Annotated in this window: 56 protein-coding genes and 6 tRNA genes; 20 read left to right on the top strand and 42 right to left on the bottom strand. The window is 49.9% G+C overall.

Annotated features, from left to right (window positions below; genetic code table 11):
• Positions 1-550 precede the first annotated feature (550 nt).
• A complete protein-coding gene (locus AC3WRW_RS18160) occupies positions 551-2,068 on the bottom strand; it encodes an extracellular solute-binding protein (protein WP_492547718.1) in 1,518 nt (505 codons plus the stop codon).
• A 150-nt stretch (positions 2,069-2,218) separates the two neighbouring features.
• Between AC3WRW_RS18160 and AC3WRW_RS18165 the strand changes: the two genes are divergently transcribed.
• On the top strand, positions 2,219-4,537 hold the full coding sequence (locus AC3WRW_RS18165) for a helix-turn-helix domain-containing protein (RefSeq protein WP_492547719.1): 2,319 nt from the start codon (positions 2,219-2,221) through the stop codon (positions 4,535-4,537).
• Positions 4,538-4,665: 128 nt separating this feature from the next.
• Here AC3WRW_RS18165 and AC3WRW_RS18170 read toward each other — a convergent pair whose 3' ends face one another.
• The 3 genes from AC3WRW_RS18170 to AC3WRW_RS18180 form a co-directional block, all read right to left on the bottom strand.
• Complete coding sequence (locus AC3WRW_RS18170) at positions 4,666-4,950, bottom strand: hypothetical protein (protein ID WP_127456634.1); 285 nt, start codon at positions 4,948-4,950, stop codon at positions 4,666-4,668.
• Positions 4,951-5,272: 322 nt separating this feature from the next.
• A complete protein-coding gene (locus AC3WRW_RS18175) occupies positions 5,273-6,109 on the bottom strand; it encodes a sugar phosphate isomerase/epimerase family protein (RefSeq protein WP_492547720.1) in 837 nt (278 codons plus the stop codon).
• A gap of 16 nt (positions 6,110-6,125) precedes the next feature.
• The gene (locus AC3WRW_RS18180; RefSeq protein ID WP_492547721.1) at positions 6,126-7,202 is read right to left on the bottom strand and encodes a Gfo/Idh/MocA family protein; all 1,077 of its coding nucleotides are present in this window, start codon (positions 7,200-7,202) and stop codon (positions 6,126-6,128) included.
• A gap of 122 nt (positions 7,203-7,324) precedes the next feature.
• Here AC3WRW_RS18180 and AC3WRW_RS18185 point away from each other — a divergent pair, with 122 nt between their 5' ends.
• The gene (locus AC3WRW_RS18185; protein ID WP_492547722.1) at positions 7,325-8,233 is read left to right on the top strand and encodes a helix-turn-helix domain-containing protein; all 909 of its coding nucleotides are present in this window, start codon (positions 7,325-7,327) and stop codon (positions 8,231-8,233) included.
• Positions 8,234-9,575: 1,342 nt separating this feature from the next.
• On the opposite strand, the gene AC3WRW_RS18190 is transcribed toward AC3WRW_RS18185, so the two are convergent.
• Complete coding sequence (locus AC3WRW_RS18190; protein WP_492547723.1) at positions 9,576-9,746, bottom strand: hypothetical protein; 171 nt, start codon at positions 9,744-9,746, stop codon at positions 9,576-9,578.
• A 199-nt stretch (positions 9,747-9,945) separates the two neighbouring features.
• On the opposite strand from AC3WRW_RS18190, the gene AC3WRW_RS18195 reads away from it, so the two are divergent.
• The 5 genes from AC3WRW_RS18195 to AC3WRW_RS18215 all read left to right on the top strand — a co-directional run bounded on the left by AC3WRW_RS18195 (position 9,946) and on the right by AC3WRW_RS18215 (position 14,291).
• Positions 9,946-10,452, top strand: a complete 507-nt coding sequence (locus AC3WRW_RS18195) for an SRPBCC family protein (protein ID WP_492547724.1) — start codon at positions 9,946-9,948, stop codon at positions 10,450-10,452.
• A 141-nt stretch (positions 10,453-10,593) separates the two neighbouring features.
• Positions 10,594-11,352, top strand: a complete 759-nt coding sequence (locus AC3WRW_RS18200) for a hypothetical protein (protein ID WP_492547725.1) — start codon at positions 10,594-10,596, stop codon at positions 11,350-11,352.
• Positions 11,289-12,044, top strand: coding sequence for a stalk domain-containing protein (locus AC3WRW_RS18205; protein WP_492547726.1), 756 nt, complete (start codon positions 11,289-11,291; stop codon positions 12,042-12,044). Before AC3WRW_RS18200 ends, AC3WRW_RS18205 begins: the two co-directional genes overlap by 64 nt.
• A 111-nt stretch (positions 12,045-12,155) precedes the next feature.
• Entirely contained in the window at positions 12,156-13,712 is a 1,557-nt protein-coding gene (locus AC3WRW_RS18210) for an ABC-F family ATP-binding cassette domain-containing protein (RefSeq protein ID WP_171684548.1), read from the top strand.
• A 246-nt stretch (positions 13,713-13,958) separates the two neighbouring features.
• Positions 13,959-14,291, top strand: a complete 333-nt coding sequence (locus AC3WRW_RS18215; protein WP_492547727.1) for a DUF5658 family protein — start codon at positions 13,959-13,961, stop codon at positions 14,289-14,291.
• 76 nt (positions 14,292-14,367) lie between these two features.
• Here the strand turns inward: AC3WRW_RS18215 and AC3WRW_RS18220 are convergent, their stop codons facing one another.
• From AC3WRW_RS18220 to AC3WRW_RS18230, 3 genes are read right to left on the bottom strand one after another with little or no spacing between them, the layout of a single operon-like run.
• Complete coding sequence (locus AC3WRW_RS18220; RefSeq protein WP_492547728.1) at positions 14,368-15,264, bottom strand: PhzF family phenazine biosynthesis protein; 897 nt, start codon at positions 15,262-15,264, stop codon at positions 14,368-14,370.
• Positions 15,265-15,280: 16 nt separating this feature from the next.
• Positions 15,281-18,493 carry a response regulator gene (locus AC3WRW_RS18225; protein WP_492547729.1) on the bottom strand — a complete coding sequence of 1,071 codons (3,213 nt, stop codon included), beginning with the start codon at positions 18,491-18,493 and terminating at the stop codon, positions 15,281-15,283.
• Between the two features lie 39 nt (positions 18,494-18,532).
• Positions 18,533-19,813 carry an EAL domain-containing protein gene (locus AC3WRW_RS18230; protein ID WP_492547730.1) on the bottom strand — a complete coding sequence of 427 codons (1,281 nt, stop codon included), beginning with the start codon at positions 19,811-19,813 and terminating at the stop codon, positions 18,533-18,535.
• Between the two features lie 285 nt (positions 19,814-20,098).
• On the opposite strand from AC3WRW_RS18230, the gene AC3WRW_RS18235 reads away from it, so the two are divergent.
• The 3 genes from AC3WRW_RS18235 to AC3WRW_RS18245 all read left to right on the top strand — a co-directional run bounded on the left by AC3WRW_RS18235 (position 20,099) and on the right by AC3WRW_RS18245 (position 23,042).
• Positions 20,099-20,788, top strand: coding sequence for a response regulator transcription factor (locus AC3WRW_RS18235; protein WP_492547766.1), 690 nt, complete (start codon positions 20,099-20,101; stop codon positions 20,786-20,788).
• A 277-nt stretch (positions 20,789-21,065) separates the two neighbouring features.
• Positions 21,066-21,896, top strand: a complete 831-nt coding sequence (locus tag AC3WRW_RS18240; protein ID WP_492547731.1) for a Ppx/GppA phosphatase family protein — start codon at positions 21,066-21,068, stop codon at positions 21,894-21,896.
• Between the two features lie 153 nt (positions 21,897-22,049).
• Positions 22,050-23,042, top strand: coding sequence for a zinc-binding dehydrogenase (locus AC3WRW_RS18245; RefSeq protein WP_492547732.1), 993 nt, complete (start codon positions 22,050-22,052; stop codon positions 23,040-23,042).
• Between the two features lie 335 nt (positions 23,043-23,377).
• On the opposite strand, the gene AC3WRW_RS18250 is transcribed toward AC3WRW_RS18245, so the two are convergent.
• The 14 genes from AC3WRW_RS18250 to AC3WRW_RS18315 form a co-directional block, all read right to left on the bottom strand.
• Positions 23,378-25,066 carry a ribonuclease J gene (locus tag AC3WRW_RS18250; RefSeq protein ID WP_492547733.1) on the bottom strand — a complete coding sequence of 563 codons (1,689 nt, stop codon included), beginning with the start codon at positions 25,064-25,066 and terminating at the stop codon, positions 23,378-23,380.
• Between the two features lie 105 nt (positions 25,067-25,171).
• Positions 25,172-25,873, bottom strand: a complete 702-nt coding sequence (locus AC3WRW_RS18255; RefSeq protein ID WP_492547734.1) for a response regulator — start codon at positions 25,871-25,873, stop codon at positions 25,172-25,174.
• Entirely contained in the window at positions 25,839-27,404 is a 1,566-nt protein-coding gene (locus AC3WRW_RS18260) for an ATP-binding protein (RefSeq protein WP_492547735.1), read from the bottom strand. Before AC3WRW_RS18260 ends, AC3WRW_RS18255 begins: the two co-directional genes overlap by 35 nt.
• A gap of 4 nt (positions 27,405-27,408) precedes the next feature.
• The gene (locus AC3WRW_RS18265; RefSeq protein WP_492547767.1) at positions 27,409-29,709 is read right to left on the bottom strand and encodes a histidine kinase; all 2,301 of its coding nucleotides are present in this window, start codon (positions 29,707-29,709) and stop codon (positions 27,409-27,411) included.
• A gap of 74 nt (positions 29,710-29,783) precedes the next feature.
• Positions 29,784-30,347, bottom strand: a complete 564-nt coding sequence (gene kdpC / locus AC3WRW_RS18270) for a potassium-transporting ATPase subunit KdpC (protein WP_492547736.1) — start codon at positions 30,345-30,347, stop codon at positions 29,784-29,786.
• A gap of 32 nt (positions 30,348-30,379) precedes the next feature.
• Positions 30,380-32,422, bottom strand: a complete 2,043-nt coding sequence (gene kdpB, locus AC3WRW_RS18275; protein WP_492547737.1) for a potassium-transporting ATPase subunit KdpB — start codon at positions 32,420-32,422, stop codon at positions 30,380-30,382.
• A 23-nt stretch (positions 32,423-32,445) separates the two neighbouring features.
• Complete coding sequence (kdpA, locus tag AC3WRW_RS18280; RefSeq protein WP_492547768.1) at positions 32,446-34,122, bottom strand: potassium-transporting ATPase subunit KdpA; 1,677 nt, start codon at positions 34,120-34,122, stop codon at positions 32,446-32,448.
• 30 nt (positions 34,123-34,152) lie between these two features.
• Positions 34,153-34,230, bottom strand: coding sequence for a potassium-transporting ATPase subunit F (locus AC3WRW_RS18285; protein ID WP_492547769.1), 78 nt, complete (start codon positions 34,228-34,230; stop codon positions 34,153-34,155).
• A gap of 129 nt (positions 34,231-34,359) precedes the next feature.
• The gene (locus tag AC3WRW_RS18290) at positions 34,360-34,779 is read right to left on the bottom strand and encodes a hypothetical protein (RefSeq protein WP_492547738.1); all 420 of its coding nucleotides are present in this window, start codon (positions 34,777-34,779) and stop codon (positions 34,360-34,362) included.
• Positions 34,780-34,875: 96 nt separating this feature from the next.
• A complete protein-coding gene (locus AC3WRW_RS18295) occupies positions 34,876-35,400 on the bottom strand; it encodes a hypothetical protein (RefSeq protein ID WP_492547739.1) in 525 nt (174 codons plus the stop codon).
• 327 nt (positions 35,401-35,727) lie between these two features.
• Positions 35,728-37,557, bottom strand: a complete 1,830-nt coding sequence (locus AC3WRW_RS18300) for an APC family permease (RefSeq protein ID WP_492547740.1) — start codon at positions 37,555-37,557, stop codon at positions 35,728-35,730.
• 281 nt (positions 37,558-37,838) lie between these two features.
• Positions 37,839-38,411 carry a TetR/AcrR family transcriptional regulator gene (locus tag AC3WRW_RS18305; protein ID WP_492547741.1) on the bottom strand — a complete coding sequence of 191 codons (573 nt, stop codon included), beginning with the start codon at positions 38,409-38,411 and terminating at the stop codon, positions 37,839-37,841.
• A gap of 51 nt (positions 38,412-38,462) precedes the next feature.
• Entirely contained in the window at positions 38,463-39,566 is a 1,104-nt protein-coding gene (locus AC3WRW_RS18310) for an NADH:flavin oxidoreductase (RefSeq protein ID WP_492547742.1), read from the bottom strand.
• 74 nt (positions 39,567-39,640) lie between these two features.
• Positions 39,641-40,912, bottom strand: coding sequence for an MFS transporter (locus tag AC3WRW_RS18315; protein WP_492547743.1), 1,272 nt, complete (start codon positions 40,910-40,912; stop codon positions 39,641-39,643).
• Positions 40,913-41,092: 180 nt separating this feature from the next.
• On the opposite strand from AC3WRW_RS18315, the gene AC3WRW_RS18320 reads away from it, so the two are divergent.
• From AC3WRW_RS18320 to AC3WRW_RS18340, 5 genes are read left to right on the top strand one after another with little or no spacing between them, the layout of a single operon-like run.
• Complete coding sequence (locus tag AC3WRW_RS18320; protein ID WP_492547744.1) at positions 41,093-42,655, top strand: spore germination protein; 1,563 nt, start codon at positions 41,093-41,095, stop codon at positions 42,653-42,655.
• A complete protein-coding gene (locus AC3WRW_RS18325; protein WP_492547745.1) occupies positions 42,652-43,752 on the top strand; it encodes a GerAB/ArcD/ProY family transporter in 1,101 nt (366 codons plus the stop codon). The genes AC3WRW_RS18320 and AC3WRW_RS18325 overlap by 4 nt, the downstream gene beginning before the upstream one ends.
• Complete coding sequence (locus AC3WRW_RS18330; RefSeq protein WP_492547746.1) at positions 43,749-44,864, top strand: Ger(x)C family spore germination protein; 1,116 nt, start codon at positions 43,749-43,751, stop codon at positions 44,862-44,864. Before AC3WRW_RS18325 ends, AC3WRW_RS18330 begins: the two co-directional genes overlap by 4 nt.
• Positions 44,865-44,896: 32 nt before the next feature.
• A complete protein-coding gene (locus AC3WRW_RS18335; protein ID WP_492547747.1) occupies positions 44,897-46,024 on the top strand; it encodes a Ger(x)C family spore germination protein in 1,128 nt (375 codons plus the stop codon).
• A 29-nt stretch (positions 46,025-46,053) separates the two neighbouring features.
• Positions 46,054-47,148 carry a GerAB/ArcD/ProY family transporter gene (locus tag AC3WRW_RS18340; RefSeq protein ID WP_492547748.1) on the top strand — a complete coding sequence of 365 codons (1,095 nt, stop codon included), beginning with the start codon at positions 46,054-46,056 and terminating at the stop codon, positions 47,146-47,148.
• 12 nt (positions 47,149-47,160) lie between these two features.
• On the opposite strand, the gene AC3WRW_RS18345 is transcribed toward AC3WRW_RS18340, so the two are convergent.
• The 3 genes from AC3WRW_RS18345 to AC3WRW_RS18355 are packed head-to-tail and all read right to left on the bottom strand — an operon-like array spanning position 47,161 to position 51,764.
• On the bottom strand, positions 47,161-48,927 hold the full coding sequence (locus AC3WRW_RS18345) for a methyl-accepting chemotaxis protein (protein ID WP_492547749.1): 1,767 nt from the start codon (positions 48,925-48,927) through the stop codon (positions 47,161-47,163).
• Positions 48,928-48,946: 19 nt separating this feature from the next.
• Positions 48,947-50,407 carry a right-handed parallel beta-helix repeat-containing protein gene (locus AC3WRW_RS18350; RefSeq protein ID WP_492547750.1) on the bottom strand — a complete coding sequence of 487 codons (1,461 nt, stop codon included), beginning with the start codon at positions 50,405-50,407 and terminating at the stop codon, positions 48,947-48,949.
• Between the two features lie 28 nt (positions 50,408-50,435).
• A complete protein-coding gene (locus tag AC3WRW_RS18355) occupies positions 50,436-51,764 on the bottom strand; it encodes an ABC transporter substrate-binding protein (protein ID WP_492547770.1) in 1,329 nt (442 codons plus the stop codon).
• 208 nt (positions 51,765-51,972) lie between these two features.
• Here AC3WRW_RS18355 and AC3WRW_RS18360 point away from each other — a divergent pair, with 208 nt between their 5' ends.
• Both AC3WRW_RS18360 and AC3WRW_RS18365 read left to right on the top strand, forming a co-directional pair.
• Positions 51,973-53,787 carry a sensor histidine kinase gene (locus AC3WRW_RS18360; protein ID WP_492547751.1) on the top strand — a complete coding sequence of 605 codons (1,815 nt, stop codon included), beginning with the start codon at positions 51,973-51,975 and terminating at the stop codon, positions 53,785-53,787.
• Entirely contained in the window at positions 53,784-55,361 is a 1,578-nt protein-coding gene (locus AC3WRW_RS18365) for a response regulator transcription factor (RefSeq protein WP_492547752.1), read from the top strand. The genes AC3WRW_RS18360 and AC3WRW_RS18365 overlap by 4 nt, the downstream gene beginning before the upstream one ends.
• A gap of 41 nt (positions 55,362-55,402) precedes the next feature.
• Here AC3WRW_RS18365 and AC3WRW_RS18370 read toward each other — a convergent pair whose 3' ends face one another.
• The 3 genes from AC3WRW_RS18370 to AC3WRW_RS18380 all read right to left on the bottom strand — a co-directional run bounded on the left by AC3WRW_RS18370 (position 55,403) and on the right by AC3WRW_RS18380 (position 62,361).
• A complete protein-coding gene (locus tag AC3WRW_RS18370) occupies positions 55,403-55,681 on the bottom strand; it encodes a DUF2653 family protein (protein ID WP_492547753.1) in 279 nt (92 codons plus the stop codon).
• Positions 55,682-55,686: 5 nt separating this feature from the next.
• Complete coding sequence (locus AC3WRW_RS18375) at positions 55,687-56,121, bottom strand: hypothetical protein (protein ID WP_492547754.1); 435 nt, start codon at positions 56,119-56,121, stop codon at positions 55,687-55,689.
• A gap of 255 nt (positions 56,122-56,376) precedes the next feature.
• The gene (locus tag AC3WRW_RS18380) at positions 56,377-62,361 is read right to left on the bottom strand and encodes a fibronectin type III domain-containing protein (protein ID WP_492547755.1); all 5,985 of its coding nucleotides are present in this window, start codon (positions 62,359-62,361) and stop codon (positions 56,377-56,379) included.
• A gap of 761 nt (positions 62,362-63,122) precedes the next feature.
• On the opposite strand from AC3WRW_RS18380, the gene AC3WRW_RS18385 reads away from it, so the two are divergent.
• A complete protein-coding gene (locus AC3WRW_RS18385; protein WP_492547756.1) occupies positions 63,123-66,419 on the top strand; it encodes an S-layer homology domain-containing protein in 3,297 nt (1,098 codons plus the stop codon).
• A gap of 64 nt (positions 66,420-66,483) precedes the next feature.
• On the opposite strand, the gene AC3WRW_RS18390 is transcribed toward AC3WRW_RS18385, so the two are convergent.
• Positions 66,484-70,683 (bottom strand): invasin domain 3-containing protein, encoded by a 4,200-nt coding sequence (locus tag AC3WRW_RS18390; protein WP_492547757.1) that lies wholly within the window; start codon positions 70,681-70,683, stop codon positions 66,484-66,486.
• Positions 70,684-71,183: 500 nt separating this feature from the next.
• Here AC3WRW_RS18390 and AC3WRW_RS18395 point away from each other — a divergent pair, with 500 nt between their 5' ends.
• Together AC3WRW_RS18395 and AC3WRW_RS18400 are read left to right on the top strand one after the other, a co-directional pair.
• Positions 71,184-75,590, top strand: a complete 4,407-nt coding sequence (locus tag AC3WRW_RS18395) for a helix-turn-helix transcriptional regulator (RefSeq protein ID WP_492547758.1) — start codon at positions 71,184-71,186, stop codon at positions 75,588-75,590.
• A 350-nt stretch (positions 75,591-75,940) separates the two neighbouring features.
• Positions 75,941-78,160, top strand: coding sequence for an S-layer homology domain-containing protein (locus AC3WRW_RS18400; protein WP_492547759.1), 2,220 nt, complete (start codon positions 75,941-75,943; stop codon positions 78,158-78,160).
• 199 nt (positions 78,161-78,359) lie between these two features.
• Here AC3WRW_RS18400 and glmS read toward each other — a convergent pair whose 3' ends face one another.
• The 13 genes from glmS to AC3WRW_RS18465 form a co-directional block, all read right to left on the bottom strand.
• Positions 78,360-80,189 carry a glutamine--fructose-6-phosphate transaminase (isomerizing) gene (gene glmS / locus AC3WRW_RS18405; protein ID WP_492547760.1) on the bottom strand — a complete coding sequence of 610 codons (1,830 nt, stop codon included), beginning with the start codon at positions 80,187-80,189 and terminating at the stop codon, positions 78,360-78,362.
• 521 nt (positions 80,190-80,710) lie between these two features.
• Positions 80,711-82,051, bottom strand: coding sequence for a phosphoglucosamine mutase (glmM, locus tag AC3WRW_RS18410; protein ID WP_492547761.1), 1,341 nt, complete (start codon positions 82,049-82,051; stop codon positions 80,711-80,713).
• Positions 82,052-82,080: 29 nt separating this feature from the next.
• The gene (locus AC3WRW_RS18415) at positions 82,081-83,376 is read right to left on the bottom strand and encodes a CdaR family protein (protein ID WP_492547762.1); all 1,296 of its coding nucleotides are present in this window, start codon (positions 83,374-83,376) and stop codon (positions 82,081-82,083) included.
• Positions 83,369-84,184 carry a diadenylate cyclase CdaA gene (gene cdaA, locus AC3WRW_RS18420; RefSeq protein ID WP_171684584.1) on the bottom strand — a complete coding sequence of 272 codons (816 nt, stop codon included), beginning with the start codon at positions 84,182-84,184 and terminating at the stop codon, positions 83,369-83,371. The genes AC3WRW_RS18415 and cdaA overlap by 8 nt, the downstream gene beginning before the upstream one ends.
• 177 nt (positions 84,185-84,361) lie before the next feature.
• Positions 84,362-84,967 (bottom strand): zf-HC2 domain-containing protein, encoded by a 606-nt coding sequence (locus AC3WRW_RS18425; RefSeq protein WP_492547763.1) that lies wholly within the window; start codon positions 84,965-84,967, stop codon positions 84,362-84,364.
• A 69-nt stretch (positions 84,968-85,036) separates the two neighbouring features.
• A complete protein-coding gene (sigW, locus tag AC3WRW_RS18430; RefSeq protein ID WP_492547764.1) occupies positions 85,037-85,633 on the bottom strand; it encodes an RNA polymerase sigma factor SigW in 597 nt (198 codons plus the stop codon).
• 242 nt (positions 85,634-85,875) lie between these two features.
• Positions 85,876-88,662 (bottom strand): phosphoenolpyruvate carboxylase, encoded by a 2,787-nt coding sequence (ppc, locus tag AC3WRW_RS18435; protein WP_492547765.1) that lies wholly within the window; start codon positions 88,660-88,662, stop codon positions 85,876-85,878.
• A gap of 253 nt (positions 88,663-88,915) precedes the next feature.
• A tRNA-Gly gene (locus AC3WRW_RS18440) sits at positions 88,916-88,986 on the bottom strand.
• Between the two features lie 7 nt (positions 88,987-88,993).
• A tRNA-Pro gene (locus tag AC3WRW_RS18445) sits at positions 88,994-89,067 on the bottom strand.
• Between the two features lie 23 nt (positions 89,068-89,090).
• Positions 89,091-89,167 (bottom strand) — tRNA-Arg (locus AC3WRW_RS18450).
• Between the two features lie 8 nt (positions 89,168-89,175).
• A tRNA-Gly gene (locus tag AC3WRW_RS18455) sits at positions 89,176-89,250 on the bottom strand.
• A gap of 38 nt (positions 89,251-89,288) precedes the next feature.
• Positions 89,289-89,368 (bottom strand) — tRNA-Leu (locus AC3WRW_RS18460).
• 19 nt (positions 89,369-89,387) lie between these two features.
• A tRNA-Lys gene (locus AC3WRW_RS18465) sits at positions 89,388-89,463 on the bottom strand.
• Position 89,464: the final 1 nt, after the last annotated feature.

The following is an 89,464-nucleotide window of genomic DNA, read 5'->3' on the forward strand; positions in this document are numbered from 1 at the left end:
GGGCGGGAGGCGTGGCACTCGCCGCTCGGAGCGTTGGAAAGCAGCGTTTCAGCAGTGCATGGGCCGTGAGACGGCCTTTCAGGCCCTCTTAGCTGAGCGCGGAGGCTTTTGTGGCTGCGAGACGGCCTTTTCGGTCCTCTCGCTTGAGGTTCTAGCGGGATTGTGCCCTCTTTCCGGCACGAGACGGCCTTTTAGGCTCTCTCAACTGAGCGCGGGGGCTTTCGCGACCGCGAGACGGCCTTTTCGGTCCTCTCACTAGAGGTTCCACCGAAATTATGCCCTCTTTCCGGCACGAGACGGCCTTTTGGGCCCTCTCAGCTGAGTGCGAGGGCTTCCGCGACTGTGAGACGGCCTTTTCGGACCTCTCGCTGGAGGTCCGGCCGGAATTGTGCCCTCTTTCCGGCACGAGACGGCCTTTCAGCTCTCTCGGCTGAGCGCAAGGGCTTCTTCGACCGCGAGACGGCCTTTCAGGCCCCCTCAGCCAGGCGGCTGCCAAGCCCGCCGCGAAAGCACAAAAAAACCGCCGAGCACCAGCCCCGGCGGTTCAATCTTACTTCTGCGAATAAGCCTCATTATATTCTTTGATAATCTGACTGCCGCCGTTTCGCTTCCAGCGCTCAACTTCTTGCAGGAATGCGGCTTTGTCGAGCTTGCCCAGCATGTAATTGTACGTAGCGTCGGAGATGATTTTGTACAGCTCCACGCCGCGCTCGTCGTAGGTTTTCGATTCGAGACCCAGCGTCGGGTCCTTGATGATATATTGCTCATTGTCCAAGCTGAGCGTATCCGCCAATTGGGAAAGGGACTCGCTCTCAGCCACCTGCTTCACCTGTGTATTGTTCAAATCGGCGATCATGAGCGCATACAGCGCATTCACTTCGTTCACCCGGAGCTGGGACGTCTCCTCCAGCAGCTGGACTTTGTCGCCAATCGTGGTGTAATGACGCCCTTCCAGCCCATACTTCATCAGGTTGGCGACATCTTTATCCATGGTCCGGTCAAAAAACTGCAGCACCTGCTTAAGTTCCGCCTCCGTGCGGATCGCTTTCTTGGAGAACAGGTACAACGCGCTGTAGTTCGGAATCGACCAAATCCGAAATCCATTCGGGCCTTCGATATGATTCACAAGGGTGAATTTCGCCTGCGGGTTCACGATCCTCGACTCGTCCGAAAGCCGCTGCACATCCTGCATGCTGCCAATGTATACGCCGGCAATGCCGCGAATCAGCTTGTCACGCTGGACATCCTTGCTGGTCACCGCGAAATCCGAGTTGATGAGCTTCTCGTTGTACAGTTTTTTCATGTAGTCCATGGTGTCCACATAGGCCTGGCTTTCGAATTCCGGCGCAAGCTTCCCGTTCACAACACCCCAGTTGTTCGGCGTGCCGAAATAGGAGCTGATCGTCTTGAAGGCGCCGAACACCAAATCATTCCGGTCGGTCAGCCCGATCGTATCATCCTTGCCGTTGCGGTCGGGATCGCTATACGTGAAAGCTTTTAACACTTGATAGAGCTCTTCCAAATTCGCCGGCTTGGCCAGCTTCAGATTGTCCAGCCAATCCTCGCGAATAATCAGGCCCTGCCGGGATGACGGCCGCTCGGTGTATAAGCCATAGATTTTGCCATCGACAGCCGTCTGTCCCAAAATCTCCTTATTCAGCTTCTTTAGATTTGGATACGCTTCCAAATAAGGTCCAATGTCCCAAAAGGCGCCGGAACGGATCGAATTTTTCATCAGCAAGTAATCGGTATATCTCACATAGGTCGCTTTTTTGAGCGAGTTTGTGGTCAAGGCTGTATTCATTTTATCGGTGTATATGCCATCCGGAACCCAGTTTAGATCCAGCTTCGTATTCGTCCGTTTTTCAATCTCCTGAACGAGCTCAGGAATGGGCGGATGCGGAAAATGCAGCGGTGCCATAATCGAAACGACAGGGCGATCACCGCTCGCTTCAGCCTCTTGGTTGGAGCTTTCTTTCGTGCAGCCGCTAAGCAAAACAATCATCAGCAGCCCGATAATGAATGGACGACAGTGCCTCAAAATTTTCCCGTGTACATGTATACTCATGGCTTTCCCCCTTGCTGCATCAGCGTTTTGCCGTCATAATCAAAGAAAATGATTATCCGCCAGCCAGATGATTATTGATCTAAACGCAAGTCTTGTCTACAATACATAGATAGTCAGCAATGACCATCCTGAGATAAGGTGTTGGATGCGATGCCCAATTTAAGTTTCCTTAGCAAAATGACCATGTTCGGGTTCTTGCTCAGCACGCTCCCGGTAATTTTCATCGGCGCTTTTGCCTTCATGACCTCGTCGAGCGAGATCCAGAAAAATGTCAACGAAGGTAAAATGCAGCTGATCACTCAAATCAATTCCAATGTAGAGCAGAAATTAACGACTGTCAACCATACACTTAATCAAGTTATCAATTCCACCGTGCTCAAAAAAGCGATGGATATGCCGCTAACTGTAAACGATTTCATGATGTACGACGATCTGCGCAGCGAGATTCGGTACATGCAATCTTTTGACACGAAGCTGGAAGATGTCATCTTGATCAATGCCCGCCAGAACTGGATGATTAAGAACTCGGGGCTGTATCGTTTTGACAGCTACCCTTTTTACGATACACTGCTGAACCTGATGAACACGCAGGAGAACAGCACGTGGGTAATGAATCCGTCGAAGTGGTTTTTTACCGAGGAAAATGCGCGGAGTGTGACCTGTGATTACAGTATTTCGCTGGTCAAAAAGCTGCCAACCACCGGCCTGGAGAAATACGGCTTGGCGCTTGCGAATATTCCTGCCTGCTCCCTGCAGGATCTGATTCAGAACGATACCAAGCTCGATGACATCCTGATTATGGACGAGCACAACCGGATTCTGATGCATCCGGATGCCAGTCTGATCGGCAAACCTATTGCGGAGGCCGGCCTGACGGATCTGAGCCAGCTTGCTGCGCCTACGGGACAATTCACGGCGGATATCAACGAGAAGCGCTATTCCGTCAGTTATTTGCACTCAAACTTGAATAATTGGACCTATTTGTCCTTGACCTCCATTGACAGCTTGACCAAGGAATCGCGCAAAATCGGAATCTACACCATCTACATCTGCATTGTGATGCTGCTCATCTCCATGCTGCTCGCTTGGCTTGGTTCGCGTAAAATGTACTCGCCGATCCAGCTCCTGCTCAACCAAATCGGGGGTCTCGTTACCGTGAACCAGAAGCGGAAGGCCAACGAATTCCAGATGATCAGCGAGCATGTCCATACGTTGTTCCAATCGAAGTCCCAGCTGGAACGAGAGGTTCACCAGCATATCGGCCAGGTGCGGACGTTTTTCTTAATCAAAGCTTTTCAAGGGCACATTAAAGTGAGCGAACTGCCTGAGAAGTTAGCCCAGTTTGGCTATACCAAGCAGCTTGAAGAGTGGAAAACCATGTCCGTCATTACGCTGCAGATCGACTCTATCGACAATACGCGTTATGAAAAGAGAGATTTGGAGCTGCTGCTTTTCGCGGCGCACAACATGATCGAGGAGCTCATTCCTTCGGAACAGCGGCTCGCCCCTGTCATTATCGATCAGACGGTGGTTACCTTGATTGGAAGCCCGGATAGCGAAGCTGCCGCTTTTCGCAATACCGTCTATGCCTTAACGGAGCAGATGCAGCAGCACATCTTCAGCTATCTGAATCTGCATGTCAGCATCGGGATGAGTCTTCCCATCCATACGTTCGCGCAAATGTCGATCGCGTATAAAGAAGGTCTGGAAGCGTTGAAGCATCGCATCAAACTCGGCGAAGGCATCATCATTCAGTATGAAAATATTAACTCGGGCAAGCACTTCTTGAATCTGAACTATCCGAAACCGCTCGAAAATGAATTGATGGACGCGATTAAGCTCGCTGAAAAGGATAAATCCAAAGAGCTGCTGCGGCAGCTGCTGCAAGCCGTCTTTGCCGCACCGCTCACGCCTCAGGAATATCAGATTCCGCTGGCGCGGCTGCTCAACAACCTGCTGATGGTGATGCAGGAGTCCGGGATTTCCTTGAATCAGATTCACCCTAACAAAGGCTCGCTCTTCGAGGAGCTGCTGGATCTGCATATGACGGCGGAAATCGAAGACTGGTTCTGGACAGAGGTCATTCACCCGCTGATCCGCATCTACCGCGACCGGCAGGATGCCCAGTACCACAATATTTCGGAGAAAATTATCGATCTCGTGCAAAAATATTACGATACCGACCTGACACTGGAGGATTGCGCTTCCAGACTGCATTACAATGCGAATTATTTGAGCAGCATTTTCCGCAAGGAAACGAACTGCTCCTTCAGCGATTACTTATCGGCCTACCGGTTCAACATGGCCAAAAAATGGCTGTCGGAAACCGATTTGCCGATCAAGGATATCTCCTCCAAGCTGCGCTATAACAATTCGCAGAATTTCATCCGGTCCTTCCGCAAACAGGAGGGCATTACCCCGGGGCAATACCGCGATAAGCAAAAAGAGGGCGCAGCTCCAATTCTTTGAGCACACGGACCTCGGAAGGCACATGGAACGAACGCCAAAAGCCTCCGGAGCCACCAAGCAATCGTTGGTGGCTCCGGAGGCTTTTGCCTCTTCGTTAAACGGTGACGGCAGAAGGCCTGTCCGGCATTCTACTCGCTTGGATCTACGGCTGCCTTCAACGCGGCACGGTTGTTCCATAAGAAGGAAACCACGCTGTTGCGCTCTTCAAAAAACGCTTCTTTCTCATCCAAATAGTCTTTGCCGCGCCCATGCACGCTGAAACGGTCATCGTTATAGTTCATCAGCGTCCACTGCCCTCCGCGCTTGTTGTCAGCGAACACAAGGTATAGTTTCTGGCCCGAAGGATCCCACTTCGCATACGACGAAAAGTTGTCCAAAATCAGGCCAATGTCATCCTTCTTCTTAATTTGCATGATCTTATCTCCTTTTCCTTTTCATTCAGGCATATTTAGTAGAACAGGAACATAGTAAACGAGAATGAATGAAAATGTTGTCGGACTGTGTGAACGGGTCATGGGAACCTTTGTCGAATTGCGATTTTCCCAGCCCTTCCTTCCGTGATGCAGCATGCCTGTAAAAGTGGGAAAAAGCCCGAGGATATCAAATCCTCAGGCTCTTTTCCATTTGTCGATAATTGAAATATCCGGAATTGCTCCATGGAATCTTAACAAATATTCAGCGCATCTAAATTAGCAAGAGTTCGCTTATGGTCCGGGTATGTCGGCTGAATATGGCCTAGATCCCCGCCGCCGCGTACACTCTATCAAAGCTCGCTTTGGAGCGCCGGGCCAAGCTCTCGGGGGAATCCGCCGGAGGCTCAGCCGTCAAAATCTCCTGCGATACGGCGCCTTGATAGCCGATCCGCGCCAAGCCTTGCAGGAAGCCGGCCAAGTCGATAACGCCTTCGCCCGGATACACACGTCCGTTATCCAGCACCTCCTCCACCGGCACGTCCGGTGCGTCGTTGATGTGGACGTGGACGATCTGCTCGGGGCGGAGCTTCTCAATATCGGCCACCGTTAACCCGTTCGTGTACCAGTGGTACGCGTCGAACAGCAGGCCGACATTGCTCTCGCCGATCGCATCAATCCAATCCAGCGTCTCTTCGAGCGTCCAGATGAACGGATGCTTCCAGCGCGTGCGCAAATGATGCGGCCCCACGAATTCTAAACCGAGGCGAATGCCGTAGGCGTCAAGGATTCGCGCGCATGTGCGCAGTCTGCGCGTAGCCAGCGCCATGAAATGCGCCGCTTTCAAATCCGTCGACGGCAAAACGTACGTGCAGCAGCTTCTGCAGCCAAGCGCTGCCGCCGCCTCGGCCGCTTGGGTCAGCTTCGGCAGGCCGGCGCGGAACGTCTCTTCGCTCCCCCGCCATTCCACCGGCAGACCAATGGCCCCGATGACGAGGCCGTGCTTGCCCAGCAGCTCGCGCGCTCCGTCTGCGCCATGGCTCTCCACCAGGGCAAGCGCGTCGATATCGACGGCTTCGAAGCCGTATTTTGCCGCTAACTCGATGAACTGCTCATTGCTTTCCAACTTGCCAAGCCCTGCTCCCGTTAACCCTCTAAGCATCGTGATCCCTCCTGAATTAGATGTCCCAGTTTAATTTGACTTCATTCCCTGTCCGCGAAGATTCATAAATCGCATCCAAAATTAAATTATTCGTATAGCCGGACAATGCGGACGTAATAGGCTGTTTGCCGTCCCGAATACAATCCAGGAAATGTCTGCTAAGACGCAGGCGCTCTCCCTCATCGTTCTCAGGCTTTTTCAAATCCGTCTCCATGGCCCGATTGAATTTCTCAGTCAGCAGTTTGCCGGTTGCTCCCTTATAGCTCGCTCCGCCTTCGGAACCCATCAAATGGATGAACGGCGTGTTGTCCGTATCCATGTGAACAGCCCAGCTCACTTCCAGCGTCAGCGTACTGCCGTCTTCCATACGAATGAGAGCCGTAGCCAAATCTTCCACATCGTAAGTGCCGTTCCAGTTCGGCGTCCCCCACGTTCCAATCCCCTTCTTGCGGGGACCGAATTCCGCATAAGCAGCGCCAAAGACGGAGACCGGCTTCGGATTGCCCATCAAATATAGCGCCAGATCCAGCATGTGAACCCCAATATCAATCAACGGGCCTCCGCCCGATTCGTTCATTTTCGTAAACCAGGTGCCCCAGCCCGGAATCCCTTTGCGGCGGAACCAGCCTGTTTTGGCCGTGTAGATTTTGCCGAGCTCGCCGGCTTCAACCTGCTCTTTGATCAGCTGCGACACAGCTTCCCAACGCATTTGGTGACCGATCATAACGACCTTGTCCGATGCTTCGCTGGCTTTCAGAATTTGTTTGGCCGCTGCCGCATTAATGCCCATTGGCTTCTCGATCAGCACGTGCTTGCCGGCTTCAATGGCTTGTACAGCGAGGGAAGCATGATACTGGTTAGGCACGCCGATAATGACAGCGTCAACATGCTCGCTTTGAATAAGCTCTTCAGGGGTAGCGGCCACGTTGGCAATGCCATACTCCTGCGCTTTGGCTTCCGCCAAGGGCAAGTACGCGTCGGTAATCGCCGTAATTTCACAGGATTCCGCCAATTTCGAAAACTCGCGTATATGCACGCTGCCGATATTGCCAGCACCGATAATTCCTAATCTGATTTTGTTATCACTTCCCACAACGTGTTCCTCCTTCATAAGTGCAACTTGTACGCTCCGCTTTTATGATAAAATAAATATAGCAGAAAAACGCACCTATATTTCGGAAAACGTCCCATTTCTTCGAAGGAGACCGCCTTATTATGACGTACTTTCCCGACTATTTGAAAACGTATCCAAATATGCACTCGTCCTTCCCTTTTCACCTCAGCAAAAATACCCTTGAACACGGCTTCAGGGCGCATCGCCACGATTTCCTGGAATTTTCCTATGTCATTGAAGGCACCGGCTCGGAGAGCATCAATGATGTAAATCACGAGATGCGAACCGGCACATTCACGTTCGTGCTGCCCTATCAAGTGCATGAAATTTTTACGGATCCGGGACAAAAGCTGGTTCTGTACAACTGCATGTTCAGCATGGACCTGTTAATGGAATCAGGGAACGATCCCGGACTGTCCGGGCTGCTGGGCGAGATGACCGCCATGCCGGCTTATATCCAGCTGCAGGGGCATGACCAACATACGATGCTTGCTCTCCTTGAGGAGATGTATCAGGAGTACAATGGCACCGAACGCTACAGGCAGACGCTCCTAAAAGGCAAACTAAAGGAAATTCTCATCCGTTTCGACCGCCATCGTTGGAAGCAAAGCGAACAAGGAGCACCCTTCGCAGCAGCGACAGCAGCAGAAGCCCTGCCGTTTCACGGGGCGAAGACGAGTCATGCGGTTTGGCCCATCATTCATTATATTCACCGCAACTATCAGGAAGAGCTTGCTTTATCCGACCTCGCCACGCAGTTCTCCATGAGCGCTTCCCGCATCTCCGAAGTGATTAAGCAGACGACTGGACAAACCTTCGTTCATTTCCTGCATGATTTGCGTCTGCGCCATGCCTGCAGCCTGTTGGTGTCCACCGACATGAGCGTAACCGAAATTGCGCACGAGGTCGGCTACGGCTCGTACAAAACGTTTTCCCGCATTTTTCGGGAAAGCAAAGGCATCGTACCGAAGGATTACCGCAAAGCGGAGCATCATCGCCGGGTGACGTGAACGGGCTGCCCTTAAGGTGTGTTTCACCTTCCTGGGCGGCCTTTTTTATTGGAACGGAGTGGTGTGGGAACTAGGGTCCGCTATTTTCCGCGAAGGGCACCATTCCTCTGGTCTCGGGGAACTGCAGGCCTCTATTACACTGTTTCCAAGCCATTAGATGGCTTGGCGTGCGAAATATGACCCTGTAGTTCCGCTTGAAACCTGCAATCAGCCAAGTTTGCCGAAATAGCTGACTGTAGTATCCTTTCGGACGCAGGTCCTTCCATGTAGGGATACGCGCTGTCCCTGGAGTGTTCATTAGATTGACATGCTAATCTTCTGCGGAAACGAAGGCGCAGTTGTAAGCAGGAAGAAGCGCGTGCGCATCAGCTTACGTTCTATGCTGCACTTTGTGCAATATAAAGTGGGCATAATACGGCAAGTGCTTACTCTCGTTGCACAAAGTGCAATGATTTCGCTAGATTTGCGCTGAAAACTAGCTTTGGAGGCTGAAATGATTGTACACAGTGCAATGTAGGAGCCGGAGAAGCAAAAATAGGCTGAAATGAATGCACAATGTGCAATATAGCTATGTTAGTTGAAGAGAAGAGAGGAGGAGCAATTACAAGTACCAGGTGAGAGGAAGGTGTTGATGCAGCAGAAAGAGTCTCGTGCGCATCAGCTCACGTTCTATGCTGCACTTTGTGCAACATAGGGCAGGCATATTGCGGCAAAAGCTCACTCTCGTTGCACAAAGTGCAATGATTTCGCTAGATTTGCGCTGAAAACTAGCTTCGGAGGCTGAAATGATTGTACACAGTGCAATGTAGGAGCCGGAAAAGCAAAAATAGGCTGAAATGGCTGCACAATGTGCAATATAGCTATGTTAGTCGAAGTGAAAAGGAGGAGTATTTACAAGTACCCAGGTGAGAGGAAGGTGTTGATGTAGCAGGAAGAGTCTCGTGCGCATCAGCTCACGTTCTATGCTGCACTTTGTGCAATATAGGGCAGGCATATTGCGGCAAAAGCTCACTCTCGTTGTACAAAGTGCAATGATTTCGCTAGATTTGCGCTGAAAACTAGCTTTGGAGGCTGAATTGATTGTACACAGTGCAATGTAGGAGCCGGAAAAGCAAAAATAGGCTGAAATGAATGCACAATGTGCAATATAGCTATGTTAGTCGAAGTGAAGAGGAGGAGCATTTACAAGTACCCAGGTGAGATGAAGGTGTTGATGCAGCAGGAAGAGTCTCGTGCGCATCAGCATGCAGGAAAGTAGCATCAGAGTACATGGTCACTGGGTTCGGTGTACATCATGCGGGAAAGTAGCATCAGAGTATATGGTCACTGGGTTCGATGTAAATCACGCCGGAGCTAGTCTCAGCTCAAGTTCGGGGGCCGGGCGAAAGCCGCAGCAGGTCCTCCGCGCGCGTTTCCCCCTGCTCACGGCGCAAGCCCCGCCTCCTTCGAACCAGCCCCAGCCCCCGAAATAACCCGCCCAACTTCCGGCAATACTACTCCAAGTCCCTTCCATCTGCCCCACTTCCTTCTCACCGCATACATACATTCCTTGACAGGAATATTCCTTATGAAGTATATTAAAGGTGTGAACTCGACTATGAGCTCTCCCGCAGTAACCTGTCAATGGTCGCCTAATTCAACGTGGAAGAGAAGCCCGTTTTGCTTTTGAATCGCAGCACCTTATTATTCTTAAATTATGGAGGTATTCACCCATGTCCGAAACTACAAACGCCAATCCGTTAGTCATCACCCGCACGTTCAACGCTCCCCGCGAGCTCGTCTTCAAATGCTGGACGGAGCCTGAGCATCTCTTGAACTGGTGGGGACCTACTGGAATGAAGTTGGAAGTCGCTTCCTTGGATCTTCGTCCCGGCGGCGTGTTTCACTACAGCATGAAATCCCCGGAAGGATTCCAAATGTGGGGGAAATTTGTTTATGGCGAAATTACGCCTCCGGAAAAACTTGTTTTCACGAACTCGTTCTCCGATGAGGAAGCCAACACGGTACGCGCTCCATTCAGCCCTGTTTTCCCGCTTGAAATTATGAATACTCTAACGTTCGAAGAGCAAGACGGCAAAACGGTTCTCACGATGCGCGGAGGCCCGGTGAACCCGACCGAGGAAGAGGCCGCATTCTTCGCTTCCATGGCAGAAAGCATGCAGCAAGGTTTCGGCGGCACGTTCGGCCAACTCGACGAATACTTGGCGAAGCTCGCCTAACGCCATTGCACCGGCTCGATCAGAGCCGGTGTTTTTTTCTGCCCTCATCCAAGGCGTCACAAAAGCGGCCTCTTCATCCGAAATATATAGGAGCCGGACAAGTTTCGGCAGCATCCGACTGAACCCAAAGGAGACTACTGTATGTTTCGCCATAAAATGAAGTCCGGCGCCGCTCTTCTGCTGACGGCCGCTCTTTTCGCGGGAAGCACGCCGGCATCCGCAAGCTATTCCCCTTCCGTTAACGCAGTAACGAAGCAGGTGACCGCTCAAGGGAAAACCTTCAGCGTCAGCACCGTCACGGTCGACCTGACCGACCCGACACTGGAGCTTGCTCCTGCTTTAGCTGACGGAGGGATCGGTCATGACGCTCCCTTACAAGCCATCGCGGAACGCGAAGGGGCGGTTGCCGCGATTAACGGCACTTTTTTTAACGCGTATGAGTCCGACCCGTACTCCCGCTACCCGAATGGGACCCTGCTGCAAGCCGGTGAAGCTATGCATTCCGGGGAAAACCAGACTTTTATTCTGAATCGGGATAAAGTTCCGGGTATCCAATTCGTGGACCTCGACATCGCCGTGCGCGTCAGTGAAGGTTCAGGCACTTATCCCATCACCCCCTGGGGGGTTAACAAGTATTACGGCGAAGGCAGCACCGACCAAATTGTCTGGTACACGCCGGATTTTGGCCGCTGGATCGGTTTCCCGGGCGGCACGAAAGTCGTCATTGAGGGCGGGCTCATCACGCGAATCACGAACGATTCCGTCCAGGTCCTGCCGGCGGTTACGTCCTGTTTGTCGGCAACAGCGCCAACAACCGGCAGCACGTTCTGCCGAATTTGGACGTCGGAGACAGAGTCACCAAGGAGCTGCTGGCCAAAGGGGAAGGCGGCAGCTCCCTGAACGCCTCGTCGTGGCTGTCGGCCATCGGGGCCGGACCGAAGCTGGTCACTGGCGGCTCCGTTGATCTCAACGCCAATCGAGACGGCTTCTCCGACCCGAAGGTAACGCAATCTTCCGCAGCGCGAAGCTTCATCGGCATCGATGGGTCGGACCGCCTCGTGATGGGAACCGTGCCGAGCGCAACGCTTTCCCAGCTCGCCGCCATCGCCGTTCAGCTTGGGCTGAAGGAAGCGATGAACATGGACGGCGGGTCCAGCTCCGGGCTGTATGCCAACGGCAGCATGCTGACCTACCCCGGCCGCGAGCTGAGTAATGCGCTCGTCGTGCGCAAGCTGGACAAGCCGAAAGTGCAAATCGACATCAACGGGCAGCCTGTGTATGACTACAGCGGCTTTATCGTCAACGAGACGACCGTTGTTCCGATTCGCCCCTTCATCACGGCGATGAATGCCGGCTTTCAGTGGGATGCCGCAACGCGGACGGCAACCATCACGAACGCCGGAGTCACGATGAAGCTGAAAGATGGCAGCTCTACAGCAACGGTGAACGGGAAGTCCGTCGCCGTACCTGTACCGCTGCAAATTATGGAAGACAGCCGCATGTATGTTCCACTCCGCCTCGTAGCGGAATCGCTGAACAGCAAAGTGGACTGGAACAGCCGCTTGTACCGGGCGTCCGTCCGCCTGCCATAACTCGCAAAAACATGAAAACAAAGACCTGGGACGCAGTCGCGGGTCTTTGTTTTTCATCCCGTAACGCTTATAATAAAACGAGAAAAAGTTTAAAAGAAAAGGTGTCATTTCATGAGCATATTAAACGTAGAAAGATTAAGCCACGGCTTTGGAGACCGCGCCATCTTCAACGACGTCTCGTTCCGCCTGCTCAAAGGGGAGCACATCGGACTTATCGGCGCAAACGGCGAAGGGAAATCGACCTTCATGAACATCATTACGGGCAAGCTTCAGCCCGACGACGGGAAGGTTGAATGGTCCAAGCGCATGCGCGTTGGCTACCTGGATCAGCATGCTGTGCTAAGCAAGGGCATGTCAATCCGCGACGTTCTCAAAGGAGCTTTCCAATATCTGTTCGACATGGAACAGGAAATGAACGATATGTACGGCCGAATGGGCGACGTGACGCCGGAAGAGCTTGAACAGATGCTGGAAGACGTCGGCACGATTCAGGATACGTTGACGAATCAAGATTTTTACATGATCGATGCCAAAATCGAAGAAACCGCCCGCGGGCTGGGTCTTACCGATATCGGCCTGGATAAGGATGTCAACGATTTAAGCGGCGGACAGCGTACGAAAGTATTGCTGGCGAAATTGCTGCTCGAAAAGCCGGACATTTTGCTCCTCGATGAGCCTACCAACTATTTGGACGAGCAGCACATCGAATGGCTGAAGCGTTACCTGCAGGAATACGAGAATGCCTTCATTCTGATTTCTCATGACATTCCTTTCTTGAACAGCGTCATCAACTTGATCTACCACATGGAAAATCAGGCGTTAAACCGCTATGTCGGGGACTACAACCATTTCCAACAAGTCCACGAAATGAAAAAACAGCAGCTGGAATCCGCGTATAAGCGCCAACAACAGGAGATTTCCGAGCTGAAGGACTTCGTCGCCCGTAACAAAGCAAGCGTTGCGACGCGGAACATGGCGATGTCCAGACAGAAAAAACTCGACAAAATGGACGTCATCGAGCTGGCGAGGGAGAAACCGAAGCCGCAGTTCAATTTCAAAGAAGGCCGCACATCAGGCAAGCTGATTTTCGAAACGACCGATCTCGTCATCGGCTACGACTCACCGTTATCCAGACCTCTGAACCTGCGTATGGAACGCGGACAGAAGATTGCGCTTGTCGGTGCGAACGGTATCGGGAAAACGACGTTGCTGCGGAGTATTTTAGGCGAAATCACGCCTGTCTCGGGATCTGTTCAAAAAGGGGACAACCAGCAAATCGGCTACTTCCAACAGGAAATCAAAGATTCCAACAACAACACTTGTATCGAGGAAGTGTGGAACGAATTCCCTTCGTTCACACAATTCGAAGTGCGCGCAGCGTTAGCCAAATGCGGCCTCACTACGAAGCACATCGAGAGCAAAGTTGTTGTGCTGAGCGGCGGCGAGAAAGCGAAAGTTCGCCTCTGCAAGCTGATCAACCGCGAAACGAACCTGCTCGTGCTCGATGAGCCGACCAACCACTTGGATGTGGATGCCAAGGATGAGCTCAAGCGTGCGCTTCAGGCATATAAAGGCAGCATCCTGCTCATTTCCCACGAACCGGACTTCTATCGCGATGTCGTGACGGAAACGTGGAATTGCGAATCCTGGACAACGAAAGTGTTCTAACCATAGGAAGAGGGCCTCTTCGAGTAGATGAATCTGCTTGAGGATGCCCTCTTTTTTTATCGCTATCTCCGCCCAGCATGGGAACTTGCTTTCCAATGATACAAAGTGTATCATAAACATACGCATGAATATAAGCATAAGCATGAACATGAACATGATCATTTTCATTATCATTATCATTATCATTATCATTATCATTACCGTTATCCTTACCGCTCTTACTCAAGATTGAAAGCGAGGACGCCCATGCCAGTCGTTCGCCAATTCCTCCAAAGCAAAATTCTCGTTTGGCTGTTCATCTTATGCCTGAGCGACGCCCTTTTTACGGACATCGGCCTGCGTCTGTCCTTCATTGAAGAGATGAACCCTCTGATACGAAGTGTATACGAGTGGCATGTGTTTGCGTATTACTGCCTAAAACTCGTCCTCCCTCTGCTGCTCATGGCCTTCTACCCCTATATTCGTAAACGAGCTTGGGTCAAGCCCTGCCTCTCCTTCACGGTCATCATCTATGGAGCCGTCAATGTCGTTCACTTCATCTGGCTGTCGTATGGGTTGAAATACGTTGCGAACAGCTAGCCGTTAAATTCCCAACCCCCGCGTACACGTCGCAATAAAAAAAGAGCCTTGCCTGAACGCAAGCTCAGCACGGCTCTTACTTCAAGCAAACCTCAAAATCCTTCACATGCACAGCAGTACCCGCAATTTTAATCCCCCATGCATCCGGCCCTGTGTCGACAAATACGCTGACTCGGCCGTCTCTTCCGATCTCATGACCTTGCTCAATCATGAAGGTTAACGACGCAGTGCCAGCTTCCTTCCGAATGTACTTCGCATAATAGGCTCCCATGACACCCGACGCCGTTCCGGTTACCGGATCTTCAACCGTGCCCGAGTAAGGCGATGAAAAATGCCGGGCATGCATATCGGCTTCCACATCGTACGTCTCCAAGCAAAAAGGATGAATCGACGCCCTCGGCATCTCTTTAAGCACTTCAGGAAACTGCCGGTTATTCGGCTTCATGGCTTTAAACACAGCCAAATTCTTGATAGGAACCAGCAAGGTCCATATCCCTGTACTTCCATACACGACCGGCAGGCCGGTCTCCAGGTCATCTACCCCGATTCCCATTGAAGCAGCCAAATCTTCCAGGGAACCGCAGAAATCTTGGAACTGCGGCGAGGCTTGCTGCATGATGATGCTCAGCTTGTCATGAACAGCGTGAATGTGAACGGACAATACGCCTGCTTTAGTCTCAATCGTCAGATCCGTTTTGTCTCCAAGCAGCCCCTTCGTCTTCATCGCATAAATCGTAGCTACGGTGGCGTGCCCGCACAGATTCATCTCGTGTCCCGGGGTGAAATACCGGATTCGGACGTCCGCGATATCGGACTTGATGGGAAAGGCCGTTTCGTTGAAGCCGACTTTTTCGGCGATTTGCTGCATCTCGCTTTCTGAGAGCGAGTCTCCATCCAGCACGACCCCAGCGGGATTCCCCATCTCGGGAATGGCGCTGAACGCGTCATAATGATAAACGTTAATCGTTTTCACAAGATCACCCTCCGCCTTACAAATCCTTCACAATTTGATCAATCTCAAACTGCACGCGCACGATCCCTTCCTTGCACGCATCCAGTTTAATCTCCTGTTCCATCGCCTTCTCAAGCCCCTGAACGGCCGCTAACAACGACTCTGCGTAGAAATTGGCCGCCACGCCTTTCAGCGTATGCACCATGCGGCGGGCCACGGCATCTTCCTGATGGATGATAGAGGGCAGCAGCTCCTCCGCGAAAGAAGCGTAATCCAGCTTAAATTTCTCGATCATGTACTGAAAAATGTGGATTTTCTGATCGATATTCCGCAGCACTCGTTCAACATCCATCCCCTTAATGTGCAGCAGCCATTGCAAATCCTGCCACTTCTCCAGCGTGTCCGACAGCTGTTTCTCATTCACCGGCTTGACCAGTATACCATTAAGACCCAGCTTCAGCATTTGCATCGGATCCTTCACGAATCCGTTCGCTGTAAGCGCAATAATTGGAACCCGCTGCATCGGCTTCAACTGCCGCAGCTTCTGAGTTGCCTCGTAGCCATCCATCTCCGGCATATGAATATCCATCAGAATAAGCTTCCACGGCCTCAGCCCGGCACGTTCCAGAACTTCATAGCCATTCTGCGCAATAACGACGTCATAGCCCAATTGTTGCAGAAGCTGCGTGATCACCAACTGATTGATTTCATTGTCCTCGGCAACTAAGATGTCCCCCTTGGACTGCGAATGCGATCGCTCCATTAATGCCGCTTCACCGGCCCCCCTCTCGGACCATGGCTTCAGCCCGTTCAGAGTCTGCAAAACTTTGCGCAGCGACAGCCGGCTTACCGGTTTAACAAGGACGGCATCCGCTTTCAATGCTGCCGGAAGCTCGTACATCTCTTCTCTGCCTTCCAGCGTCGTGAGCGCGATCACGCGGGTCTGGGAACGATCCACCGCATTCAGCACACGCTGCCAAATAGCTTGATGCTGCATAGGGTCCATTTGCATATCCAGAAAAATATGCCCGAAAGCAGACTCTCCCGGCTCCTTGTCCTGTTGTTCCAACACGGTTAACAACTCGGAAACTGTTGAAACTATACTCGTCTGCAGCTGCAATGAGCTTAGAAGATCCGATGCATGCTGCGCCGCAAGCGGATGATCCTCAGCTACCAGCACCCGGTTATTCTCTTGAAGCAACACCTGCTGCTCGCAATACATCTGGAGTTCTTCCTCCGCCAACCGGTTAAGCCCGAACAGCAGGCTAAAGTAAAAACGGCTGCCCTCTCCGAGAACGGTTTCAACCTGAAGCACGCCTCCCATGGACTGCACCAAATGCTGGCAGATAACGAGCCCTAGTCCTGTACCGCCGTACCTTCGGCTTGTCGAGGTATCCGCCTGCGAGAATGGCCGGAATAGCTGCGACAGCTGTTCCTTCGAGATGCCGATCCCGGTGTCCTCCACCGCAAAAGAAATGATGACGCCTTCCTCCGCATATTCCTCAAGCTGCACCTGTATCCGTATGTGCCCGTGCTCCGTAAATTTGATCGCATTATTCGATAAATTAATCAATACTTGCTCTAATCGAAAGGAGTCCCCGCTGACGATATCGGGCAAATCTTCGGACGTATCCAGCAAAATCTCGATGCGCTTATTCGCCAGTGATATGCTGGCCAGATCAGCAACCTTCTGAAGCGACTCCTCTAAGGAGAAATCAACCGTTTCCAAAACTAATTTTCCGGCTTCGATTTTCGAGAAATCCAAAATATCGTTAATCGTCGCCAGCAAGACGCTCGACGAAGCATCCATTTTGGTCAAGTAATCCTTCTGCAGTGCCGTCAATTCGGTACGCTGCAGCAGAAGGGACAGCCCCATAATGCCGTTAAGCGGCGTGCGGATTTCGTGACTCATCCTTGCCAGGAATTGACTCTTCGCGCGATTGGATTCGTCCGCTTCCTCCCGCTTTTTCAGATCCGTGATGTCATGAACCGTGCCGGTCACTCCGATGATTTCCGTCTTTTTCTCATTGAACAGGGGAGACAATGTGACATTATACGCGTGCTCGGCATCGTCCGGCAGCAAGAAATTAACGGCGAATTGCTGCGTCTTCCCGTTAATAATCGATTGCGTGAACGCCCGCTCCCATTTCGCAGGATCGTCCATCTGAATCACATCGGTCAATTGTTTTCCTTTTACCCGCTCAGGCGTAAGCTGATAAGTTTGGTACATTTTATAGTTAGCAGAGGCAATGCTTCCATCCAGTCGAAATCTGAAAATAAAATCCTCCGAGTTTTCCACCAAGGTCCGGAACTGCTCATCCCGCACTCTTGCCTTCATCTGGGCAGCACGGTGCTCGGACACATCTACCGCTGACCCGATAACTTCACTAACCGCGCCAAATTTGTAAATAGGCTGCAAGGTAACGAGGATCGTATAGCCTTGGCAGTCATATTCATACGTGACTCGTTCCCCTCTCCAAGCCTGTTCATAATAGGCCTGCAGAACATTCAGGGAGTTATCGCCGAACAAGCCGATTTCATGCGTTTTTTTCCCAATAAACTGACCCGGTCTCAGCCCCAGCTGATAGAGCAACTGGCCTTCAATCAATATGTATACAAATTGCTCCCTATGCCTATGAAATTTGAACGTAAATCCCGGCTGAAAGCGCAGCATATCAATGAGCTCCTGCTCCACCTCCCGAATTTGCAGCTTAAACTCCCTGGCGCGAATCAGATAGCGAAGAATGCAGGCCACAGTCACCATACACACCATTTGGTAACAGAGATAGGTCCATATCATTGGCAGCGGGATTCGATACACGAGCCAAGTCGCTCCGTAATAGCATGCAAATAAAAAAATTCCGCCAAATAACCATTTAAACCAATAGGAGCGCATTTTAGCAATAATAACTCCGGTTCCCAGGACGGCAGCCAGCCCAATGAACAGCATCGGCAGCGGAGTGTAACTATCCATGATGAGTCGCCAGCCCCATAGAATGGCTAATGTAATCAACATGGCGGGGAGTCCGCCCAAATAAGCGGCAAGCATAAAACCTATGCCACGGAAATTAAGACTGAACTGGTCATCGACGGTGACGCCAAAGTTAATAAGGATCACAACCAGGAGGCCGTGTGCGAGACCTACGAAAACCTTGTAATACCACGCCGGATTCTGATCCAATTTCGTCATAATGAAAAATTGTTCAACGAATAACACAAACACTGTAATAATCGTAAAATTGGTAATCAAATCGCGCAGCAGAACAATCACCAGCCTAATCTTAAATAGCTACCCTGTCCGTTTATTTCTCGTATCCAGCAGCATCTCCGCAACGGTCTCAGCCTGAACCGGTTTGCTGAAATAATAGCCCTGCACGAATCGGCAGCCGCAATCTCTCAGCACTTGAAGCTCCTCCTCGGTCTCCAGTCCTTCAGCCACAACGAGCAGGTTCAAGTTTTTAGCCATTGTAATCACGGTGTTCACGATAGCGGCATTCACTTCCCGATGTTTCAAGCCTTTAATAAAGGACTGATCTATCTTCAACTTGTCTATAGGAAAATCCTTCAAGAAACCCAATGAACTATATCCGGTTCCAAAATCATCCATCGCGACGCGAACGCCCAGCTTTTTCAATTGACTGAGCGCGTCTGCGGCCAGATTGACCTCCATGCTCATACTCTCCGTTATTTCCAGCTCCAAGTACTTCGGCTGCAAGCCTGTTTCTTTTAAAATCTTCTGAATCATCGCACTAAGTCCGCTATCGTTGAACTGTCGTCTGGACAGATTAACGGCCATAAATAAGCAGGGAAGACCGGCTTCCTGCCATTTCATATTTTGCATGCACGCCTCTCTCAGCACCCATTCGCCGATCTCATGAATCAAGCCGCTTTCTTCCGCTACAGGAATAAAATCACCCGGCGGCACCTGTCCCAAAGTCGCATTATGCCAACGAATTAAGCTCTCCAGTCCAACGACGCTATTCGTATGCACGTCCACGACAGGCTGATAAACGAGATGAAATTCCTTATTCGCAATCGCTTTACGCAAATGAAATTCGATGTCCATTCTTCTTTGAAACTGGTCATGCTTCCCCTGAAGGTTAGCGGAGAGCGCAGCTTCCATGATGCCTGCCGTTTTGAGAGGGGATTCATAGACGCCTTGAATGCCGTTTAAAATCGCCAATTTACAGCGTTCCAGGAAATACGAGATCATACTGTCATGCGACGTTTGCCCGGAGAGCATTTCTTTATGATAATAATCCGCAGCGCCGATCCGCATAGCCTGGATGGTCCGCATGGCGCCTTCGGATGTTTGCGTACTAAGCACTACGATAGGAATTGGATGACGATTCATAATGAGCTGGAGCGCTTTAATCCCTGCCGGCATCGCCAAATCGATGACCGCCAAATCCGGTCTCTCTTCGAGCATGCAATTCAAAGCGGCATTTCCGTGCTCCGCCGTTCCTGTGATGACGAACTGCTCATCTTTCTGAAAGATCGTGCCCAGCAGTTCCGTTAGTTCATTAGAATCACTTACAATCAGGACTCCACACCTATTTCTAAGACCCATTTACTTACACCTCCTACAAGCCATTTTCACATTAAGCCGTATTACCCCTATTGTACTTTCCACTTATTAGGTTACTTACCTAAAAGGTATGATTTTTAGCTCGTTTTCGCTAACAATTTGCTAACAAATTCCCGATAAAAAGTATAGGAGAGCGATTTACTCTTATTTTTCGACACCTTATAATAGAAGAAGTAAGCAAGATGTTAGGACGTACGAACCCTCTGTTCATTCATGAATCAGCAATACAAAATAAACTTAGTCTGGGGGAGTTTATAATTGGACAGGGTGCTTTTAATTGAGGACGACGATATTATAGGTGAAATGGTCTGTATGTATCTGACAGAAGAAGGATTCTTAGTCCTTAGAGCCCACAATGGCCAGGACGGCCTTGCCGCACTGCGGGAATTCGAGCCCGAGCTTATTCTTCTGGACCTCATGCTGCCCGACGTTGAAGGCACTGACTTATGCAATTCCTTGCGAAGCTTGACGCCCGTTCCTATCATTATCATTTCTTCCAACTCCAAAGTCAGCGAGAAGATCGAGGCATTCACCGTCGGCGCTGACGACTATTTATGTAAGCCCTTTAGCATGCATGAGATGAAGGCCCGTATCCAAGCGCTTTTACGCAGGTCCAAGCAGGCCCATCCACCCGAAGAGCCGCTTGTCCAGCAGAATGCTACGGTCCTCCCTACGGATTTGAACATTAATCTGGAAAAAAGAACGCTCTACGTGCGAGGCGAACCCGTCGACATGACCTTCTCGGAATTCGAGCTCATCCGGCTGCTGTACGAACACCCTGAACGCGTTTATCGCCGGGAAGATCTGATTAACGCTTTGCGTGGTTTCGACTCCTATGTCAACGATCGCGCCATTGATGTACATATCACGAATTTACGCAGGAAAATTGAAGCCAACCCCAAAGAACCGAAATATATCAAAACCGTCTGGGGCGTAGGCTATAAATTTGTTTTATAGAATAAGATCTGATCCATTCCTGGATCGGGTCTTTTTTGATGCAAAAAAGCTCTTGGACAGCCACTTTTTGTCGGTTAACGATGCAATTTGTAGAAACTAACATCTCGTCCTAGAATTTAACAAAAATTGGTTGACATAGAAATCATTAATCATATATCATTGGACTTCTGGAGCCTTTATTTTACAGGAAAATGTCGGTTATACATCATATGACAGCTAACTAAACATGGATTCACAAGTGCGATACCATTACTAAGGAACAAACGGGTGAACTCTTATGAATAGTGATAAATTAATTTTGGATTTGGGCAGTCACAGCGCCAACGTGTTTAAGAAATCAGACATCGGCATCGAACAGGTAGACGTTCTCACATGGGAGCTGATCGAGAGCGAGGTCTGCCTCCCGTCGATCGAGGATAAGATTAAGACCTTGCTGTCCGCACAAGGGTCCTTAATCAACGGCTCCTCTCAAGGAACCGTAGAAGCTATTGGAACGGAAGCGATGCGACGATCGCCGGTCCTCTCTGAGCATATGAAGGAAATATGCCGGAATCTGCGGATTGCCTATCGGACGATCAGCCAGAAGGAGGAAGCGGAGCTGCTGCGGAGAGCGATTAGCCAATCGGACATTCCCAGCCATCTTGACGTTATCAATGTCGGAAGCGGCAGCATTCAGATCATTACGAAGGAATGCGAAGCTCCTTATCTCATTCCGTTCGGGACATCCGATCTGAATCAGGAATTCCATTTGCTGAAGCCGCCGCATCAGAGGCAGATCACCACCTGCATCAAATGGCTCTCCACCCGCTTGCCCGCATCCTTGGAGCAATTTGCGTTTACCGGCGGTGCGAAGACGTATCTGCGGCATTTCGATATTGAGCTTGAACAGGATCTCTACTGCTCAAGAAGCGACTTCACCCAGCTCACAAGACGGCTTGCTGCATGCAATCTCTCGGATTTAGAGGCCGGCTCCCCCTTCGATCCCAAGTGGATGCGCAATGCCATTGCCTCAAACTGTGTTGTCCTCGCGGGTCTCATTAAATCAGGCACCAGCAAATTCATGCCCTCCGATCTGAATATCGCCCATGGCTTCATGAATCAATTATAATCCGGATGCTCGCAACAAAAGGGTGCCCGCGGCACCCTTTTGACCAAATCTTAATGTAAATTTGATGTTATCAAAACCCGCCTGTTCACCCCGTATTATATAATACAGTGAATATTAGTTGTAATTACATCTATGATAGGTGGGTCCTTACATATGGCACAGACGATGAAAGCCGCATTAATCAAGGCATACAGCGGGGTCTCGGGCATTGAGATCGGCGAGACGCCGATTCCCGGGATAGCCGGCAACGAAGTCCTTATCAAGGTTCATGCGGCCTCCATTAACCCTGCGGACTTATTATTTCTTTCCGGCAATTACGGCATTCAACGGGCGCTGCCCTCGGTCGGCGGAATGGAAGGGTGCGGAACGGTCGTTGCGACCGGCAACAGCCTCGTAGCCCGCATGCTGAAAGGCAAACGCGTAGCCTTCGTTTCCGAGATTTACGGCTCGTGGTCCGAATATACGAAAGCCAGCGCAATGACGTGCATGGTTCTGCCCGACCACGTATCGGACGAGCAGGGCGCCGTCTTCTTCGTCAATCCGGCGAGCGCCATGGCGATGGTGAAGATTGCCAAACAGCACAAGTCCAAAGCGATCGTCCAGACGGCCGGAGCGAGCGCGCTGGGCAGAATATTGGTGAAGCTCGGCAAAGCGGAAGGCATTCCGGTCATCAGCATTGTCCGTAAAGAAGAGCATGCCCAGCTCCTTACAGATCTAGGCGGACAGCATATCGTCAACAGCGCTTCCCCCGGTTTCGGAGACGAACTTAAGGCAATGTCTCACGCCCTTGGCGCTACCGTGTGCTTCGATGCCGTCGGCGGAGACTTGACAGGCACCGTGCTCTCGGCGCTGCCGGACGGCTCCACGCTGTTTCAATACGGCCTTCTGGGAGGCAACACGACCACGATCAACGCCGATGATCTTGTTTTCCGCCAGAAGCGGATCACAGGCTTCTGGGCGTCCGACTGGGTGAAAACACAATCCATCTTTGAGCTGCTGTCGCTGCAAGGCTCTATGAAGAAATCGGTCGGATCGCAGATCCAGACCGAGATCAGCCAAACGTACTCGCTTTCGCAAACTGCAGATGCGATCCGGCAGTACGCCGCCAACATGACCTCAGGCAAAGTACTGCTCCTGCCCGTATAGCAAAAAGGGACTGTCCTCCAAGCGGATATCCAGCTTGAGGATCGTCCCTTTTTTTGCTGGAGACATGTCTCCTGGCCGGACGTGCCCATGTTGATGAGAACTACAGGGCGCTATTTGAGCAAATTGTGCGATTCCAGGTTTTAGAGGGAACTACAGGCGCTTAATTGCTCAATTACCTCCCATTTAAGATGAAATGATGGGAATAGAGGAGCATAGTTCCCTCAAAAAGGATAAAGCGTCGATGGGCAGCCAAATAGAGGATCATAGTTCTCCTTCAGCGAAGGCTTGCCATTTCGGGTTCATGCTAGAACCGTTGAGGCCTGCATTCCTTCCCGCTAGAACTCCGTAATGATCGTGAGAATCACCGGCCTCCGGCCCGTTTTCTCATAAAAGAAACGCCCCAGCACGTCCTTTACGTTAATTTTCAGCACATTCCACTGGTTCAACTGCTCCTGCCCCGTCTGCAGCCGATTCACCGTATCCGCCGCGAGAATGCTCGCTTGGTCGATGAGATCCTCGGACTCCCGCACATAGACGAAGCCTCTGGAGATGATGTCGGGGCCCGATAAAATTTTGCCGTCGGTTTTGCTAAGCAGGAGCACGACGATCAGAATCCCCTCCTCCGAAAGCTGCTTCCGGTCGCGCAGCACAATATTCCCCACATCGCCCAGACCGTCGACCAGCGTATTGCCCGCGGTGACTTTGCGGCTCTGCGTCGCCGCTTCCCCTTTGATATCTACAACATCGCCATTCTTCAATATGAAAATGTTTGCAGGCTCTACGCCGACAGATTCCGCCAAAATCCGGTGCTGATGCAGCATACGGTATTCGCCGTGAATGGGAATAAAATACTTCGGCTTCATGAGCGTCAGCATGAGTTTAAGCTCTTCCTGGCTGCCATGGCCGGAAACATGCATGCCGGTATGCGAGCTTGAGCCGTAGACGACTTCCGCCCCAAGGCTAAACAAATTGTCCACCGTTTTGGATACATTGCGCTCATTGCCCGGAATCGGCGATGAGGATAGGATGACCGTATCTCCCCGGAGGATTTCTACATTCCTGTAGTTCGAACGGGATAGCCGCGACAAGGCGGCCATCGGCTCTCCCTGACTGCCTGTACATAGAATGGCGACGCGATCGGGCGCCAGACTGCCAATCTCGCCCGCTTCCACCAGCATGCCGTCAGGAACGGTCAGATAGCCTAGCTCGGAAGCGACCTTCACAACGTTCACCATACTGCGGCCGAGCAAACCTAGCTTACGGTTCGTCGCTTCCGCGGCGTCAATAATTTGCTGCAGCCTGTGAACATTGGAAGCGAAAGTGGCAATGAACACCTTTTGCTTGGCTTTATGAAAAGCCTCCTCGATGTGCTTCCCTACCTGGCTTTCAGAAGGCGTATAGCCCGGGCGCTCCGCATTCGTGCTCTCGGATAGCAGAAGCAGAACCCCTTTAGAGCCGATCTCCGCCATTTTATGAATATCCGGGTACTGATTATTGACCGGAGTAAGGTCGAATTTGAAATCTCCCGTATGGACAACGGTTCCCTCCGGGGTATGGAAAACAACCCCCAAACAATCGGGGATGCTGTGGTTGGTCTTGAAGAAGGTGGACGTGATGCCGCCCAGCTCAATCGTCGAATCGGAGGTAATCTCGATGAGCTCCGTATTGGCAAGCAGGCGCGCTTCCCTCAGCTTGCCTTCGATGAGCCCAAGCGTTAAACGGGTTGCATAGATGGGCACATTGATTTGTTTGCGAATATAGGGAATGCCCCCGATATGATCTTCATGCCCATGCGTAATCACCAGAGCACGGACCTTGTCGCTATTTTCAAGCAAATACGTAATATCAGGTACGATGAGATCAACGCCAAGCAAGGTTTCATCCGGAAATTTGGAGCCGCAGTCGATGACCACAATATCATTGGCATATTGGACGACATACATATTTTTACCGATTTCGTTGATGCCGCCTAAGGAGAAGACCGATAATTGATTCAGCTTGCTCACCTTAAACTTCCCCCCCATGTCACTTTCATTTGCGTTAATTTTCCACAAGCGGGAGGGAAGTATACGACTAAAGGAAAATCCCTCTAACAACAAGCGAAAGCTTGCCATTAAAGGGATTATTGACTACGGCTGCTCCTGCCAAGCGAATCGGTATCCGATGCCGGGTTCCGTAAGAATATATTGGGGCCTTGTCGGATCTTCCTCAATCTTCTTCCGCAAATGGCCGACGTACACTCTCAAATATTGGCTGTCGGATTCATACTGCGAGCCGCCCCATACCTGCTTAAGCAGCTGCCGGTGTGTCATCACGCGTCCGGCGTTAAGGGCCAGCACTTTTAACAAATCGTATTCGGTAGGCGTCAGCTTAACCTTCTCGCCATGCAGCTCCACGGACCGCTGCGCCAAATCAATGACCAGGTGGCCCAGCCTCAGCACCGGCTCGTCCTGCGACTTGGCGGTATGCCGCAAAGCGACCCGCATCCGGGCCATAAATTCGCCCATCCCAAACGGCTTCGTCACATAATCGTCCGCCCCCCGGTCCAAAGCGGCCACCTTATCGGTCTCCTGATCTTTGGCGGTAAGGATAATAATCGGAACCTGCGACCATTCCCGAATATGCCCTAAGACCTCCATCCCCGTCATATCCGGTAAGCCAAGATCAAGAACAATCAGATCGGGGCGCACCATCGTGGCCTGCAGCAGGCCTTCCTGCCCTGTGGCGGCTTCCGACGCATCGTAGCCATGCGCAGTTAACGTAACCCGCAGCAATTTGCGGATTTGCGCCTCGTCATCAATGATTAATATTTTCGCCCCTGTAAGTGTCATATCCATCTCCATCTTTCTCAACGAATTGCAGCGGCAGGCTGATACGAAAAACCGTTCCGCGCGGCTCGTTTTTGCCCGCCGTAATTTGCCCGCCATGCGCCTCCACAATGCTTTTGCAGATCGCAAGCCCTAAGCCTGTTCCGGGAATATGCTTGGTCAACTGCCCTCTGTAGAACTTCTCGAACACGCGCTGGAATTCTCCCGGAGCCATGCCGATCCCCTGATCCCCAATGGACAAATGAAGCATCTCCCGGTCGTAGTCGGCCTCAATGACGATCTCGCTTCCTTCCGGCGAATACTTGATGCTATTGCTGAGCACATTGATCAGCACTTGCTCAATCAGCACATCATCCACGGGAACCGACGGAAGCTCGGGAGCAAAGCGAATGCTCACCTTTCTGGCGTGCAGCGCATCCCCCAGCTGCGCAAGCGCAACGCCGACAATGTCCTCGATGCCGCACCACATTTTATTGAGCCGCAGCATGCCGCTTTCAATCCGGACCATGCCGAGCAGATTGCCTACCAGCCGGTTCATCCGGGTCGAGCCCTCGCGAATCGTAAGCAGCAGCTCGCGTCTGTCTTCCGGGCTAAACACGGCTTCCCCTTCTAACAGGCCGGTCACGGAGCCGATGATAGCGGCTAATGGCGTCCTTAGCTCGTGCGAAAGAGAGTCCAGAAGCGCCGTCCTGAGCTTCTCCGACTCCGCCGTAAGCTGCGCCACTTTCGCTTCATTCGCCAGTTTGACGCGCGATATCGCCACCGCCGCCAAGTCCGCGAGCGCTTCGATGGTCCGAAGCAGCTCCGGCATTTGGGGCAGGCTGTAGTCGCGGGCATCGACGGCTAATACGCCGTGCATTTGGCGGGCCGTATGCAGCGGGACGTGAAGCTGGGACGACTCCCGCAAGGCGGCTGTCCCGCGGCCTGCCGGCGCCTGATGCTCGTGTACCCAAGCCGCTATGGACAAATGCGATTCATCCTTCGCCCACTCGAAGCCATCCTTGGAATAGGCTTCTACTTGCTGCTCTCCCAGCGCATTCGGCAATATGATGGCAGCTCTCGTATTCAGCGTATCGGAAACATGCTGCACGATATGGTGAAGCAGTACGTCAAGATCTGAGATCGCCGTAATTTTCCGGCTTAGCTCATACAGGGCGGCTGTGCTGGCTTCACGCTGCTGCGCTTGGTGAAACTGGTCCCGGAGCTTGGAGGCCAAGCTCGCGGTCAGGGCAGCAACGGATAAAAAGACAAGAAAGGAGATCAAGTAACGCAAATCGGCAACGCTTAGACTTAACAAGGGAGGCACGAATAAGAAATCGAACGATAATACCCCCGCCGCCGCAGCGAAAAAAGAGGGTCCTCGCCCCCAGCGTACGGCACTGAAAAGAACCGGAACTAAATAAAGAAGTGCAATATTCACTAGCCCGAGAAAAGAGCCGAATGTTTTGAGCAATACGGTTACGAGGGCAATAAAAAGAGCTGTGCTCCCATACGCTTGCCAGCTAATCCAACTATCCATGCGTTTATTCGTCATATCATCATTTTACCTTATTTCCCGATGTTTGCCACAGTTCATAGTCGGCAACGATCAATACATCCATCTGGCGGGCCAAAGGCAGCAGCTTGCGGACCATCGCATCTTTCCATACGATGATTTGCGTCGCTCCCGCTCGGCTTGCCAGAGCGGCAAACACTTGCGGGATCTGCTTGCGGCTGGCGACTTCCGTATAGGAAAACTGGCCCCCCAATGTGGCAGTCAATCTCTCCAAACCCTCCAGCTTGGGCCCACGCTCACCGTCGGCGCCTCTGGCGATAAAGCTTACATGCCACGCGGCTTTCAACCGATGAGCGATGCGAAAGCCCCGGCGAATCAAACGGTCGGCTTGGGCGCTTTCCGTCACGCACACGTAGATCACTTCTTTTCTTCGCCACGGTCCGCGAAGCGAGCTTTTCCGCTCCATCGACTCCAGCCGCTCATCGACGTCATCCGCAATTTCGCGCAGCGCAAGCTCCCGCAGGGCGATCAGATTGCCCGTTTTGAAAAAATGAAGAAGCGCCTGCTCGACCTTGGCCATCGCATAAATTTTGCCCTCTTTCATGCGCAGCTGCAGGGCCCCGGGGGCGACGTCGATGAGCTGCACCTCGTCCGCAGCGCGAAGCAGGCTGTCCGGGACCGTTTCCCGCACGCGAATCCCTGTGATTTGTTCCACGGCGTCATTCAAGCTCTCCAGATGCTGTACGTTCACGGTCGCAATGACCGAAATGCCCGCCTCCAGAATGTCCAGCACATCTTCGTACCGTTTCTTGTGCTTGCTTCCTGGTACATTCGTATGCGCCAATTCGTCCACCAAGACCACTTCCGGCCGCAGACGAATAATCGCTTCCGTATCCATTTCCTCAAGCCGTACATTCTGATACGGAATTTCCGCCCGCGGAACGATCTCCAGCTCGCCAATCTGCTGAATGGTTTCATTGCGCCCATGCGTTTCAAGCAAGCCGATCCTCACGTCGATTCCCTTCTTGAGCAGATCATTGCCTTCCCGCAGCATGGTGTACGTCTTGCCTACGCCGGGGGCGGCTCCGATGTAAACCTTGAAGCGGCCGCGTTTGATTTTCTCGATCTTCGCTTGCACTTCCTGCCTGCTTAGACGCCTGTATTTGTAAGGCTCCTTAACTGCTTGGATGTGAGCGGGAAGAATGCGTTCCCCCTCCTGGGAAGCCCTGTCGGCCACTAAGAAGAGGTCGATATTCTTCGTTCTTTTGAGCAAGCCATTGATGACGGAGCCCTGCACCAACGTTTGCCACTGCGTTTGCCGGGAATGTCCCATGACAATGCGCGTGACTTTATGGCTGGTTGCATAATCAACCAGCACTTGCGGGATGCAGCGGCGGTTCCGCAGCGGAAGCTCCTCAAACTTGGCGCCGATTTTCTCCACAAGCTTCATGATGGATCTGCGGAAGGTCGCCCCCTCCTTCGTCAGCGGCTTATTCACTTTGCGCAGCGTGATCACATGCAGGTCGCCATTCAGTCTTTTGGCGATCTGCTGTCCCCGGCGCACGTAAATGGAGCCGTTCCAATGGTATTGGGTGGTGACTAGTATCCGCTCCATCGCTCCGGAAGGCCCGGAGAAGCCCATTTGCTCGCGGTGCTCCTCCAAGGATTCGTTGACGTCCTCCGCTACCAGACGCAGCGCCAGCTCCCGCAATACCCCCAAGTTGCCGCGCTTGAAGACGGCAGAGGCTTGGTTGCCCTTGAGATGCCCGGCCTCTAGCCGGTTCAGGATCATCTCCGGCGTCGCGTCGATTAGCCGGACCTCATCAGCCAGTTCCAAGGTGTCGGAGGGAACGCAGTGAGCCACCTCGATGCCCGTCAGCTTATGTGCAACTTCCTTCGCCTCTTCCAACTCATACACATTCACTGTGGTAATGACACTGATGTCATGGGAAAGCAGGAACTTGATATCCTCCAGCCTTGTCGGAAAAGGGGCATCGGAACGATTTCGGTGGGCTAACCCGTCCACGAGGACGACCTCCGGATTTCTTTGGAGCAGCGCATCCAAATTCAAATCTTTTTGTTCCACGCCGTCCTTCATCCAATGAATGCTCGGTACCCGCTCCAAATCGCCCAGCTGTTCCACGGTTTCCGGCCTCTGCAGCGTCGAGACCGCGCAGATGACCACATCGATGCCTTGGCTTTTGAGGTTATGCCCCTCCCGAAGCATATGATACGTTTTCCCCGAACCGCTGACCGCACCTATATATATTTTCAAGCTGCCGCGATGCAATTTGGATATGGAGATTAAAATTTCTTCCGGTGTTTTTCGTTTGAACCCGTCCACAGGCATCCTGCTCCTCATTCGGCGAAAATAGCGCAGAAACCACTCGCCATTGTGTGGGAGTGGTTTCCTGCCGGTTACAATTTCACTTGCTTCAGCAGTTCCATATTCAGTTCCGTCACATTGACCCTGGGCTCCCCGAAAATCCCGAGCTGCCGCGCTTTCGTGAACCGGTCAACCAGATCGTTCAACTGCCCCTCGGCGATGCCCGTTTCCTTGCTGATTCTCGGCACTTGGGCCTTAGCTCCCTGCGGCGACAAATCCGGGTCAAAGCCAGAGCCGGACACCGTCACAAGATCGGCGGGAATATCGCTTAGCGCAGCATTCTCTTTCTTCAACGCATCGACTTTTTCCTGCATAGCCGCTGCATAGTCGCTTGAAGCTACGGCTGTATTGGAGCCGGACGAAGCGGTAGGATCATATCCTGCCGCAGAAGCCCGGGGATGAAACAGCTTAGGCGACTCAAAGCTCTGGGCCAGCAATTCCGACCCTATGACAACCCCATTCGATTCTATGAGACTCCCGTTGGCTTGTTTGGGGAACAACACCTGTGCAACGCCTGTCGTCGCGAGCGGATAAATCAGCCCGCAGACGATCATGAACAGTACAGACGCACGAATAGCAATAAAAACCGATTTCATACCGCAATCTCCTCGTTTCTCTTATACGATGTTTAAACGATGTTTAAACCATGAAGCACCATATCGATGATTTTAATGCCGGCAAACGGCACAATGACACCGCCGAGGCCATACACGAACACATTGCGAGACAACAATTTATTCGCCGACATCGCCCGGTACTTCACGCCCTTCATAGCAATAGGAACCAGCAGCGGAATGATGATGGCATTGAAAATAAGCGCCGATAAAATCGCCGATTCCGGCGAAGCCAGATTCATAATATTCAAAGCCTGCAGCTGCGGCATGGCAAGAATAAACATCGCAGGGATGATGGCGAAATACTTGGCGATGTCATTGGCAATGGAGAACGTCGTTAAGGCGCCGCGGGTTATCAGCAGCTGTTTGCCGATGGAGATCACCGAGAGCAGCTTGGTCGGATCGGAGTCCAGATCGATCATGTTCGCCGCTTCTTTGGCAGCCATTGTTCCTGAATTCATCGCAAGTCCTACATCCGCTTGCGCAAGCGCTGGAGCGTCATTCGTTCCGTCGCCTGTCATAGCGACCAATTTCCCCTCTTGCTGCTCTTTTTTAATCGCGGCGATTTTATCCTCCGGCTTCGCCTCGGCAATAAACTCGTCTACGCCGGCCTCCAGCGCAATCGTTGCCGCTGTCAGCGGGTTATCCCCGGTACACATCACGGTTTTGATGCCCATAGCCCGCAGCTCGGCGAATCGTTCCTTCAAGCCCGGCTTTACCGTGTCCTTGAGGTAAATCACGCCGTAAATCCGCCCGCCTACGGCAACCGCGAGCGGCGTACCGCCGGCCTTGGCGATTCGGTTCGAGATCGCTTCAAGATCCCCGGGGATCTTGCCGCCAAGCGCTGCCGCATATTTCTGAATGGCATCTACCGCGCCTTTGCGGATTTGGATGCCATCTGCCAAGTTCAGCCCGGACATCCGGGTATCTGCCGAGAACTCCACGACTTGGGCGGTTTCGTAGGCGCTGGCCGGCCAAGCCGTGCCAAGCTTATTGGCCAGCTCCACGATGGAGCGCCCTTCCGGCGTTTCGTCCTTCACCGACGCTTGCAGGGCGGCAATCGTCAATTCTTTGACAGGCACCCCGTTCACCGGGATGAACTCCGAGGCCATCCGATTCCCGAAAGTAATCGTCCCCGTTTTATCCAATATCATCGTATCGATATCTCCGGCCGCTTCGACCGCCTTGCCGGACATCGCCAGCACGTTGAATTGGGTGACCCGGTCCATACCCGCGATACCGATCGCGGACAAGAGGCCGCCGATCGTCGTCGGAATAAGACAAACCAGCAGGGCAATCAATGTGGAAATTTCCAGCTTCACGCCTAAATATTGAGCCATCGGAACCATCGTCACGATGACGATCAAGAAAATCAGAGTTAACACCGCAAGCAGTGTCGTTAGCGCAATCTCATTCGGCGTTTTCTGCCTTTTAGCCCCTTCGACGAGCGAAATCATGCGATCCAGGAACGATTCGCCCGGATCGGTCGTCACTTTGACCACGATGTAGTCGGAAGCGACCCGCGTCCCGCCCGTCACCGATGAGAAGTCGCCCCCCGCCTCCTTGATGACGGGAGCGGACTCGCCTGTAATCGCCGATTCGTCAATCGAAGCTAAGCCTTCGATAATTTCGCCGTCGGAAGGGATGACCTCCCCGTTTTCAATGCGGATGATATCTCCTTTACGCAGAGCAGTCGAAGACACTTCCTCATACGTACCGTCCTTATGAACCAACCTGGCCTTCGTGTCCGATTTCGTCTTTCGCAGCGTATCCGCCTGCGCTTTGCCCCGGCCTTCGGCCAATGCTTCCGCGAAGTTGGCAAAAAGCAGCGTAAAGAGCAGAATCAGGAACACAGCGATATTATACCCCCGCCCAATTTCCGTCGAGCCGAATAAATCCGGCACAATGGAGAGCAGCAGCGTAATGGCCGTCCCGATTTCGACTACAAACATCACCGGGTTCTTCATCATGACCCAAGGATTTAACTTTTTAAAAGAATCTGCGATTGCTTGGCTCACTATGTCTTTCGTTAGCGTTTTTTTACGTTCCACAGCCATGTTCATCCTCCCTCTCTACTCGCCTATCCGGCATATGCCGCCAAATGTTCAGCAATCGGCCCCAATGTCAGCGCCGGGAAGAACGTCAGAGCACCGATAACTAAAATAATCATAATTAAAATCCCCATAAATAAAGGCGTATTCGTGCGCAGCGTGCCCGTCGTTACAGGAACTACCCGTTTCGTTGCCAGAGAGCCTGCTATGGCTAACATGACGATGATAGAAATATAGCGCCCGAACAGCATCACCATGCCAATGCCCAAGTTATAGAAGTTCGTGTTTGCGCTCAGCCCGCCGAAAGCAGATCCGTTATTGGCCGCACCTGACGTGAACGCATACAGCACCTCGGATAATCCGTGCATCCCCTGATTGGAGATCGAGGTTATGGATTCAGGACGAAGCAGCGCCCATGCCGTCGGCGCCAAAATAATAAGCGGATGGACCAGAATGGCGATAGCCGCCAATTTCACTTCTTTGCCTTCGATTTTCTTTCCCAGAAACTCCGGGGTGCGCCCCACCATCAATCCGCAAATAAAAACCGCCAAGATCAAATACAGCAGCCCGTTTAACAGGCCGACCCCTTTGCCGCCGAACACATTATTGAGCATCATTTGGGCAAACGGAGCGATGCTTCCCAGCGGTGTGAGCGATTCATGCATGGCATTCACACTGCCTGTTGTCGCCGCCGTAGTAACGGCTGTAAACAAGGCTGTCTGAGACAGTCCGAAGCGAACTTCTTTGCCTTCCATGTTGCCATGTACGCCTAAAGCATTTACGGCAGGAACGCCTTTGTACTCGGCATAGAACACCGTAGCGACCATCACCAGGAAAATGATGCCCATGGCAGCGAAAATCGTCCAGCCTTGCTTCTTGTCCTTGACCATGAGGCCGAATGCGTACACCAGCGATGTAGGCAGCAGCATCATGCACATGATATGGAGCAGGTTGGACACCGGCGTAGGATTCTCAAAAGGGTGCGCCGCATTCGTCCCGAACCATCCGCCGCCGTTCGTGCCGATGTGCTTGATCGACTCAAACGTAGCGACCAATCCCCGCGTAATCGTTTGCCCGGCTCCTTCCATGGTTGTGGCCTGAACAGCCCCCAGCAGGGTTTGCGGAACGCCTTGGAAAACAAGGAGGAGTGCAACAATAAAGCTTAGGGGCAAAAACACGCGAGTAATCGCTCTGGTTAGATCGACATAGAAATTGCCCAGATTATCTTGACGGCCAATAAGACCGCGGATAAAAGCGACAGCCACTGAGAAGCCCGTTGCCGCCGATGTAAACATCAGGAACGTAATGGCGATCATTTGCGAGAGATAGGACAATGCGCTCTCACCGCTGTAAGCCTGCCAGTTCGTATTGGTCATGAAGGAAACGGCCGTGTTAAAAGCTAATGCCGGAGGCATGTTGTCGATGCCGTCCGGATTCAGCGGCAAATACTTTTGCACCCGAAATACCGTATACGCGAGGAGCAGCATCACAAAGTTAACTAAAAGCACGGTTCCCAAATACTTTTTCCAACCCATCGCTTCCTTCTCATTAATGCCTATCAACCGATAGGCCGCACGCTCGAAAGGAGCAAAAAGACGATCAAGGCCGGTCTTCTCCTGCCCGAATACTTTCACCAAGTATATGCCCACGGGTTTCACCAGAAGCATGATAATCCCCAGCGTGATGACTACTTGCAACAATCCCATACCCATAGTAGGTTCTCCCCCTGCTTACATTTAAAATTTCTCCGGCTTCACTAAAACAAAACCGAGATACACCATGACAGCCACTGCAATAAGTCCGATAACAATCACATGAATGCCTCCTCTGCGTTAAAAGCATGCGCTCATGCTTTTTCGCAATATTTGAAAAACCCCCAGAATCCAAGAAAGGTTACTGCGATTAGTATGACAATCGTTACATCGTTGTACATGACGCACCTCCTAATCCGTTCCGAGCGATCCCAGCAGAAACCTGACATCGCCATTTTTAGAATAAATGACATAATCCGCGCCCAGCCCTTTGTAAATCAATCTCGGATTGACGCTTTGGGTGACCACATAAATAGACTTGGCAGTCCACCTGCGGCAAATTTGGAGGTACCGGCAGCTGAGCGGCAAACTCTCCTCGAACAAAATGACGTTCCCGATCGGGCAGTCCGGAATATTCGTGGCCCAAGGCTCCAACGTATCCACTTGGATGATGTGTTCCACGCCCAGCGCTTCCAGCCTGCGCCTATTCAACTTATTGTTGGTTAGCGCAATAAATGCTATTCCGGCCAGCTTCACCTGTGCCATAAACGCCTCGCCTGCCTTCGTCGGTGCAGCTATAAGCAGTGGATCCCCGCTTCGCATGACTTTCATCGCTTCCTTTCCTGACTCATTGTAACGCCGGACCGTATAAAAATGAGGTAAAGAATACAGCGCATACGTATAAAAAAAACATAAAAATGCGAAGGTCTAGAATGAGATGTAAGCCTCCGAATGGTCAAATACATAGGTGCGGTCGGATAGGATGTCCGGTTCTCTTTTGCCTGCGGATACATGTCCAAGCTTGACGGACAAATCTAACAGAGCCGATTCCATCATGTGCGTTCGAGCCGGTCCCCATGCTTCCTTTTTCAAATAGACATAGTGCAAGCCGTCCTCCAGGGAAAGACCTTTGAGCTTCTGAAAGACAGCGGCCCATTGAACGAAATCCCCTTTTAGATTGCCGCATGGAATGGCGTAATCTCCTAAACCGCACGTTCCGTGGCTGGTTGAAAGAGTAATCATTCCGCAATGGCAGCCGCGGTTATGCCCGGGCAGCAGCTTGTCGGACAACTCATCATCAAAGCGATAACATTCAATTCGGGTAATCTTGCATTCGGGAACCATCACTAGATTCACACTCCTCTTTTCTTGGGACAGCAAAAAGAAGCCTAAGAACAGAGAATCTCTGCTCCCGGCTTCGGACTTGGCAGCGCCCTTGCGGGTACTCGGCATTAGGAACATGCTCTGAATATTACGCCCTTGCTGTCCTGAGTGTAAAACGCGATTCGGTCTCTTATTTGGCTTATTTTCGTATTTTCCGTTTGGTGGATGCGTTTTCAATTTGGAGAGGCATTAATTTCCGCTAGCCATGCTTCGGTTTTCTCCCGTTTTCGCCGTTTTTTATCTTATTTTTATGGGTTTCCCCACTCTTCTTTATGCCATTTTTACAGCGGCGTCCTTTACACTTGAGGAGGGGAAAGTACAGCAAATCCGCGAGATTCTGCAAATTAGAAATCTGTCGAATTTACTGTACTCCATGCAGGATGCGTGATTCTTCCACTACTTTTTCAAATGATAAGGCACCGTCGTCACAATCAGATCCTTCCGGTACAGCAGAAACGCACGGATCAGCAAGCTGGACTGATTATGCAGAGCATGCTGCCAGCTTTTCTTGGGGATAAACTGCGGAATCACGACTGTTACCCGGAAGTTCGACTCCTTCGCTTTATGCTCCACCGTGTCGATGAACTTCGTCAACGGCTGAATGATGCTCCGATAATGGGAATGCAGCGTCACCAGCCGCACATCCGGCTGCCAATCCGCCCATTTCTCTTGGAACTGCTTCTCGGTGTCGCGGTCGAATGCCACATAAACCGCAATAATTTGGTCCGGCGCCAACGATTTGGCATAGTTCAAAGAATTCTCGACCACATGCGTAATCCCCGCGACAGGCACAATCATCACATTGCCTTCGATCGGTACGGCAGGCTCACATGTTGTGATTCGCAGCTGCTCGCCTACGGCTTCATAGTGCCTTTTGATTCTATGGAACGTGTACACAATCAGGGGAAGGAAGATAAAGACAGGCCAAACCTGCTCCAGCTTCGTTATGAAAAAGATCAGCATGACGGTAAAGCTAATCAACGCGCCAATCAGATTGATCGTTAGTTTAACAAGCCAACCCTTGGGCTTCTCGCGCATCCACTTGGCCAGCATCCCTGTTTGCGCGAGCGTAAAAGGGATAAACACGCCAACGGCATAAAGCGGAATAAGATGCTCCGTCCTGCCTTTGAAGGCGATAATCAGAATGATCGACATAATCGCCAGGAAAATGATCCCGTTGGAATACCCTAAACGGTCCCCCCGAATCGTGAACATGCGGGCGATATATTTGTCCCGGGCCAGATTGACGGCCAGCAGCGGAAACGCCGAATACCCTGTGTTCGCGGCAAGAACAAGAATCATAGCGGTAGTGCCTTGGATGAAATAATACATATAATTTCTCCCGAACGTTTGCGAGGCAATCTGGGAGACGACCGTTTCCTGCGCTTTGGGCGCGATGCCGTAGACATAAGCCAAATACACGATGCCCGAGAACAAGATCGCAAGCAGCAGTCCCATCGCCGCTAAGGTTTTGGAGGCATTGTTCGGTCCGGGATCTTTAAAGTTAGGAATCGCATTCGAGATCGCCTCAACCCCCGTTAAGGCAGAGCTGCCGGATGCGAAAGCTTTTAATAACAAGAACAAGGTAATGCCGGCGACCGGCGTCCCCAAAGAAGGATGCAGATCCGGCGAGACGTCTCCCGTCATCCCTTTATACAAGCCTGCGCCAATTAATATGAACAAGGCCAAAATAAACAAATACACAGGGTAAGCCAAAATTGAGGCGGACTCTGTGATCCCTCTGAGATTTAAGATCGTGATGGCGACAACGAGCAGGGTGGCGATATCCACATTGTACGGATGAAGCTGCGGGAAGGCGGAAGTAATGGCATCCGTCCCCGCCGAAATGCTGACCGCAACGGTTAGAATGTAATCCACCAGCAAGGAGCCCCCTGCCAGCAAGCCTGCGTTTACGCCCAAATTTTCCTTGGAAACGACATAGGCTCCTCCCCCATGGGGATAAGCAAATATGATTTGCCGATAGGACAAAATAAGGGCTAATAAAAGCACAAGCACACCAACACCGATCGGTATCGAATACCATAGGGCCACCGTGCTTATCGTGACGAGAACAATTAGAATCTGCTCAGGTCCATAGGCAACCGAAGACAGCGCGTCAGAGGACAGGATCGCTAACGCTTTCGTTTTATTCAGTTTTTGCTCCCCTAATTCCGCCGATTTAAGCGGCTGACCGATCAGGAACCTTTTCAAGGCAGATAATAACATCATACCACCACCCATTTTTTAAGTTCTCCCTTAAATTACCCTGCAGCATCGAATAAGAACCAAGAATCCAAATGCCAAGTTTCTACAGAAAGCACGCCCCTCCTCCCCCCGATAAAACCAAGGATAAACGACTTCGTCGTCCTTTTAGGACGAGCGCGTTTGTCAAGGTAGATGCGAAGCAAAAGTATAAAACTTATACTTTCTTATCTACGAACAAAAAAGAGGGCTGCTTGGAAGCAAACCCTCTTCTTATATACTCATCCGCCCGTACCATGATTCCACTAATCGAGCACGGACAGCGTTGTGTCCACGATGCCTTGCAGTTTCTCCCTGTCGTCCGTGGTTTTCACCAATACACGCAGCCCGAGCAGCGCATTGTTCAAAAACTGCGAAAGCTTGACGACGTCGTGCTGAGCGGCGATTTCCCCGGTCTCTTGGGCTAACTGAACAAGCTCCAGCAGATGCGCCTCCGTTTTGGTAAAGCTCAAATTTACCTTCGCCGCGGCTTCCTCGTCATGGATAGCCAGCTCCACAGCTGTGTTGACCATTAAACAGCCTTTGGAGGGCTCCTTTTTCCGAATCGCCCGTTCAAACATATATCTAATCGCTTGTCTGGGAGAAGTATGTTCATCCGCATGACGGTGTATCGTCGTATCTATGAATTCGTCATACCGGTCGATGACCTTCATAAATAGCTCATGTTTGCCCCCGAAAGTATCGTAAATGCTTCTTCGGTGGACGCCCATTTCGGTGACTAAATCCTGCATGGATGTTTTTTCATAGCCTTTCTCCCAGAAGACGTCCATCGCTTTGCCCAGCACGGCATTGACTTCAAACTCTCTGTTTCTAGCCATACGCTACCCCCTTCATACAGAGATTAGTATAGCATTTCGGTTCTCTTGCAACTAGAACAGGGTCGTCAACCGGTCCGAAGTGTACCGGACCAGCTCGTTGTCCCGGCCGTCGCGGATTTTGACGGCCCAAGCCGGATCTGCCAAGATGGCGCGTCCGATCGCGGCAAGGTCAAACTCCTCCCGAGCAAGCCGCTCCACCAATTCGTCCACCATTTCGTGTTCGTCTTTGGGATGGGATGGCTCGGATTCCAGCCCTACGGAACCGACGGTGATCGTGGGCTTGCCTGTCAGCTTCTTGGTCCAGCCGGCCAGATTCAGCTCCGATCCCGGGAATTCCGGCTCCCAGAAGCGGCGGGTGGAGCAATCGAAGATATCCACGCCCGCTTCCACCAGCGGTGCCAGAAACTGAGCCAGCTCCTCAGGCGTTTTGGCCAGCTTAGCGTCATAAGAGCCTATTTTCCACTGCGAGAATCGCAGAATAATGGGAAAATCCGGTCCGACCGCTTGGCGGCAAGCTTCGATGATCTCAGCGGCAAAGCGGGTCCGCGCAACCAAGTGGCCTCCGTAGCGGTCTGTTCGCCGATTCGTTTTCTCCCAAAAAAACTGATCGATCAAATAACCATGCGCACCGTGCAGTTCTACGCCGTCGAAGCCGAGCCGCTTTGCGTTCGCAGCGCCTTCCGCAAAAGCTTGAATAATGTCGGCAATTTCCGCTTCCGTCATGGGCTCGCCGGCTTTTTCCCCCATTAGGTCAATGCCTGAAGGGGAGATGGACGGCGCCTCCAAATTCGGCTCAGAGCGAGTCCTCCTGGTGATCCCTACGTGCCAAAGCTGGGGAACGATTTTCCCCCCGGCCTTGTGCACTTCTTTTACAACATGAGCCCAGCCGTTCAAAGCGTCTTCCCCATGAAAATTGGGGATGTTAGGGTCGCCTGTCGCAGCAGGATGGTCGATCACGGTGCCTTCCGTCACGATCAGGCCGACGCCATTCTCCGCCCGTCTGCGGTAATAGGCGGCAACGTCTGCTCCCGGTACGCCATTCGGGGAAAAGCTTCTTGTCATAGGAGCCATTACAATACGATTGGATAAGATCAGCTGATTTAACGTAATGGGTTGAAACAGCGGTTGAACGGATGGCTTGTGGCCGATATTCATGGGAATCCCTCCATATTTCGTGCTTCATCACGATCGTTATTGTTACTTTCTCCTTCGCTTTCCCGAATTATTTGTTAAGCTGCGGATATGGCAACTTCTGCCCTATTCTTGCGAATTCTAAGCGCTATGATCGCTGCCAGCAAGCAAACGAAGCCCGCGGCTACAAAAGGCACCGTATAGCTGCCCAGCAATTCGCGCAGGAAGCCTGCTCCGTAAGCGGCCGTAGAAGCGCCGGCTTGGTGAGCCACCAGAATCCAACCGAAAATCATACCGGCTTTCTCTCGGCCGAACGTATCGGAAGTCAGCTTCGCTGTCGGCGGAACGGTTGCGATCCAGTCCAACCCGTAAAAAACCGCGAAGATCGTAAGCTGCGTATACCCGGCACCCAGTGCGTAAGGCAGGAAGATCAGCGATAAACCGCGCAGTCCGTAGTACCAGAACAGCAGCCATCTGCTATCGAAGCGATCCGACAGCCATCCTGAAAATGTCGTCCCTACAAGATCGAATATGCCCATCAGAGCGAGCAGTCCTGCGGCGGTTATGATGGGGATGTTGCTGTCCCCGCAGGCTGCAATCAAATGCGTACCGATCAAACCGTTCGTTGAGAAGCCGCAAAAGAAGAAGGTGCCTGCCAGCATCCAGAACGTCCCGCTGCGCATCACCGAGAGAAGCGTACGGATCGGGGTAAGCAGCAAATTTCCTTGGAAAGGCGCCGGTTTAACGATCTCCGTTGTGCCCAGAGGTGCCGCCCCCACATCATACGGATGATTTCTCATCCAGATGGCAATGACAGGCAGCAGCACCAGAAGCGCCGCCATAATCACATATACGGCATTGCGCCATCCGCTCTCACTCGTAATCTTGGCTAACAGCGGGAGGAACAGCAGTTGTCCGGTCGCCGCACTGGCTGTCAGCATGCCAATGACCAATCCTTTGTGCTTAACGAACCAGCGATTCGCAACGGTTACGCCGAGCACATTGGCCATCGCCCCCGTGCCAATCCCGCCAAGAACGCCCCACAACAGCATGAGCTGCCATACTGAGGTAATAAACGGAGTTAGCCCTAGGGATAGGAGCATTAAAATGATTGCGGAGACCATCGTTCGGCGAACGCCGAATTTGGCCAGCATTGCAGCCGAGAAAGGTCCAATTAACCCGTACAGCAAGATTCGAATCGAAATAACGCCTGAAATCGAGGCGCGGGTCCAGCCGAATTCTTGTTCAAGGGATTGAATAAGAACGCTTGGAAACGAACTGATCCCTGCGGCCACCAGCAGCGTCAGGAACACAATGCCGATGACGACCCACCCGTAATAAAATCTTGAAACCTGTCTTTCTGTTGTCATCTCCTTCACCCCCTGCTATTGATTGAGAATGATCGTTCTCAAATATAAATTGTATAATACACGATGCAATTCAACCGTGTCAATGAAAAAAAGACATCCCGGCGCGCCTAAAGCGCTGAATACTTTTACCAAAAATGAACAAAATACACAAAAAGATTATACAGAACGGAGTCATCCACGATGCGATACTCGAATTGGTTTTTAGGAAAAAAGTACCGCACAGCTCATCGAGCAAATCCTCAATCGCAAGCTCAACCACAAGCTCAATCTTATAACGATTTCCTTGATCTTTCTTTGTCACAGAACTTATCGGTGCTTCGTACTATTTTTACGTTATCTCCCGATCTCGTTATACGGGAATTCACGATCTCATATACAGAGGAGCAAGCTGCGCTTGTCTACCTGCAAGGACTTGTCGATAAAAATTCAATCAACAACAATGTGATGCGGCCGCTTCAATTCGATGCCGAAATCACTAATCCCGACGGCAGCTTCCGGCTATCGATCGGTCAAATTCACAAATTGAACGCCTGGCCTCTGATCGAGAATGCGATCTTGCAAGGGCGCAGCGTGCTTTTCGTAAACGGGCGTTTGGAGACGTATGCCTTGGATACGCAAGGATGGCCGCAGCGCGCAATCGAGGATCCTTCCATGGAAGCCTCCATCAAAGGCGCGCATCAAGGCTTTGTCGAGACGGGAACGCAAAATATCGCCTTAATCCGGCGCTATATCGCCAACAGGGAATTGAAAATAAAGGAATTCACCATAGGACAACGATCCAATTCCACCGTCTCTGCTCTCTACCTGGCGGATGTCGTTCATCCCGAGGTTCTTCAGGAGTTAGAAGACAGGCTTGCCCGATTAGATGTCGATACCGTAATCAACACCGGTGAGCTGGCGGAATTTATCGAGGATAATCCCTACTCGCCCTTCCCCCAGTTCATATTGACAGAACGGCCCGATGCGGCCGCTTCGCAAATTTTGCAAGGAAGAATTGTCGTCGTCGTGGATCGCTCTCCCAGCGTCATAGTTGGACCTGCTACCTTCACTTCCTTCTTCCAAGCCGTTGACGACTACAGCACACGCTGGTCGATTGCTACGTTTATACGCCTGTTAAGAATGTTCGCCTTTTTCATTGCCGTGTTTTTGCCGGCATTCTATATTGCCGTTATTTCCTACCATTTTGAGATTATACCTGTGAAGCTGCTGCTTACCATTGGGGAGTTCAGAGGAAAAGTACCGTTTCCTCCCTTCGTTGAGGCGGTCATTATGGAGATTACGCTGGAGATGATGCGCGAAGCAGGGATCCGCTTACCCGCTCCCGTCGGGCAAACCGTGGGGATTGTTGGCGGCATTGTCATCGGACAAGCGATTGTACAAGCGGGACTCATCAACAATATCATGGTGATCGTCGTTTCTTTTACCGCGATCGCCTCTTTCATCCTTCCCAATTATGATATGGTTGCAGCTATTCGCCTCATCCGCTTTGCGATGATGATTGCGGCTTCCATGTTCGGGTTTGTCGGCATCATTATCGGCATGATGACCATGATCGGACATCTCATTTCCCTCGAGTCGCTCGGCACGCCTTACAGCACTCCTATCGCACCGATTCGCTTTGTCGATTGGAAAGATGCATTCGTGCGATTGCCGGTTTGGCTCATGCGCAAGCGCCCTGTGTCCACCAGAGCCGTTCAAAAAACGAGACTGGGCAATAATCGTCCAAAAGGTGATGGGGAATGAGTGAATATGCGAAAAATAAGATTACCAGCCTGCAATACATCCTGATTAATACGGGCATGCAAGTGAGCGTCTTTTTTCTTGCTCTGCCACGCATACTCTTCGAGGAAGCAGGCACGGACGGATGGATCTCACTCATCATCGGATGGATAATCACCATGCTTGCAGGCTTGGCGATTATTAAGGTGATGAGCAGGCAGCCAGACGGTACTTTACTGGATCTGATCACGAGGTATGCGGGCAAATGGGCAGGAAGGGCGGCCGCCATCGCGCTTTCTCTCTATCTGTTTTATTTTGCGTACAGCTGCCTTATTCAAACGACACTCATTACCAAAGAATGGCTTTTGCCGCAAACGTCTGCCTATTTAATCGTATTGCTGCTGCTAATCCCCACCTATATCATCGCCGTTTCGGGGATAAGAGTCATAGGCAGGTACGCGGAGATTACCAGCCTTCTTTCATTGTGGATTCCCTTTGTTTATTTGCTTCCGCTGAAAGAAGCTCACTGGCTTCACTTGTTTCCCATAGCAGGGGAAGGTTTGCGGCCAATAGGCGCTGGCATCCCCTTTGCGCTCTATTGCTTTCTCGGCTTTGTAACCTCTTTTGTTTTGTACCCCTACTTGCAGAATCAGCAGCAAGCTTCTAAAGCCATAACCATCTCCAATACACTGACGCTGCTGGTACATCTGTTCGTGACCTTAGTTTGCTACATGTATTTCAGTCCCGACGAAATTGCTTCCTACAATGAACCTGCGATTAATGTACTACGAATCATAGAATTCAAATTTGTTGAACGGATAGAGGTCATCTTTATTGCGCTCTATCTGTTTATATTTTCTCTTAGTTGGATTCCAGCCGTGTACTTGTCCGCATACTGTACCAAATGGTTGACAGGCATGCAGAGTGAGCGCAATCATTTCCGTGTCCAATGGCTTATGCTCGCTGTGATCTCCTACTTCTTCATTCCGACTTTACATCAAAATGAAAAATTAGAGCGCGTCTTCCTCCGGGTCGGCATCGGCGTTGAATATGCCTTTCCATTTATTTTGTTTATGTGTTTCTGGCTGCTTGACCGTTTCTCCGGGAGGAAGAGAGCATGAACAAACGCTGGCTCCATCTCCTGATGATTGCCGCCATGCTAAGCTCTTCCGGATGCAATGATCGATTGGATCTCGAAGATGCCGCGTTCCCGCTTCTCGCCGGTTTTGATCTTGATGAGAAAAACAACCTGCGCACCTATGTGGCGCTCCCTGTCTTCAGCAGTAGTGCCCGACAGAAAACCTATAAGCTTGCCGTCACCGCTCAAACGCTGGGACAGACTAGACAAGAATCGGATGCCCATTGGCCTACCGTTTTTCAAGGCAGGAAGCTGCTTGTCATGCTTGTCAGTAAGCGTCTTGTGGAACATGATGACTGGTTTAGGATCCTGGACGTTTTTTCCCGCGATGCGAAGAACCCTTTAACCGGCAGACTGATCATGTACGACGGGCCGCTGTCCGAACTCGTTTTTTTGGATCAAAAAGACGAACCGTTCCTTCCTTTGCTGCTTAGGGGCATGGTGGACACGAAGAGCGGAAGATCGGAAACCGTCAAAACAACCTTTCAAGACATGCACCGGCTGCGGTTTGAAAAAGGGAAAACCCCTTCTATTGCTGAGGTTCACTTGGATCACGAAATTAGACTAAGCGGCTCTGCCTTATTGGATCATGGGGGCAAATATGTCGATTCCCTGAATGCGCAAGAGACCATTCTGCTGCAAATTTTGCAAAATGAGGCCAAAAGTGCAGTTAGCTTGACGCTTGCCATACCAGGCCATCCCAAACGGGGTCCTCTTAATGCCGACAGATTAAGCTTCAGCACCGATAAAGTCAATACTCGAATTAAAACCTACTTCCGGGATGACCATTTTCAATTCGATTTGGCGGTCCGGCTCTCCGTCAGCTTGACAGAACGTTTATTTCCATATGATGTGAAAGATAAATCGGCTGAATTGGAAAAGGCAATTGCCCTGCAGCTGCAAAAGCAAATTGAGCAACTTATCCGCAAATTTCAGTCCCATCGCATTGATCCGATCGGACTTGGCATTCATGCGCAGGCGTTCGCTTACAAGCCTTTCAGAAAAGTTGAAGATCAGTGGGGACAAGCGCTGTCCCAGGCAGCCATTAACGTAACTGTCAAAGTGAGTATAGACAATATGGGGGCTGTAAAGTGACAATCATGCACGAAGAAAAAGGGGGATGGTCTATGAAGAAGCTGCCGCAGTGGGTCCTGTTCTTCGCCTTATTGGCCATTCTGCCAGGCTGCAGTGACCGGTTGGATATGGAAAATGCCTCGATTCCGTTGACACTCGGTGTGGATCTTGGGGAAGACAACGAGCCGATCATGTACTCGACGTTTCCGGTGTTCAACAAAAATGTAAAGAAGAAAACACAGGAAACGGAGGTGCGCGCACCTTCCTTTCGTCAATCAAGATCCAAACAGGATGCCCATTCGGCAGGTGTTTTCTCCGGCAAGAACTATCAAGTCTTCCTGGTCGGCAAACGGATGCTTATGCAGGAGGACTGGTTTCAGATGATGGATGTCTTATTCCGTGATCCTAAAAACACCGTTTCGGACCGAGTCATTGTATATGACGGCCCGCTGGAGGAGCTCATCTACTTGAATCCCAAGGATCAACCCCTTCTTCCCATCCTGCTGCGCGGCATGGTGGATTCAAAAAGCTCCAAAGCCGAAACGGTAAAAACGAGCGTACAGGAATTGCACCGGCAAATATACGAGAAAGGAATAACCCCGGCCATCTCCGAGGTTAGTATAGACGAAAGCAAAAATATTAAAATGAACGGAACGGCGCTTTTGAATCATAAAGGCAAATATGTTGCTTCCTTAGATGTTCCGGAAACGGTTCTCCTCCGGATCTTGCAAAATAAGGTAGAAAAATCGGCCAGTATAACCGTCACCATTCCCGGGGAGTCCAAGAAAGGCCCTTTCCATACCGACAAAATCAGCTTTTCTACCGATCAAACGAAAACGGAAACGAAAGCGTTAACCTCCTCCAATAAAGGAAAATTTCGTTTCGATATTTACATCAGAATGAAAATCAGCCTGTATGAAATGCTGTTCCCTCACGATGTAGAGAAAAACGCGCCAGAGCTTGAGCAAAAAATCAGCGAACAAATGTTAAAGCAATTCGACGCCCTGATCAAGAAAATACAGCAGAACGCCATTGATCCGATCGGGCTTGGCCTGCATGCCAGAGCCTTCGAATATGAAGAATATAAGAGAGCGAAAAACGATTGGGGCAAAGCCCTTTCCAATGCGGACATTCGAGTTAAGCTCAAAGTAACGATTGATGCAATGGGGCCCGTCAAATAAGACTGCCGGAGCGGGAAGGAGGATAGGCATTGAAGAAATATGCGTATAATGAGATCACTCTTATGCAATTCATCTGTATCCTGTCCGGCGCTCAAGTAAGCGTAGGCTTGCTTGCCCTTCCTCAACTCCTTGCACAGCGTGCCGGAACGGACGGCTGGATGGGCATTCTCATCGTTTGGACGATCAATTTGGCAGCTAATTTAATCGTCGTTCAGTTGATGAAGAAATATCCGGATGGCACCATCTTGGATCTTTTAGCCCACTATCTCGGCCCTTGGGCTGGAAAAGCCGGGGCAGTAATTCTCGCCCTTTACTTCTTCTTATATGGCTACGTCGGAATTACGAGGACAATTCTCTATGTCAAACAGTGGCTCCTTCCGCAAACCTCTGCCTTTAAGATTATGGCCTTGCTGCTCATTCCCACTTACACGATTGCCCGTAATGGCATTCGCATCATAGGGCGGTACGCTGAGCTTGTTTTTTTTATTTCCCTATGGATACCGTTCGCCTATTTGCTAACGCTTAAAGACGCTCAGTGGCTCTATCTGCTGCCTGTACTCAAGGAAGGTTGGCTGCCTGTGTTCCATGCAGCGGAGGCAGCCCTCCTCTCTTTTAGCGGGACGGGAATCCTACTGATCTTATATCCATTTCTGCTGCATAAGCGGCAAGCGACGGCCGGTGTCGTAATCTCTAATACCATGTCGATGCTCGTGTTCCTCCTGATTACGCTGATCTGTTTCGTCTATTTCACTCCAAACGAAATTAAGGAATATAACGAACCCGTCGTTAGCGTGCTTAAGAACATTGAATTTAAATTCATCGAACGGATCGAAGTTGTTTTTATCTCCTTTTATATCTTCATGTTCTCGTTGTCCTGGATTCCGACCTTCCATACTTTCGCATTTTGCACAAGTTGGCTGCTGAACAAGGAGGATCATCGCAATGCTTTGCGTGTGCTCTGTGTTCTTCTGGCTCTTATCACTTTTCAGCTCATGCCTACTTTTAATCAGAATGGGATCATGGAAGGATGGCTGGCTAGATTGGCTATCGGAGTCGAAGTTATAGTCCCTGTAAGCTTGCTGATGTATCTCTGGCTTCGCAAGAAAAAGATAAACCTGTCCTGACTGCGAAGCCGCTTAGGAGAAATTGTTGACGTTAGCCGTCAAATTCTCCGTAATTTTGCCAAGTGTATTCACTTCCTGTTGAATCTTGGCAGTCGTCACAACCTGATCGTTGGCTCTAGTGAGAACGTCTGATGTACCGGCCGCGAATCCTTGCGCGATCTCCAGCATCGTCTCGTTCGCAGCGCTAATCTCCTCGGCATTCGCCGAAATGTGCTCCGCCACTGCGGACAAATCGATGAGCTGCGCCGATATTCTCTCAATTTCAGCCGTAATCCGGCCAAATACAACGGAGACCTGATCGGTTTGAGCCACGCAGTGATCGATGCCCTCTGTATTCTGTGCCGCTATGCTGGACGTCGTGTCGATATCGCCGCTGATCAGCGAGATGATCGTCTCAATTTCCTGGGCCGAACGTTTTGTCTGATCCGCCAGCGTTTTGATCTCAGCGGCTACGACGGCGAAGCCTCTTCCGCTCTCTCCCGCTCTAGCCGCTTCGATCGAGGCATTTAGAGCTAAAAGATTCGTCTGACTGGAAATCGCTGCAATCGTTTTGATAATCAAATCGATCTGCTTGTATCTATTCCGCAACGTTTCCAACGCCGCAAGGAAGTTGACGTTTCCGGTTTCGACCTTCCCGATATGCGCTTTCAAATCCGCAATTTGTTGATTGCCCTTCGTCACATTGCTCACGACGCTGCTTGAAGAATCGGAAACAGAACCTGCACTCCCGGCAATTTTATTAATTCCTGCGGCAATTTCACTGACGGCTTTCACCGTTTCGCTTAAACTTGTGATCGTATCTTTGCTCTTCTGATTCAGGGAATTTGTGCTAGAGGCAATCACATCGGATGCGTTCGCATTGTCGGCTGCCGAAACTGAAATGACCGATGAAGATCCGGAAAGCGCTAACACAATTTCTTTGGTATTCCGGATTAAGTCGCGAATCGAAGCTATGGCTCTATCCACATCAGCAGCAAGTTTTCCGATATCGCTCGAAGATGACGCTGCAATCGGCTGGCCGTTCAAATCTCCTTTCGCCACTCTCACCATATTGCTCCGAATGCGGCTAATTAATTTGACATCTTTACGGCTTACCCATAGCGGGAACATCGCGCAAATCACCGAAACGATCAGCAAGGTTGAAACATTGCGAACAACCATTGCGCGTGTGCCGTCATAGAACTCCTCGGTGTAAGCGCCTATGGCGATGCTCCAGTCCCAAGGCTCAAACCGGGTCACATAAGCCATTTTCTCCCGAGGCTGGCTCTCGCCGCTGTTCATCCATTTGTAGACGTAAAATCTCTCCTCCGCCTTTTCATTCATGCTCGCCTTCACCAAGTCCTGCATGACATACTTTCCGTCCATCACGACATCGCTTAAGTTCACACCTTCTTTTCCCATAGGATGCATAACCGAATTCTGTTGGCTGTCCAGCGCAAAGACATATCCGCTTTCCTTGAAGAGAAATTGCGAGCTCTTATAATCCCGAAGGGGGAGCCCCTCGTCCGACAGCTTAACGATTTTGCCTGCCAGCATGTCCTTTGCCATCTCCTGCGCTTTATCCAGGGACAGCTTCGACTCTTTAACGGCGCTATCCAAATTATCCAGAATAACTGCGGCCGTTTCTGCCAGATGCATCAGTTCTTCTTTGTTGCTTTCCACTTGATGCATCGCGAACAAATAAGTTTGATAACCTGTAATCGAGGCGCTTAACATCATACTGATCACCAACGACACCATCAGTCTGAAGCTTAAGGTGTTGAACCTGTCCAAATTCATACCGTATCCCCCCATTGTATCAACTGTTCCTCTGGCTTTGGTCGCCTTTTGCCTGTTCGACGATCATGGCTTGCTCCCCCGCAATCGTCACAGCTTCAATTGGCATTTGCGATATCCGCACACGTTGATTCGGCAAGAAAACTGCATTGTCTGTCAAATATACTTCCGAGCATGCCTCCAAACTGAACAGCGGTTTTCTTGCAGGCGAGATGCCGACGACCTCATTTCCTTGAAACGCCAACCCTTGCACGCCTTGAGCTTCAACGACCGTTGTTCCGTCTAAATAGAAAAAATTATGCTCAATCGTTATGTTATGAACGACGGGATCCGTTGAAATTCGGATAACAGGGTCGCCGCACTTGATAAAATAGTTATGAGCAATCGTCGTTTCACTGGCCGCTCCCGCTTCAAAGGGACGATCGCCGTCCTCCTCGATCGCAATGCCGCTCATCGACATGCGGTGGAACGCATTGTGCTGAATCACAGCCTTGCCCCCGGCACCAATGCGGATACCTCGCTCAGGAACGCTTGCAAAGCGGTTGCCTATGATCTCCACTTGCGGACTCCACTGCATGCCGCGCACATTCACGCCTCCGCCATGCGAGCCGAGAAAGTTGTTATGATAAACAACTAATCTCCCTTTGCACTGTACCATCTGGATAAAATCCGAAAAGGACGCCGCCATTCGCCCGGTTTCTTGCCTCGGGGCAAAAGTCAGATTTTGCAGCGTAATCTGTTCGGAGTATTGGGCTGCCATGCCTGTCCCAGGCATATAGCCGAAATGGACCTGGTCGAACACGATATTCTCACTCCGAACGATTAACGTCCCTGCCTGATAATCGCAGCTATCCCCCTGCATTTGATAAATATGCCCTATGTGAGCTTCGGGCCGCTCACTGTAATGGAGTCTGACCTTGAACGGCTCAAGCTCTTCGGCGCGGGTGGCTTCCGATACGGGATTGTTGGTGCGCCATGTTCGGCTCGTGTGCGGATCCGTTACTTGCGAGGAACCAGATACGGATCTCCATCCCTCGCCAACCCAGATCAATTGCCCTTGTTCGATGGCGTACCACGAATCCGGATGGATAGTAAAATCAATCGCATCCTCATGGACCCCATTCACGCGCATTTCCGAAACCGTTGGCCGCTCAAAATCGATAACGGCTTGCCTGATCTCGATGTTCCGGCTGTCATCAATCACGAAGGGGGTCATCTGCCCATGGAAAACCAGCAATGCCCCGCTGCCGTCAATCGTCAGATTGGACATTCCCTTCACATGAATGCCGATATGTCCCATGGGATCATGCGTATGATAAAAATCGTACCGACCGCTCTCAAATTGGATGATAACCCTGTGATCGATTCCCCCTGCCATGTTTAGTATGCTTCTCAATGCCTCGCAGACGTCTTCGCCTGTATCTGGTTTCACCCCGTAATCTCTCATCCGCAATATGGTCGTACCGCAAGTCTGCTCTTCCATCGCCAACCCCCTTTCGTATCCGGTCCGTCTATTTGAATCCGGGAATTTTAGCGGTTTTCGCATTCTTCACATTCATGTCGCTATACTGCTGCACGAACTGGTCCGCCGTCATTCGGCCTGCTATCAATTCCGTGTACGCAGCCACCATCTCTTCATAAGGCAGCGGCACGACATAGACGTCATCGCCATGATTTGCTATGTTCCCTGCGTTTACAACAGCTTGAACGTCTTGTAATGCCGGAGATAATTGAGCCGAGACATCCACATCTTTAAATGCACTGATGCCAGGCGACTTCTCCAAATAGGACTTTACCTGTTCCTTCTCGGACAAATACCGCAGCAAGTCTTTGGCAGCTTCGGCATGCCGGCTGTTCTTGGCAATATACATTTGGGCGGCTCCGCTTAAAGCCATTTTTGCCGTGCCTTCTTTGTTCGGAAGAGGGAAGAAACCGATGGATGCTTCCCCTTTCTGATCGAGCAATCCCGAATCGAAGAAGGACCCTTGGATAACCATAGCGGCTTTGCCGTCTGCCAAGGCTTGCTTCTGCTGATCGTACGTGGACATCAGATTGGGATTCAGATACCCCCGTTTCACCCATTCCTCCACCTGTTGATATTGGTAAACAAATGAAGGAATGTCCTTCCATTGAATTTGGTTCTTGTTCAGTTGATCCCACACCGACGGATCGGCGCCTCCAACCAGGCCGAGTACGGCATTTCGATGCTGCAGCATCGTCCATCCGTCTTTGGCAGCAAAATATAGCGGTGTATATCCGCTTGCTTGAATGGCGGCAAGATTCTGATTGAAGCTATCCATCGTCTTAGGGACGGAAATCCCCAAATCGTTGAAAATCCGCTTATTATAGAACACCCCCCATGCCCCTAAACCGATAGGACCCGGAAATGCGTATATCTTGCCATCCGTGTACTTAAACATTTGAAGCGCGGCATCATTCAATCGGGATTCGAAGGCTTCGCCGCTAACTTCCAACAGTTGGTTGGGCACATCGTACTTTTCATATTCCCCCATGAAAATATCAACAGGACTGCCATCCGCAAGTTTAGCTTTCACCAAATTGTCATACTGGTCGTCCTGAATAATTTGAATATCCACTGTATTGCCTGTTTTCTTTTCCCAATTCGCCATTAAATCCAGAATACCGCCATAATTGGAATGGCTCTTCGAAATTATATAACTGACGGTGACGCCCTCGTTCTCCTTCGTTTCCCGGTCAGGTCCGTTCTGAACCTTGCCCCTTTCTTCTCTGGGTATCCCGGTATTCGCACTTCCGTCGCATGCGCTCGCCCCGATGGCAAACAGGCACAATGCTGCCGCTGTTAACATCCGTTTTATCATCAAATTCGTAATCGGCCTCCTCTATGTATTGGGAAGAAAAGGTTAATATGATTAAATATTGAACGTTATTACAAGTATAGGTGGAGCTTATTCCCATATAAATACACAAATTTGACTTGATGCTTTATATAATTTTTACTAACCTTTTCATCGTTTTCAATTACGGATATACTATCACTAATCCTGACTAAGCCGGAGCTGCTCTGCGATGTTAAACAAATTCGGATTTCAAGGCAAAATTTTTCTTGTTTTCATCATCATTTTTGTAGGCATGGTCACGTTTTTCTCAACTTATTTATACGTGTATATGAAACGAACGCTAATCCACACAGATCAGATTAATCTTGCCCCGGTTACGCAACAAATATCAGATCAAATCGACACGCTATACAAAGAACTGGGCAATGCGGCCATCAGCTACACGAACAATCTGGAAAACCTGGAACTGATGATTGATCTGTATTATGAATCCGGCAGCAGTTCTACAGCCCCACTCGTTTATAAAACAAAGCTGGCTATCAATTTGAACACGATTTATAACGCAGTCAGCCATTTATATAAAGTCATCATTTTTATTCCGGAAAAAAATATTTTCTTTACCTACATTCGGGATGAACATCTGGTAGACAGCATCCCTGAGAGATATGTTCACGCATACAATGGTTCAGTGAATCGCCGATTGACGAATATCCCGCCTCATTTGGACGACTGGTCATCCATTCCCCAAAGCGTCATATCCGTCGTGAGCAAATTCAGCACAGCCTATAATAAAGATTTCGGGATGATTGAAATTCAAATCCCCTATCATACGTTGGAAAGCATGGGTTCAATTAAGAATATGAACGCCGGAAAAGAAGTCCTTCTTTTCAACGATAGCGGCTCTCTGCTCTTTCCTTATCTTTCCGAAGACGATTGGGAGAGGGAAACCCGAACACTCCGGTTGATTCAAGCAATCAAAGCGCACGGCATGAACTCTGGCGAAATTACAGTCGATAACCGCTCGTTTCTCTATAACGCTTTCCGATCCGACTATACGGGGTGGACAACCGTGATTACCGACGATGAAAGAATGCTGCAAAAGAATGTACGCGATTACAAAAATATTATCGTGCTGGCAAGTTCACTCATTTTATTCACCGTACTCATCGTTTACTATATTCTTATCCATAGGTTGACGCGGCCGCTGAAACTACTCACACAAAAAGTACGAACGGTAAGCCTGGACAACCTTGCAATGAAAGTAACAAGCACGGAGCCTAACGAATTCAAGCTGCTTCATCAATCTTTCAATGACATGCTGGACAAAATCCGGGAGTCAATCAATAACGAATATGAGTCGCGCATCCGCGAAACCGAAGCGCATTCCTCTGCGCTGCAGGCGCAAATTAACCCGCATTTCATCTACAATACGCTAAGCGTCATCACCGCTCATTGCGAGGACAGCGGTGCGGATGTTGCGGCGGATATGTGCTGCCGGCTGGCCGGGATGATGCGGTATACCGCTTCCTCTACGTGCAAAGATGTGCTTCTGACAGAAGAAATCGGACATTCGATCGATTATCTGGAACTGATGAAGCTGCATTATGATGACAGTTTGGAATATGAAATTCACTTGCCCGAACCGCTGCAAGCCATGCGGGTTCCCAAACTCACGCTCCAGCCCTTAGTGGAGAATTGCATCAATCACGGCTTCGAACACGTGCTGCCGCCTTGGCGAATCCGAATTTATGGTACGATGTTAAGTCCTGACCATTGGGAAATCACGATTGAAGATAACGGTTCCGGCATAGAGCCGGTTCAATTGTCTGAACTTTCCAGGCAGTTAACCGCTTATCGGGATAATTATCAACATGGCAAATTATTAACGAACTTAAAGATCGGCGGACTAGGCATTTTAAATACGTATGCAAGACTCATCATCTATTTCGGAGCACATTTTTATTTCCATATTACGAATTTGGAAGAACGCGGCTGCAAGATTCAACTGGGTGTCAAGGTACCACTGGAGGAGGAGGCATCATGATTAATGTGATAGTGGTGGAAGATAAGCATCCGATATTGCGCAGTATTGTTAGAAAAATAGCCAATTACAGCCCCGATCTTACTATCGCAGGCCAATTTACGGACGGTCGTTCCGCACTGCAAACCATTAAACAGCTCAAGCCGCAGCTGGTGTTTACCGACATTCGAATGCCTGGCATGGATGGGCTGAAGCTTATTGCTGAAGTGAAGGCGCATGCGCCTGAAACGACATTCGTTATCATTAGCGGGCATGAGGAATTCAACTATGCAAGGCAAGCAATACAGCTTGGCGTAGTGGAGTATTTATTGAAGCCTGTTACAGAGACGTCGATCCGTGAAGTATTGGACAAAACCGTGCCGGGTATTCTCATGAATAAACAAGCTGCCGAATATCGAATCATCTCCCAGGCGATCAAACGCTGGAGCTCTCCTTCGCATATGGAATACGAAGATTTAGGCTACGAGAGCTTTTTCGTTATGCTGATCTGCGCAGGCTCGCTCTCCAAGCTATTTATCGATGTCGCCAATCCGCTGCATGATATCTGGCTTCGTACCGATCTTAAAACGCTATTAAGAGCTCAATTCCCGAACCTTCAACCTTACTGGATGATGGACGGCGAGTCCATGAACGAAGCCGTTATCGTCTTCAGCTCTCCCCGCGAACAAGACGTCGATTTACAAACAATCGCGAATTTTCTTATAGAAAAGCTATCCCATTCCAATATTCCTGCTACGGTTGCCATCAGCAACAGAGTGATTACGCTTTCCAAATTGAAGCTGGAGTACCAAATCACAAGAACCGCTTTACGCAAGTATTTGATGTTCGGTCAATCGAGTATCGTTTTCGCGGAAGATGTCAAATGGCATTCCCCTCATGATCCTCTACGAAAGCAAATCTATGATGAGCAGAAGCTCGTTTCCTTATTTAAAGGCAGGAAAAAAAAGCTCTTTTTCATGGAAATCGAATCAATGCTGCAAAGCTGGGAAATGAGCGGTATGACGCAGAATGCCATTGAAGATTGCCTGTATCAAATTTTGTATGCATGCAGCAAATCCATCGTGGGGAAGCCTCCTACAGACAGCGATCTGAAGCTGGAACTTGATGAAGTCATCTCGATTTCCACGGACTATCCATCCCTATTAAGGAATACGTCTTTTCTTTTTGAAAACGTCTTTCTCCAGATCGAACATACAGAGCCTAGTCCCAAAATGGTGAAAGACATCATGGAACAGGTCGATGCTTATTTTCAAATGCATATGTCCGATGAAATCTCCGTCAATGACATTGCGGACCGGGTCAACTTGAACCTCTCCTACTTAAGCAGAGAATTTAAAAAATATAAAGGCATCACCCCGATCGAGTACCTGACTCAGCTCAGAATCGACAAAGCCAAGCAACTGCTTGCCGATGAGTCGAACCTGAAATTCAAAGACATTGCCCCTTTAGTTGGTTTCAGCAACCAGTATTACTTTAGCCGAGTGTTTAAATTCATTACAGGCATAACGCCAACGGAGTATAAAAATTCCCGCTTCAAAATAACGGCATCCGAGTATAACAAAAGCACCATCGAATGATGGTGCCTGAGAGTGGTTTTGACGTGTATGGAGAAAATGGATTAGACCGCTATGTCAGCGACGATCTCTTCCTCCAATAATAACCGGATTTGATCCCAAAATACTTGCAGCTGATACTGATTAATCAAATACTGCGCGATCGCTTCAAGCAAATTGCCTTGTGTGAGGATTTGACTTCGACCTTCGGCGAAAATTTCGGCCGAGAAGCCCAAATCCTCATCCCACATCAGCTCAACATCAACCTCATTTGGCTTGAGACGCTTGCGTTCCGCCATGTGCAGACAAACCGCATTGACGATTTCTTGTTCCGCTAACCGCATGCTGATTACCTCTCTTGATTCTGATTCTGGTTCAGCTTCCTTCTTTCTTTGAAGAAAGCTACAATCCGCATAATAACAACGACTAAGACAACAACCGCCAGAACGTTCACTAATAATCCGAGTATATTACCGAGTGCTCCCAAGCCTCCGAATAAGCCTCCGAACAACATGCCGGCCAAGCCCCCGATTAACAAACCTTTCATTAAGCCTCCGCTGAAAAATCCTGGCTTTGTGGCAGGTGTTGCGGCGCCGGGCGTTTTGGATGTGGAACTGTTAGGTTCATTTTTGGAAACGTTATTGGTTGGCGCTTTTTGCTGCTCTGTCGGTGTGTAGCTCTTGCGTGGCGCTTTATAAGAAGATTTCGCTTCTACCAACGTTGGTACGGTAAAGGAGAACACCAGCATACTTGCCATAATCAGCATTACTAATTTCTTAAACATCGTGTCATGACCCTCCTGAGATATGGTTAATATGAAAGTTTGATCACTTTCGTCTTATTCTATACGTTCCATATCAGATATGGTTTCAAGAGTGCTGCAATCGACGTCATTAATCGACAAAAAACGCCGTCCAGAAGCGGCCGAATGAAAAAGCTCCCCACACAGCATCAGGCTATTTCACCTGTCTACTGTATGGGGAGCATATCCGTCATCTACGATGGCTTTTGGTACGGGATAGCCCGCTTAGATGATGGATTAGTTTATGAATCCTGCCGTTTGCAGCAGCCGCTTCAGCAGCACAGCCGCTTCGGCACGGTTAGCGGTTGCGGAAGGCTCGAACGCATTAGCGCTCTTGCCGTTCAACAGCCCTGCCGTCACCCCTTTGGCTACCGCATCCTTCGCCCAAGGGCTTATCGCGCTCGCATCCTTGAACGCATTCAGCTGGTTAACATCCCCGCTCGTTTTCTTGCCGATAAAGGCCATGGCCCGGTTGATCATCACGGCCATTTCCTCCCGGGTGACGGAGGCGTTCGGGTTAAACTTGCCGCTCTCGTCGCCTTCGATCAAGCCCGCTTTGGCAGCGGCTCCGACGATGCCCATGTACCACTGGCTTGCCGATACATCCTTGAACTTGTTTGTTGTGTCTTCGCCAAGTCCCAAGCCTCTCACCAGCATCGCTGCAAATTCTGCACGGGAAATGGAGCTTTGCGGATCAAACGCAGTTTCCGTGCGGCCTTTGATCAGCAGCTTCGATGCCAGCCATTCGACATCGTCTTTCGCCCAGTGGTCCTTCATGTCCACAAACGATTTGTTGAACTGTACAATCGCGTAGACCGAGTTGCCCGGACGGCTGATCGATACTTTCGTTTTGCCGTCGACTACCTGGAAGATTGCCGGTACGAAGGTCATGTCGCCTGTTACCGGGTCGATCATCACCGCTGTCGCTTGCTTGCTGTCCACCGTGCTGCTCAGCTCCAGCGTACGGGAGACATAGGTGCTGCCAAAATCGTTGACAGAGGCACGCTTTCCGCCAGCTTCAACCGTTACGGTGAAATCGACGGCAGGGGTCAGCAGCTGCGCTCCCGCCTGCTTCGTTGCGCCCGCAACCTGATCTGCCAAGCTGCCGCTGATCTGTTCGATCGCAATGTTCACTTTCAGATCTTTCACGTCCGCCCCAATCGATTTGGCCAGCGAATCGATATTTAGCAGACTCACCGGAAGGGCATAAGTCGCATGACCGAATTTCACGACCAATACCGAATTCGAGGATTGCTTGGAAGCATTCAGCAAGGACGAGGCTGGAAGACTGACTTGTGCCACCGTTTCATTGCTCTTAACTTCAACTACCACTGTTGTATTGTTATTGGACAACGCTTGATCCAGTGTAGCGCTGTCCAGCGCAACCACGGCTGCTGTCTTGCCGTCCGTCGTCTTCTGCGTCGTCGGCGTCACATTAATGGAGACGGAGCCGTCTTTATTGGTTGTTACCGTGGCGCTGCTCGCAGATCCTGCTGGTGAACAGCAGCTTCCGCCGCCTCCGCTCGTATTGCTTTTTGGCGTCGCACTTGCTACAAGCGAGGCTGCGCTTTCGCCTGCCGTATTAGCGGCCGTGACGACGTAGTAGTAGGTCGTGCCGTTCGTTACACTGGTATCCGAGTAAGAGTTCACCGTCAAATTGACCGCGATATTCGTAAACGGACCGCTTTCCGACAAGGAGCGTTTCACGTTGTAGTAGGTCGCCCCCGTCACTGTCGCCCAAGTAATATCGACTTGTGACGAACCGCCTGTTGCATAAACACTTTCTACTACGGATGGAATTATAATCGTTACAGGTGCTGCTGCCGGTGTCTCGCTGACTTGAGCCGACGCCGGGCTTGTACCTGCCGAGTTCACCGCTTCCACTACATAGTAGTAGGTCGTACCGTTCGTCAAGCCGCTATCCGTGTAAGATGCTACCAAGCTTGTGCCTACTTGCGTATAGCCGCTTCCGCTCGTCGTGCTGCGTTTGATGTTATAGCTGGCAGCTCCGTTCACCGCTGTCCATACGAGTGCTACCTGAGCGTCGCCCGCTGTTGCGCTCAGTCCTGTCGGCGAGGCAGGTGCCGGATCAACCGGAGCTCCTTCAACCGCGCTAAGCGAAATATTGTCCAAATACTGGTCAATCGTGTTGGAGCCTGGCGTCGATGTTTCGAACGAACCGATGTCCGTCACTGTCGTTGCCGTGTAGAAAGGTAATGGCGTACTATTTTGCTTCGTTCCATTGATGTACACATCCGCGGTTTGTGCCGGTACGTCCGCTACGATTTTGAAATGGTACCAAGTGTTGATGCCGTACCCTTCCATGAAATGATCTGTCACCGAAGACTGCCCTGCAGGTACTGTTTTGTAAGAGAATACCGTCGCCGATCCGTTTTTGGCGGTTTGAATTTCAACCGCTACCGCTCCGGTCGAGCTTAACAGGCGGACGACTTTGGTCGCGCTTGCCGCTGCTGTAAGCATGTAATCGAACTCGCTGGTTATCACCCCGATTTGAGGGTCAAACGCCTTGTTCACTTTCACGAGCTGCGTGCTTGCACTCTTATCCGTATCGTGCAGATACAGGCTTTTGGTGCTTCCCTGTAGGGCTGTCGTTGGAGCCGCGATGGATGCATCGAGTGCCGTGCCGGCAGAAGGAGTTGGAACGATGACCGAGTAGCCCAAATCCGTCAATGTTACCGCACTTTCAAAAGTATCATTAATCAACGTGATACCGCTGCCCGGTCCGTCGGATCCCCCGTTGTTCACTGCTGCTGGCGTTGCGCTCGCTTGAGCCGATGCCGCGCTCGTGCCTGCCGTATTGGTTGCTTCTACCACGTAGTAGTAGGTCGTGCCATTCGTCACGCCAGTATCTGTGTAAGAAGTCGCTACGCTCGTACCTACTTGCGTATACCCGCTTCCGTTTGTCGTACTGCGCTTAATATTGTAGCTGGCCGCTCCGCTGACTGCCGTCCACGACAGCGCTACCTGCGCGTCGCCTGCCGTTGCCGTCAGACCCGCCGGGGCGCTTGGGGCCGGTATCGTCTGTTGAGTTGAATTGCCTCCTACAGCCACAAGTTGAGTTGTGTAAGCGAGTGTTTTATTTTTCAAAGCTGTATTAACGACATACGATGCGTCATCTACCGCATTATTGAATTGCCAAGTAAAATCCCCTTGATTGAGGCGTCCGGCTTTTTTCGTAACAATTTGTGGAATATTGCTCACGTCATCAATATTTGCTGGATCTACGGCCGTTTCGATCAACGTATCAAAGTTATTATAAGCTGATCCACCTACTAATGCTTTGAATGAACTTGGAACCGTCTCATTTCTTGACGATACTAAATAGGCATCAAAGGAGGTTGGATTAGCCGGAGCCGTTCCTGCATTAGAATTTGCATAAATGAGGCTATTAGGATTCGTAATTACATTATTGTAGGCTTTGATCATACCTCCGCTTTCACTGGAGAATGTGCCGTTAGCAGCGCCATCTTTCATATCCGTGCCTTGTAAAGAAATCATCATGGGATCATGAGCATTTCGCCAATAATTGGATTCAACAAAGATGGAACTTCCCGTTGTAGCGCCAACGCCATATTTTGAAACTCCATCATAGTAGTTATTATATACGTGAATCGTTCCCACTCTTACACGCGGATGACGAGAGTCCGAATGGTCAAACCAGTTATGGTGGAAGGTTACAAAATATTCCGATGGTTCACTCAAACCGGACAGAGAGGATTTTCCAGAATCCCAATAGTGATTGTACGAGATCGTAATATACGTCGAGCTGCCTTTGATGTCAGTTGAACCGTCACCTTTTACTTGGTCAGCATCACTTCCTGCATCTCCATAGAAAAGATCATTATTATGCACCCAAATGTTCACATTCTTGGTATCCATGGAGAAAGCATCGTCAGGGAATCTCATCATGCCGATGTTTCTCAATTCTACATTACCGGCATTCCTTACCAGGAAGCCCCAACCATACGCATAGGCATCTTCTCCGATGCCTTCAAGCGTCATATTCATTTCGGTATAAGCCGATTTGCCTTTTACTTCAAGATATCCGGAGGAGTTCAGTTGCCCGCTCATATCTGCTTTTGTAACTTGTCCGATCAATCTGATCGCAAGCGGCGTTTGATCATAACCTTTTTGCCTTAATGTTAAAATTTCACCGATACCCGTGCCCGTTGTTTTAGCGCCTTTAGAGCTGGTTATGACATCAAGCGTTACGGTTCGTGCAGTCGCAGATGTTACATAAATAACTTGAGCGCCGCTCCTAAGCGAACCATCGTCATTATAAGCACCTGAGCTTGTTTTCAATGGCGACTGGGAGGAAAACGCAAAGCCAGATCTATCATGCTTCGATACCGATAAGATATCGGAAACAGCATGTTTGCTTGAACCATCTGAAAATAGGGCTTCAACCTTCATTACATACGCTCCAGCTGGAAGCCCTACAGCGTCTGCTCTCCAATACGTAGGGTATTGGCGAATTAACTGGGTATCCATTTGTACATATTGAGAATCGGATGCACTTGCTGGTTTTACGTATACATGATAGCCTTGGGCATTGCTAACAGGGGCCCATTCCATATAGGCTGTTTCAAACCAGCCCCCACTCTTGGAAATGACAGGGCTCCCCGCAACAAACGGAGCAGGAACAGCAGAGACTACAGCGGAGTTTCCGCTCTCGCCCTGGGGGTTAACAGCCGTAACTACGTAATGATACGTCGTGCCATTCGTCAAGCCGGTATCCGTGTAATTAGTCACTGTCAAACCTGAAGCCACAGTCGTAAAGTTCTGACCGTCCGTGCTCCGCTTCACAAGATAGCTGTTTGCTCCGTTTACAGCGTTCCACGATACGTTTACCTTAGCGTCGGCCCCAGCAGCCATCACACCCGTAGGCGCCTGCGGCGGCGGTGTTGTCGCCGGTGTTGCCTGCACTTCTGCTGCGTCTTGACTCGAACCTGCACCATTCACAGCGGAAACCGTGAAGTAATACGTTGTATTGTTCGTTAAACCTGTTAACGTGTACGAGTTGGTTGAAAGGCCCGTCACAGAGGTGTAAGGACCCCCGATGGCCGTTGCATATTTAACCGTGTAGCTTTGTGCTTCGGCTTCAGCATTCCAATGTAGTGTAACCTGGGTGTCTCCCGCGTTGGCGGTCAAGCCGGTTGGAGCGTTAGGCCTCGGTAATTCTGGGGTATCCCAAACCTCATTGGATGAGGAAACGCTTTCAATTCCTGCGGCGTTTTTCGCCGTCACAATATAGAAATATGGAGTTCCATTTACGGCTGTCGTATCGGCATACGTTGTACTGCTGCTCGGAATCGTAGCCAAGTCCGTATATACGCTGCTTTGCGTACCACGTTTAATCGTATAGCTGGCCGCACCGCTCGCGGCAGTCCAGGACAAATTGACATTCCCATTGCTGCCCGGATTCACCACCGTCAAACCGGTTGGCGCATTGGGCGGCGTCGCTGGGTCCCCACCGAAAATGACCGTTCCGTCAGCTTTTTTGATCACCAAACTGTCAAACTTTGCATTGGCTTCCGTAACCGCAAGACCAATATTCAACTTGGCGTCGTTGTTAGCGCTGTCAATTAGGTTCGTGGAGTCGGTAATTGCAGCATAAGCCGTTCCAAAGGTGCTGCCGTCTTTCGAATAATAAGTACTATATTTATTTCCGACTTTCTCCAAACGCAAGTAAAAAGGAGCCGTAGCCGCAATTGCCGGAGACGCGTTTACAGTTCCTGTAGATGAATAACGCTTGTATGCCAGAACGTTGGTGTTGTTAAACACCGCAAAAAAGCCATTGCTCGTCTTTGTCGTACCGTTCTTCAGCATCAGCATGGCCTGAGGGGTAGTGGTGGTCCCTGACGTTCCAAAAGGAGCAAAGGACGCCACTCTGACCGTAGCGACGAAATCCCCGCTGATCGTTGTATTCACAAAATAAGCCGAATCACCCGTGGATTGAAGCTTGCCTTCCGAACCGGCGATTGTAAAAGTTTGAGTCGTGCTGTCATAGTCTGCGCCGGTCGCTTTCACCATTGCGTTTCCGCTCGCAATGCCGTCATTCATCGCCACATCGGTCCAGCCGGAAGGCAAATTCGCTGCCGCTGCCAATGCGGTGGGAACATAAACCTGCGGCAGAAAACTCAGCACTAAAGTAAACGTAAGAATCATGGCAAAGATTTTGTTTAACTTGTGATGCTTCATTGTTCACTTTCCTTTCATTTATAAAATCCATCTTCTGAATCTCTGTTGACTGGGCGCTTATGTTCACATATCGAGATTCGTGTAAGTACATCCGACCTCCTTATGTTTTAAATGCGAAACCTGTGTCGGCCTTTATTATATCCGTGCCGCCTAGTGACATATATAATCATCTGCTTAGTTTCGCTGTAGATAGCAGTGTTTGAAGCGCTTTCAAAACACGATCTGAGCTAATGATTATGCTGTAATTAACATAAAATGAGGCTGTCCCGAGGCTACCCCGGTCATTTCTATGACTTGTGGGACAGCCTTTTGTGCAATTATGCTTCTGCGGTCGATCGAATAGAGGGAAAAATTACCTCTAAATTGACTGCAGATGCTCATCAGATCCATTTAGCCGGAAAAACTCCCTCTACTTGCACCGATTTCGTGTGAATATACTGAATCCGGTCAAAATAACGGGAGGTTTTCCTTCTAAACTCCTTGCGAGGGCATCATTCGAACAGTTAGAGGGAGATTTTCCCGTTAGCTTACCTCGTCTTGAGGAGTATCATCATGCAACTTATCAGCAACTCTCCGGATCCCGATGGGGCAAGAATATACTTGCTTTGATGTCGGATTTTATCGTTATATGTTGTAATTTGTGAGAAGTTTGAGAGAGGCACTTGGTATAATTTAGGTGATATGTTCGAGAGCAGGGACATGTTTGGAAAGGTTTTTGCTTGAAGTGAGTTTTAAAAAGAGGAAGAGAGGTTGTTGATGGAATGATTAATAAACAAAGGAAGAAAAGCGTATCTGCAGCTTTCATGAGCTTCATGTTGGTTGCCCTTTCTGTGCTTCAGTTAACTGCTGGCGGGAGTTTCGCGTTTGCGGCAGATGGAACATGGACGGACATTACCGGTTCGGAAAGTTTTTCTTCTCCTTCAAGTATAGCCGTAGACAGCAGCGGAGCTGTATATGTGGCGGATTACGGTCACGCCAAATTAAAAAAATTGTCGAGCGGCAATTGGAGCGATGTTACCGGATCGGGAGGCTTTAGCGGAGTCGTTGGCGTTGCCGTAGACAGAAACGGAGATGTCTATGTAGCCGATAACTCAGGGAAAAAAGTGAAAAAACTGTCGAATGGCAGTTGGATCGACATTACGGGATCCGCTGGTTTTTCAAATCCTGTTGGCATAGCCGTAAGTCATAGCGGTGATGTTTATGTGGTGGATAGCATCGCAAACAAAATTAAAAAATGGTCGAATGGCAGTTGGACGGACATTACAGGATCGGTAGGCCTTTCCACTCCTTTTGGCGTAGCTGTAGACAATAACAACAATGTATATGTCACGAATTACAGCAGTAACCTAATCAAAAAGCTGTCGAACGGCAGTTGGACAGACATCACCGGATCGGGGGGCTTTGCCTCTCCATTTGGCATAGCAACAGACAGCGCCGGTGATGTATATGTGGCAGATTCCGGACATAACAAATTGAAGAAACTGATGAATGGCACTTGGACGGACATCACCGGAACAGGGGGGTTCTCCTCTCCTTGGGGCGTAACTGTAGATAGCAGTGGCGATGTGTATGTGACGGAATCCAACGGCAGGCAAATTAAAAAAATTACCCCTTCCGTCACTAGTGTGAACATCAGTCCAAGCAGCGCAAGCGTCCTGCAAGGGGACAGCCAGCAGCTAACAGCAACCGTTGCTACGGCTGGGGGTGCAGCAGCGACGGTCGTGTGGTCGAGCAGCGATACAACCAACAAAGTTACAGTGGACAACACAGGCAAGGTTACTGTTAACGCGAATGCTGAGGCAGGGGATTATACCATTACGGCAACATCAACGGTCGATAGCAGTAAAAAAAAATCAGCTACGATTACCGTCACAGAACCGTTTACTTATACGATTGCTGCAATACCGAATCAAACGCTGAATGCACTTATACAAGGCTATTCATCAGGCTCACAGGATAAGAAAACCGTCTATATAACCAATACCGGCACCGGTCAATTGACGAATCTGTCTGTAGCAGCCAGCGGCACGAACGCCAACGATTTTGTGATCACACAACCCAGTGAAACGTTAAGCAGCGGTGCGCCTGCAACCAGCTTTACGGTAATGGCGAAAGCCGGCTTAGCGGCAGGCACGTACACGGCAACACTCACGGTATCCGCAGACAGATTGACTCCAGTGACGTTTACCGTGACCCAAGCCGTGAACTTGCCCGATGCTCCTGCCAATCCGCAGAACCTTACGGCCGTAGGGGAAGATCGTCAGGCAGCGTTAAGTTGGGAGACGGTAACAGGAGCGACATATTACAATCTTTATATGGCGAATGCTCCTGGTCAATTTAGTGACGAATCCGTTGCTACCGTGACTTCTACAACCTATCTCGTGCAGGATCTGACGAATGGCACTGCCTATTATTTCATGGTAAAAGCGGGCAACTTGGGAGGCTTGAGCGCGGACTCAAATCAAGCTAGTGTGACGCCTGCAACGGTTCCGGCAGCACCAACAAATATTTCGGCGGTCGCTGGAAACGGACAAGCGACTGTCACCTTTACGCCTCCAGCCGACAATGGGGGCAGCGCGATCACAGGATATGAAGTCACCTCTTCGCCGGGAAATGTCGTCATAACCGGATCGGCAAGCCCAGTTACGCTCACAGGCTTGACGAATGGCACGAGTTATGTGTTTACGGTGAAAGCGATCAATGAAGCAGGGAAAAGTGAGCCTTCCACTGAATCAAATGCGGTTTACCCTCAAGCGCCATCCAGTGGAGCATCCAGTGAAGCATCAGAGAATTCAAACATTGGCGTAGATGTATTATTCAATGGAAACGTGGAGCGCATTGGAACCGCAACGTTCTCCAAACGAAACGACCAAACTGTCACAACGGTAGTGGTTGATCAGAAGAAGCTGACGGATAAGCTCGCGACAGAAGGTCAACATACGGTGGTCACAATTTCAGTGAACACGAAGTCCGATGTGGTCGTTGGTGAGCTGAACGGTCAGATGGTGAAAAGCTTGGAAAACAAGCAAGCCGTTCTAGTGATCAAAACCGATCGTGCAAGCTATACGATTCCGGCGCAACAAATTAGTATCGATGCCATAACCGAGCAAATTGGCAAGTCGGCAGCCTTGCAAGACATCAAGGTGCAGATAGAAATTGCCGCAGCGACAGCGGATACGTTGAAAATGGTAGAGAATGCGTCAGCCAAGGGGACGCTCACGCTAGTCGTTTCGCCAATGAACTTTACGGTAAGAGGCATCTACGGAGATAAAGCTATTGAAGTATCGAAGTTCAATGCTTACGTGGAGCGAACTCTTGCAATTCCAGACGGCGTTGACCCGAAGAAGATTACTACAGGAGTGGTCGTTGAAGCAGACGGAACCGTCCGCCATGTGCCAACGAAGCTTGTTGTCATCGACGGGAAGTATTACGTCAAAGTGAATAGCCTGACCAACAGTATGTACTCGGTTGTTCAGCATTCTGTCGAGTTTGCCGATGTCGCGCAGCATTGGTCGAAAGATGCGGTGAACGATATGGCGTCACGGATGATATTGACGGGTGTTGATGCAGCACGCTACCAACCAGATGCATCGATCACCCGCGCTGAATTCGCAGCCATTATTGTGCGGGCGCTGGGACTTGCCGACAACGGGAAAATCTCTGCATTCAGTGACATACAATCTGGCAATTGGTACGTTGGCGCAGTAGCGAAAGCGCAGGAGTACGGCATCATTAATGGATATGAGGACGGGACATTCCAACCGAACCATACGATCACACGCCAAGAAGCAATGGCGATGATGGTGCGAGCGATGAAATGGACGGGACTTAACGGAAGCGTCAGTGGTGCAGAAGCAGAATCCGCACTTGCGTCGTTTACAGATGGATCGGCGGTAGATGCATGGGCGAAGCAAGCAGTCGCTGCGGCGGTGAAGAGCGGACTGATCAAAGGCTCGGAGACAGGACTGAATCCGACGAGCCGCATCACGAGAGCGGAGACGGCGGCCATTGTTCAGCGGATGCTGGAAAAAGCCCAATTGATCGACGACAGAAAGTAATCCAGCCAAAAAGAGGCTGCCCAAAAGCTAAAAACTTTTGGGCAGCCTCTTCGTTGTTTTTTAGTCACTTATTGATTAATCCTGCCTTCTGCAGCATTCGGTATAAGAGCACAGTCGTCTCTGCACGCGTCAATGATTGTTGCGGACGCAATTCATCCCCGTACCCCTGCACCAAACCATCGTGAATGGCTATCCGGATAGCGTCACTCGCCCAGTCGGCAATTTGATCATGGTCCGCGTAAGAGGCTAAATCCACTTTTACTCCCTCAGAGCTTGTTGGAGCAGTGGCTCCTGCCAATCGCAGGGCTCGAACGATCGTTACAATCGCTTCTTGCCGCGATACCTTCTGATCAGGCCTGAACGTACCCGCTCCAACACCATCCATAATACCGTATGCCTTCACTGCTACTACAGAACCACTGTACCAGCTCGAATCACTTACATCCTGGAATCCTGCACGCCCACCCTCTTCCGGCAAGCCCAAAGCTCTAGCCAGCAAGGCGGCAAGTTCAGCCCGAGTAATTTCCGCTTTAGGGACAAAACGGCTTTCATCTGCTCCTTGCACAATCATTCGGCGATTCAGATCGCTAATTTCCGCTGCGGCCCAATGCCCTTGGATATCGGTTAAATGGGTCACTTGGTCCACTAACATATAAGTGCTATTCGTAAGACTGCGAATCTCAGCAGCTTGGCGCCCTGCAACTTTAGTAAACTTCGTTGGTACAGGACGTATACCTAGCTTTTGGTCCCAAACTGCCGCTGTAGCAGGCTTTCCTACAAAGTCCGGTGGCAAGAAAATAACTCTTTCTATATAACGGTTAAAACGCGTAAGCTCTTTTTTCTCACCCTGGCGCACTGCATACACATGAAATTGAACAGGATCCCCGACCAGCTGGAATTTGCCTTTTTTCGCTGCCTCTTGCAATCCTGAAATCTCTTCACTATGGCTGTGCTCGATCATGATTTGCACTTCCGCATTGTTAGCCCAGCCGGATTCCTGGCTCGCCACTTCACTTAGCGGCAAGCGATATTGGCCCTGAGACGTTTCGAAAAGAATCGTAACTGCCTTCTTAGCAAAAAGCGAGATTGCTTCACTTGGAAGCCGCAGCACTGCTTTGTCCGTCTTCTCCTCGATGGAAATCGAAAGATTCATTTCGGTCTCCGTGGGTAGCGAATCGAGTACCTTCTTAAGGGTTTCCGCATTTAAAAGAACATCGATAAACTTCACACCGTTCGTATCCGTTTGAAGCGTCGCAATGCCAGACACTCCTTGAGCATTGATCCAAATCATAGGCGAATTGCCGGTTGAAGGCGAAGCACCATTTGAAGAAGACGTTGAATCGGAATTATGGCTCTCTTTTGTACGAATCACGTACAGCATATACGTTTTAACGGCTCCATCTTGCGCTTTGACCGTAACCTCAAAAGAGTTCCTGCCTATCGCAAGGGGAAATTCGCTTGTCATCAAGTTGCTGGTGATCTGCGATCCGTTCACATATACGGCCGAATAAACATCCGACGGTGTCAACTGCATGGTCAAACCATATACCGCTTGACTGACATTAACCGTACTGCTCGTTATCGCCGGGTCAAAATGAAACAGGATCGTGCCGCCCAAACCTGTAAGCTGCCAGTCGGTCAAATTCGCGTTGCTGCTGAGTGGCATCATATTGCGGATGTCAATCAGGCTAACATTGGCATTACCCGCCGTATCGGCCACATAAACCGAATAGATCCCGTTTTCTTGTACGACAAAATGGTCATTTATCTCCGTACCCTGGTCAGCAAAGTACGAGCTGGGATGACTGCCTGCCGCCCACTTCACCGAAGAGACACCATTAAAATCGCCGTATGCATAAGTACTTACAGTAACGGTCACGCTTCCGAAGGTTGGCTCAATCGGATTCGCTTGTAATGTAATATGCGGAGGCTGATCGTACGTAAACGCAATATTTACATTTTGATTTAACGAGTGACCGCTCGCTGCTTCCCTGGCAAAATAAGTCACGGTTTCCGCCATTGTATTGCTTACCGTAAATACCGCTCGACCCTCAGCATCAGTCGGCCCGTAAACATCCGTTATAACGGATTGCCCGCCATTTGCTTGAAGCAGCACCCGTTTGCCTGCAATCGGATGATCATAGTCGTCTTTGAGCTTAACGAAAATTGTGGATTTGCTGCTGCCATCAGCGCGTACAACCAAATCGCTCGCCGTCATCGTGGAACGGGAAATGCTAACCTCACCGAGCACAAACTGGACGGTGGCCGTCGATGCGATCACGCCGCCACCGACACTGGCACTGATCGTCGCATTGCCCACTGTCGTTGGAGCCGTCAGCGTCGCTTGATATGTGCCGTCCTGATTGTCCGTCACGGTGCCTACCGTGCCTAGCGTCGAGGTGACGGCTATCGTCGAGCCTCCGCTCGTTAGCGCGTTGCCCTGCGCGTCTTTCAGCTTCACGGTCACCGGCGTTTGAGCAGCGCCATCGGCGGTAAGCGTAGTGTCGCCCGCTTCTACCGTGCTATTTGCTGTCGATGCCGCTCCCGGCACGAACTGCACGCTTGCCGTCGACGCAATACCGCTGCCTCCGACACTGGCGCTGACCGTCGCATCGCCTACTGTCGTTGGTGCCGTCAGCGTCGCCTGATACGTGCCGTCCTGATTGTCCGTCACGGTGCCTACCGTGCCTAGCGTCGAGGTGAGTGCTACCGCCGCGCCTCCGCTCGTCAGCGCGTTGCCCTGCGCGTCTTTCAGCTTCACAGTCACCGGCGTTTGAGCAGCGCCATCGGCGGTCAGCGTGCTGCTGCCAACTACCACAGTACTTTTGATCGTCGACGCCGCCCCCGGGACGAACTGCACATTCGCCGTCGACGCGATCCCGCTGCCTCCTACACTGGCGCTGACCGTCGCCGTTCCCGTCGTCGTCGGAGCCGTCAGTGTCGCCGTATACGTGCCATCTCCGTTATCCGTCACCGCGCCTACCGTGCCTAGCGTCGAAGCGACGACTACCGTCGCGCCTCCGCTCGTCAACGCATTCCCCTGCGCATCTTTCAGCTTCACAGTCACCGGCGTTTGAGCAGCGCCATCGGCTATCAGCGTGCCGCTGCCAACCGATATCGTGCTTTTAGCCGCCGACTCCGCCCCCGGCACGAACTGCACATTCGCCGTCGACACGATCCAGCTGCCTCCGACACTGGCGCTGACCGTCGCCGGTCCCGTCGTCGTCGGAGCCTTCAGCGTCGCCGTATACGTCCCGTCTCCGTTATCCGTCACGGCGCCTACCGTGCCTAACGTCGACGCAATCACTACCGCCGAGCCTCCACTCGTCAGCGCATTCCCCTGCGCGTCTTTCAACTTCACAGTCACCGGCGTTTGAGCAGCGCCATCGGCGGTCAGCGTAGTGCTGCCAACCGATACCGTACTTTTCGCCGCCGATGCCGCTCCAGGTACAAACTGCACATTCGCCGTCGACTCGATCCCGCCGCCTCCTACACTGGCGCTGACCGTCGCCGTTCCCGTCGTCGTCGGAGCCATCAGTGTCGCCGTATACGTGCCGTCTCCGTTATCCGTCACCGCGCCGACCGTGCCTAACGTCGACGCGATCACTACCGCCGCGCCTCCGCTCGTCAGCGCATTCCCCTGCGCGTCTTTCAGCGTCACAGTAACCGTCGTTTGACTGGCCCCGTCTGCTACAAGCCTATTATTAGCAATCGTAACCTTACTTTCATCCGGAGAAAGCGAATAATCTGGGATCATGTACGTCCTGAACGTAAAGTCATATCCAGCAGTCGACGATCTCCCCCTAGGATATGGATTCCCTCCGAACGTGTACCATCCAAAACCCGCAGATCCCCCGTTTTCTGTCGAGACAACCATTCTGTATGTCAAGTTTCTCTTCAAATAGGGCGGTGCCCCGGAGAAATCAATGGATATCCAGCCTGCTCCCAGAATCGCCAACTGTGATGCAAGCGGCGTCGATAGATCGGTTTCCTTGAATATACTTACCTTCAAGGCTCCGGTTGCGCCATAAGAGCCTGCTGAATAGATTTCCACTCGGCTCAAATTACCGGAAAAACCGGGCTCAAATGTTTGAAATTTCGGAGAGTCCTTATTCACCCAATTGTTCCCCTCATAATTATTCTGCGCCTGATCCAGAACTTCCGCACCCGCTGCCAAAAGATACCCGCCCGGTAGCAGGCCAAATGCAACCATGAATATTAGCACCATAGCAGTCCATCTCTTATTTCGCTTGTAAACTTTCATCTGTATCCTCCATTTAAAAATGTCAACTTAAGAAAAAAGTGCATCCCCCTACAACGAGCGCCACTACAAAAAAAATGCCAAAAAACCACTTTGTGAATCTGAGACTGAGGCCAGCACCATCCCACCAAGCATTAGCAAAAATAATAACGCCAAGAATAAGCATGCAAAAAAAAGCGATAAAGGCATTCTCCACGTTCATCCACTCCAAACCTCACTAAAATAATTGGCTTTGAAAATTCATTCGTTGTGATCATAAAATAAAGGAAAATACTTCGTTTTTCTATACCAAAAAAGGAGTATTTTATAAAAAAACTCATCCTGCGACTGGCGTTCTACCTCCATAGAGGTATGGTGTTTTCAGGTATACAGCTTTAATATGATATCGATAGATTTTCCTTGACTCTTTTTGTCGGATTGTGTCATTACGATCTGTAATATGAACAGCACTTCTATTACAATAAGAGGTAATCCTAGTAAGTCGATGTTAGAGGTGTTCGAATATGAAAGTGCACGATAGCGCACAAACACTTAGGGAATACATGGATGCACAAACCAGCATGAAACCGACTGTCTTTCTTACAGTTGCTAAAGCCATTGCGGGTTGCGTCCGAAAACTTCATCAACAGCAAACTATTCATCTCGATTTGCAGCCAGAGCAGTTCATCGTACTTGCAAATGGGTCAGAGGCTTATTTGAGAGATTCAGCTTATGCTGTGCATCGCTCGGAGAAGGGATATGTCCGATTGCCCGGATACGGCATTGTCGAAGCCGGTTTGCCTTATTGCTCGCCTGAGCATACTGGCAGAATGATGCGGACGGTAGACGAACGCAGCGATCTTTATTCCTTAGGCGTTATTTTTTATGAAATGCTGGCCGGCCGACTTCCTTTTATTGCCGAAGACCCGCTGGAATGGGTGTATATGCATCTGGCACAAAGCCCTCCTCCAATAGCTAATTCACGAACACCTTTGCCTGACGGCCTAGCATCCATCGTTATGAAGCTTTTGGAAAAAAATCCGGATAACCGCTACCAAAATGCCGACTTTCTCATCGCTGATTTGGATAAAATCGGACACGCCCACGATACATTCATCCTGGAGCCGGGCTTTCATGGCCGGGAGCATGAAATTTCAGTGTTAACACAAGCCTTTTATTCCACTTGCATCGGTTCAACCGAAATGGTTTATGTGTCGGGCGAAGCCGGTATCGGAAAGACAAGCTTGATCGATGAAGTGTTTCGAAAACTGCAGCATTCACAAAACTTTTTCTATATGACCGGAAAATTTGAGCAAATCTCGATGGAGAGCCCCTATCATCCGATTATTCAAGCTTTTCGCGGATTAATGCGGCATTTGCTCGGGGAACGAAAAGACCAGTCCGAACTTCGGAAGCGCAAACTGCAAGAAGCTTTGGGTGCAAACGCCCCTGTCATTACAGCGATTATTCCTGAAGCCGAACTGCTGTTAGGCGCTGCGCCTGCTGTAGAAGAGCTTCCTGCCAATGAATCGAAAAAACGGTTTATTTATGTTTTTCGCAAATTTGTGCAAGCACTGGCGTCTAAAGAGCATCCCCTCGTCCTGTTTATCGATGACTTGCAATGGGCCAATGCATCGTCTCTTCAACTCATTCATGCGCTGCTATGCGATCCGGAATGCCAATATTTCATGTTTATTTGCGCGTATCGGCATACAGAAACAGACCGAAGCACGCTGCCCGGGTACGAGACGGATGGGAGCGTTACGGATCAAGCGGTTGTCCGTCACCTACACCTGTCTCCTCTAAGCCTTACACAAATGAATCATGTCGTAATGGAAATATTGAATATCCAAGACGCTAATTCCACACTGTCCTTGACGGAACTGCTGTACCACAAATCAGGCGGCAATCCGTTTCATTTCAAACAAATATTGCTTAGGCTGAATGACGATCATGTCTTGCTCTATAACCAAGAGAAGCAAATCTGGCAGTGGAATGTGGGGCAATTGATCGAGCGGGAACCCAGCTACGCCATTAACGATTTGATGGCTCACAGACTGTACCGTTTGTCCAAAGATGCCCAAGATTTGCTCAAAATTGCCGCATGTATAGGGAGCACCTTTCATTCGCAGTTGATAGCCCGCGTGGCGAACCGAGAAATAGCGGACATCGCGCCGGAATGGTCCACAATAGAAGGTGAAGGCCTGATATTGCCTTTGGAAACGGATAAATTCCGTTTTACGCACGATAGCATACAGAAGCTGATATACAACCAGACGGACGCTGAATCCAGACAAACCATTCACATCCGAATTGGCAGATGCATGAGCGAGCATGACGCCGAATACGAAGGCATCTCATTTGAAGCTGTTAATCACCTGAATCAAGGCGCGAGCCAGATCAAGGACAAACAACAGCTGCTCCAGCTCATCAAAATGAATCTCGATGCAGGGAACCGTGCCAAAGCTTCCTCGGCCTACGATATTGCCTTGGGTTATTTTGGAAAAGGGGCCCAGCTGCTCACTTCGGATGACTGGGATACTGAGTTCGAGCTTTGCTTTGAATTGCACGCCCAAAAAGCGGAGTGCGAATATTTATGCGGCAACCCTATGAAGTCCGATCGGGAAATCGGTTTCTTGATCGGTATCGCGCGCAATCCGGTCGAGCGGAGCAGGGTGCAAATGATCCGAATTATGCAGCTTATTAACCAGGGAAAATATTTGGAAGGTACTGCTCTGGGCCTTGAAAGCTTAAAAGAGCATCACGTCATTATTTCTCCCCATCCAAGCAAGTTCATGCTCATGATGGAAGGGATTCGGATTGAGATATTGCTACGCAACCAATACGATGCACTTGCCCATATGGACGATATGTCGGATAAAGAGCGGATATCTGCGATGAATCTGATTTTTGCGATTATTCCCTCCACTTTCTTTACGAATAAAAATGTTTATTTTCTGCTCATCTGCAGGGCCATTCAACTCTCGCTTAAATTTGGAAACACCCCCGTTTCCGCAGCCATCTATTCCGCTTATGGCATGCTTTTAGCAATTGCCTTCGGCAAATTCGATAAGGGCTACGCCATTGGCAAAGTAGGAATGGAAATTTCCGAACGGTACAACATCAATACCGTTAAAAGCCAAACCTATACGATGTTCGGCGGGGTCCTTTGCCAATTTGCCGGAAATGCCCGCGAAGGGGACGCTTATTTGGCTAAAGCGCTTCGTTGCGGTATGGATGCGGGAGATTATGTGTTTGCCAGCTATGCCATCGGCGCGCATATCAATTCCTTGTATACGCGAGTATCATTAAGCGAATTAGCAAGAACGATTGCAGACTATATGGCCGTGCTGGATACGACTAATGATGAATTTGTAAAACAAAACTTTTATTTATATCAGCAACTTATACTCGCGCTTCAAGGCGAAACGGCTGCGCCGGACTCATTCGACAGTCCCGGCTTTGAAGAAGAAGCCTTTTTGAACCGGATTTATCAAGAAGAAACTTCTGCTACTACGCTCTTTCAATACAACACGTATAAAACCCAGCTTTGCTATTTGCTAGGAAAACATGAAGATGCCATCCGCTGGGCTGAACAAGCGAAGCCATATGAGGCTTACGCCACTCATTTGCCTCATTTGCCGCAGAGCCTATTTTACGAATTGCTGGCTAGGACGGCCGTATATTCGCAAGCAGCAAACGGATCGAAACAACAAAAAAGCTTGGTTCGAGGGCTTCGCCGTTTTCGAAACTGGGCTCAATGGAGTCCGATGAATTATCGATCCAGGCTTTATCTCCTTGAAGCCGAATTGGCCCGTGTCTCCGGCGAATCGCTGAAGGCCGAGGAAATGTATGACAAAGCGATCCGTGAAGCGAGAGAACAAGGCGAAATGCAGGTGACCAGTATAGCAGGCGAGCTCGCGGCCAACTACTACTGGCGTCATGCCAAGAAAAAAACGGCACTATTTTACTTGCAAGTGGCTGTTCAGGGGTATAAACAATGGGAAGTCCATGTGAAAACGGCACAACTGGAGGCACGCATGCTGCTTTGGCAGCAGCAAGAGGATGCCGAACTGAACAATGAAAGCGCACAGATATCGGCAGGTCCATTTGATGCAGATCAGACGACTGGAGCCACCGCTCTTCGGAGCGAGAGCCCTTCTATCGACAGCGTAGATCTCGCCGCGATCCTTAAAACAACACAGGCCATGACCAATCATGTGGATATGGATACGGTGCTAGCAGAAATCATGCGTACGATCATGAAGCATGCCGGGGCAAGCAAAGGGGCTCTGCTGACGGGCAGCCATGACACGCTTACGATTCAGGTGTATGCGGATTCCGAGGCGCAAACCGTCTCCTCTCCTGCAGAAATGACCGACAGCTCCCTTTTGCCTGAAGGCATCATCCGATACGTCTTTCGTACCCGGGAGAATATCCATTATAGCGGAGGAGAAGAAAGTTGGCTGATTCATAATCCGTATATGGCCAAACACCGGCCGCAATCGGCTCTCTGCCTGCCTGTCACAGTTCATGGCACGATGCTCGGCGTGCTTTATCTTGAAAATAAACTGGCAAGCGGGGTTTTTGGAGAAGATCGCATGGCTGTTCTGCTCGCTATGGCGTCGCATGGCATTTTGATGTGTGTGCTGCAAAGCTCCGCCGAACCATCTTTGACGGAACCGGGTTTGGACGAAGAAGATCAGCCATCGCCGAATGCGATCGAAGAACCGCTTACAGACCGTGAGCTGGAGGTACTTGCCTTATTGGCGGCAGGATTGTCCAATAAGGAAATTGCCGATCACCTGATCATCGCCGTTGGAACAGTGAAGGTTCATGTAAAAAATATTTTTGCCAAATTAAAAGTCAATCGGCGCACAAAAGCAATAGCTCAGGCTAAGGAGCTGAAACTGCTGGATCATGGCATGTGACATGTTCAGCAGTTTTTTACTTGTTCACGACTTTTAATGTTGGAAAACGCTTAGCGATAATGCAATAAGGATGATCGAACTGTTAGGAACAAAGCAACCGCTGGTGGAAGGAAATCCCAACTATATGTCGAACTTGAAAGATGAAAGTAATAAATACTAAGTACTATGTTACTAGTTCTCTAGTCCTGAAGGAGGTAGGAAGGAACCTACTATGATCTGCAAAATACCTTTCGAAAAAAAGGAGGCCTTTGCCACCAGCAACGCTACTAAGAGGGGTTCACGTTCGCATGAAAAATCTTGCTTGATGGGCAGTATTCGAAGCTTCTTAAATACATAACGGAGATGATAACGTGTTAAATAGAAAAGCAAGCAGCCTGTTCCTTATCCTATTCCTATTCTTCAATATTTCCACATCCGCTCATGCCGAAAATGTCAGTCAAATAATCGGTGACAACAATACCGTTGTGTTTGTGGATCTGACACAAAATTACGATTGGGCGAAGGAAGCGATAAGAAACTTTGCGCAGCAAGGAATCGTTTCAGGCGTTGGCGATGGCAAATTTGCTCCCGATGAAATGGTTACAAGAGAGCAATTTGCAAAAATGCTTGTGTTAACCTTTCACGCGGCGCTGACTTCACCTAAAGAACCTACTTTTGCAGATGTTCCGCAGGATAAGTGGTCCAATCCTTATATTGAAGTAAGTAAGGATTTTCTTACGGGTTATGCCAATCCGTTTGGCGGTAAGATGAGCTTCCACCCTGAAGAGGCGGCTACTCGCGAGGATATTGCAGTGTCGCTAATCCGAATAATGGGCCTTTCCGATCAAGATGTCAACGATCCCAATTATGCAAAACATGCTTTCAACGACGCTTATAACATTTCACCCGGACTATTAAAATATGTGAGTATTGCGGCTGAACGTGGACTGATCAATGGCTATGAAGATGGTACATTCAGACCTACAAAAGGGATTACTCGCGCCGAAAGTGTTGTGTTGTTAAATAGAGCTACGAAACAAGCCGTATCGTCAGCATCGGAGGAATTGGATGTATCCGCTTCAATCATCACTGGCCAAGACCCTAGCGAAGTGACCCTTTCCATTAAAGCGGAAGAAGGAACGAAGATAACAGTAGACGGTGAAGCCTTAAGGATGGACAAAATGGGGAATGGATCCATCGGGGGTATGGTGCTGTATTCATTCGAAGAAGAAGGAACGAAGACATTTAGGATTGAGGCAGTAAAAGGCGCAAAGAGGAAGATGCTGGAGAAAACAGCTAAATACCAGATTCTAGGCCCTGTTCTAAACGTCACTCAAGCTCCAGCGAGCTCGGATATCAATTCCGCCACCATCAAAGGCACCGTGTCCGACAAAAATGATAGCAATCCTACTGTAACCATTAACGGAAAAGATGTCGGAGCCTACTACGGCAGTTTCGATAAAACGGTCAGCTTGGTGGAAGGCGAGAACAAATTCACCATCGTGGCGACGAACAAATTAGGGAAGTCTACAACGGTAGAGAAAACCATTACCTTCGGAGCCGGGGTACCCACACTCAACATCACTCAAGCTCCAGCGAGTTCGGATATCAATTCCGCCACCATCAGAGGCACCGTATCCGACACTAATGATAGCAATCCTATTGTAACCATTAACGGAAAAGATGTCGGAGCCTACTACGGCAGCTTCGATAAAACGGTCAGCTTGGTCGAAGGCGAGAACAAATTCACCATCGTGGCGACGAACAAATTAGGGAAGTCCACAACAATAGAGAAAACCATTACCTTCGGAGCCGGGGCACCCATACTCAACATCACTCAAGCTCCAGCGAGTTCGGATATCAATTCCGCCACCATCAGAGGCACCGTGTCCGACGCTAATGATAGCAATCCTATTGTAACCATTAACGGAAAAGATGTCGGAGCCTACTACGGCAGCTTCGATAAAACGGTCAGCTTGGTGGAAGGCGAGAACAAATTCACCATCGTGGCGACGAACAAATTAGGGAAGTCCACAACGGTAGTGAAAACCATCACCTTCGGAGCCGAGGCACCCATACTTAACATCACTCAAGCTCCAGCGAGCTCGGATATCAATTCCGCCACCATCAGAGGCACAGTGTCCGACAAAAATGATAGCAATCCTATTGTAACCATTAACGGAAAAGATGTCGGAGCCTACTACGGCAGCTTCGATAAAACGGTCAGCTTGGTGGAAGGCGAGAACAAATTTACCATCGTGGCGACGAACAAATTAGGAAAGTCCACAACTGTTGAGAAAACCATCACCTTCCTAATTTCGGCGCCTCAAATCACCTTTACCAACATGCCGGAAGTAACGAATCAGAAAACTCTGTCCCTGCAAGGTAATATTAGAGACAATGACAGTAATGTAAAATTATATATCAATGATCAGGAGGTCAGTTTGGATTATCGTAAAAATTTCTCGAAAACCGTTACACTTTCTGAGGGTGATAACTCATTCGTGTTCAGAGCGGTAAATAGCTACGGCAAATCCACTTCTGTTGTTAAAACGACGAAATATACAGAACCTGTGCCATCCAAGCCCTAAGACGGCAACATTCACACTGTTATAAGCAAAACGTATAAACGAGTTCAAGCCGCTGCCCTTTTGGGGGTAGCGGCTTTTATTTGTAATAAAAAAGTTATGGTGGTTATTTAGCGCTTTGTAGGCCCCTAGAATGACTATTTAAATATAAAAGGCTCATCCCGATAAGGATGAGCCTTTTTCCCACTTTTTTAACCCCAACCTACTCCACCGTCACACTCTTCGCCAAGTTCCGCGGCTTATCAACATCATTCCCACGCGCCAAGGACGCATAGTAAGAAAGCAACTGCAGCGGAATAACCGACAGTGCAGGCGATAAAACATCCAGCGTCTTCGGAATCACGAACGTACTGTCTACAGACTTCTGAAGCTCTTTCTCGCCTTCAACGGCAATACCCAGCACATTCGCGCCGCGCGCTTTAACTTCTTTAATATTGCTCACCGTTTTCTCAAGCAGCTCATGCTGAGTTCCGAGCGCAATTACAGGAATACCATCCTCGATCAACGCCAGCGTACCGTGCTTCAACTCACCTGCCGCATAAGCTTCAGAGTGAATGTAGGAGATCTCTTTCAGCTTCAGCGAGCCTTCCAAGGCCACGGCATAATCCAAGCCTCTACCGATGAAGAAGAGGTTGTCATGCTTAGCCATCTCTTCCGCTACAGCTTTGAGATCTTCTGCTTGAGCCAGAATCTCTTCTACTTGCGCAGGCAGCTCTTTCAATGCTGTAATCATCTCGGCGATTTCCGCTTCCGTTTGCGTGCCGAGTGTTTGAGCCAAATGAATACCGAGCAAATAGAACGCAATCAACTGGGACGTGTAAGCTTTTGTCGAAGCTACGGCAATCTCTGGCCCTGCCCAAGTTGTAATAATATCATTCGCTTCGCGAGCGACGGAACTTCCGACTACGTTCGTAATCGCCAGAACGTGCGCGCCGCAACGCTGCGCTTCACGAAGAGCAGCCAGCGTATCTGCGGTTTCACCGGATTGGCTAACCACAATGACAAGCGTATCTTTCGTGATAATCGGGGAACGATAACGGTATTCGGAAGCAACATCCGTTTCAACCGGAATACGCGCCATTTTCTCAATCACGTATTTCCCAACCATACCTGCATGATACGCCGTACCGCAAGCAACAATATGCACACGGCTGATATTGCGAATCGCTTCAGCTGTGATGCTCAGCTCGTTCAGTACGACCTGACGTCCATCCGGTGAAATACGGCTGCCCATCGTATCGCGGTAAGCTTTCGGTTGATCATAGATTTCTTTCAGCATAAAGTGATCAAATCCGGCTTTTTCGGCCGTAACAATGTCCCAATCGACATGAAACATTTCCCTGGAAATAAAATTCCCTTCCAAAGTCATTAATTCGACACCATCACGCGTCAACAGCGCCATTTCGCCATCATTTAGGATAAACACATTCCGCGTATATTCGAGAATTGCCGGGATATCCGAACCAATGAAGTTCTCGCCTTCGCCGATACCGATAATCAAAGGACTTGCCTGACGTACCGCAACAAGGCGATCCGGTTCATACTCCGTCAATACGCCAAGCGCGAAAGCGCCTGTCATTTGTTTAACGGCTTTTTGAACGGCTTTGAGGATATCGCCTTCGTATAAGTCAGCGATCAGGTGAGAAATCACTTCCGTGTCTGTTTCGGAGACAAACTGATGGCCTTTCGCCGTAAGCTCTTCTTTCAGGGTAATGTAATTCTCGATGATTCCGTTATGCACAACGGAGAACTTCAGCGAATTATCCGTATGCGGGTGCGAATTGACATCCGACGGTTTGCCGTGTGTCGCCCAACGGGTATGCCCGATTCCAACGCTGCCGTTCAGAGGAGTCTCTTCCAGCTTGGATTCAAGATTTGCAATGCGGCCCTTTGCCTTCTTAATTTCCAGACCCTTCGCCGTATACACAGCTAAACCTGCAGAGTCATAGCCCCGATATTCGAGCTTTTTCAACCCATCCAGCAAAATTTCCTGAGAATTACGCTTTCCAATATAACCAACGATTCCGCACATAGTGTAGTACCTCCATAGTTTTATGAGCCTCTTCAACAAGGGCTATTTTTCAAAGATCCATAACAAAAAAACAATATATAATCGTAAACCGATAAGTTCGCATGAAAAATAAAAGATGTTGGATACTTGTCAGCCCGGTCGCCCAAGCGTTTTTGCTCTCCAACTTAACGGCAATCCTCTTGCCGGAAGGTCCCCGCCGAATGTTTCGAACACCTTCACCTCGTCAACTCACCTGCGTAGTAGCAGCTCTTACTACATTCCCGTTCCGCCTGCGAGTTCTGGCGCTATTTGTATATGAACAACCTCTACCCTGCCTTTCCTTCTTGAGTAAATACATCATATTCATTTTTCAGTCATCGTGCAACTAATTTTTTCTATCAAAATCCCCATATTCGCCCAAAAAAAGCGCAAAATAGCGCGAAAAAACACGAATGGGACACATCGATGATCCCCAAAAAGTAAGGAGCCTCCTTAGAGAACCCCCCTTACTTTCAGGGAACCCATAAAACGGCCTCTAGCCTCTATACCAACTGCTCTTGAATGACCTTCGCAATATCATGCACATAGGCTTCAACTTGTTCCTTGTCCGGCCCTTCAGCCATGACGCGAATCAAGGATTCCGTGCCCGAAGGACGCACCAGCACGCGGCCGTTATCTCCAAGCTCATCCACCACTTTGCGAATCGCTTCTTCGATGACCGCATTATCCTTCAGCTTGCTCTTGTCCGCTACGCGTACATTCACGAGCAGCTGCGGGAACTTACGCATAATTTCTTTAAGCTCACTCAGTTTACGTCCCGATGCTACGACGGTGTTCACCAACTGCAGCGCAGTGAGAATGCCATCTCCGGTTGAGATGTAATCAAGGAAAATGACATGACCCGACTGCTCCCCGCCTAGGTTATAGCCGCCTTTGCGCATCTCTTCCATCACGTAGCGGTCGCCTACCGCGGTTTGCAGCGCCTTAAGACCCGCTTTTTCAATCCCTTTGAAAAAGCCGATATTCGCCATCACCGTCGTCACAATCGTGCCGTGGTTCAGCTTTCCTGCGCGGTTCAGCGCATCGCCCAAAATGCTCAGGATGAAGTCGCCGTCGACTTCCTCGCCTTTTTCATCGATCGCGATCAAACGATCCGCGTCGCCGTCAAAAGCAAGCCCGATGGCTGCGCCATGTCTCACCACTTCTGCGCGAAGCTTCTCAGGGTGCGTGGAGCCGCAATCATCGTTGATATTGCGTCCATTCGGCTCCGCGCCGATGGTGATCACTTCCGCTCCCAGCTCGCGGAAAATCATAGGCGCCAGCTCGTAAGCCGACCCATTCGCGCAGTCGAGCACTACCTTGTATCCGGCGAAAGACTCGGAAACCGTCTCTTTCAAGAACGCCAGATAGTCAAGCTTCGCGTCCGGGCTGTCTGAAACCGTGCCGATCTCGCCGCCAACCGGGCGAGGCAGCTCGTCGACAGCAGCGTCTAGCAGCTGTTCAATTTCAAGCTCCGTCTCGTCAAGCAGCTTGAAGCCGTCGCCGCCAAAAAACTTGATGCCATTATCCTCAACCGGATTATGGGAAGCGGAAATCATAACGCCCGCATCCGCTCCGAGCTTCTTCGTTAAATAAGCCACCGCAGGTGTACTAACAACACCGATGCGAATTACCTCCACGCCAATTGACAATAAACCTGCTACAAGGGATGCTTCCAGCATAGGTCCCGATATGCGCGTATCTCTCCCGATTACGACCTTCGGATGCTTGGCCTGTCTCGTTAAAACATAACCGCCGCAGCGGCCAACCTTATAAGCTAATTCTGGTGTCAGTTCGCCATTAGCGACGCCGCGTACACCATCCGTACCGAAATATTTCCCCATGTCTCTATTCTCCTCTTTTTCTCTTCCCATTATGGATTTGTTGCTTTAGTTGTTGAATTTGCTGTTGGATTCGTTGTTGGATTTGCTGTTGGATTAGCCGGCGCTTTCTCGCTGATTTCTACAGTCGCCTTCACGTCTTGCTGCGATCCTAGCTTCACATACGTTGGAAGGTTCAAGGCGACCTTCAGCTCATGCTTCCCTGGCGGCAAATTGCTTATATCCAGAATAGCCTGAACGTCCTGTACCTTCATTTGTTCAATGATGGCAGGCGCCCCCTCAACCTGTATGTTCAGCTGAGCCGACTCGGGCGTAGTTACCTTCGTCACATAGTTTTCATTGCCACCGATAATGGTGATTGGGACATTTTCCAAAGTTCTGGTGATGGACGGAACGATCTCCACCTTCACCGTAACTTTCGCAGGATCCAGTTGTGTTACTTTATTCCTCAAAGGAATGTCCAGTGAATATTCTTTCGTTTCCTTCACATCTTGAACGTTCAGCTGCGGCCCTTGATAGAACTCCAGCCGGTCGACAACGTCCTGAGTCCCGTACACGGTAACTTTGTCCGGAGTTTGCGTAACCATGGATATCGCATAGCCTTTCGGCGGCTCCCCGCTAATTTTCAATTGCAGCGGTATCGTTTGGAACGGACTTGTAATCGGAACCTCGACATCGACCACTGGCGGATTCATATTCACCGTCACTTCTTTACCGTCTTTATCGAATGCTTGCAGCTTAACTTGCTTCGTGACGGCAGACTGGGCCTTATCGACGGATACCTCGCCGCGCACATTCTCGATCTGATCAAGCTTGCTCGTCTGGGCGGTAATATAAACCTTATTAGGCTTTACGATCGGCTGACCGGCTTTTAGCCCTGCTGAAGGGGTGCCTTTGACATTGATCACGACAGGCACTTCTTTCATCTGCAGCTCTTCTATGATGACGTGAACCGTTCTTGGGACTATTTGAACATCAACGTCGGATGGAAAGCCAACCGGTTTTAAAGTAAGCTGATGATCTCCTTTGCCTACTTGGGTCAAATCAAGTTCAATCTGATACGTGTTGCTGGTTGTTACCTTTTTGACCGAAGATTCCTTGCCGCTCAGGATAACCTGAACATTCGATGGAGCCATCGACGAGATGTGATAATGCGTTTCATCGTATTTCGTCGTAATGGCCACATTATTAATCGTTTCTTCCCGCTGTCTGAGAGGTGAGCTTCCGGATATATTCGTCTCTTCCAAGTGCACAACTACCCACAGCAAAATACTAATGACAAGCGCCACAATGCGCACAACATTCGTATTACGCAACCATTTATCCATTCGAACGGCCCCTCCATTTCAAGAAAGGGTTCTTCTCATTTGTCTTTGCTTTCGGCTTAAGCTCTTCGAACAATTTGGCGATCAAGGATTCTTCTTTAATATCCCGCACAATATGACCGTTCATTGTCAAAGAGATCTGGCCGGTTTCCTCGGAAACAATAATACACATGGCATCGGAAACCTCGCTCATGCCAATCGCGGCGCGATGCCGCGTGCCAAGCTCCTTGGAGATGAAGGGATTCTCCGACAAGGGCAAATAACAACCGGCGGCCATAAGCTGCCCTTGACGGATAATAACAGCTCCATCGTGCAGCGGTGTATTAGGAATGAATATATTGATCATCAGCTCCGCACTGATCTTACTCTCTATGGCAATGCCCGACTCCACATAATCTGTCAGGCCGGTCTCTTTCTCAAAAACAATCAGAGCTCCTATCTTTCGTTTGGCTAAATAATTCGCAGCCCGGATCACTTCACTGATGCGTTTGTTGACATCCTGATCTTCTTCGCTTGAGGAGCGGCTAAACAGCTTACCGCGGCCTAATTGCTCCAAGGCTCGTCTGAGCTCCGGTTGAAAAATAATAATAACGCCCAAAACCCCAAACGTGAAAGTTTGATTCATCATCCACTGCAGCGTACTGAGTTTAAACCAAATACTAAACACCCATGTTATGACGACAACAAGAATACCTTTCATGAGCTGAATGGCTCTTGTCCCACGCACCAACAGGATCAGTTTATAAATCACATAGCTAACGATCAGAATATCTACGATATCCTTAGCCGAGATGCTCGTGAGTAAGTCCATTTATTATTCTCCCCCAGGCGACTGAACACAGTGATCTCTCTATACCTAGAATCATAACATAATCCTAGATATACTTCTATTTTTCTCTCTTTATCAGAGTGTTTCCCAGTTGATTTGGTTCAATGTACTCAAAAAAAACGTCCCCCTAGGCTCAAAGCCAACGGAAGACGTTGCGGGCTAATGCGATAGCATCCCTACGAATTCGTTTATTTTGTACCAAACCCAACCTAGAGCTTCATTCACCTGTGTAACTTGCCCCGAAATATGCGCGGTAGATGCCAAATTAAGCGTGCCGTCAATCACAGTCAAGTTGCCCGTTACATCGCCTTCCACCTTGAGCGTACCCCGTTGGACAACGAGATCGCCTTGTACAGTATGGCCCTGCGGAACGATAACCGTATCCCCTTGGATAATCACATCCTGAAGATTGCTTCCCTTCACCATCAAGCTCGTGTCGTCATTCCACATGGCCATGAAGCTGCCGAACATGACAACACCAAAAACAACCGCTACCGATGCGGCAGGATGCCTGCGAATAAAGTCCATCCAGCTATTTCTTTGCTTCATTGGAGGCAGTCCGCTCATAATCTGTGCTGTCAGCGTATCAGATGCTTTCACAGGAGGGAGCATTCTAACAAGCGCTTCTGTTTTCTCTAATTGTTTGAATAAAGCATGACAGGTCTGACAAGCAATCAGATGTTCCTTCAACAGCCGAGAGTCCGATCCTTGCAGATCACCGTCTAGATATTCATGTATGAGCGGGAGGGCTTCTTTGCAATTCACCGGGCAGCCACCCCTTTCTTAGACTTTTGCATGTTGTGGTATACCATACGTTTGGAATTCGAATATGTTTCAACGAGGAACAGGATTTGTGCTGGCATTTTTCTCCTCCTGCTCTATGCTTTTACGCAAGTATTCTCGCCCTCGATGAACCCGCGTTTTGATTGTCGTTACAGGCATGTCCAGCACCTCGGAAATCTCCTGGAGAGACATATCCTGCAGATAACGCAAAATGACGATTGATTTATATTTCTCCGGCAACGTCTCAATGGCTCTTCGAATCTGTTCCTGCGTCTCTGATACAATAATCTGCTTTTCAGGCGTGTCATCCTGACTAGGCAGCATCGTATAGAAGTCATTGCCTTCCCCGTCCGGCATTTCCGCGTCTAAAGAATACGTATTCTTCCTTCTGCGAAGCTTATCGATACACAGATTCGTGCCAATTCGAAAAATCCAAGTGGAGAACTTCTGATTCTCATCATACCGGTGCAAATTCGTATATACCCGCAGAAACGTCTCCTGCACCGCATCCTCGGCTTCTTGTTTGTTATTCAGCATGCGGTAAGCCAAGTGAAAGATCTTATCCTTATAGAGCTCTACAAGCTCTGCAAAAGCATTCCGATCCCCATTCCTGGCTAGTTTAGCCAGTCGTGCTTCAACAAAATTCAATTCGATTTCCTCCGGCTTCTTAGGCAATTCGTCTCTCTTCTAAATACATACGCAGAAAATTGCGTTTTGTTTTCAGAAATATCGATACCAACCAAATCAATCCTATCCTTACCCATTGTAACCTATTTACAGGCTCCTCAATAATGAAAATATGTTGAAGGGCAAATTGTCTATGAACAGAAAAAGTCGGGCAGCACTCGATATACGAGGCCCCCGACTTTCTCAATATGTTTATTAGAATATCAGCCCGTATTTCTCAGTCCGGCTGCAATTCCGTTGATCGTGAGCAGCACTTCACGCAGCAGAATCGCATCATCTTCATTGTTATCACGCAGTGCGCGAAGCTCTGTAAGCAGTTCAACCTGCATGTAGCTTAGCGGATCAACATACGGGTTGCGAAGACGGATAGACTCTTGAATAACAGGAACATTATCCAAAATCTCCTGCTGCCCTGTTATTTGCAAAATAATCGATGAAGTTAATTCATATTCTTCCCTAATGAGGTTGAAAATACGCTCTGCAATCACTGATTCCTTCACCAGGTTCCCGTATTCCTTAGCAATTTGCAGATCTGCTTTGGCTAGCGCCATTTGCAAATTATCAATCATCGTACGGAAGAATGACCAATCTTCATACATTTCTTTCAAAATGTCCAGATTAGCTGCTTTCCCTTGATAAAAGCTTTGCAAACCTGTACCTGCCGCGTACCATGCAGGAAGCAGATAACGCGTTTGCGTCCAAGAGAATACCCATGGGATCGCACGCAAATCTTCGAATCTGTCGCTATTTTTACGCTTGGATGGGCGTGAACCGATGTTCAGCTCGCCGATTTCAGGAAGCGGTGTGGATTCTCTGAAGAACGTTAAGAAATCCTCGTCTCTGAAAATAAGATCCTGATACTTCGTCTGCGCTTGCTCCGAAATACCGCGCATAATGGTCTCCCATTTGTCTTCTTGGGAAAGTCTTTGCGGTGAACGTGACAGCTTGGAAGCTGTAATCAGCGCAAATGTAGCTTGCTCTAAGCTCCGGTAGGCAATTCCTTGCAAGGAATAGCGGGAGGACAATACCTCGCCTTGCTCCGTAATCTTAATGCCTCCGCCAAGCGTTTCAACCGGCTGCGCTAGGATACTGCGGTTGAGCGGCATTCCGCCACGTCCCAACGCACCGCCGCGGCCGTGGAAAAACTTCAGCTTCACGCCAAATTTTTTCGCAGCTTCCGTAATGTCCTGAAGCGCCATGCGAAGCTCCCAGTTCGCTGTGATCACGCCGCCGTCTTTGTTGCTATCCGAGTAACCGAGCATGATTTCATGCAATTGTGTAACCGGATCAAGGCTGGCACGGTAAGCAGGAATAGCTAACAACGTGCTCATAATGCCAGGCGCCGCGTGCAAGTCGTCAATCGTTTCAAAAAGAGGAACCGATTGAAGCGTGCTCGTCACAGAGCCATCGCTCTCCTTGCGGTATAAGCCTGCTTCTTTCGCAAAAACAACAACCTCCAACAGATCGCTAGCCCCTTGCGTCATACTAATAAGGTAGCTGTTGATACAGTTGCGGCCAAATTCCTTTTGCGCTTCGCCTACTGTACGATAAACGTCCAGGCATTCCTTCGTGCCTTCCGAGTAATCCAGATACGTTGAAGTGATTGGTCTTGGATCATTCAGCACATCAGTTAGAAGAGATATTTTCTCCTCTTCAGACAGCTTGCTGTAATCGCTGGTAATGCCCATTTTCGCCAAAATTTCCGTCATGGCTGATTCATGCTCTTTACTGTGCTGACGGATATCCAGAGCAGCTAAGTGGAAGCCGAACAGTTCGACTTGACGGATCAGCTTTTTAATATATTTGTCTGCAACATAATCTGCAAAATGCGATCTCAAACTGGCATCGATAATTTGCAAATCATGAATAAATTCTTCTGGGCTGTTATATTTCTGGCTCGTCGGCACGTTAGGATTGCCTGTATTGTGAACCTTTTCGATCATATAGGTTGTTTTGATACGGTACGGCTCTTTCTCATTGCGCCAAACGTCTTGCACATTGCCAAGCACTTCGCGATCGCTCTGGATGGAGTCCAATAAAGCATCGCTGACAGTCACAATGTTTTTGCTGAAGCTCATGTGCTCTAAGGTATCCTTCAGAACTTCTTCATACTTCTGCAGAGCCAACTGACGGTGCAGCCCTAATGTCTCCCATGTTACATTGGCTTTAACTGAAGGGTTGCCATCCCGGTCTCCGCCGATCCATGATCCGAATTTCAAGAAAGACGGCACATGCCAAGTATCCTGCGGATAATATTTATTTAAGCAGCGTTCCAGCTCATGATAAATCTCCGGCAATACATCGAACAATGTTTCGTCAAAATAGTACAATCCATTGCGAACCTCATCGATTACCGTCGGTTTGCGATCACGCAGCTCGTCCGTCTGCCACAGATTCAGAACCTCTCCAAGCAGTTTCTCGCGCAGTTGTTCACGCTCACGAGAAGTCAGCATCGGATTATCCAGCTTCATCATATCTTCAGAGATACGCAGATTAATATCAAGAACCGCTCTGCGCATAGCTTCCGTCGGATGTGCGGTCATCACGAGCTCCAAGGAAATCGCCTTAAGAATTTCTTGCACTTCTTCAAAAGGGACATGATTGTTTTTCAATTCCTGTACGATGCTTTCAATCGAACCAGGTTGTACCGATTCACCGGACGAACGCTCGTAATCTCTTTTACGGCGAATCCGATGATTCTGCTCGGCAATATTAACTAACTGGAAGTAAATAGCGAAAGCCCGGATCACTTGATGACGAATTTCCGGATCTAGCGAAGAGATCGTTTTCTTAAATTCATCATAGATTTCGATTACATAGTGTGCTCTTAAAGACTTACTCATCTCACGAATTTTCTCAACAACATCAAGTAGATCTTTACCGCCCTGATGCACTAGAACTTCGCCTAGGATGTGGCCCAAGAAGCGTACGTCCCTGCGCAGCAGATTATTCGTTCCTTGCTTTTGTAGGCCGATTACATTCTCTAACATAACTCTCCACCTCATCTATTCACTATGTTGCATTAATGCTTCTCTCTATAAAAGCTAGACGCTAGAAAAACTCTTCAGAATATTTTACCACAATCCGCCCATTGCATATAGTACTTAAAATAAAAAAAGACTCTCGGAAGGCCTGGTAATTAATGTATGCTGGTAATGGACACTTGTTCTTTCTCAGCGATGGTCTTCTCTTCCCTCCCGAGCAAACAAAAAAGACCACCCTGAGGTGATCTCTTTTGTTTAAAGCGGGTGATGGGAATCGAACCCACGCTACCAGCTTGGAAGGCTGAAGTTCTACCATTGAACTACACCCGCGCGTATATCGGGACGACACGATTTGAACATGCGACCCCCTGCTCCCAAAGCAGGTGCTCTACCAAGCTGAGCTACGTCCCGATACGATGATAACTTATATAAGATGGCGCGCCCTGAGAGATTCGAACTCCCGACCTTTTGATTCGTAGTCAAATACTCTATCCAGCTGAGCTAAGGGCGCTTAAAATTTGGAGCGGAAGACGGGGATCGAACCCGCGACCCTCGCCTTGGCAAGGCGATGCTCTACCGCTGAGCCACTTCCGCAGGGTACCTCAGAAGTATGAATACTACTGAGGATTTAATGCGCGTAGAGGGACTTGAACCCCCACGGTCGCCCGCTAGATCCTAAGTCTAGTGCGTCTGCCAATTCCGCCATACGCGCATCTGTTAAATAAGGCAAATGGTGAGTCATGTAGGATTCGAACCTACGACACCCTGATTAAAAGTCAGGTGCTCTACCAACTGAGCTAATGACTCA

The sequence above is a fragment of the Paenibacillus sp. FW126-R14 genome (assembly GCF_058789495.1).

Bases quoted from the DNA above. Each gene is read 5' to 3' on its own strand.
- AC3WRW_RS18160 (WP_492547718.1), bottom strand. From the start codon at position 2,068: ATGAGTATACATGTACACGGGAAAATTTTGAGGCACTGTCGTCCATTC.
- AC3WRW_RS18165 (WP_492547719.1), top strand. From the start codon at position 2,219: ATGCCCAATTTAAGTTTCCTTAGCAAAATGACCATGTTCGGGTTCTTG.
- AC3WRW_RS18170 (WP_127456634.1), bottom strand. From the start codon at position 4,950: ATGCAAATTAAGAAGAAGGATGACATTGGCCTGATTTTGGACAACTTT.
- AC3WRW_RS18175 (WP_492547720.1), bottom strand. From the start codon at position 6,109: ATGCTTAGAGGGTTAACGGGAGCAGGGCTTGGCAAGTTGGAAAGCAAT.
- AC3WRW_RS18185 (WP_492547722.1), top strand. From the start codon at position 7,325: ATGACGTACTTTCCCGACTATTTGAAAACGTATCCAAATATGCACTCG.
- AC3WRW_RS18190 (WP_492547723.1), bottom strand. From the start codon at position 9,746: ATGGAAGGGACTTGGAGTAGTATTGCCGGAAGTTGGGCGGGTTATTTC.
- AC3WRW_RS18195 (WP_492547724.1), top strand. From the start codon at position 9,946: ATGTCCGAAACTACAAACGCCAATCCGTTAGTCATCACCCGCACGTTC.
- AC3WRW_RS18200 (WP_492547725.1), top strand. From the start codon at position 10,594: ATGTTTCGCCATAAAATGAAGTCCGGCGCCGCTCTTCTGCTGACGGCC.
- AC3WRW_RS18210 (WP_171684548.1), top strand. From the start codon at position 12,156: ATGAGCATATTAAACGTAGAAAGATTAAGCCACGGCTTTGGAGACCGC.
- AC3WRW_RS18215 (WP_492547727.1), top strand. From the start codon at position 13,959: ATGCCAGTCGTTCGCCAATTCCTCCAAAGCAAAATTCTCGTTTGGCTG.
- AC3WRW_RS18230 (WP_492547730.1), bottom strand. From the start codon at position 19,813: ATGGGTCTTAGAAATAGGTGTGGAGTCCTGATTGTAAGTGATTCTAAT.
- AC3WRW_RS18240 (WP_492547731.1), top strand. From the start codon at position 21,066: ATGAATAGTGATAAATTAATTTTGGATTTGGGCAGTCACAGCGCCAAC.
- AC3WRW_RS18245 (WP_492547732.1), top strand. From the start codon at position 22,050: ATGGCACAGACGATGAAAGCCGCATTAATCAAGGCATACAGCGGGGTC.
- AC3WRW_RS18250 (WP_492547733.1), bottom strand. From the start codon at position 25,066: ATGGGGGGGAAGTTTAAGGTGAGCAAGCTGAATCAATTATCGGTCTTC.
- AC3WRW_RS18255 (WP_492547734.1), bottom strand. From the start codon at position 25,873: ATGACACTTACAGGGGCGAAAATATTAATCATTGATGACGAGGCGCAA.
- AC3WRW_RS18260 (WP_492547735.1), bottom strand. From the start codon at position 27,404: ATGACGAATAAACGCATGGATAGTTGGATTAGCTGGCAAGCGTATGGG.
- kdpC (WP_492547736.1), bottom strand. From the start codon at position 30,347: ATGAAATCGGTTTTTATTGCTATTCGTGCGTCTGTACTGTTCATGATC.
- kdpB (WP_492547737.1), bottom strand. From the start codon at position 32,422: ATGGCTGTGGAACGTAAAAAAACGCTAACGAAAGACATAGTGAGCCAA.
- kdpA (WP_492547768.1), bottom strand. From the start codon at position 34,122: ATGGGATTGTTGCAAGTAGTCATCACGCTGGGGATTATCATGCTTCTG.
- AC3WRW_RS18290 (WP_492547738.1), bottom strand. From the start codon at position 34,779: ATGAAAGTCATGCGAAGCGGGGATCCACTGCTTATAGCTGCACCGACG.
- AC3WRW_RS18295 (WP_492547739.1), bottom strand. From the start codon at position 35,400: ATGCCGAGTACCCGCAAGGGCGCTGCCAAGTCCGAAGCCGGGAGCAGA.
- AC3WRW_RS18300 (WP_492547740.1), bottom strand. From the start codon at position 37,557: ATGTTATTATCTGCCTTGAAAAGGTTCCTGATCGGTCAGCCGCTTAAA.
- AC3WRW_RS18305 (WP_492547741.1), bottom strand. From the start codon at position 38,411: ATGGCTAGAAACAGAGAGTTTGAAGTCAATGCCGTGCTGGGCAAAGCG.
- AC3WRW_RS18310 (WP_492547742.1), bottom strand. From the start codon at position 39,566: ATGAATATCGGCCACAAGCCATCCGTTCAACCGCTGTTTCAACCCATT.
- AC3WRW_RS18315 (WP_492547743.1), bottom strand. From the start codon at position 40,912: ATGACAACAGAAAGACAGGTTTCAAGATTTTATTACGGGTGGGTCGTC.
- AC3WRW_RS18320 (WP_492547744.1), top strand. From the start codon at position 41,093: ATGCGATACTCGAATTGGTTTTTAGGAAAAAAGTACCGCACAGCTCAT.
- AC3WRW_RS18325 (WP_492547745.1), top strand. From the start codon at position 42,652: ATGAGTGAATATGCGAAAAATAAGATTACCAGCCTGCAATACATCCTG.
- AC3WRW_RS18330 (WP_492547746.1), top strand. From the start codon at position 43,749: ATGAACAAACGCTGGCTCCATCTCCTGATGATTGCCGCCATGCTAAGC.
- AC3WRW_RS18335 (WP_492547747.1), top strand. From the start codon at position 44,897: ATGAAGAAGCTGCCGCAGTGGGTCCTGTTCTTCGCCTTATTGGCCATT.
- AC3WRW_RS18345 (WP_492547749.1), bottom strand. From the start codon at position 48,927: ATGAATTTGGACAGGTTCAACACCTTAAGCTTCAGACTGATGGTGTCG.
- AC3WRW_RS18350 (WP_492547750.1), bottom strand. From the start codon at position 50,407: ATGGAAGAGCAGACTTGCGGTACGACCATATTGCGGATGAGAGATTAC.
- AC3WRW_RS18355 (WP_492547770.1), bottom strand. From the start codon at position 51,764: ATGATAAAACGGATGTTAACAGCGGCAGCATTGTGCCTGTTTGCCATC.
- AC3WRW_RS18360 (WP_492547751.1), top strand. From the start codon at position 51,973: ATGTTAAACAAATTCGGATTTCAAGGCAAAATTTTTCTTGTTTTCATC.
- AC3WRW_RS18365 (WP_492547752.1), top strand. From the start codon at position 53,784: ATGATTAATGTGATAGTGGTGGAAGATAAGCATCCGATATTGCGCAGT.
- AC3WRW_RS18370 (WP_492547753.1), bottom strand. From the start codon at position 55,681: ATGCGGTTAGCGGAACAAGAAATCGTCAATGCGGTTTGTCTGCACATG.
- AC3WRW_RS18375 (WP_492547754.1), bottom strand. From the start codon at position 56,121: ATGTTTAAGAAATTAGTAATGCTGATTATGGCAAGTATGCTGGTGTTC.
- AC3WRW_RS18380 (WP_492547755.1), bottom strand. From the start codon at position 62,361: ATGAAGCATCACAAGTTAAACAAAATCTTTGCCATGATTCTTACGTTT.
- AC3WRW_RS18385 (WP_492547756.1), top strand. From the start codon at position 63,123: ATGATTAATAAACAAAGGAAGAAAAGCGTATCTGCAGCTTTCATGAGC.
- AC3WRW_RS18390 (WP_492547757.1), bottom strand. From the start codon at position 70,683: ATGAAAGTTTACAAGCGAAATAAGAGATGGACTGCTATGGTGCTAATA.
- AC3WRW_RS18395 (WP_492547758.1), top strand. From the start codon at position 71,184: ATGAAAGTGCACGATAGCGCACAAACACTTAGGGAATACATGGATGCA.
- glmS (WP_492547760.1), bottom strand. From the start codon at position 80,189: ATGTGCGGAATCGTTGGTTATATTGGAAAGCGTAATTCTCAGGAAATT.
- glmM (WP_492547761.1), bottom strand. From the start codon at position 82,051: ATGGGGAAATATTTCGGTACGGATGGTGTACGCGGCGTCGCTAATGGC.
- AC3WRW_RS18415 (WP_492547762.1), bottom strand. From the start codon at position 83,376: ATGGATAAATGGTTGCGTAATACGAATGTTGTGCGCATTGTGGCGCTT.
- cdaA (WP_171684584.1), bottom strand. From the start codon at position 84,184: ATGGACTTACTCACGAGCATCTCGGCTAAGGATATCGTAGATATTCTG.
- ppc (WP_492547765.1), bottom strand. From the start codon at position 88,662: ATGTTAGAGAATGTAATCGGCCTACAAAAGCAAGGAACGAATAATCTG.